The organism is Novosphingobium kalidii (genome assembly GCF_040534015.1).
GTDB classification, from domain to species: domain Bacteria; phylum Pseudomonadota; class Alphaproteobacteria; order Sphingomonadales; family Sphingomonadaceae; genus Novosphingobium; species Novosphingobium kalidii.
The window spans coordinates 1-111,674 of record NZ_JBEWLY010000017.1 but is presented as its reverse complement, the minus strand read 5'-3'; the positions used below and the strand labels follow the sequence as shown (position 1 = coordinate 111,674).

108 protein-coding genes, 3 tRNA genes and 1 pseudogene (1 of these 112 running past the window's edge) are annotated in these 111,674 nt (G+C 62.4%); 65 read left to right on the top strand and 47 right to left on the bottom strand.

Annotation, left to right across the window (positions count from 1 at the left end; all coding sequences use genetic code 11):
- From pth to ABVV53_RS11345, 4 genes are all read right to left on the bottom strand, one after another.
- A protein-coding gene (pth, locus tag ABVV53_RS11360) for an aminoacyl-tRNA hydrolase (protein WP_353984535.1) crosses the window boundary here: on the bottom strand, positions 1–3 show its start. The gene continues 567 nt to the left of window position 1, outside the view; the window shows 3 of its 570 coding nt (coding positions 1–3); its start codon is at positions 1–3; the stop codon falls past the left edge of the window.
- Positions 4–115: 112 nt separating this feature from the next.
- Positions 116–736, bottom strand: coding sequence for a 50S ribosomal protein L25/general stress protein Ctc (locus ABVV53_RS11355; RefSeq protein ID WP_353984534.1), 621 nt, complete (start codon positions 734–736; stop codon positions 116–118).
- Positions 737–873: 137 nt separating this feature from the next.
- Positions 874–1,752, bottom strand: coding sequence for a TraB/GumN family protein (locus tag ABVV53_RS11350; RefSeq protein WP_353984533.1), 879 nt, complete (start codon positions 1,750–1,752; stop codon positions 874–876).
- Positions 1,749–2,771 carry a TraB/GumN family protein gene (locus ABVV53_RS11345; protein ID WP_353984561.1) on the bottom strand — a complete coding sequence of 341 codons (1,023 nt, stop codon included), beginning with the start codon at positions 2,769–2,771 and terminating at the stop codon, positions 1,749–1,751. Before ABVV53_RS11345 ends, ABVV53_RS11350 begins: the two co-directional genes overlap by 4 nt.
- 63 nt (positions 2,772–2,834) lie before the next feature.
- Between ABVV53_RS11345 and ABVV53_RS11340 the strand changes: the two genes are divergently transcribed.
- The 3 genes from ABVV53_RS11340 (at position 2,835) to ppdK (ending at position 8,767) form a co-directional block, all read left to right on the top strand.
- Complete coding sequence (locus tag ABVV53_RS11340) at positions 2,835–3,761, top strand: glycine--tRNA ligase subunit alpha (protein ID WP_353984532.1); 927 nt, start codon at positions 2,835–2,837, stop codon at positions 3,759–3,761.
- Positions 3,758–5,974, top strand: a complete 2,217-nt coding sequence (gene glyS, locus ABVV53_RS11335) for a glycine--tRNA ligase subunit beta (RefSeq protein ID WP_353984531.1) — start codon at positions 3,758–3,760, stop codon at positions 5,972–5,974. The genes ABVV53_RS11340 and glyS overlap by 4 nt, the downstream gene beginning before the upstream one ends.
- A 129-nt stretch (positions 5,975–6,103) precedes the next feature.
- Positions 6,104–8,767, top strand: coding sequence for a pyruvate, phosphate dikinase (gene ppdK, locus ABVV53_RS11330; RefSeq protein ID WP_353984560.1), 2,664 nt, complete (start codon positions 6,104–6,106; stop codon positions 8,765–8,767).
- 43 nt (positions 8,768–8,810) lie between these two features.
- On the opposite strand, the gene ABVV53_RS11325 is transcribed toward ppdK, so the two are convergent.
- Positions 8,811–9,569: a class I SAM-dependent methyltransferase gene (locus ABVV53_RS11325; RefSeq protein ID WP_353984530.1), complete on the bottom strand. Its 759-nt coding sequence runs from the start codon at positions 9,567–9,569 to the stop codon at positions 8,811–8,813.
- A gap of 87 nt (positions 9,570–9,656) precedes the next feature.
- On the opposite strand from ABVV53_RS11325, the pseudogene ABVV53_RS11320 reads away from it, so the two are divergent.
- The 3 genes and pseudogenes from ABVV53_RS11320 to hisI form a co-directional block, all read left to right on the top strand.
- Positions 9,657–9,848, top strand: a pseudogene (locus tag ABVV53_RS11320) (double zinc ribbon domain-containing protein); the annotation flags it as partial.
- Positions 9,849–9,974: 126 nt separating this feature from the next.
- Positions 9,975–10,400, top strand: coding sequence for a ComF family protein (locus tag ABVV53_RS11315; RefSeq protein WP_353984559.1), 426 nt, complete (start codon positions 9,975–9,977; stop codon positions 10,398–10,400).
- A 331-nt stretch (positions 10,401–10,731) separates the two neighbouring features.
- On the top strand, positions 10,732–11,109 hold the full coding sequence (gene hisI / locus ABVV53_RS11310) for a phosphoribosyl-AMP cyclohydrolase (RefSeq protein WP_353984529.1): 378 nt from the start codon (positions 10,732–10,734) through the stop codon (positions 11,107–11,109).
- A gap of 7 nt (positions 11,110–11,116) precedes the next feature.
- On the opposite strand, the gene ABVV53_RS11305 is transcribed toward hisI, so the two are convergent.
- From ABVV53_RS11305 to tyrS, 5 genes are all read right to left on the bottom strand, one after another.
- Positions 11,117–11,824 carry a dienelactone hydrolase family protein gene (locus ABVV53_RS11305; protein ID WP_353984528.1) on the bottom strand — a complete coding sequence of 236 codons (708 nt, stop codon included), beginning with the start codon at positions 11,822–11,824 and terminating at the stop codon, positions 11,117–11,119.
- Positions 11,821–12,738 (bottom strand): cysteine synthase A, encoded by a 918-nt coding sequence (gene cysK, locus ABVV53_RS11300; protein ID WP_353984527.1) that lies wholly within the window; start codon positions 12,736–12,738, stop codon positions 11,821–11,823. The genes ABVV53_RS11305 and cysK overlap by 4 nt, the downstream gene beginning before the upstream one ends.
- On the bottom strand, positions 12,738–14,006 hold the full coding sequence (locus ABVV53_RS11295; RefSeq protein ID WP_353984526.1) for an MFS transporter: 1,269 nt from the start codon (positions 14,004–14,006) through the stop codon (positions 12,738–12,740). Before ABVV53_RS11295 ends, cysK begins: the two co-directional genes overlap by 1 nt.
- Positions 14,007–14,144: 138 nt before the next feature.
- On the bottom strand, positions 14,145–14,483 hold the full coding sequence (locus ABVV53_RS11290; RefSeq protein ID WP_353984558.1) for a PilZ domain-containing protein: 339 nt from the start codon (positions 14,481–14,483) through the stop codon (positions 14,145–14,147).
- Between the two features lie 115 nt (positions 14,484–14,598).
- Positions 14,599–15,828: a tyrosine--tRNA ligase gene (gene tyrS / locus ABVV53_RS11285; protein WP_353984525.1), complete on the bottom strand. Its 1,230-nt coding sequence runs from the start codon at positions 15,826–15,828 to the stop codon at positions 14,599–14,601.
- A 45-nt stretch (positions 15,829–15,873) separates the two neighbouring features.
- Between tyrS and ABVV53_RS11280 the strand changes: the two genes are divergently transcribed.
- The gene (locus ABVV53_RS11280; RefSeq protein WP_353984524.1) at positions 15,874–16,413 is read left to right on the top strand and encodes a DOMON-like domain-containing protein; all 540 of its coding nucleotides are present in this window, start codon (positions 15,874–15,876) and stop codon (positions 16,411–16,413) included.
- On the top strand, positions 16,410–17,609 hold the full coding sequence (locus ABVV53_RS11275) for an exo-beta-N-acetylmuramidase NamZ family protein (RefSeq protein WP_353984523.1): 1,200 nt from the start codon (positions 16,410–16,412) through the stop codon (positions 17,607–17,609). Before ABVV53_RS11280 ends, ABVV53_RS11275 begins: the two co-directional genes overlap by 4 nt.
- Positions 17,610–17,684: 75 nt before the next feature.
- On the opposite strand, the gene ABVV53_RS11270 is transcribed toward ABVV53_RS11275, so the two are convergent.
- From ABVV53_RS11270 to ABVV53_RS11255, 4 genes are all read right to left on the bottom strand, one after another.
- A complete protein-coding gene (locus ABVV53_RS11270) occupies positions 17,685–18,866 on the bottom strand; it encodes a vWA domain-containing protein (RefSeq protein WP_353984522.1) in 1,182 nt (393 codons plus the stop codon).
- A 90-nt stretch (positions 18,867–18,956) separates the two neighbouring features.
- Positions 18,957–19,820, bottom strand: a complete 864-nt coding sequence (locus ABVV53_RS11265) for an aldo/keto reductase (RefSeq protein WP_353984521.1) — start codon at positions 19,818–19,820, stop codon at positions 18,957–18,959.
- Positions 19,821–19,886: 66 nt separating this feature from the next.
- Positions 19,887–20,318, bottom strand: a complete 432-nt coding sequence (locus ABVV53_RS11260; protein WP_353984520.1) for a GFA family protein — start codon at positions 20,316–20,318, stop codon at positions 19,887–19,889.
- On the bottom strand, positions 20,319–21,164 hold the full coding sequence (locus ABVV53_RS11255; protein WP_353984519.1) for an AAA family ATPase: 846 nt from the start codon (positions 21,162–21,164) through the stop codon (positions 20,319–20,321).
- 122 nt (positions 21,165–21,286) lie between these two features.
- Between ABVV53_RS11255 and ABVV53_RS11250 the strand changes: the two genes are divergently transcribed.
- Positions 21,287–22,000 carry an NYN domain-containing protein gene (locus tag ABVV53_RS11250; protein WP_353984518.1) on the top strand — a complete coding sequence of 238 codons (714 nt, stop codon included), beginning with the start codon at positions 21,287–21,289 and terminating at the stop codon, positions 21,998–22,000.
- 35 nt (positions 22,001–22,035) lie between these two features.
- Here ABVV53_RS11250 and ABVV53_RS11245 read toward each other — a convergent pair whose 3' ends face one another.
- The 3 genes from ABVV53_RS11245 to ABVV53_RS11235 form a co-directional block, all read right to left on the bottom strand.
- Complete coding sequence (locus ABVV53_RS11245) at positions 22,036–23,109, bottom strand: acyltransferase family protein (RefSeq protein WP_353984517.1); 1,074 nt, start codon at positions 23,107–23,109, stop codon at positions 22,036–22,038.
- Between the two features lie 154 nt (positions 23,110–23,263).
- Positions 23,264–25,273: a DNA topoisomerase IV subunit B gene (gene parE / locus ABVV53_RS11240; protein WP_353984557.1), complete on the bottom strand. Its 2,010-nt coding sequence runs from the start codon at positions 25,271–25,273 to the stop codon at positions 23,264–23,266.
- 78 nt (positions 25,274–25,351) lie between these two features.
- Entirely contained in the window at positions 25,352–26,515 is a 1,164-nt protein-coding gene (locus tag ABVV53_RS11235; RefSeq protein ID WP_353984516.1) for a penicillin-binding protein activator, read from the bottom strand.
- 39 nt (positions 26,516–26,554) lie between these two features.
- On the opposite strand from ABVV53_RS11235, the gene rsmI reads away from it, so the two are divergent.
- The 4 genes from rsmI to ABVV53_RS11215 all read left to right on the top strand — a co-directional run bounded on the left by rsmI (position 26,555) and on the right by ABVV53_RS11215 (position 29,478).
- On the top strand, positions 26,555–27,382 hold the full coding sequence (gene rsmI / locus ABVV53_RS11230; RefSeq protein WP_353984515.1) for a 16S rRNA (cytidine(1402)-2'-O)-methyltransferase: 828 nt from the start codon (positions 26,555–26,557) through the stop codon (positions 27,380–27,382).
- Positions 27,379–27,741, top strand: a complete 363-nt coding sequence (locus ABVV53_RS11225; RefSeq protein WP_353984514.1) for a YraN family protein — start codon at positions 27,379–27,381, stop codon at positions 27,739–27,741. The genes rsmI and ABVV53_RS11225 overlap by 4 nt, the downstream gene beginning before the upstream one ends.
- A 143-nt stretch (positions 27,742–27,884) precedes the next feature.
- Positions 27,885–28,856 (top strand): glutathione synthase, encoded by a 972-nt coding sequence (gene gshB / locus ABVV53_RS11220; RefSeq protein ID WP_353984513.1) that lies wholly within the window; start codon positions 27,885–27,887, stop codon positions 28,854–28,856.
- Positions 28,857–28,875: 19 nt separating this feature from the next.
- A complete protein-coding gene (locus ABVV53_RS11215; protein ID WP_353984512.1) occupies positions 28,876–29,478 on the top strand; it encodes a DedA family protein in 603 nt (200 codons plus the stop codon).
- Between the two features lie 19 nt (positions 29,479–29,497).
- On the opposite strand, the gene ABVV53_RS11210 is transcribed toward ABVV53_RS11215, so the two are convergent.
- Genes ABVV53_RS11210 through rph form a run of 4 tightly spaced genes read right to left on the bottom strand, consistent with a single transcriptional unit; the run spans position 29,498 to position 32,937 of the window.
- Entirely contained in the window at positions 29,498–30,388 is an 891-nt protein-coding gene (locus ABVV53_RS11210) for a tyrosine recombinase XerC (RefSeq protein ID WP_353984511.1), read from the bottom strand.
- The gene (gene hemW, locus ABVV53_RS11205; RefSeq protein ID WP_353984510.1) at positions 30,388–31,539 is read right to left on the bottom strand and encodes a radical SAM family heme chaperone HemW; all 1,152 of its coding nucleotides are present in this window, start codon (positions 31,537–31,539) and stop codon (positions 30,388–30,390) included. Before hemW ends, ABVV53_RS11210 begins: the two co-directional genes overlap by 1 nt.
- A gap of 55 nt (positions 31,540–31,594) precedes the next feature.
- On the bottom strand, positions 31,595–32,224 hold the full coding sequence (rdgB, locus tag ABVV53_RS11200; RefSeq protein WP_353984509.1) for an RdgB/HAM1 family non-canonical purine NTP pyrophosphatase: 630 nt from the start codon (positions 32,222–32,224) through the stop codon (positions 31,595–31,597).
- Complete coding sequence (gene rph, locus ABVV53_RS11195) at positions 32,221–32,937, bottom strand: ribonuclease PH (RefSeq protein WP_353984508.1); 717 nt, start codon at positions 32,935–32,937, stop codon at positions 32,221–32,223. The genes rdgB and rph overlap by 4 nt, the downstream gene beginning before the upstream one ends.
- A gap of 81 nt (positions 32,938–33,018) precedes the next feature.
- Here rph and hrcA point away from each other — a divergent pair, with 81 nt between their 5' ends.
- From hrcA to ABVV53_RS11180, 3 genes are all read left to right on the top strand, one after another.
- Positions 33,019–34,074 carry a heat-inducible transcriptional repressor HrcA gene (gene hrcA, locus ABVV53_RS11190; protein ID WP_353984507.1) on the top strand — a complete coding sequence of 352 codons (1,056 nt, stop codon included), beginning with the start codon at positions 33,019–33,021 and terminating at the stop codon, positions 34,072–34,074.
- Between the two features lie 16 nt (positions 34,075–34,090).
- The gene (gene grpE, locus ABVV53_RS11185; RefSeq protein WP_353984506.1) at positions 34,091–34,669 is read left to right on the top strand and encodes a nucleotide exchange factor GrpE; all 579 of its coding nucleotides are present in this window, start codon (positions 34,091–34,093) and stop codon (positions 34,667–34,669) included.
- Positions 34,670–34,797: 128 nt separating this feature from the next.
- Positions 34,798–35,058: a glycine zipper domain-containing protein gene (locus ABVV53_RS11180; RefSeq protein WP_353984505.1), complete on the top strand. Its 261-nt coding sequence runs from the start codon at positions 34,798–34,800 to the stop codon at positions 35,056–35,058.
- Between the two features lie 60 nt (positions 35,059–35,118).
- Here the strand turns inward: ABVV53_RS11180 and ABVV53_RS11175 are convergent, their stop codons facing one another.
- Together ABVV53_RS11175 and ABVV53_RS11170 are read right to left on the bottom strand one after the other, a co-directional pair.
- Entirely contained in the window at positions 35,119–35,454 is a 336-nt protein-coding gene (locus tag ABVV53_RS11175) for a hypothetical protein (protein ID WP_353984504.1), read from the bottom strand.
- Between the two features lie 164 nt (positions 35,455–35,618).
- Positions 35,619–36,137, bottom strand: coding sequence for a copper chaperone PCu(A)C (locus ABVV53_RS11170; protein WP_353984503.1), 519 nt, complete (start codon positions 36,135–36,137; stop codon positions 35,619–35,621).
- A 213-nt stretch (positions 36,138–36,350) separates the two neighbouring features.
- On the opposite strand from ABVV53_RS11170, the gene dnaK reads away from it, so the two are divergent.
- Both dnaK and dnaJ read left to right on the top strand, forming a co-directional pair.
- Positions 36,351–38,270 carry a molecular chaperone DnaK gene (gene dnaK / locus ABVV53_RS11165; RefSeq protein WP_353984502.1) on the top strand — a complete coding sequence of 640 codons (1,920 nt, stop codon included), beginning with the start codon at positions 36,351–36,353 and terminating at the stop codon, positions 38,268–38,270.
- Positions 38,271–38,348: 78 nt separating this feature from the next.
- A complete protein-coding gene (gene dnaJ / locus ABVV53_RS11160) occupies positions 38,349–39,473 on the top strand; it encodes a molecular chaperone DnaJ (protein WP_353984501.1) in 1,125 nt (374 codons plus the stop codon).
- Between the two features lie 81 nt (positions 39,474–39,554).
- Here dnaJ and ABVV53_RS11155 read toward each other — a convergent pair whose 3' ends face one another.
- Positions 39,555–41,861 (bottom strand): patatin-like protein, encoded by a 2,307-nt coding sequence (locus ABVV53_RS11155; RefSeq protein ID WP_353984500.1) that lies wholly within the window; start codon positions 41,859–41,861, stop codon positions 39,555–39,557.
- Positions 41,862–41,931: 70 nt separating this feature from the next.
- Here ABVV53_RS11155 and radA point away from each other — a divergent pair, with 70 nt between their 5' ends.
- From radA to rnr, 11 genes are all read left to right on the top strand, one after another.
- Complete coding sequence (gene radA / locus ABVV53_RS11150) at positions 41,932–43,302, top strand: DNA repair protein RadA (RefSeq protein WP_353984499.1); 1,371 nt, start codon at positions 41,932–41,934, stop codon at positions 43,300–43,302.
- 12 nt (positions 43,303–43,314) lie between these two features.
- Positions 43,315–43,848: a CvpA family protein gene (locus tag ABVV53_RS11145; protein ID WP_353984498.1), complete on the top strand. Its 534-nt coding sequence runs from the start codon at positions 43,315–43,317 to the stop codon at positions 43,846–43,848.
- A gap of 4 nt (positions 43,849–43,852) precedes the next feature.
- Positions 43,853–44,287 (top strand): iron-sulfur cluster assembly scaffold protein, encoded by a 435-nt coding sequence (locus tag ABVV53_RS11140; RefSeq protein ID WP_353984497.1) that lies wholly within the window; start codon positions 43,853–43,855, stop codon positions 44,285–44,287.
- A gap of 36 nt (positions 44,288–44,323) precedes the next feature.
- On the top strand, positions 44,324–45,973 hold the full coding sequence (locus ABVV53_RS11135; RefSeq protein ID WP_353984496.1) for an MFS transporter: 1,650 nt from the start codon (positions 44,324–44,326) through the stop codon (positions 45,971–45,973).
- Positions 45,963–47,018, top strand: coding sequence for an alanine racemase (locus tag ABVV53_RS11130; protein WP_353984495.1), 1,056 nt, complete (start codon positions 45,963–45,965; stop codon positions 47,016–47,018). Before ABVV53_RS11135 ends, ABVV53_RS11130 begins: the two co-directional genes overlap by 11 nt.
- Positions 47,019–47,120: 102 nt before the next feature.
- Entirely contained in the window at positions 47,121–47,675 is a 555-nt protein-coding gene (gene phaR / locus ABVV53_RS11125; protein ID WP_353984494.1) for a polyhydroxyalkanoate synthesis repressor PhaR, read from the top strand.
- A gap of 11 nt (positions 47,676–47,686) precedes the next feature.
- The gene (locus ABVV53_RS11120) at positions 47,687–48,133 is read left to right on the top strand and encodes an NUDIX hydrolase (RefSeq protein ID WP_353984493.1); all 447 of its coding nucleotides are present in this window, start codon (positions 47,687–47,689) and stop codon (positions 48,131–48,133) included.
- Positions 48,134–48,165: 32 nt separating this feature from the next.
- Positions 48,166–49,713 carry a proline--tRNA ligase gene (proS, locus tag ABVV53_RS11115; protein WP_353984492.1) on the top strand — a complete coding sequence of 516 codons (1,548 nt, stop codon included), beginning with the start codon at positions 48,166–48,168 and terminating at the stop codon, positions 49,711–49,713.
- A 19-nt stretch (positions 49,714–49,732) separates the two neighbouring features.
- Positions 49,733–50,317: a DUF805 domain-containing protein gene (locus tag ABVV53_RS11110; protein WP_353984491.1), complete on the top strand. Its 585-nt coding sequence runs from the start codon at positions 49,733–49,735 to the stop codon at positions 50,315–50,317.
- Positions 50,318–50,357: 40 nt separating this feature from the next.
- Positions 50,358–51,698, top strand: coding sequence for a M20/M25/M40 family metallo-hydrolase (locus ABVV53_RS11105; RefSeq protein WP_353984490.1), 1,341 nt, complete (start codon positions 50,358–50,360; stop codon positions 51,696–51,698).
- 59 nt (positions 51,699–51,757) lie between these two features.
- On the top strand, positions 51,758–54,076 hold the full coding sequence (gene rnr, locus ABVV53_RS11100; RefSeq protein WP_353984489.1) for a ribonuclease R: 2,319 nt from the start codon (positions 51,758–51,760) through the stop codon (positions 54,074–54,076).
- 19 nt (positions 54,077–54,095) lie between these two features.
- Here rnr and ABVV53_RS11095 read toward each other — a convergent pair whose 3' ends face one another.
- Entirely contained in the window at positions 54,096–54,548 is a 453-nt protein-coding gene (locus ABVV53_RS11095; RefSeq protein ID WP_353984488.1) for a universal stress protein, read from the bottom strand.
- 157 nt (positions 54,549–54,705) lie between these two features.
- Between ABVV53_RS11095 and ABVV53_RS11090 the strand changes: the two genes are divergently transcribed.
- Genes ABVV53_RS11090 through lpdA form a run of 4 tightly spaced genes read left to right on the top strand, consistent with a single transcriptional unit; the run spans position 54,706 to position 58,265 of the window.
- A complete protein-coding gene (locus ABVV53_RS11090) occupies positions 54,706–56,070 on the top strand; it encodes a pyruvate dehydrogenase complex dihydrolipoamide acetyltransferase (RefSeq protein ID WP_353984487.1) in 1,365 nt (454 codons plus the stop codon).
- A 3-nt stretch (positions 56,071–56,073) separates the two neighbouring features.
- Positions 56,074–56,463 carry an acyl-CoA thioesterase gene (locus ABVV53_RS11085; RefSeq protein WP_353984486.1) on the top strand — a complete coding sequence of 130 codons (390 nt, stop codon included), beginning with the start codon at positions 56,074–56,076 and terminating at the stop codon, positions 56,461–56,463.
- Entirely contained in the window at positions 56,441–56,842 is a 402-nt protein-coding gene (locus ABVV53_RS11080) for an acyl-CoA thioesterase (protein WP_353984556.1), read from the top strand. The genes ABVV53_RS11085 and ABVV53_RS11080 overlap by 23 nt, the downstream gene beginning before the upstream one ends.
- A gap of 7 nt (positions 56,843–56,849) precedes the next feature.
- Positions 56,850–58,265 carry a dihydrolipoyl dehydrogenase gene (lpdA, locus tag ABVV53_RS11075; protein WP_353984485.1) on the top strand — a complete coding sequence of 472 codons (1,416 nt, stop codon included), beginning with the start codon at positions 56,850–56,852 and terminating at the stop codon, positions 58,263–58,265.
- Positions 58,266–58,288: 23 nt separating this feature from the next.
- On the opposite strand, the gene ABVV53_RS11070 is transcribed toward lpdA, so the two are convergent.
- Together ABVV53_RS11070 and ABVV53_RS11065 are read right to left on the bottom strand one after the other, a co-directional pair.
- Positions 58,289–58,615, bottom strand: coding sequence for a PilZ domain-containing protein (locus tag ABVV53_RS11070; protein WP_353984484.1), 327 nt, complete (start codon positions 58,613–58,615; stop codon positions 58,289–58,291).
- A gap of 345 nt (positions 58,616–58,960) precedes the next feature.
- Complete coding sequence (locus tag ABVV53_RS11065; protein ID WP_353984483.1) at positions 58,961–60,787, bottom strand: methyl-accepting chemotaxis protein; 1,827 nt, start codon at positions 60,785–60,787, stop codon at positions 58,961–58,963.
- A gap of 729 nt (positions 60,788–61,516) precedes the next feature.
- Here ABVV53_RS11065 and ABVV53_RS11060 point away from each other — a divergent pair.
- Both ABVV53_RS11060 and ABVV53_RS11055 read left to right on the top strand, forming a co-directional pair.
- Positions 61,517–61,720 (top strand): hypothetical protein, encoded by a 204-nt coding sequence (locus ABVV53_RS11060; protein ID WP_353984482.1) that lies wholly within the window; start codon positions 61,517–61,519, stop codon positions 61,718–61,720.
- Between the two features lie 174 nt (positions 61,721–61,894).
- On the top strand, positions 61,895–62,137 hold the full coding sequence (locus tag ABVV53_RS11055; RefSeq protein ID WP_353984555.1) for a hypothetical protein: 243 nt from the start codon (positions 61,895–61,897) through the stop codon (positions 62,135–62,137).
- 48 nt (positions 62,138–62,185) lie between these two features.
- On the opposite strand, the gene ABVV53_RS11050 is transcribed toward ABVV53_RS11055, so the two are convergent.
- From ABVV53_RS11050 to ABVV53_RS11040, 3 genes are all read right to left on the bottom strand, one after another.
- Positions 62,186–63,655 (bottom strand): chemotaxis protein CheW, encoded by a 1,470-nt coding sequence (locus tag ABVV53_RS11050; protein ID WP_353984481.1) that lies wholly within the window; start codon positions 63,653–63,655, stop codon positions 62,186–62,188.
- On the bottom strand, positions 63,652–66,105 hold the full coding sequence (locus ABVV53_RS11045; protein ID WP_353984480.1) for a methyl-accepting chemotaxis protein: 2,454 nt from the start codon (positions 66,103–66,105) through the stop codon (positions 63,652–63,654). The genes ABVV53_RS11050 and ABVV53_RS11045 overlap by 4 nt, the downstream gene beginning before the upstream one ends.
- A gap of 363 nt (positions 66,106–66,468) precedes the next feature.
- Complete coding sequence (locus tag ABVV53_RS11040; RefSeq protein ID WP_353984479.1) at positions 66,469–67,422, bottom strand: hypothetical protein; 954 nt, start codon at positions 67,420–67,422, stop codon at positions 66,469–66,471.
- Here ABVV53_RS11040 and ABVV53_RS11035 point away from each other — a divergent pair.
- Both ABVV53_RS11035 and ABVV53_RS11030 read left to right on the top strand, forming a co-directional pair.
- Positions 67,417–67,731, top strand: coding sequence for a hypothetical protein (locus tag ABVV53_RS11035; RefSeq protein WP_353984478.1), 315 nt, complete (start codon positions 67,417–67,419; stop codon positions 67,729–67,731). The genes ABVV53_RS11040 and ABVV53_RS11035 overlap by 6 nt on opposite strands.
- A 4-nt stretch (positions 67,732–67,735) precedes the next feature.
- On the top strand, positions 67,736–68,143 hold the full coding sequence (locus ABVV53_RS11030; RefSeq protein WP_353984477.1) for a DoxX family protein: 408 nt from the start codon (positions 67,736–67,738) through the stop codon (positions 68,141–68,143).
- A gap of 265 nt (positions 68,144–68,408) precedes the next feature.
- Here ABVV53_RS11030 and ABVV53_RS11025 read toward each other — a convergent pair whose 3' ends face one another.
- Complete coding sequence (locus ABVV53_RS11025) at positions 68,409–68,747, bottom strand: hypothetical protein (protein ID WP_353984476.1); 339 nt, start codon at positions 68,745–68,747, stop codon at positions 68,409–68,411.
- A gap of 276 nt (positions 68,748–69,023) precedes the next feature.
- Positions 69,024–69,100 (bottom strand) — tRNA-Pro (locus tag ABVV53_RS11020).
- A gap of 180 nt (positions 69,101–69,280) precedes the next feature.
- Here ABVV53_RS11020 and thyA point away from each other — a divergent pair.
- From thyA to ABVV53_RS10995, 5 genes are all read left to right on the top strand, one after another.
- Positions 69,281–70,255, top strand: a complete 975-nt coding sequence (gene thyA, locus ABVV53_RS11015) for a thymidylate synthase (protein ID WP_353984475.1) — start codon at positions 69,281–69,283, stop codon at positions 70,253–70,255.
- Positions 70,256–70,346: 91 nt separating this feature from the next.
- Positions 70,347–71,645: a 3-methyl-2-oxobutanoate dehydrogenase (2-methylpropanoyl-transferring) subunit alpha gene (locus tag ABVV53_RS11010; RefSeq protein WP_353984474.1), complete on the top strand. Its 1,299-nt coding sequence runs from the start codon at positions 70,347–70,349 to the stop codon at positions 71,643–71,645.
- Entirely contained in the window at positions 71,642–72,694 is a 1,053-nt protein-coding gene (locus ABVV53_RS11005; RefSeq protein WP_353984473.1) for an alpha-ketoacid dehydrogenase subunit beta, read from the top strand. Before ABVV53_RS11010 ends, ABVV53_RS11005 begins: the two co-directional genes overlap by 4 nt.
- A 4-nt stretch (positions 72,695–72,698) precedes the next feature.
- A complete protein-coding gene (locus tag ABVV53_RS11000) occupies positions 72,699–74,090 on the top strand; it encodes a dihydrolipoamide acetyltransferase family protein (RefSeq protein WP_353984472.1) in 1,392 nt (463 codons plus the stop codon).
- Between the two features lie 571 nt (positions 74,091–74,661).
- A tRNA-Asp gene (locus tag ABVV53_RS10995) sits at positions 74,662–74,738 on the top strand.
- Between the two features lie 111 nt (positions 74,739–74,849).
- On the opposite strand, the gene ABVV53_RS10990 is transcribed toward ABVV53_RS10995, so the two are convergent.
- The 4 genes from ABVV53_RS10990 to ABVV53_RS10975 all read right to left on the bottom strand — a co-directional run bounded on the left by ABVV53_RS10990 (position 74,850) and on the right by ABVV53_RS10975 (position 76,368).
- Positions 74,850–75,065, bottom strand: coding sequence for a DUF2842 domain-containing protein (locus ABVV53_RS10990; protein WP_353984471.1), 216 nt, complete (start codon positions 75,063–75,065; stop codon positions 74,850–74,852).
- A complete protein-coding gene (locus tag ABVV53_RS10985) occupies positions 75,065–75,673 on the bottom strand; it encodes a 5-formyltetrahydrofolate cyclo-ligase (protein ID WP_353984470.1) in 609 nt (202 codons plus the stop codon). Before ABVV53_RS10985 ends, ABVV53_RS10990 begins: the two co-directional genes overlap by 1 nt.
- A 156-nt stretch (positions 75,674–75,829) precedes the next feature.
- The gene (locus tag ABVV53_RS10980) at positions 75,830–76,156 is read right to left on the bottom strand and encodes a cell division protein ZapA (RefSeq protein WP_353984469.1); all 327 of its coding nucleotides are present in this window, start codon (positions 76,154–76,156) and stop codon (positions 75,830–75,832) included.
- On the bottom strand, positions 76,153–76,368 hold the full coding sequence (locus ABVV53_RS10975) for a hypothetical protein (RefSeq protein ID WP_353984468.1): 216 nt from the start codon (positions 76,366–76,368) through the stop codon (positions 76,153–76,155). The genes ABVV53_RS10980 and ABVV53_RS10975 overlap by 4 nt, the downstream gene beginning before the upstream one ends.
- A gap of 179 nt (positions 76,369–76,547) precedes the next feature.
- Between ABVV53_RS10975 and tkt the strand changes: the two genes are divergently transcribed.
- The 7 genes from tkt to ABVV53_RS10940 all read left to right on the top strand — a co-directional run bounded on the left by tkt (position 76,548) and on the right by ABVV53_RS10940 (position 84,702).
- Entirely contained in the window at positions 76,548–78,527 is a 1,980-nt protein-coding gene (tkt, locus tag ABVV53_RS10970) for a transketolase (protein ID WP_353984467.1), read from the top strand.
- Positions 78,528–78,542: 15 nt separating this feature from the next.
- Entirely contained in the window at positions 78,543–79,550 is a 1,008-nt protein-coding gene (gap, locus tag ABVV53_RS10965; RefSeq protein WP_353984466.1) for a type I glyceraldehyde-3-phosphate dehydrogenase, read from the top strand.
- Positions 79,551–79,624: 74 nt separating this feature from the next.
- On the top strand, positions 79,625–80,044 hold the full coding sequence (locus tag ABVV53_RS10960) for an MOSC domain-containing protein (RefSeq protein ID WP_353984465.1): 420 nt from the start codon (positions 79,625–79,627) through the stop codon (positions 80,042–80,044).
- Positions 80,041–81,240 carry a phosphoglycerate kinase gene (locus ABVV53_RS10955; protein WP_353984464.1) on the top strand — a complete coding sequence of 400 codons (1,200 nt, stop codon included), beginning with the start codon at positions 80,041–80,043 and terminating at the stop codon, positions 81,238–81,240. The genes ABVV53_RS10960 and ABVV53_RS10955 overlap by 4 nt, the downstream gene beginning before the upstream one ends.
- Before the next feature lie 31 nt (positions 81,241–81,271).
- Entirely contained in the window at positions 81,272–82,405 is a 1,134-nt protein-coding gene (locus ABVV53_RS10950) for an acyltransferase family protein (protein WP_353984463.1), read from the top strand.
- A gap of 90 nt (positions 82,406–82,495) precedes the next feature.
- The gene (locus tag ABVV53_RS10945; RefSeq protein ID WP_353984462.1) at positions 82,496–83,407 is read left to right on the top strand and encodes a fructose bisphosphate aldolase; all 912 of its coding nucleotides are present in this window, start codon (positions 82,496–82,498) and stop codon (positions 83,405–83,407) included.
- 191 nt (positions 83,408–83,598) lie between these two features.
- Positions 83,599–84,702 (top strand): NADH:flavin oxidoreductase/NADH oxidase, encoded by a 1,104-nt coding sequence (locus ABVV53_RS10940; protein ID WP_353984461.1) that lies wholly within the window; start codon positions 83,599–83,601, stop codon positions 84,700–84,702.
- Between the two features lie 89 nt (positions 84,703–84,791).
- Here ABVV53_RS10940 and ABVV53_RS10935 read toward each other — a convergent pair whose 3' ends face one another.
- Complete coding sequence (locus ABVV53_RS10935; protein WP_353984460.1) at positions 84,792–85,145, bottom strand: response regulator; 354 nt, start codon at positions 85,143–85,145, stop codon at positions 84,792–84,794.
- A gap of 262 nt (positions 85,146–85,407) precedes the next feature.
- Here ABVV53_RS10935 and ABVV53_RS10930 point away from each other — a divergent pair, with 262 nt between their 5' ends.
- From ABVV53_RS10930 to ABVV53_RS10920, 3 genes are all read left to right on the top strand, one after another.
- Positions 85,408–85,944 (top strand): peroxiredoxin, encoded by a 537-nt coding sequence (locus ABVV53_RS10930; protein WP_353984459.1) that lies wholly within the window; start codon positions 85,408–85,410, stop codon positions 85,942–85,944.
- On the top strand, positions 85,941–86,495 hold the full coding sequence (locus ABVV53_RS10925; RefSeq protein ID WP_353984458.1) for a 2'-5' RNA ligase family protein: 555 nt from the start codon (positions 85,941–85,943) through the stop codon (positions 86,493–86,495). Before ABVV53_RS10930 ends, ABVV53_RS10925 begins: the two co-directional genes overlap by 4 nt.
- 97 nt (positions 86,496–86,592) lie before the next feature.
- Positions 86,593–86,669 (top strand) — tRNA-Met (locus tag ABVV53_RS10920).
- Positions 86,670–87,588: 919 nt separating this feature from the next.
- Here ABVV53_RS10920 and ABVV53_RS10915 read toward each other — a convergent pair.
- From ABVV53_RS10915 to ABVV53_RS10905, 3 genes are all read right to left on the bottom strand, one after another.
- Positions 87,589–87,984, bottom strand: coding sequence for a VOC family protein (locus tag ABVV53_RS10915; RefSeq protein WP_353984457.1), 396 nt, complete (start codon positions 87,982–87,984; stop codon positions 87,589–87,591).
- A 16-nt stretch (positions 87,985–88,000) separates the two neighbouring features.
- Positions 88,001–88,207, bottom strand: a complete 207-nt coding sequence (locus ABVV53_RS10910; protein ID WP_353984456.1) for a hypothetical protein — start codon at positions 88,205–88,207, stop codon at positions 88,001–88,003.
- Between the two features lie 69 nt (positions 88,208–88,276).
- Positions 88,277–89,203, bottom strand: a complete 927-nt coding sequence (locus tag ABVV53_RS10905; RefSeq protein WP_353984455.1) for a DMT family transporter — start codon at positions 89,201–89,203, stop codon at positions 88,277–88,279.
- 299 nt (positions 89,204–89,502) lie between these two features.
- Here ABVV53_RS10905 and ABVV53_RS10900 point away from each other — a divergent pair, with 299 nt between their 5' ends.
- From ABVV53_RS10900 to ABVV53_RS10865, 8 genes are all read left to right on the top strand, one after another.
- Entirely contained in the window at positions 89,503–92,355 is a 2,853-nt protein-coding gene (locus ABVV53_RS10900) for a monovalent cation/H+ antiporter subunit A (RefSeq protein ID WP_353984454.1), read from the top strand.
- Positions 92,352–92,717 (top strand): Na+/H+ antiporter subunit C, encoded by a 366-nt coding sequence (locus tag ABVV53_RS10895; protein ID WP_353984453.1) that lies wholly within the window; start codon positions 92,352–92,354, stop codon positions 92,715–92,717. The genes ABVV53_RS10900 and ABVV53_RS10895 overlap by 4 nt, the downstream gene beginning before the upstream one ends.
- Complete coding sequence (locus ABVV53_RS10890) at positions 92,714–94,213, top strand: monovalent cation/H+ antiporter subunit D (RefSeq protein ID WP_353984452.1); 1,500 nt, start codon at positions 92,714–92,716, stop codon at positions 94,211–94,213. The genes ABVV53_RS10895 and ABVV53_RS10890 overlap by 4 nt, the downstream gene beginning before the upstream one ends.
- A 1-nt stretch (position 94,214) precedes the next feature.
- The gene (locus tag ABVV53_RS10885) at positions 94,215–94,703 is read left to right on the top strand and encodes a Na+/H+ antiporter subunit E (RefSeq protein ID WP_353984451.1); all 489 of its coding nucleotides are present in this window, start codon (positions 94,215–94,217) and stop codon (positions 94,701–94,703) included.
- Complete coding sequence (locus tag ABVV53_RS10880) at positions 94,700–94,969, top strand: K+/H+ antiporter subunit F (RefSeq protein ID WP_353984450.1); 270 nt, start codon at positions 94,700–94,702, stop codon at positions 94,967–94,969. The genes ABVV53_RS10885 and ABVV53_RS10880 overlap by 4 nt, the downstream gene beginning before the upstream one ends.
- Positions 94,966–95,382, top strand: coding sequence for a Na+/H+ antiporter subunit G (locus ABVV53_RS10875; protein WP_353984449.1), 417 nt, complete (start codon positions 94,966–94,968; stop codon positions 95,380–95,382). The genes ABVV53_RS10880 and ABVV53_RS10875 overlap by 4 nt, the downstream gene beginning before the upstream one ends.
- 61 nt (positions 95,383–95,443) lie before the next feature.
- Positions 95,444–96,541: an alpha-hydroxy acid oxidase gene (locus tag ABVV53_RS10870; protein WP_353984448.1), complete on the top strand. Its 1,098-nt coding sequence runs from the start codon at positions 95,444–95,446 to the stop codon at positions 96,539–96,541.
- Positions 96,542–96,666: 125 nt separating this feature from the next.
- On the top strand, positions 96,667–97,656 hold the full coding sequence (locus ABVV53_RS10865; RefSeq protein ID WP_353984447.1) for an MBL fold metallo-hydrolase: 990 nt from the start codon (positions 96,667–96,669) through the stop codon (positions 97,654–97,656).
- Between the two features lie 24 nt (positions 97,657–97,680).
- On the opposite strand, the gene ABVV53_RS10860 is transcribed toward ABVV53_RS10865, so the two are convergent.
- The 5 genes from ABVV53_RS10860 to ABVV53_RS10840 all read right to left on the bottom strand — a co-directional run bounded on the left by ABVV53_RS10860 (position 97,681) and on the right by ABVV53_RS10840 (position 102,465).
- Positions 97,681–98,541, bottom strand: a complete 861-nt coding sequence (locus ABVV53_RS10860) for an acyl-CoA thioesterase (protein WP_353984446.1) — start codon at positions 98,539–98,541, stop codon at positions 97,681–97,683.
- Complete coding sequence (locus tag ABVV53_RS10855) at positions 98,534–98,983, bottom strand: MerR family transcriptional regulator (RefSeq protein WP_353984445.1); 450 nt, start codon at positions 98,981–98,983, stop codon at positions 98,534–98,536. Before ABVV53_RS10855 ends, ABVV53_RS10860 begins: the two co-directional genes overlap by 8 nt.
- Positions 98,980–100,614, bottom strand: a complete 1,635-nt coding sequence (locus ABVV53_RS10850; protein ID WP_353984554.1) for a long-chain-fatty-acid--CoA ligase — start codon at positions 100,612–100,614, stop codon at positions 98,980–98,982. Before ABVV53_RS10850 ends, ABVV53_RS10855 begins: the two co-directional genes overlap by 4 nt.
- Before the next feature lie 65 nt (positions 100,615–100,679).
- Positions 100,680–101,978: an OmpP1/FadL family transporter gene (locus ABVV53_RS10845; RefSeq protein WP_353984444.1), complete on the bottom strand. Its 1,299-nt coding sequence runs from the start codon at positions 101,976–101,978 to the stop codon at positions 100,680–100,682.
- Positions 101,979–102,030: 52 nt separating this feature from the next.
- Complete coding sequence (locus tag ABVV53_RS10840; protein ID WP_353984443.1) at positions 102,031–102,465, bottom strand: DUF2147 domain-containing protein; 435 nt, start codon at positions 102,463–102,465, stop codon at positions 102,031–102,033.
- A 196-nt stretch (positions 102,466–102,661) separates the two neighbouring features.
- Between ABVV53_RS10840 and ABVV53_RS10835 the strand changes: the two genes are divergently transcribed.
- Genes ABVV53_RS10835 through ABVV53_RS10825 form a run of 3 tightly spaced genes read left to right on the top strand, consistent with a single transcriptional unit; the run spans position 102,662 to position 107,951 of the window.
- A complete protein-coding gene (locus tag ABVV53_RS10835) occupies positions 102,662–103,798 on the top strand; it encodes a thiolase family protein (RefSeq protein WP_353984442.1) in 1,137 nt (378 codons plus the stop codon).
- Entirely contained in the window at positions 103,798–106,119 is a 2,322-nt protein-coding gene (locus ABVV53_RS10830; protein WP_353984441.1) for a 3-hydroxyacyl-CoA dehydrogenase/enoyl-CoA hydratase family protein, read from the top strand. The genes ABVV53_RS10835 and ABVV53_RS10830 overlap by 1 nt, the downstream gene beginning before the upstream one ends.
- A 41-nt stretch (positions 106,120–106,160) precedes the next feature.
- The gene (locus ABVV53_RS10825; RefSeq protein ID WP_353984440.1) at positions 106,161–107,951 is read left to right on the top strand and encodes an acyl-CoA dehydrogenase C-terminal domain-containing protein; all 1,791 of its coding nucleotides are present in this window, start codon (positions 106,161–106,163) and stop codon (positions 107,949–107,951) included.
- Here the strand turns inward: ABVV53_RS10825 and ABVV53_RS10820 are convergent.
- The gene (locus ABVV53_RS10820; RefSeq protein WP_353984439.1) at positions 107,948–108,664 is read right to left on the bottom strand and encodes an HPP family protein; all 717 of its coding nucleotides are present in this window, start codon (positions 108,662–108,664) and stop codon (positions 107,948–107,950) included. The two genes, ABVV53_RS10825 and ABVV53_RS10820, sit on opposite strands and share 4 nt — an antisense overlap.
- A 206-nt stretch (positions 108,665–108,870) precedes the next feature.
- A complete protein-coding gene (locus ABVV53_RS10815; protein WP_353984438.1) occupies positions 108,871–109,236 on the bottom strand; it encodes a DNA-binding transcriptional response regulator in 366 nt (121 codons plus the stop codon).
- Between the two features lie 493 nt (positions 109,237–109,729).
- Here ABVV53_RS10815 and ABVV53_RS10810 point away from each other — a divergent pair, with 493 nt between their 5' ends.
- Together ABVV53_RS10810 and fixJ are read left to right on the top strand one after the other, a co-directional pair.
- Positions 109,730–110,878, top strand: a complete 1,149-nt coding sequence (locus ABVV53_RS10810) for a sensor histidine kinase (protein WP_353984437.1) — start codon at positions 109,730–109,732, stop codon at positions 110,876–110,878.
- Entirely contained in the window at positions 110,868–111,494 is a 627-nt protein-coding gene (gene fixJ / locus ABVV53_RS10805; protein ID WP_353984436.1) for a response regulator FixJ, read from the top strand. Before ABVV53_RS10810 ends, fixJ begins: the two co-directional genes overlap by 11 nt.
- The last annotated feature ends 180 nt before the right edge of the window (positions 111,495–111,674 follow it).

Below are 111,674 nucleotides of genomic sequence, written 5' to 3'. Positions count from 1 at the left end.
CATGGTTGGAACTCCGCTCGTGCGGGCGAGGAGGCCAGGGAACGGGCGGGAAGGTGCGCCTCGTCAACCCAGTCGGTCCGAGCCCCTCCCGTGCTCGGGAGAGGCTCGGCACGGATTATTCTGCGGTCTCGCCTTCGGCAGCCGCTTCTTCGCCGTCAGCACGCTTCAACGCCGAGGGAGCGACGATGGTGGCGATGGTGAAGTCCCTATCGGTGATCGCGCTGGACGAGCCCTCCGGCAGCTTCACGCTGCTGATGTGGATCGAATCGCCAACGTCGCTGCCGGTCACGTCGACCTGGATCTCGTCGGGGATCCGGTTGGCATCGCAAACCAGCTCCAGCTCGTGGCGCACCACGTTGAGCACACCGCCGCGCTTCAGGCCCGGCGACGCGTCTTCGTTGGTGAAGACCACCGGCACGTTGACGTGCACGGTCGAGTTGGCGGAGAGGCGCAGGAAGTCTACGTGGAGCGGACGATCGCTCACCGGATGGAAGGCAACGTCCTTGGGGAGCGTACGCAGCGTCTTGCCACCAACTTCGAGCTCGACGATCGAGTTCATGAAGTGGCCGGTGCCGAGCAAGCGGACCAGTTCCTTCGCCTCGACGTGGATCGACAGCGGTTCTTCCTTGTTGCCATAAATGACAGCGGGGACGCGGCCGTCACGACGCAGTGCACGGGAGGCTCCCTTGCCAGCCCGTTCGCGCGTCTCGGCCGGCAGGTTCAGCGTATCGCTCATGATTACGTGCCTTTCGAAATCGTTTGGATAAGAAGGATGGCGTCGCTTATCGGCGCGTCCTCTCCCGCCACGCCTCCAGGGATGACCATGGCTGGGAAGCGCGCGCCCTTAGCGGTCATTGCGCGCGAAAGCAAGGCTTACGGCAGGCGGGTAACGGAATAGCCGGCCCTCTGCAGGAGAGCGATCAGGCCGTCCGGCCCGACCATGTGGGCCGCGCCGACAGCGACGAAAGGTCGCTCGCCGCTGTTCATCTGGGCCACGATCCTAGAGGCCCAGCGCAGGTTTCGCTCCGTGAACAAGGCTGCGCGCAGTTCCGGGTCGGCAAGCAGCCCGGTGCGCGTCTCGGCTTCGATCCGCGCCGCATCGCCCAGCCGCCAGGACTCGACGAGGTGCTCATCCTCACCGCTGACAACTTCGGCGTCGGCGAGGACGGCTGCCAGCAATTGGCGCTGTTCGGCCTCTGGCAGGGAGTCAAAGATCGAGAGCTGACTGGTTGCTCCCTCCAGCTCGACGATGGGCTTCTTCTTGGCCGCGGCGATCACCGCGCGGTCGATGCCGTTGCGGCCGTCGCTGCCCTGCGCCGGACGCGCGAGCATCAGCGCGATTGCCCAGGTCTCGACGTCGCGCAGATCGCTCTCCTTGAACTTGCGCTCCTTCAGCATTCCGCGCAGCGCCGAGTGCAGTTCAGGCGGGACTCGCTGCGTCACCGGAGGCAGCCCCGAGGTCCGCGATAGGGAGGAGAATACCTCCGCAATGGCAGCGTCGTCTCCCACGTTCGCAAGTTCGACCATGACAGTATCGGCCTGGGCGAGGGCGGTGTCGACCGTCTCGGTACGCCAGTCCAGGGGGCGAGGTGCTGCGTGGATCGTCCCGAAAAGCCAGGCCTCCTCGCCTCGCGAGCCCGCCACGTGCCAGATCGCCGGATTCGCTTCGAGCGGCTCGCGCTTGCACCCCGTGAGCGCCAGAGTTGCCAGCAGGATCAGCGCGAAGCGTCGCATATGCGTTGTCAAAATCATTGTACGCGCTTCACCTTGATCTGCCGTCCCGCGAGTTGTGCCTGGACGCTGTCGTTGCCGGCAAGATGCCCGGCGCCCACTGCGACAAACACGGTTCCGGGCTGCTTCAGTCGCTCCTGCAACCAGCCAGCCCAAGCCTTGTTGCGGTCTACCAGCAGGACCTTCATCAGGAGAGGGTCGCTCTCTTCCTCATTCATCAACCGCGCCAGTTCGTCGGCTTTGCCGGCTTTCCAGGTGTCGATCATCTCGCGCACTTCCTCACGAAGGTTCGGGAAGCTTTTGAGCACTTCGGCAAGATATGCCACCTGCGTTTCGTGCGGTAGCGAGTCGAACAGCTGGACCTGCATCTCCGGCGTTTCGAGGCCGACATGCGGCATGCTGCGCGCCTTGGCACGGCTGAGAAGCTGCGCCTCGACGCCGTTCATCGTACCGTAGCCGTCCTTCATCAGTGGCAGGGTCGAAAGCGCGACAGCCGCATACCAAGGATCGTTGGCATCCAGCGCCGCCTTCGGCAGTCCCATAGTGGCGAGCGCATCTTCGAACGCGCGTCGCACGTCCGGGGTCAACTGATCGCGCAAGTTGCTTGGAGGATCGGAAAGCGCAATGCGGGCGATTGCGGCGGCTGCCTGTGGCTCGTTCGCATCCACGATCTCGGTCACCAGCGTATCCGACGCTTCGAAAGCCTGGGTGATCGGACCGGCGTACCATTCAATGCCGGGTGGCAGTATGTGGATCGTGCCAAACAGCCAGATCGTGGTGTCCTTGTCCGCCACTTTCCAAAGCGCGGGCGTGGCGTGGGTCGAAGCCGGCGCCGCTATCGGAGCGAGGGCGCTCGTTGCCGCGAGAGCGACAGCTTCCTGCGCCGGCGCTGCGCATGACGGAAGCAGAAGCAGGAGGGGCGCAAACAGAGCGGGAATGCGGCGATGAAGGTGGGTCATATCGAGCCTTATAGGACCTGCGCCGCAGCCGTCGACGAGCGATTGCGTGCCGTCGTTCGTGCCCTCGTTTTCCGCTTCCATCTCGGCCACATCTCACGACTGCCTTGTTGACCCGTTCCCGGCCATCCGCCAAAGCGCCGAGCCATGTTGAACGCTCTCCAGACCCAGCCTGAACCCCAGAGCGCGCCGCTCAGTTTTCAGGACATGATCCTCACGCTCCATTCCTTCTGGAACGCGCAGGGTTGCGCGATCCTGCAGCCTTACGACATGCGCATGGGTGCGGGCACCTTCCATCCCGCGACGACGCTGCGCGCGCTCGGTCCCGAGCCCTGGAAAGCCGCGTACGTTCAGCCCTCGCGCCGCCCGACTGACGGCCGCTATGGCGAGAACCCGAACCGGCTGCAGCACTATTACCAGTATCAGGTGATCCTGAAGCCGAACCCGGCCAATCTGCAGGAACTCTACCTCGCCAGCCTCGCCGCGATCGGCGTGGACCCGCTGGCGCACGACATCCGCTTCGTCGAGGACGACTGGGAGAGCCCGACGCTCGGCGCCTGGGGGCTTGGCTGGGAAGTCTGGTGCGACGGCATGGAGGTAACGCAGTTCACCTACTTCCAGCAAGTCGGCGGGTACGACTGCAAGCCGGTTGCCGGAGAGCTGACCTACGGTCTCGAACGTCTGGCTATGTATATCCAGGGCGTCGATCGCGTGTACGACTTGCGGTTCAACAACGAAGGCGTCTCCTACGGTGACGTGTTCCTCGCCAACGAGCAGGAGATGTCGAAGTACAATTTCGAAGTCGCGGACACCGAGCAGCTCTTCGCCGGCTTCCGCCACGCCGAGGCCGAGGCGTGGCGCTGCATCGAGGCTGGCGTTCCGCTTGCCGCCTATGACCAGGCGATCGAAGCCAGCCACTTGTTCAACTTGCTCCAGGCCCGTGGCGTGATCTCGGTGCAGGAGCGCGCCAGCTACATGGGTCGCGTGCGCGATCTGGCGAAAGGTAGTTGCGAGGCGTGGATCGCCAAGAACCAGGAACGCTGGGCTGCCGAGTACGAGGGGTGGAGCGCATGACTGACTTCCTGCTCGAACTCCGCTCCGAGGAAATTCCCGCCCGCATGCAGGCCGGTGCGCGCGCCGATCTGGAAAAGCTGTTCCGCAAGGAGCTGTCCGCCGCCGGGATTGTGCCTGGCGCGATCACGGTTTGGTCGACGCCGCGCCGTCTCGCGCTGATCGCTCGCGACTTGCCCGAAGCGACGCAGCCCGTGCGCGAGGAGACCAAGGGCCCGGCGCTCGGCGCACCGGCACAGGCGCTGGAGGGTTTCCTGCGCAAGACCGGCCTGACGCAGGATCAGCTGGAAGTCCGCGATCTCAAGGGCAAGGACACGTACTTTGCCGTGGGCGAGAAGCCCGGTCGCCAGGTCGCGGACGTTCTGGCCGAAGCCATCCCCACTATCGTGCGCGCCTTCCCCTGGCCCAAATCAATGCGTTGGGGCGCCGGCTCGATCAGCACCGAAAGCACGCGCTGGGTGCGCCCGCTTTCCGGCATTGTCGCCATCTTCGGTGAGGAACTCGTGCCTTGCGAGGCCGGTGGCATCCAGAGCGGCTTTGCGACGCTGGGCCATCGCTTCCACCACCCCGGCGAGATCACCATCGGCGGCGCGCATGATTATGCCGACAAGCTGCGCGCTTGCCACGTCATCGTCAGTCACGAGGAACGCCAGGACATCGTCCGTATCGGTGCCGCCGAAGTGGCGACGCTTGGCGGCCTCAAGCTGGTCGAGGATGAAGGGCTGGTGGTCGAGAACGCCGGCCTCACCGAATGGCCGGTGCCGCTGCTCGGCCGCTTCGACGAAGCATTTCTTGAGGTTCCGCCTGAGGTTATCCAGCTAACCGCCCGCGTGAACCAGAAGTACTTCGTGTGCGAGGCTGACGGCAAGCTTGCCAATGCCTTCGTCTGCACCGCCAATATCGAAGCAAACGACGGCGGCGAGGCGATCGTCGCTGGCAACCGCAAGGTCCTGGCCGCGCGCTTGTCCGACGCGCGGTTCTTCTGGGACACCGACCGCAAGACCACGCTTGGCGAGCAAGCGAAGAAGCTGGAGCGGATCACCTTCCACGAGAAGCTGGGCACCGTCGCCGACAAGGTCGAGCGGGTCGCCAGGCTGTCCGATTGGCTCGCGAGCGAAGGCTTTGTGCCGAACTGCGATCCGGCTCTGGCGCGGCGGGCGGCCGAGCTGTGCAAGGCGGACCTCGTTACCGAGATGGTCGGCGAGTTCCCGGAGCTTCAGGGCCTCATGGGTGGCTACTACGCGCGGGCCGAGGGCCTGCCGGATGTTGTCGCGGACGCGATCCGCGATCACTACAAGCCGGTGGGGCAGGGCGACGAGGTGCCCACTGCGCCGGTGACCGTTGCGGTTTCGCTGGCGGACAAGCTGGATACGCTTGTGAGCTTCTTCGTCATCAAGGAGAGGCCCACGGGGTCACGCGACCCCTTCGCGCTGCGCAGGGCAGCGCTCGGCATCATAGAAATCATCTTGAAGAACGGCCTGCGGCTGGAACTCGACTATGCCACCGCCCGGGCGGCGAGGCTGATTGCTGAACAACGCGAGCGATCGGTCGGAGCTGAGGCGAACCACGCGTGGGTAAGCGAGCATTGCAGCGCAGAGCTCTACCTCGCAGTCCCAGAGTTCTTCGTGGATCGACTAAAAGTCCAGCAGCGGGAGGCCGGTGTCCGGCACGATATTATTGACGCAGTGTTCAAGCTGGACGTGCGTAAGGACGAGATCGTCGGCAATCTCGCGCGCGTTCACGCGCTTCAGGCGTTCATCGGCACCGACGACGGCGCCAACCTGCTCGCCGGTTACAAGCGCGCCGCCAATATCCTCAAGAAGGAGGACTGGCACGGTCTCGAAGGCGAGATCGCCCGCACCGGGGAAGAAGATCCGCTCGCGCTCGTCGACGATCCCGATCTTGCACCGGTCATTGCCGCAAAGATGGCTGAGCGCCACCAAGTCGAACGCAATTACACGCCCGAACCTGCCGAGCGGGCGCTCATCGATGCGCTCGCCTCGGCCGCGCCTCGAGCCGAGCAGGCTGTCACAGCGGAGGACTTCGCAGGCGCCATGGCCGCGCTCGCTTCGCTGCGCGCGCCGATCGACGCGTTCTTTGACGCGGTGACGGTCAACGACGCCGATCCTGCAAAGAGGCACGCACGTCTGGCACTGCTTGATCAATTCCGTGCTGCAGTGCACAACGTTGCGGACTTCTCTCGCATTGAGGGTTGATTACTCGTGAACTCCGTGCTGGCGATTGAAGTGGGATACCAGACTAGCTGCAATTACTGAGAGCTTGTCTCGCGCTCGCGTTCGCCGCAAGTGACCAGAAGGAAGACACAAGCAATGAGCACCGAAACCATGGTCAAGCAGGTCTACACCTTCGGCGGCGGCGTGACGCACGACGACCCGCGTTCGCGCGATAAGATCATTTGCGGCGGCAAGGGCGCGAACTTGGCCGAGATGGCCGGCATCGGTCTTCCCGTGCCTCCCGGCTTCACCATCACCACCGAAGAATGCGTGAAGTACCTGGCGGACGGAGCGGAATTCTCCGACCAGTTGCGCGCCGATGTGGCCGAGGCGCTCACGCATATTGAGAAGACGGTTGGCAAGACCTTCGGCGATGCTGCGGACCCGCTGCTGGTCTCGGTGCGTTCAGGCGCGCGCGTATCGATGCCCGGCATGATGGACACCGTGCTCAACCTCGGCCTCAACGATGAGACGGTGCAGGGGCTCGTGGCGGCGTCCGGTGACGAGCGTTTCGCTTGGGACAGCTATCGCCGCTTCATCCAGATGTACTCGGACGTCGTGCTCGGCGTGGAGCACCACCTGTTCGAGGAAGCGCTCGAGATCGTCAAGGAAGACAACGGCTACGTCAACGACACCGAATTGACGGCGTCGGAATGGCAAGGCCTTGTGAAACAATACAAAGATATTGTTCAGGCCGAGCTTGGAGAGCCATTCCCCCAAGATGTACTTCATCAGCTTTGGGGTGCGATCCAGGCTGTCTTCGACAGCTGGGATTCCGATCGCGCCAAGGTCTACCGCCGCCTGAACGACATTCCCGGCGACTGGGGTACGGCCGTCAACGTGCAGGCCATGGTCTTCGGCAACATGGGCGATACCTCGGCCACCGGCGTCGCTTTCACCCGCGATCCCGCGACGGGCGAGAAGGCCTACTATGGCGAGTGGCTGGTCAACGCCCAGGGTGAGGACGTCGTCGCCGGCATCCGCACTCCGCAATACCTGACCAAGGCCGCGCGCGAGCGTGCGGGCGCCAAGCCGCTCTCGATGGAAGAGGCCATGCCCGAGGCCTATGGCGAGCTGGCTCACGTGTTCGAGCTGCTCGAGAATCACTACAAGGACATGCAGGACATCGAGTTCACCGTCGAGCGCAGCAAGCTCTGGATGCTCCAGACCCGCTCGGGCAAGCGCACGGCCAAGGCCGCTCTGAAGATGGCCGTCGATATGGTGGCCGAGGGCCTGATCGACGAGAAGACCGCGATCCTGCGAGTCGACCCGATGGCTCTCGACCAGCTTCTGCACCCTACGCTCGATCCCAACGCCAAGCGTGATGTACTGGGCAAAGGCCTGCCAGCGTCGCCGGGTGCAGCCTCAGGCGCTATCGTGCTCGACGCAGATACGGCGGAGAAGCGCGCCGAGATGGGCGAAGCGGTGATCCTCGTGCGTGTCGAGACCTCGCCTGAAGACATCCACGGCATGCACGCCGCCAAGGGCATCCTCACCGCGCGCGGCGGTATGACCAGCCACGCCGCAGTCGTGGCGCGCGGAATGGGCCGCTGCTGCGTGTCAGGCGCCTCAGGCGTGTCGATCGACATGAAGAGCCGCACGCTCAAGATCGGCAATCGCGACCTCAAGGAAGGTGAGATCATCACGCTCGATGGCTCAACCGGCGATATCATGGCCGGCAAGGTGCCGACGGTCGAGCCCGAGCTTGCCGGCGACTTTGCCGAGCTGATGGTCTGGGCCGACAAGCATCGCCGCATGAAAGTGCGCGCCAATGCCGAAACACCCGCCGACTGCAAGATGGCGCGCCAGTTCGGAGCCGAAGGCATCGGCCTGTGCCGCACCGAGCACATGTTCTTCGATGCCACTCGCATCTCCGCCGTGCGCCAGATGATCCTTGCTGAGGACGAGGCGGGCCGCCGGGCAGCGCTGGAGAAACTGCTTCCTGAGCAGCGCGACGATTTCCATCAGATATTCCATATGATGGCAGGTCTCCCGGTCACCATCCGCCTGCTCGATCCGCCGCTACACGAGTTCCTGCCCCACAGCGACGCGGAGTTCACCGAACTTTCTGAGACGATCGGCATCGGCACCGATACGCTCAAGCGCCGTGCAGACGAGTTGCACGAGATGAACCCGATGCTCGGCCATCGTGGCTGCCGCCTCGGCATCACGTTCCCCGAGATCTACGAAATGCAGGCGCGGGCCATCTTCGAGGCTGCCTGCGACGTCGCTGAGCGCTTCGGCGAGGCTCCTGTCCCCGAGGTCATGATCCCGCTCGTCGCGACCAAGCGTGAGTTGGCGATTCTGAGGAAGCTCGTTGACGAGACTGCCGCCAAGGTGTTCGCCGAGAAGGGCCGCACGGTCGAGTATATGGTTGGCACCATGATCGAGCTCCCCCGCGCCGCCTTGATGGCGGGTGAGATCGCGGAAGAGGCCAAGTTCTTCTCCTTTGGCACCAACGATCTTACGCAGACCACTCTCGGCGTCTCGCGCGACGATGCGGCAAGATTCCTCAGCCCTTACGTTGAGAAGGGGATCTACGCACGCGACCCCTTCGTGAGCCTCGACATCGAAGGTGTCGGCCAGCTCGTCGAACTTGGGGCGGAGCGGGGCCGTGCAACGCGCGCTGACCTAAAGCTCGGCATCTGTGGCGAGCACGGGGGCGATCCTGCATCGATTGCATTTTGCGAGAAGGTCGGCCTCGATTACGTCAGCGCCTCCCCCTATCGCGTGCCAATCGCAAGGCTGGCAGCAGCGCAAGCCGCACTCGCCTGAAAGCCCTTACACGTGTAACTCTCATGCCCGGGGGGGGGGGGCGTCAGCGCCGCCACCCGGAGAGCGTCAGAATTTCGAAACGCTCGATAGTGCGACCTTCCACAGCCGCGGCTTCGAAAGCCGCGGCGGCTCTCATGAGCGCAGCCTTGCCAAGCGACGGTCCGGGGTCTGCAAGGACGTTGCTGTGTCCTTGAGCCCGCAAGTCTCCGATCTCGCGGGGCAGAGAGCGGAATGCGACTTCAAGGTGCCGGCCATCGGCAACCGGGTCCGCGAACCCTGCTCGCTGAAGAAGTTGCGCTCCCGCGCGCACATCCACCAGCGGATGGATACGGGCTGCGGGGCGATCTTCGTCGGCGGCAAGCATTACCGTTCGCAGAACTGGCAAGCTGCCGGCAGCGGGAAAGCTGGCGATGAGCAGACCACCGGCACACAACGCAGTACGCAAGTGGATCAACGCGCCCGGCAGGTCGTTGACCGTGTCCAGCGTGCCCAGACTTGCGACGAGATCGAAGCCGGAGAACGGGTAGGGGGCCTCCTCTTCGAAGCCAGCGCCCGGCTCTGCGGCGGTGACCTCAACGCCTTGCGCTTCAAGCGTCTTCTTCAACGCTCCACCCACATCTCCGATGAGCAAGGCTTTCTGCGGCTGGTGCCTGAGGAAGGCGAGCCGCTCCAGCATGTCCTCTACCATGTCATCCAGCAGATAGCGGGGCGCGTCAGGTGCCTGCTGCAGCTCGAGCATGCGGCGGCGGACAGCTTTTCGCCGTGTTGGGGAAAAAATACGGGGAGGGGTCTCGCGTGCCATGCCTGTGTCCTGCCCAAGCTTGCATGAGAGCGCAACCGCTCTGAAGCCGCGTTTTGCCTGCGGGCCAGAGTAGGCTAGCACGCATTTATGTCCCTCTCTGCTTCACTTGGGCCACTGGTGGATTTCGTGTTCCCGCCGCGATGCCCCTTGTGCCGGGAGGCGGTGAGTTCTCAAGCTGGCCTCTGCGCTGCTTGCTGGAGCGAACTGGCGATCCCGGGCGATCCTTGCTGCGGGAGCTGCGGGCGGCCCTTCGCAGAAGGCGTCTCAGCCGGGTCGACGTGCGCACCTTGCTTCGCAAATCCGCCCGCTCATGACGGCATTGTCGCGGCTACCCTCTACAATGATGCCTCGCGGCAATTGGTTCTAGCCCTCAAGCACGGCAATCGCCTTGGGCTTGCGCCCTTGATGGCGCGGCTCATCATAGCGAGGTTCCACGCGGCGGACGCGCAGGATTGGGTCGTCGTTCCCGTGCCACTGCATCGCTGGCGCTTGTGGCGGCGAGGTTACAATCAGGCCGCGGTGCTCGCGCGAGAAGTCACGCGACTGGCGGGAGGGATGCTGGCGGTCGATGCGCTGTCGCGGCACAAGGCAACCGCCAGCTTAGGGGGGCTGGGCCGTAAGGCCCGCAAGCGCGAACTGTCAGGCGCCATCCGCATGTCTCCCACGCAAGCAGCGAAGGTTCGAGGACTCAAGGTCCTGCTTGTAGACGACGTCATGACAAGCGGGGCTACAAGCGACGCATGTGTAGCGGTTCTGCGGAAAGCCGGCGCTGCGAAGGTGGTTGTGGCTTGTTTCGCTCGAGTTCTGGACGAGGCTTTGGATGCCACTTGAGCCTTAACAAAAACGCCCGAGGTTTGCACCTCGGGCGTTCTCGTGACGAAACTCGATGGGCTCTGCAGAGCAGCACGGCGACGCCCCTGGTCGTCACCTAGCCCGATCCCTCATCTCTACCGGTCCCGCACTGCTGCGGTGTCGGCTTCTTCCCTGAACCGTTGGCGCTTGATCATCAGCACCTGTCCGGTGATTGCAGCCCCCAGCTGCGAGACGAGTGTTCTCCCGAAACGCGTTCAATGAAAAGGGAGTTTGCAGAAGCAGGCTGATTTTGGTCTATGCGTGTGGTTATCGTGCAACATAGCACCAGCACTAAACAGGATCGTGAAAGATGAGTAACGGGGGATGCTCCGACTTGGAGACCGGGAGCACGTTCATGCCTCGCTACGATGCGCAGGGATTGATGACAGGGATCGCAATTGACGCGGAGAGCAAGGAGGTGCTCATGATCGCTTTCATGAACGCCGAAGCCGTGGCGCGCACGCGTGAGACAGGTCTTGCACACTTCCACTCGCGATCACGCGGACGTCTATGGCTGAAGGGCGAAACCTCCGGGCACTTCCTTCGCGTTCAAGAGATCCTCGTTGACTGTGATCAGGACGCGCTGGTCATGCTGGTGAAACCTGAGGGGCCAGCGTGCCACACGGGTGCGCGAAGCTGCTTCTATCGGCGGCTGGTCGGCAATCGATTGGAGGCCGTGCAGAACTGAAGCGGCTTCAGTGCAGGATCTCGTCAAACAAGTTAGTCATAGCAGCCCAGCTCTGCCGATCCGCACTGGCGTCGTAAGCGATTGCCGGCAGACCGCGAGCATCGCTTCCCGGATCCGTAAAGCCATGCTTGACGCCGCTATAGGCATGAAAGTGCCAGTTTGCCCCCGCGTCATTCATCTCGTTCCAGAATGCGAGGACTTGTTCTCGCGGTACCAAGGGGTCGCTGTCACCGTGGCAGATGAGAAGTCGAGTATGAATCGATCCTGGAGCCGCCACGCGGTCCGTCGCGAGGATACCGTGGAAGCTGACCGCGGCGAATAGCTCGTGTCCGGCGCGTGAAGCTTCCAGTGCGGCCTGTCCGCCCATGCAGTAGCCGATAGCGCCCAGCGGCACATCGGCCGCTGCAGGGATACTCCGGAGCGCCTGCAGCGCCGCGGCAACCCTTGCGCGGTAGTGGTCGACATCGGCGCGGAGCTTCTCTGCCAGCATTGCCGCGGTCGCATGTTCAGTGATTGGCTCGCCGTAGAAGTCAGCGATCATCGCGAGATAACCGAGTTCGGCCAACATACACGCTCTACGCTCCACCGCCGGCGTCAGGTTCCCAATCGTCGGGAATACCACGACGGCGGCGCGGGCCGGTCCTTCAGGGCGCGCCAGCCACCCTGTTAAGGCCGTGCCGCCGTGCGCGTAGGCGACAGGCTCGAGTCCGCTCATTCCGGCAGGAAGTCCGGCACCGAGAGATAGCGCTCCCCTGTGTCGTAGTTGAAACCAAGCACCCTCGAACCGGGCGGCAGTTCAAGCAGCTTTTCAGCGATAGCCGCCAGCGTCGCGCCCGAGCTGATGCCGACCAGCATGCCCTCTTCGCGAGCACACCGCCGGGCCATCTCCTTCGCATCCGCCGCGTCTACCTGAACGGCTCCGTCGATCACTTGTGTGTGCAAGTTAGCCGGAACGAAGCCAGCGCCAATGCCTTGGATGGGGTGCGGCCCTGGTTGCCCGCCTGAGATTACTGGCGACAGGGCGGGTTCGACCGCATACGCTTTCATGCTTGGCCATGTCTCTTTCAGGCGCTGGGCACAGCCGGTCAGGTGACCGCCGGTTCCTACTCCGGTGATAAGCACATCGATGGGAGTTTCAGCGAAATCCTCAAGGATCTCCATCGCGGTTGTTTCCAAGTGAACCGCGACATTCGCCTCGTTGTCGAACTGCTGCGGCATCCACGCGCCGGAGGTCTGTTCCACCAATTCCTTGGCGCGCTCGATCGCTCCCTTCATCCCCTTTTCCTTGGGGGTAAGGTCGAAGCTGGCACCGTAGGCGAGCATCAGGCGTCGTCGCTCAATCGACATCGATTCGGGCATAACGAGGACGAGCTTGTAGCCCTTCACGGCAGCTACCATCGCCAAGCCAATCCCCGTATTTCCGGAAGTGGGCTCAATGATCGTGCCACCAGGCTGGAGGTTGCCATCAGCCCCGGCTGCTTCAACCATGGCCAAGGCGATTCGATCCTTGATAGAGCCGCCGGGATTAGAGCGTTCACATTTCACCCAAACCTCGTGGTCGGGAAACAGGCGTGAGAGCCTGACATGGGGCGTTTTGCCGATGGTGGCGAGAATGCTGGCGGCCTTCATCAGGCGGTCTCCCTCTGGCGATATTGCGGCGCGAATGTTCGAGCCCGGCGGATCTCCGGAAACAGCCGCGCCCATGCTGCAGTAACGAGTATGGCAGCGGCGCCTCCGAATACAACAGCGCCGGTGGCCCCCAGCAGCGCGGCGGCGACGCCTGATTGCATTTCCCCCAGTTCGTTCGATGCCGAGACCGCTAGACCTGACGTGGCAGAAACGCGCCCGCGCATGTCGTCGGGGGTGTTGAGCTGGATCAGTGAGCTTCGGATGAACACAGAGATCATGTCAGCAGCGCCGAGGACCACCAGAAAGCCCAACGAGAGAAGAAAGTTACGAGATAAGCCAAATGCAACCGTGGCGGCGCCGTAGACGGCGACTGCCACCAGCATCTTAGCTCCGACATTGTGCTGGAGCGGACGAAAAGAAAGGCAGAGTGCGACCACGGCGGCACCGAGTGCCGGCGCGGCGCGCAATTGGCCAAGGCCTTCTGGTCCCACGTGAAGGATGTCTCTCGCAAAGACAGGGAAAAGAGCGGTGGCTCCGCCCAGGATCACGGCAAACAGATCGAGTGTGATGCAACCGAGCAGGAAGCGATCATTCCAGACGAACTGGAACCCGCCGACGATCTGAGCGAGCGGACGCGCTTTTCGCGCGTTTTCGGAGGGAGGTGGAAGAGTGCGGATGGACAGGATGCTGATCGTCGCCAGAACCATCAATGCTGCCGAGGTCCAGTAAGGCAGAGCGCGCGAGGAGGCGAACAGAAACCCGAACGTTGCGGGGCCGATCACTCCGCCCGCTTGCCAGGCAATCGCATTGAGTGCGATTGCTCTTGGGATCAGGGCTGCTGGGACGATGTTCGGCGCGATCGCGCTCATCGCCGGCCCCTGGAACACTCGGACCGCGCCGTGGAGCGCGGCGAAGCCGAAGAGCACCGGCAGACTGCGGACCTGAAGGTAGGTGACAACACCGAGACCGAGAGCCACGCACAAGTCTATCGCCATCGACAGCCCTGCTACGTAGCGCCGATCGAAGCGGTCGGCGACAACACCTGCGACTGGCGTTAGCACAAGCAACGGCACGAACTGCGCCAATCCCAGCAAACCCAGCTGGAACGAAGCTTGCGAAATGCTCATCGCGTACTCGCTGCGGGCCACGTCGTAGAGCTGGTAACCGATAATCACGACCATTCCGTTGGTCGCGACTACGGCGGCAAAGCGCGCAAGCCAAAACCTGCGGTAGTCAGGAATAGCGAGAGGGGTGCTGGGTTCGCTCACCGGCGCGGCCATGGCAGCAGCTCACCGATTCGCCAACTACTCCGGTATAGCTGCGCGGCTTTGTGTCTTCGTTCGGCTTATACGTGGCTCGCTACGCGTCGCCTGTCTTGGGAGATCAGCCCTCGCACGGTGCCTACATCAGCGGCGTGGGCGCAAGCGCGGGTTCGGTTGCATGGCGTCGACCAACTTGAGAAAATCGTCGAGGCGTATGATCCGCTCGAACTGAAATCCCGCGCGATCCTCGTGCGACCAAATCAGGTGCGCCTCAATCCGACCGACCACGGGCAAGCGCATCACAATGCGCTCCCCGCGCTCCATGTCGGCGATGCCCTTGGCCATGAAGCCCTGTGCCGAGACGTTTACGATGTTCAGATGAACATCCCCGATCTGACGATGCTCCGCAATCACCGTGTACTCTGCAGGGTGACGCGCAGCGCGTCGCTTGTCTGTCACGGTAAGCTGTGCGCCCGCGCTCATCATCCGTACTGTCCTGCCTCTTGATGGAGTTTGCAGAATGCACGAGATTGGCAAACAAAGCGTAAACCCTTGGTGTTAAAAGCGATTCAGCATGTACGAAGCGCTCTCGGCGCCGTCACATGCCGCGCAGAACTCCATGCTTTTTCCGGCCGAGGCTCAGCTTTCGTGAAGTGCCCGGCGGGACAGTAATGAGGAGGTTTGCGTCGGAGACCACCTCGTCGTCGAGCCGCACTGCACCTTCCGCCACCTTGCGCTTTGCCTCGCCGTTGGATGCGGTGAAGCCAATCTCAGTGCAGGCCGCGACTATGCGCATGCCCTCTGCCGGGACTTCGATCGTGGGCAGATCCTCGCCCACGCCGCCGCCAGCGAATGTAGCGCGAGCCGTGCTCTCGGCCGCGAGCGCCGCGTCTGTGCCGCGGCAAAGACGGGTGGCCTCGTTCGCCAGCACGACCTTGGCTTCATTTATCTCGCTTCCCTGCAGCGACTCAAGCCGAGCGATTTCGTCGAGCGGGAGGTCGGTGAACAGCTTCAGGCGCTTGCCCACGTCCCGGTCGTCGGTGTTACGCCAGAACTGCCAGTAGTCGAAGTTGGGAAGCTGCTCCTCGTTGAGCCACACGGCGCCGCCCACGGTCTTCCCCATTTTGGTGCCATCGGCATTCGTCAGCAATGGCGTGGTCAGGCCGAACACTTGCGTTCCGTCGACGCGGCGCGCCAATTCGACGCCGTTGACGATGTTGCCCCACTGATCGGAGCCTCCCATCTGCAGCAGGCAACCCGCACGGCGGGACAGCTCCAGAAAATCATAGGCCTGGAGGATCATGTAGTTGAATTCAAGGAAACTGAGCGATTGCTCACGATCGAGGCGCAGCTTTACTGAGTCGAAGCTGAGCATCCTGTTGATCGAGAAGTGCTGCCCGATGTCGCGCAGGAACGGGATGTATTCCAGCTGGTCGAGCCACTCTGCGTTGTCGACCATGATCGCATCGCTAGGACCATCGCCGAAAACCAGGAATCGTTCGAACACACGCCGGATCGAGGCGACGTTTTGAGCGATGAGGTCCTCGGTGAGCAATTTACGCGCTTCGTCCTTGAAGCTGGGGTCACCGATTTTCCCGGTGCCGCCGCCCATGACGACAATCGGCTTGTGCCCCGCGCGCTGCAGCTGGCGCAGCATCATGATGGAGACGAGATGCCCGACGTGGAGCGATGGCGCCGTCGGATCGAAGCCGATATAGCCCGGCACCACCTGCTTTTGCGCAAGCGCGTCGATACCGGCGGCATCAGTCAGCTGGTGGATATAGCCTCGCTCGTCGAGCAGGCGTAGCAGGGTTGAATTGTACGTCATGGTGCCTTCCTCGGGGAAGCGCGCGCCTAGCATGGAGATGCGCGGTTGCAAACGCACTCGCTGGTACCTCATTCTGAGTTCGCGCCGCTCGCGGTGCTGGGAATCACCGCCCGAATCACGCCGGACGGCGACTGGCTGCGGCTGCGATGGCGGATCGAGGGGGCGCAGAAGCTTGTCGTTCCGCCCTTCGCAGGCAAGGGGCGAGCAGATGGTCTCTGGCAGACCACTTGTTTTGAACTGTTCCTGCAGGTGCCGGAAAGCGGTGGCTATACGGAGCTGAATTTGTCGCCATCTGAGCGCTGGAATGCGTACGACTTTACAGCGTATCGTGAAGGCATGAGCGAGCGTCCCTTTCCCCATGAGCCGTCCTGCGCGATGCGCAAAGGAGAGGCTTTGGCGATATTCGATGCGGCCGTGCCCCGCTCCGCTTTGCCGCAAGCGCCATGGCGATACGGCTTGAGTGCGGTGATCGAGGAGGAAGGCGGTCGCAAGTCGTACTGGGCACTCGCGCATCCAGATGGAAAGCCCGACTTCCACGATGCGGGTTGCTTCGTGGCAGAGCTTGCGGCACCGCAGGGAACATGAAGTTTGGCATAGATCGCCTCATAGCCGACCCCGACTTGCGCAGACCGCTTGAGGGGCGACGAGTCGCTCTGGTGGCTCACCCGGCCTCGGTGACCGGAACGCTGACGCATTCACTCGACGCGCTGATCGCGGCTGGGGTGAACGTGACATCCGCCTTCGGGCCTCAGCACGGGCTGAAAGGCGACAAGCAGGACAACATGGTGGAGACGGCGGACGAGCTGGACCCTGTCTTAGGCATGCCGGTGTTCAGTCTCTATGGCCAGGTGCGGCGGCCCCCGCCCGAGATGATGTCGACGGCGGATGTCTTCCTGTTCGATCTGCAGGATCTGGGCTGCCGCATTTACACGTTCCTCACCACACTGCTGTACTTGCTTGAGGCGGCGTCCGGCACCGGCAAGAGCGTGTGGGTGCTGGATCGGCCTAATCCGGCGGGACGGCCAGTTGAGGGGACCACACTCAACCCGGGGCAGGAGAGCTTCGTCGGTGCAGGGCCGATGCCGATGCGTCATGGCCTGACGCTTGGGGAAATGGGGCATTGGTTTGTCCAACACTTCAATCTAGACGTCGATTACCGCGTCGTGACCATGGAAGATTGGCGACCCGAGGCTTGCCCCGGCTTCGGCTGGCCGGAGGAGCGCATCTGGGTCAATCCCAGCCCAAACGCGGCAAATCTCAACATGGCCCGCGCCTACGCCGGCACCGTGATGCTGGAGGGCACTACGCTTTCTGAAGGGCGGGGCACGACTCGGCCACTCGAAGTGTTGTTCGGCGCTCCCGATATTGCGGCGGCGTCGGTTCAGGCCGAGATGCAGCGGCTTGCCCCAGAGTGGCTGGCCGGCTGCGCCATTCGCGAGTGCTGGTTCGAACCGACGTTTCACAAGCACGAGAAAACCTTGTGCAACGGTCTGATGATCCATGCGGAGGGGCCGTTTTACGACCATGGGGCCTTTCGCCCCTGGCGGCTGCAGGCGCTCGCCTTCAAGGCGATCCGCAGGCTCGTCCCGGATTACCCGATCTGGCGCGACTTTCCCTACGAGTATGAATTCGAGCGGCTGGCGATCGACGTCATCAACGGCGGGCCAGCCTTGCGCGAGTGGGTCGACGATGCAGGTGCCCACCCGGGCGACCTGGAGGCGCTGGCTAGCGCGGACGAAGCGGCCTGGCGGGCGGAAGTTGCGGACCTGCTGCTTTACTGATCGCTCCGGCTCCCCCGTTCCCAGGAGAGCCGGTGATCGCTGCGCTTGGCGGGCGGCGATCCGGCCTGATGCCGGTCAGGCCTTCTTGCGGGTGAGTTCCCGCATCGCGGCTTCCAGGCCGTCGAGGTTGAGCGGGTACATCGCATCATGCATCAGCTCGCGGATCATGCGGGTTGAGGTTGAGTACTCCCACTGCCGTTCCGGCGTTGGATTGAGCCACACCGTCGCTGGGTAGGTCTGCGTGACCCTTTGCAGCCAGACCGCTCCGGCTTCCTCGTTCATGTGCTCCACCGATCCGCCGGGGTGGCTGATCTCGTAAGGGCTCATGGCGGCGTCACCGACGAAGATCACCTTGTAGTCGTGGCCGTACTTGTGGAGGATATCCCAGGTGTTCGTCCGCTGCGACCAACGGCGACGGTTGTCCTTCCACACGCCTTCGTAGAGGCAGTTGTGGAAGTAGAAGAACTCAAGATTCTTGAACTCTGCAGTGGCGGCGCTGAACAGTTCTTCCACCAGCTTGATGAACGAATCCATCGATCCGCCGATGTCGAGAAAAAGCAGCACCTTCACGGCATTATGCCGTTCAGGCCGCATGACGACGTCGAGCCAGCCCTGCTTGGCCGTCCCTTCGATTGTCGCATCCAGGTCCAACTCTTCAGCCGCACCTTCGCGGGCAAAGCGGCGCAGGCGTCGCAGTGCCACCTTGAGATTGCGCGTACCCAGCTCTTTCGAGTTGTCGAGATTCGCGAACTCGCGCTTTTCCCACACTTTGATTGCGCGGCCGTGCTGTCCTTCGCCGCCGACGCGGATGCCTTCCGGATTGTAGCCGGAATGGCCGAAGGGGGAGGTGCCGTTGGTGCCCATCCACTTGTTACCGCCCTGATGCCGCTTCTGCTGTTCTTCGAGGCGCTTCTTAAGCGTTTCCATGATCTCGTCCCAGGAGCCGAGCGACTTAACCTGCTCCATCTCCTCCGGGCTGAAGTAGCGCTCAGCCAGCTTCTTGAGCCAGTCTTCCGGGATATCGACGGGCTGCTGGCCGTAATCCGTGAGAATGCCCTTGAAGACTTTTGCGAAGACCTGGTCGAAGCGATCGAGTAGCCCTTCGTCCTTCACGAACGTGGCGCGGCTCAGATAATAGAACGCCTCGGGCGTCTGCTCGATCACATCCTTGTCGAGCGCCTCCAGCAGCGTGAGATGCTCCTTGAAGGAGGCCTTGATTCCTGCAGTGCGCAGTTCGTCGACGAAGTTGAAGAACATGATGTCAGGCTTCGATCTTGTTGATGCGAATTGGCGGAAATGTGTTTTCGCGTTTTCTGGCGATACCGGCGTTGCTGGCCGTATCTGGCGTCATGCTGCTCCATCCAGTTCGCGCATGTCCTCGTCGTTGAGGTCGACGTCGCAAGCACCGACGTTTTCCTCCAGGTGCGCGACAGAGGCAGTGCCGGGGATGAGGAGCATGTTCGGGGAGCGCTTTAACAGCCAGGCAAGTGCGATCTGGGCGGGAAGTACTCTGTAGCGATCGGCCAGCGACGCAACGACGGCGCCCGATTGGGCCTTGCCTCCGCCGATCGGGTACCACGGCATGAAGCCGATGTCGTGCTCTTCGCAATAGCGGAGCACGGCCTCGTGCTCGCGATCAGCGACGTTGAACTTGTTCTGTACAGTGGCGATCGGCGTGATCGCTTTCGCGCGCGCAAGCTGCTCCACATCGACTTCGGAAAGGCCGATGTGCGCGATCTTACCTGCCGCCTTCAGTTCTGCGAGCGCTCCAACAGATTCCTCGACCGGCACCTGAGGATCCACGCGGTGCAATTGCTGGAGATCGATCCGCTCCACGCCAAGACGCCTCAGGCTTCCTTCCGTCGATGCACGAAGGGAGGATGGGCGCCCATCGGGGGTGGCCAGCGGATACTTTGCGCCCTCAGGCCATGTCCTCAGGAGCCCGCACTTGGTGGCGATAAGCAGGTCATCGGGGTAGGGCGCCAGAGCTTCCCGTATTTGTCGCTCGTTGACGTGCGGACCGTAAGCTTCGGCCGTGTCGATCAAGTTGATCCCAAGTTCGCGCGCCCGATGCAGCAGGCGCTGTGGGTTTCCGGCATCCGTCGCTTCTCCCCAGACGTTCGGGCCGGTGAGTCGCATAGCGCCGAAGCCAAGGCGATGAACCCGCGTCTCGCCGCCGATCGCGAATGTGCCGCCCTTTTCGATGCCCACTGTTCTCTCCCTCGTCGTCTGCCACAGATGGCGTTGCGCTGGTCCTGAGGACGCCGGTCGCTCCACTTACTCTGGTGGGGGTGAAGCGGGCGGGGGCTGCTGGGGCCGCTGCTCCATGGCGGGATCGATAACCGCCCATTCCGGAGCTTCCTCGGTCCAGATCGCGATTGCCGGGCTCAGCCCGTGGCCCTCGTCGAGAAAGCCAAGCCGAATGGTTCGAAACTGCGGCCTGGCGCTCGACCGCCCCAGGACATGCGTGCCGCAGCGCGGGCAGAACTCGTGCGTCAGCGTATTGCCGCTGGCCGCAGTGTAGCTGCTTTCCGCTCGCTCTCCCACGATATCGATGGCATCTGCCGGGAACATCGCATTGTTCGTCGGCCCGCCCGCGGCGATCTGCTGGCACTGGCGGCACCAGCATTGGCGTGTGGTCACCGGCTCGGCATCAATCGTAGCAGTCACCGCACCGCAAGTGCAGCGGGCAGTATAAGGCGCGGGCATTTAAGCTCCCCGCCGCGCCATGAACGCGAGGCGCTCGAACATCATCACGTCCTGCTCATTCTTGAGCAACGCGCCGTGGAGCGGCGGTATCGCCTTGCTCGGGTCCTGATTTTGCAGCACCTCCAGCGGCATGTCCTCGTTCATCAGCAGCTTCAGCCAGTCGAGCAGTTCGCTCGTCGACGGCTTCTTCTTGAGGCCGGGCACTTCGCGCAGCTCGTAGAAGATCTCCATCGCTTTGGTGACGAGGCTTTGCTGAATGCCGGGGAAATGGACATCGATGATCGACTGCATCGTCTCGCGGTCAGGGAACTTGATGTAGTGGAAGAAGCAACGGCGCAGGAAAGCGTCGGGCAGGTCCTTCTCGTTGTTGGACGTGATAATGATGATAGGGCGTTCGGCGGCGGCGATGTGCTCGCCGGTTTCGTAAACGTCGAAAGCCATGCGATCGAGTTCTGCGAGAAGATCGTTGGGGAACTCGATGTCGGCCTTGTCGATCTCGTCGATGAGCAGGACGGGCAGCTTAGGCGAGGTGAAAGCCTCCCAGAGCTTGCCCCTGCGGATGTAGTTGGAGATGTCGTGCACGCGTTCGTCGCCGAGCTGGCCGTCTCGCAGGCGGGCGACGGCGTCGTACTCGTACAGACCCTGGTGCGCCTTGGTCGTGGACTTGACATTCCAGGTGATCAGCGGTGCTTCCAGAGACTTGGCGATTTCCTCTGCCAGCACGGTCTTGCCGGTGCCGGGCTCACCCTTCACCAGCAAGGGGCGGCGCAGCAGCACGGCGGCATTGACCGCGACCTTCAAGTCTTCGGTGGCGACGTAGTTGCTGGTGCCTTCGAAACGCTGCATCTGGCCGGTCCTGTTGTTGTGACTTGCCCGGGACCGTAAGTTGTGCGGCGGAGCGAAGCAAGCGCAGCCAACGACAAGCGCAGCCATGGACAAGCAGCGGCCAGAATAGCACAGAGGGAACCATGCCTAGCACAGACCACACTCGCAACATTGCCCTACTGATCGACGCGGACAACGCCTCGCCAGCCAATATCGACGCAGCGCTGACGATTCTGGGCGATCTCGGAACCGTGAACGTCCGGCGTATCTACGGCAACTGGAGCAAGCCGGGGCTTAAGGGTTGGTCTAAGCTGATGCATCGCTATGCCCTTGAACCGCAGCAGCAGTTCGACGTGACCAAGGGCAAGAACGCGACGGACATGAAGATGACGATCGATGCCATGGATTTGCTTTACGGCGGCCGCATCGAAGGCTTCGGGCTGATGACCAGCGATAGTGACTTCATGCCTCTAGCCATGCGTATCCGCCAGAACGGCACCCCGGTCTACGGCTTCGGAACGGCTCGCACGCCCGAGGCTTTCCGCGAGGCCTGCACGCGCTTCATCGATCTTAACGCAATGGTCGAGGAAGAGGCCAAAGTGGAACAGGGCGAGACGCCCGCACAGGCGGTGATCGACGACGAACTGATCAAGCTCTTGGGCGATGCATGGAAGGCCAGCAAGCGGGATGACCAAGGCTTTGCAAGCCTGTCGGAGGTGGGCCAACGCGTGGCGAACCGGTCGAGCTTCGATGCCCGCAGCTATGGCTTTTCGCGGCTTGCGGATCTCATAAAGTCACTGCCAAATTTCATGACGGAGAAGCGGGAAAGCGGCCTCTTCGTCAAGCGCGTGCGGTAGCATCCCCTGGACCGATCAAGCTTTTCTTCGAGCGCCTACGGAGCGGCGGGAATAGCGTCGCGCCGGATGGACGGCCGGACACGGTGGAGCAGGCGGACCATGGGCTTCTCTATGACCCGGTTCACCGCGATAGAGAACGCGATTGCCAAAACGATACCGATCATCACCATCCCGTGCAGATGGCGAGGCCCGAGAAGCCCCAGCCAGGCATGCTCAAGAGGAATGAGGATGAAGGGGTGCGTGAGGTAAAGACTGTAGGAAGCGTCTCCAAGCAGAGCGGCAGGCTTCTCCAGCCGCGGTGACATTTGTCCACGACCGAGCACGACCCCGCCCAGGATCAGCGCAGCCGGCAAGCCCCACCCCCCAAGCCGTCGAAAGTCGTTGGGAGTCTGGTCGAGACTCAGAAGGCCAAAGGGGTCAAGGAGGAGCCAAAAGCATGCGAAAATAACCAGTAAGGTGCTGAATGTAATGGGAAGTCTTGCTCCGCTTAACAGCGCGTTGGCGATCGTTACGCCTAGCGCAAACTCAAGAATGATCGGCTGAGTCCAGGTAGATAGAACTATGCTTGTCGGTTCGAGTAAAAGGCCAAGCCCGACTGCTGCCAGCAGGGTTATCTGAACTCCCAAGGTCGCGAGAGACCGGGGCAGAAAGATGAAGATGCTGAACACAGCGTAGAAGAGCATCTCGTAGTTCAGCGTCCAGCCCAGTGAGAGCAGAGGGAAGGGGATGCCACCCGCACTCCCGTAAGCATCATTAGGGATGAAGAAGTAGGACGCCGCTATGTAGCTCACGGGCGGGAGCGTTTCTCTTGGATCAAGCGTGAGGATCATGACCGCGAGCAAAGCCGTCGTCGCGCCCCAGTAGAGCGGGACCACGCGTGCCGCTCTCTTGATCAGAAACTCCTTCCTCGCGCTCGCATGGGTGAAGATGCGCTGGGCAGAGTAGACCATGATGAACCCGGAAATGGCGAAGAACAGGTCCACTCCCGCTCCATAGGGCAGCGCTGGCTTGGCCAGTTCGCCTGTGCTTGCCGCCGCGCCGAGAGCATGACCGGTCAGCACCGAAAAGGCGGCCAATGCTCGCAGCGCCTGCACCGAAATTATGCGCATGTCGAACTTCCGTCAGATCCAAAGTAAGGATTAGCGGAAGCATGGGGTGCCAACCACTCGGCTCAGCATCCAGAATCGAGACGAGCTACGTAGTCTTCTGGAAGCGGGGATAACCCTTTCAGCTCAGGAGCAAGTCGCCGTTTTGTGCCTGTGATCAGGCGTCGATCAGCTCGGGGTCGATCTCACCTGCGCGGTTCTGGATGAAGTGGAACCGATGTTCGGGGTTGCGGCCCATCAGCCGGTCCACCAGGTCCTTCACGGCGGCGCGCCCTTCGTACTCTGGGGGCAGAGTGATCCGGATGAGCGAGCGACTTTGCGGGCTCATGGTGGTTTCGCGAAGCTGCTGCGGGTTCATCTCGCCCAGACCCTTGAAGCGCCCCACTTCGACTTTCTTGCCCTTGAACTTGGTTTTCTCCAGTTCGGCTCGGTGCAAATCGTCGCGTGCGTAAGCGGAGGTGGCGCCGGACGTCAGGCGATAGAGCGGCGGCTGGGCGAGGTAGAGGTGCCCCTTGCGCACGATCTCAGGCATTTCCTGGAAGAAGAATGTCATCAGCAGCGTGGCGATATGCGCGCCGTCGACGTCAGCGTCAGTCATGATGACGATGCGGTCGTAGCGCAAGTTGTCCGGATTGCAGTCCTTACGGATGCCGCAGCCGAGCGCGAGCTGCAGGTCGGCGATCTCCTGATTGCCTCGGATCTTATCGGCGCTGGCGCTGGCGACGTTGAGTATCTTGCCGCGGATCGGCAGGATCGCCTGCGTCTTGCGATCGCGCGCCTGCTTAGCGGAGCCGCCCGCGCTGTCGCCTTCGACAATGAACAGTTCGGTTTCACCCGGGCCTTCGCCCGAACAGTCCGTCAGCTTGCCCGGCAGGCGCAGCTTGCGGGCGTTGGTCGCGGTCTTGCGCTTAACCTCGCGCTCCGCCTTGCGCCGCAGACGATCGTCCATGCGCTCAAGGATAGAGCCGAGCAACGCCTTGCCGCGATCGAGGTTGTCGCTCAGAAAGTGATCGAAGTGATCGCGCACGGCGCTCTCAACAAGGCGCGCCGCGTCCGGAGAGGTCAGGCGGTCCTTGGTCTGGCTCTGAAACTGGGGATCGCGGATGAAGACCGAGAGCATGACTTCGCTGCCCGTCACCACGTCGTCGGGCGTGATGTCCTTGGCCTTCTTCCCTTGTCCGAGGAGTTCGGCGAACGCACGGATACCCTTTGTGAGGGCGCCGCGCAGGCCCTGCTCGTGTGTGCCGCCATCAGGAGTCGGAATGGTATTGCAGTACCAGGAATAAGCTCCGTCCGAGTAAAGCGGCCACGCGATCGCCCATTCGACGCGTCCCTGCTCGGAGCCGTCGTCGCCGCGCGGGAAGTCCTGCGAACCCGAGAAGAACTGGGTGGTGACGCATTCACGCCCGCCAATCTGTTCCGCCAGGTGATCGGCGAGACCGCCGGGGAACTGGAATACCGCCTCGGCTGGAACGTCATCACTGGCGAGTTCGGGCGAGCACTTCCAGCGGATCTCGACCCCAGCGAACAAGTAGGCTTTCGACCGCACGAGCTTGAACAGTCGCGCCGGCTTGAACTTCTGGTCGCCAAAGATGTCTGTGTCAGGCGTGAAAGCGACTGAGGTGCCGCGTCGATTGGGTGCCGCGCCGATCTTTTGCAACGGCCCGAGTGTTGCCCCTCGGGCGAACTCCTGCGCGAACAGTTCCTTGTTGCGAGCCACTTCGACGCGCGTGTGGCTGGACAGCGCGTTGACCACGGAGATGCCGACGCCGTGTAGACCGCCCGAGGTGGCGTAAGCCTTGCCAGAAAACTTGCCGCCGGAATGCAGCGTCGATAGGATCACTTCCAGGGCGGACTTGCCGGGAAATTTCGGATGTTCGTCCACCGGAATGCCGCGACCATTGTCCGTGATCGTCAGGCGGCCCGCTGCGGCGGTGTCGGCCTCCAGCGTCACCTCGATGCGATTGGCATGACCGGCAACAGCCTCGTCCATCGCATTGTCGAGCACTTCGGCGGCGAGGTGATGCAGCGCCCGCTCGTCAGTGCCGCCGATGTACATGCCGGGACGCCGCCGGACGGGCTCCAGCCCCTCCAGCACTTCGATTGCGGAGCCGTCGTAGGCTTCACCGCCCGCGGACGGTAGTTTATCGAACAAGTCATCGGCCATGGCGCGGTTATAGGCCGCGGCTGAATCCGCGCGCAAGCTGGCGCGCGGGTTTATCTGCAGCGGTGACGCAGGTGGGGATCAGTTCCCGAACTTGCTGGGTGCCGGGCTCACCACCTTGACTGTGCCCGCGCCCACCTCACGCACCTCGAACGCCCGATCGACGACGCCGGTACGGTCGAAGCGGAAGGCACCATCGAGCCCCAGGAACCCGTCGCTTGCGCTGAGCGCCTTGGTCGGGAAGGCCTTGCCTGGCTTCCAGTCCTGTGCGACCCGCAGCGTCAGCAGCACCGCGTCATATCCCAGAGTGGCAATGCGATAGGGGCGCGCGCCGAAGCGGGTGCGATAGCTTTGGGAAAACTGCGGGAAGCGGCTGTCCGAAACGGCGGAATACCAAGCACCTCTGAGCGCTGGAGTCGCCGCCACATCCTTTTCGCCGCTCCACAACTCGGTACCGAGAAGGCGAGGGCTGGCGGCACCAGCTTGCGGCTTGAGCTGGGCGGCGGCGCGTACGGAGAGCGAGCCGCTGTCGGCGATCAGAACGGCATCGAAGGGGCCGCGCTCGCGTAGCTTGCGCGCGGCGGCGGTGATCGACGCGCTGCTGCGATCGTACATCTCCATGGCTGTGACCGTGCTGCCGGCTGCGCGGGCTTCTGCGAGCAGAGCCTGCGAGGCGCGTTCGCCGTATTCGCCCTTGGGCACCAGCGCGCCGAAGTTAGAGACACCTTGCCCTCGCGCATAGCGGATCGTGCGGCGAACGGATTCGCCCGGCAGGCTGCCCATCACGAAGACGTCGCGTGCGGCAACGCTCTCGTCGTTGGAGAACGAGATGAGGGGAATGTCGGCTGAGCGGGCCACGCCGGCAATGGCCGGAATGTCGCTAGCCAGCAGCGGGCCCAGGATCAACTCGTTCCCCTCGGCCACCGCGCGCGCAGCCGCTGCGCTGGCGTTGACCGCTGTGTCGTAGTTGGTGATGCGCAGGTTCTGCGCATTGGTGTCCATCAGAGCCATCGCGGCAGCATTGGCGATCGATTGCCCCACTGCGCCATTGGGACCGGTCATAGGCACCAGCAGAGCGATCCGGTGCCGCTGCGTGTCCGACGGGAGCCGATCTGGGGTGGGCGTGGGAGCAGGCACCGGAGCCGGCGTGGGCGAGGGGGCCTTGGGGACGACGGTACACGCCCCGAGAGCTACCAGTGCAGCTGCTACGATTAGATTGCGCCGGGCGAATCGCCGTTCGAACATCACTTGCTGTCCCCCTCCGGGTTGGCCATGGAAACACCCATGGAACACGCTTTATCGCCGGGCCTCTACATAGTCGCCACCCCGATTGGCAATCTTGGTGATATCACGCTGCGGGCCATCGAGGTGCTTGGCGCGGCAGATGTGGTAGCCTGCGAGGACACTCGCGTCACGGGAAAGCTGCTCAATCACCTCGGCCTCAAGAAGCGGATGGTGCGTTATGATGACTATGCGGATGACGCGAGCCGGGAGCGGCTGCTGGCAGCGATGCGCGAAAGGCCCGTGGCTCTGGTCAGCGATGCAGGAACCCCGCTGATTTCTGATCCGGGCTATCGGCTGGTGAGGGCCGCGCGCGAGGAGGGCATTGCCGTCACCAGCCTTCCCGGGCCCAGCGCGGCAGTGCTCGGCCTCACGCTATCGGGTTTGCCCAACGATCGGTTTCTCTTCGCAGGCTTTCTGCCCGGCAAGGCCAAGGCGCGTGAAGATGTGCTGCGTGAGCTGGCTGATGTGCCTGCCACTCTGGTGTTCTATGAAACGGCACCTCGCCTGCTGGACGCGCTGGGTGCAATCGGTTCGGTGCTGCCGGCGCGCGAGGTCGCGGTGGCGCGCGAGCTTACCAAGCGGTTCGAGGAATGTCGCCATGGCTCGCCGGGAGACATCGCAGAGCACTATCGCGCTCACCCACCAAAGGGGGAGATCGTGCTGCTGGTGGGACCTCCCGTGGACGTGCCTCCAGATGCGGCAGATGCGGACGGGCTGCTGCGGGAAGCGCTTGTCACGGAGAAACCGTCGCAGGCCGCGGCGCGGGTGGCGAAGGCGACCGGGCTTGACCGCAAAGCGCTTTACGCGCGCGCGCTCGAATTGAAGTGAGGCACGCACGAGAGCAGGCAGAGCGGCAGGGACGCCGGGGCGAAGCATGGGCCGCCTGGTACTTGCGCCTGACAGGGTGGCGAATCTTGGGTCGTCGTATGAAAACGGCGCGAGGCGAGATCGACATCGTTGCGCGGCGCGGACGAACGGTTTGCTTTGTCGAAGTGAAGTGGCGCGCCAGTGCGGCGGGCCTGGAGCACGCTATCGACGCGGGGCGCCTCCGGCGGGTGGCCGCGGCGGCCCAGGTGCTCGCCCCCCGATACGCTCAAGCGGGAGAGACCGTGCGGATCGACGTCTTTCTGCTCGCCCCCTGGTGCTGGCCGCGCCGGATTGTAAATGCGTGGCAACCCGGCGTCTGAAGGGCGGTGGCAAAACCACATTCGCGACACGGCAAACGTCGCATGGGGGGGACGCGCCGTGCGGCCAGCGTTGCGAATATACTCGCCCCATCCTTGATTTGCGGTAAGGCAGCCCATGGTAGTGGCCCTTAGCGAGAGGTGAGATGGCGTTACGTATTGCGGTCCAGATGGACCCCCTCGAGACGATCAACATCGTGGGCGATTCCTCCTTCGCGCTGATGCTGGCGGCGCAAGCGCGCGGCCATAGCCTGTTCCACTACGACGTGCGGAGCCTCGCCTACGACACGAGCGAGGGGGCGGGCGGCAGGCTGACGGCGTGGGCGGCGCCGGTGACGGTGCAACCGGTCGCCGGCAATCACTTCGCCCGCGATGAGCATCGCCTGATTGACCTGGCGAGCGACGTGGATGTCGTACTCATGCGGCAGGACCCGCCTTTTGACCTCGGCTACATTACCGGCACGCATCTGCTCGAACGTCTCGCCGGCACGACGCTGGTGGTGAACGATCCGGCCGCGGTCAGGAACGCGCCGGAGAAGGTCTTCGTACTGGATTTTGCGCGCTTCATGCCGCCGACGTTCATTGCTCGCCGTCTTGAGGATGTGCGCCGTTTTCATTCCGCGCACCCAGGCGAACTCGTGGTGAAGCCGCTGCACGGCAACGGCGGCAAAGCGGTGTTCCGCATCCCCGAGGATGGGTCAAACCTGGGTGCGCTGACGGAACTGTTCGGGCAAGTCTGGCCTGAGCCGTTCATGGTGCAGCCCTTCCTCCCCTCTGTCAGCGAAGGTGACAAGCGCATCGTCTTGATCGACGGCGAGTTCGCCGGTGCCATCAACCGCAAGCCCGGCGAGGGGGAGTTCCGTTCCAACCTTGCCGTTGGTGGCTCCGCAGAGGCAGCTCAGCTTACTGCGCGCGAGGAGGAGATCTGTGCGGCGATGGGTCCGGAACTGAAGGCGCGCGGGCTCGTTTTCGTCGGCATTGACGTAATCGGCGGACAGTGGCTGACGGAGATCAACGTGACATCGCCCACCGGTATCGTCGCCATCGACCGGTTCAACGGGACCGACACTGGCGCGCGCATCTGGGAGGCGATCGAGGGACGCCACGCCGCGATGTGAACTTTGCACGGGAATTGGCATGAATGAATGGGTTCTGCGATTGATAGAAGGCGGCGGCTATTGGGGAGTCGCCTTCCTCATGGCGCTGGAGAACATCTTTCCGCCAATTCCCTCTGAACTGATAATGGGGGTGGGCGGCCTCGCGGTGGCGCGAGGCCGGATGGATATTGTGCCTCTGATGATTGCCGGCACGGTCGGTGCGACGCTTGGAAACTACGTGCTGTTCCTCGTGGCGGACCGGCTTGGGTATGAACGGCTCAAGCCTTTCGTGGACCGCTGGGGGCGATGGCTGACGATGGACTGGGGCGAGGTCGAGCGCGCCAGCTATTTCTTTCGGAAGCACGGCGGCGCCGTCGTGTTCTTCATGCGGTTCCTGCCGATGTTCCGCACCATCGTCTCGATCCCCGCCGGGCTTTCACACATGAGCCACGTGCGCTTCCTGCTCTACACGACCGCGGGCGCCGCGATCTGGAACTTCGTGCTGGTCCAGATTGGCCGCTGGGCGGGGAAGGCCTTTGATGAAGCGGAGAAGTACTTTGGATGGGCCACGATCGTCGTCGCCGGTGCCGCGATCCTTTTCTATTTCTGGCGTGTGGTGACCTGGAAGCCAACGCCGAGCTGATCCCGCGCGGCCTCATGCATCAGCCGTTCTCTCGAGGATGCGCGCTGCGGTAGACGTCGAGCAAAGTGGCGGCATCGACTTTGGTATAGATCTGCGTCGAGCCCAGGCTTGCGTGACCCAGCAACTCCTGAAGCGAGCGCAAGTCCGCGCCCGCGCCCAGCAAGTGCGTCGCAAAGCTGTGGCGCAACGCGTGCGGCGTGGCCGTAGGTGGTAGGCCAAGCGATACGCGCGCGCGTGCCACCGCCTTTTGCACCATGCCTTGCGAAAGCGGGCCGCCTTTTGCGCCGCGGAACACCGACTCCTCGCGACCGACTGGCCAGGGTGATTTCGCGAGATAGTCTGCGATAGCCTCGCGCACGATCGGAAGCAGCGGCACAACGCGCTGCTTGTTGCCCTTGCCGGTCACCACCAGGGTCTCTCCCAGCGGCAGCGCGGCTCCGGTCAGCGAAAGCGCTTCTGCGATCCGCAACCCCGCTCCGTAAAGAAGCAGCAGCACGGCACGATCACGCGCACCGATCCAAGGTTCCGCCGAGTCTTCTTCCACTGCAACGGCGAGGTTGACCGCTTCATCGGGCGTGACAGGCCGTGGCAGCCCCTTTTTCACGCGCGGCCCGCGCAGGCGCGGCGGCGCCGTGTCTGTTCCTGCCTGCTGGCGTGCGAAAGCGAGGAACGCCTTGAGCGCGGAGAGCTCGCGAGCCGCCGAGCTATTGCCGATACCGTCAGCGCGGCGGCCGGCGAGATGGCTGCGCAAGGCTGTCGCATCGATTCGGGCAAGCGTCGGCCAGTCCCAATCCTTGTGTCCGATCAGGCGCGCCGCGGTCGCCAGATAAGCTCGAATCGTGTGTGCTGAGCGGCGCCTGTCCTGGTCGAGGTGAGCACCCCATGCTTCGAGGACGTCAGCGCGTGTCATCACGCCGCAACGAGCGCTTCTGGTACAAGCTCGGCCAGCAGGGCGTCGAGGAGCGGCATGCCCGCCTCCGTCACTCCGATACGGGTGCCGCGACGCCAGGCGAGCCCTTGGTCAGCGTAGAATGTTAGCTTCTCTTCGACACATAGCTTAGACGCGGGCACGCCCACACGCTGGGACACAGCGTAGAGATCGACACCTTCGGCGAGGCGCAGGCCCATCAGCATGGCTTCGGCAGCCTGCTCACGCTGCCCGAGCTGGCGAGCCTCCGCGATTCCATCGCCCTGCTGCGAAACCGCAGCAAGCCAGTTCTCCGGCTTGCGGTGTCGGACTGTTGCCACGCCAGCGCGGCGGCCATGCGCACCGGGGCCGATGCCGCAGTAGTCCTGGTAGCGCCAGTACGCCAAGTTATGGCGGCTCTGCTCGCCCGCGCGCGCGTGATTGCTGATCTCGTAGCTCGGGAGCCCGGCTGCAGCGGTACGCTCGCGCGTGAGGTCGAACAGATCGGCCGCCGCATCGTCGTCGAGCGGCGTGAACTCGCCTTTTCGCACCAGCGTCTCGAAGCGGGTGCCCGGCTCGATGGTGAGCTGGTACAGCGACAGGTGCCCGGTGCCGAGGCCTATTGCACGCGCCAGTTCAGCATCCCACGCCTCGGGGGTCTGCCCAGGGCGTGCGTAGATCAGGTCAAAGGTCACGCGCCCGAAATGCCGCTGCGCGACTTCAAGCGCCGCGAGGCCCTCGGCAGCATCGTGCAGCCGACCCAGGAAACGCAACGTGGAATTGTCCAGTGCCTGCAGGCCGAGCGAGGCGCGGTTGATGCCGACCGCTGCCAGTGCGGCGTAGTTGGCCGCTTCGACGGAAGACGGGTTGCCCTCCAGCGTGATCTCGATGCTGCTATCGAAGCCCCACAGGCGCTCCGCTTCTTCCAGCAAGCGGGCAACCAGGGCAGGAGGCATCAGCGAAGGCGTGCCTCCCCCGAAGAAGATCGAGGTGAGCGTCTCACCGCTCGCGCATTCTGCTTCCCGCCGCATGTCGGCGAGCAGAGTTCGCTCCCAGATGTCATGATCGATCCGGTCGCGCACATGGCTGTTGAAGTCGCAGTAGGGGCACTTCGCCAGACAGAACGGCCAGTGGATGTAGAGGGCGCGGGCCATGGCGCTCCCTAGCAACTCCGCACAGCTGCGGCCACTCTAACGAGGAGAGGGGACGTCAGTGGCCGAACTGGTCGGCGACGAGCTTGGCGAAGGCGTCGGCGCGGTGGCTGATGCGGTGCTTCTCTTCCGGGGGCAGTTCGGCAAAGGTGACGTCTCGGCCCTGAGGCACGAACACGGGGTCATAGCCGAACCCCATGGTCCCTCGCGGTGGCCAGGAATAAGTGCCGTGGACCCGGCCTTCATAGACGACGCTGTCCCCTTCGGGCCAGGCTAGAGCCAGGACGCAGGAGAACCAGCAGGAGCGATCGACCTCGGTCCCGGCTTCGCAGAGCAACCCTTCGACTTTGCCCATTGCCATGTACCAGTCTCGGCCCAAGGGACCCTCGAACCACTGCCGCTCCGCCCAATCCGCGGTGTAGACGCCAGGCCGACCGCCCAGTGCGGTCACAGACAGGCCGCTGTCGTCCGCGAGCGCCGGGATCTGCGCAGCCTTTGCCGCGGCCCGGGCCTTGAGGAGGGCGTTCTCGGCGAAAGTGATGCCGGTTTCCTCCGGCTCCGGCAGGCCGAGCGCCCCTGCCGAGAGGCACTCGATGCCGTAAGGCGCGAGGAGAGCGCCGATCTCCTTCAGCTTGCCCGCATTGTGCGTGGCAATGAGCAGGCGCTTCCCCTCGAGCCGGCGGCTCACCGTCCGGTCGCCTTGGCCTGTGCCGCGAAGATGCGTTCGCAACCGATGCGGGCGAGGCGCAGCAGGCGCAGCAGGGCTTCCTCGTCGTAAGGCGCGCCCTCGGCGGTCGCCTGCGCTTCGGCGATGAGACCACCTTCGATCAGCACGAAGTTCGCATCGGCATGGGCGTTGCTGTCCTCGATGTAGTCGAGATCGAGCACGGGCGTGCCTTCATGAATGCCGCAGGAGATGGCGGCGACGCGAGCGGTGATCGGGTCTTCCTTGATTTTTCCCTCGGCCAGCAGCTTGTCGACCGCAAGGCGCAGCGCGACCCATGCGCCCGAGATCGAGGCCGTGCGGGTGCCGCCGTCCGCCTGGATCACGTCGCAGTCGAGCACGATCTGGCGCTCGCCCAGCTTCTTCATGTCGACCACGGCGCGTAAGGATCGGCCGATCAAGCGCTGGATTTCCTGCGTGCGGCCGGACTGCTTGCCCTTCGCAGCCTCGCGACTGCCGCGCGTGTGCGTGGCGCGCGGGAGCATCGAGTACTCGGCGGTGACCCAGCCTTCGCCCTTGCCGCGCAGGAACGGCGGGACCTTTTCCTCCACCGAGGCGGTGACGAGGACCCGGGTGTCGCCGAACGAGATCAGCGCAGAGCCTTCCGCATGCTTGGTGAAACCGGTCTGGATGTCGATAGCGCGCATCTCGTCGGGCGCGCGGCCGGAAGGTCGCATGAGTGTTCCTCTCGTGAATTCGTGAGGCGCCATTGGCTGAACGGGCTTGAGGCTGCAAGCACCATCCCTAAATTGCGGAGCGTGGCGACTCCTCCCTTTCTTGAACTGACGACCCGTGCGCGCGAGATCTTTCGGCTCGTGGTTGAGGAGTATCTCGACACCGGCGTCCCGGTCGGCTCCCGTACGCTGGCAGGTGGCGGGGCCTTGAACCTGTCGCCGGCGTCGATCCGCTCGGTGCTGGCCGACCTTGAGAAACTCGGCCTCCTCGCAGCACCGCACACCAGCGCGGGCCGGCTCCCGACCGAATCGGGGCTGCGCCTGTTCGTGGACGGGATGATGCAAGTCGCCGAGCCCACGCGCGAGGAGCGTGCGGCGATCCAGAGCCGCCTTGCCGAACCGGGCCCGATCGAGGCAGCATTGGAGGCGACGAGCGCGATCCTCTCGGATCTGTCCGCCTGTGCCGGCGTAGTCATGGTCCCGCAGCGCGAGGCGCGGCTGAAGCAGCTGTCACTCGTCTCTATCGCGGAGCGACGCGTGCTCGCCATCATGGTGGGCGACGACGGCGCTGTGGAGAACAGGATCATCGAACTCGCGGCGCCGGTCCAGGCGGCAGCGCTGGAGGAAGCTTCCAACTACATCACCGCCCATCTGGCGGGTCGCACGCTGGCAGAAGCGGGAATGGCCATGCGCACGGATATCGCGTCCGGTCGCAGCGCGCTGGATGCCGCCAGTCACGATCTTATCGAACGCGGCATCGCCGTCTGGAGCGAGGATGCGGCGCGCCGGCCCGTGCTGATCGTGCGCGGGCAGGCAAACCTGCTCGACGAAAGCGCCGTCTCCGACCTTGAGCGGGTACGGTCGCTGCTGGACGACCTTGAGAACAAGCAGTCCGTGGCCGACTTGCTCGACATGGCTCGGGACGCTCGGGCGACCCGAATTTTCATTGGATCCGAGAACCGCCTTTTCGCGTTGTCCGGTTCATCTGTGATCGCGTCTCCCTATCGCGACCGCGAGGGACGCGTGATCGGAGTTGTGGGGGTTATCGGGCCAACTCGGTTGAACTATGCGCGTGTCGTCCCCATGGTGGACTTCACCGCTCGGAGCCTGGGCCGGAGCCTGGATAAATTCATCGGTTAGCTGGAATTCAACGGACATGACTGAAGACAAGACGCAGCCTCACGAAGACAAGGCTGCTGCGGAGGAATTGAAGGGCGTTCCTGAGGAACTGCTCGAGAAGAACGCCGGAACCGCCGATCGCGAGGCGGACGAACTGGCACGTCTGCGCGAGGAGCTAGAGGTGGCCAAGCAGGACATGCTCTACGCTCGCGCCGAGACGCAGAACGTGCGCCGCCGGCTAGAAAAGGACATCGCGGATACCCGCGCTTATGCGGCCACCGGCTTTGCGCGAGATATCTTGTCAGTCGCTGACAATCTGTCGCGTGCGCTCTCTGCTATCCCGGCAGAGCTGCGCGAGGACGAGAAGATGAAAAACCTCGTCTCCGGCATCGAGGCGACGGGCCGCGAAATCGACAAGGTCTTCGCCGCGCACGGCATCAGCCGCATTGCCGCGATGGGCCTGCCGCTTGATCCCAATCAGCACCAGGCCATGATCGAGGTGCCCTCCGCAGAGGCTGAGCCCGGCACGATCGTGCAGGAGCTGCAGGCGGGATACATGATCAAGGACCGGCTGCTGCGTCCGGCGATGGTTGCGGTCGCCAAGAAGCCGGACTGAAACCGGCTTCAATTGGAACGCTTTCGGCCATAGTACACCTGGATGCGACGGATTGTTGATGTGGAAGGAACAAGGGCGGCGGGTCTCCGTTAACCCCGAACAATATTTGTTGGGTCACGGAGATAATCATGCGTAAGCTCATTCTTCCCGTCATTGCTGCTGGCGCGCTGTCGCTGGGTGGTTGCGCTTCGAACTATTCGGGCGAAGGTGCTCTGGCTGGCGGTGCCCTCGGTGCTGGCGTCGGAGCACTTGCAGGTGACGTCGCAGCGGGTGCTGCGATCGGTGCGGCGGCAGGCGGTGTTGCTGGCTCGCAGGTCGAGAAGGATCGCAACGGCGGCTGCTATCGCTATGATCGCGACGGCCGGCGCTACTATGACCGGGACTGCTGATCCGGCATCAAGCTATCGAAATGGCGCGGGCAACCCCCGCGCCATTTTTTTGTCCGCGGTTTAGGCTCCTGCGAACGGCAGAATTCCTCGGTAAGATGCCAGAGGCGGAGCGCCCGGCACATGTACGCCGCGCTCGAGCAGGAACACGTGGCGCACGATCTCGGCCTGCTGCTCTATCCCGTAGCGCTCGAGCGGCCATCCCGGCTTGAGCGAATAGTCGTAGCGGCAGAGCAGATGGCGGGCGAGTGGCAAGTACCACCGGCCCTTGCACTGCGTTTGCCACACATGCGTAATCTCGTGCAGAAACAGCGCTTGTGCCTGCAGCCCTGTCGCGGCGAAATCGTCCACATAGTGCCGGGACGCTGGATGGAAGTGAATGTGCCCAGTCGGTGCCATCAGGGTGTTGACGGGCTGAAATGGGAACCAGCGCCGCCGCTTCACTCGGACTGGGTTGCAATCAACTGCGTCGCCGAACACCGACCGGACAAGATTGCGTTCGCCTGTTGTCAGAGGGCGCTCGCCCCCCGGCGCGCAACTGCAGCCCGGATGAGCTACCGCCCTCAGCGTGCCGCCTCCGTGCTGGCCCCCATCGTCTCCACCTTTATCGGCATCGACAGCTTGTCTCCGTCCGCGAAAGTCAGCGTCATCTCAGTCGAGCCACCGGGTTGAAGCGAGTTGTCGACCTCGAATGCCATCACGTGCAGGCCGCCCGGTTCGAAAGCGATTTCAGCCTTAGGAGCGATTTCCACCCGGTCTACGGCAGCCATCTTGCCGCCCTCGGTGCGGTGCATCTCTGCCTTGCCCACGCCTTCGACATGCACCGCCGCCAGGGAGACGGCGGCCTCGTTGTTGTTGGTCGCTTTGAAATAAACAACGCCAGGACGGCCAGCGATGACGGGAAGCACGAGCCGACCCTCGGCCGCGTTCACGCCGGGCTTCGCGCTTGGTCCGATACTGGCGGAAGTTGCCATCGGGACGGCCGTCTCCTCGGCGGCCGGAGGCTCGGGGCTATCGCAGGCGCTGAGGTTTACGGCCGTGGCGACAAGGCCAGCCAACATGAGCGAGCGAAGCGTTGTCATGGCTCGATATTCCTTTCTTGCGGTGTTGCGCACTGGTGTCCGAAACTGGGTCGCGTCATGCCTGCACACCGCTCTTGTGCCAAGCAAAACCACTCCTATATCGCGCCGCGACGACATGCCCTTGATGAGGGACGTCCGAGCCGCCAAGCCGCCTTGCTCCGCAGGGGGAGGCGATCCGCGCGGTGTCATCAATGACGTGAGGAAATGGGGATAATGGCTAAAGTTATCGGTATCGACCTTGGCACCACCAACAGCTGCATCGCGGTCATGGACGGCGGCAAGCCCAAGGTGATCGAGAATTCGGAAGGCGCGCGCACAACGCCTTCGATCGTCGCCTTCACGAAGGACGGCGAGCGCCTGATCGGCCAGCCGGCGAAGCGCCAGGCGGTCACCAACGGCGACAACACAATTTTCGCGGTGAAGCGCCTGATCGGCCGCCGCTTCGACGATCCGGTGACCAAGAAGGATACCGAGCTCGTCCCGTATACCATCACCCGTGGCAAGAACGGCGACGCGTGGGTCAGCGCTGGCGGCGAAGACTATTCGCCCTCGCAGATCAGCGCCTTCATCCTGCAGAAGATGAAGGAAACCGCCGAGAGCTATCTGGGTGAGACGGTCACGCAGGCGGTCATCACCGTGCCGGCTTACTTCAACGACGCGCAGCGCCAGGCGACCAAGGACGCCGGCCAGATCGCCGGCCTTGAAGTGCTGCGTATCATCAACGAGCCGACCGCTGCTGCGCTGGCCTATGGCCTCGACAAGCAGGATGGCAAGACCATCGCGGTCTACGACCTTGGCGGCGGTACGTTCGACGTTTCGGTCCTGGAGATCGGCGACGGCGTGTTCGAGGTGAAGTCGACCAACGGCGACACCTTCCTGGGTGGTGAGGACTTCGACTCCAAGCTCGTCGAGTGGCTGGCCGACAAGTTCAAGGCCAAGGAGAACATGGATCTCCGCACTGACAAGCTTGCCCTGCAGCGCCTGAAGGAAGCGGCCGAAAAGGCGAAAATCGAACTGTCGTCCACCGCGACAACCGAGATCAACTTGCCGTTCATAACCGCGCGCATGGAAGGTGGCAGCACCACTCCGCTTCACTTGGTCGAGACGATCACGCGCGCCGACCTCGAGAAGATGGTCGCCGATCTGATCCAGCGTACGCTTGAGCCTTGCCGCAAGGCGATCGCCGATGCCGGCCTTACCGCCAAGGACATCGACGATGTTGTGCTGGTAGGCGGCATGACCCGCATGCCGCGCGTTCGCGAAGTTGTGAAAGAGTTCTTCGGCAAGGAGCCCCACACGGGCGTGAACCCGGATGAAGTCGTCGCCATGGGCGCGGCAATTCAGGCCGGCGTGCTGCAGGGCGACGTCAAGGACGTGCTGTTGCTCGACGTCACTCCGCTCTCGCTGGGTATCGAGACGCTGGGTGGCATCATGACCAAGATGATCGATCGCAACACGACGATCCCGACTAAGAAGAGCCAGGTCTACTCGACCGCCGAGGACAACCAGCAGGCCGTCACGATACGCGTGTTCCAGGGCGAGCGCGAGATGGCGCAGGACAACAAGATGCTGGGTCAGTTCGACCTCGTCGGCATCCCGCCGGCGCGTCGCGGCGTGCCCCAGATCGAGGTCACCTTCGACATCGATGCGAACGGTATCGTGAACGTGTCCGCCAAGGACAAGGGCACGGGCAAGGAGCAGCAGATCCGCATCCAGGCTTCGGGCGGTCTCTCCGACTCCGATATCGACCAGATGGTTCGTGATGCCGAGAAGTTCGCCGAGGAAGACAAGAAGCGCCGCGAGGCTGCCGAGGCGAAGAACAACGCCGAAAGCCTGGTCCACGCGACCGAGCAGCAGTTGGCGGAGAACGGCGACAAAATCGACGCTTCGCTCAAGTCCGACATTGAGAGCGCGATTGCTGAGGCCAAGACTGCGATCGAAAGCGGTGATACCGCTGAGATCACAGCCAAGTCGCAGGCTCTCACTGAAGTCGCGATGAAGATGGGTCAGGCCATCTATGAGCGCGAGCAGGCTTCGGGCGCTTCTCCGGAAGGCGGCGCCAGCGCCTCCTCCGATGGCGACGAGGACGTGGTCGATGCCGAGTTCTCGGAAGTCGACGAGAACAAGGGCTGATAACCTGATGAAAACCGCAACCCCCGCCGGTGCATCTCGTGCCGGTGGGGGTTAGGTTGTCTTCCGGGGAAGAAAAACGTGTCAGCTACTGAAATCGACTTTTACGAACTGCTCGAGTGCGAGCGGACGGCCGACGATAAGACGATCAAGTCGTCTTATCGCAAGCTCGCGATGAAGTACCACCCGGACAAGAATCCGGGCTGCAAGGAGTCCGAGGCCAAGTTCAAGGCGATCAGCGTCGCCTACGACTGCCTCAAGGACCCGCAGAAGCGTGCCGCATACGACCGCTATGGCCATGCCGCGTTCCAAAACGGTGGCGCCGGAGGTCAGCACGGAGCAGACTTCGGCGATTTTGGCGACATTTTCGAGTCCATCTTCGGCCAGGCCTTCGGTGGCGGCGGGCGGCAGCAGGCGCGCCGCGGCGCAGACTTGCGCTACGACATGGAGATCACGCTTGAGGAAGCGTTCCATGGCAAGAAGACTGAGGTCAACATAGAAGTCTCGCAGGCGTGTGAGCCGTGCCATGGCTCGGGCGCTGAACCAGGCACGGGCGCGCGGCGCTGCGCTATGTGTGGTGGCCACGGGAAGGTGCGCGCGCAGCAAGGCTTCTTCATGGTCGAGCGCACCTGCCCGACATGTAACGGCCGCGGTGAAGTAATCGAGAAGCCCTGCCGTTCCTGCAGAGGGGAAGGGCGGGTCGACAAACCGCAGCGGCTCGAAGTGGACATCCCGCCTGGCGTGGACTCCGGAACTCGAATTCGTTTGTCGGGTAAAGGAGAGGCCGGCCCGTTCGGTGCTCCTCCGGGCGATCTCTATATCTTCCTGCACGTTAAGCGGCACGACGTATTCGAGCGCGAAAGCACCACTCTGCTTACGCGTGTTCCGATCACTTTCACGACGGCCGCGCTGGGCGGCCATATCGAAATACCCGGCGTGGACGGTGAGCGGCTGTCTCTCGACATTCCAGCGGGCATCCAGTCCGGTAAGCAGTTGCGCAAGCGCGGGGCCGGAATGCCGGTGCTGCAGGGCCGCGGGCGAGGCGATCTGGTCATCGAGATCACGATCGAAACGCCAACTCGCCTCACGGCTCGGCAGAAGGAACTTCTGCGCGAATTGCAGGAAACCGAGACGGGCGACGAGTGCCCGGACTCCAAAAGCTTTTTCGAGCGCATCAAGGATGCCTGGACAGGTATCACGGATTGAGGCTTGCAGGCGCTGGCGTAACGCCGGCGCCTGCGCTCGGTTTGCTCCGGATCCCGCTCCTCAGTGGGATTCCCCGGGGCCTCAACCAGATGGTGACTCGAGCGTGCTGCGAATGCCTGCGATCAGCGCTGGATCGTTTGTGAGTCGGCTTTCCTCTTCGTCCAGAATCGCGAGGAAGGCTTCTCGTTTGAATTGGTCCAGTTCCTCTACTCCGATCTGCCGGTCCTCCACCGCTGACGCGACGAGATCGATCAGCCGCTGGGCACCGTGCAGACGGCCCCACAAGTAGTCGTGTTCGCGATAGGCGCGGCTGAAGAATGCTCCGAAGTTGTAGAACTCGGTGCCGCGCAGTGATCCGTGGCTTGGGATGGCATGGCAGTCGTCCGGCGAGATCCGGTCCACTTTCGCCGGGTCGAACTCGTTGGTGCCCTCGCCGCGCAGTAGGGGCAGAGTAACCGTGTCATAGAACGGGAAGCCGAGATACGCGAGGAGCAGGCGCCTGCGTGATGCCGGGGACATTTCGCCCAGAGCAGCTGCAATCATAGCGTCCACCTTGGCGTCGAGGGCCGGGAGGCCTCGCTGGTTAGCTATAAAGGCGATGACAGCGCGCGGGTCCTTGAACGCGTTTGCTGCAAGCTCGTCGAACTCAGGCCCTAGCGCGCATACTGGCTCCTTCGCCTGATACAGCGCCAGCCCCTCGTAGATGATGCCGAGCATGTGATCGGCAGCATTCTCGTCCGGCTCGCTATCGGCGAACTTCTCCTCAATCGCACGGCGAGCCAGAAGCCGAAGCCTGCGAATGCGGAAAGCCAAGTCGTGTTCCCGAAAGAACTCAACCGCGTGGGACGAGGCACCACCGCGCAAGGCGGAGAGCCGGTCGAGACCTTGTGTCGCCAGATGAGCCGCAAGCGCGTCGCTAACGGGCTGGCGCGATCCAAGGGACGGCGCTGCTTGCACGATGATGCGCGCAAGCATGGCGAGAATGCCTGCAAACTTCACTTGCGAATAGCCGTGGTACGCGAAGCCCGCCTGTTCCCAGGCAGCCTGCTGTGACTTAGCGCGCCAGGTGCTCAGGCGCTTTGGCGTGGGACGGCTCAGGAACAGGGTCCGCCCGAACAACCTTTCGACGGCGTCCTCTATCTCTGGACGCAATGAATCGACAATCGCCCGCAGCGTCGCCGTTTCCTGTGAGGCACTTTCAAGTGCTTCCAGGTTGTCGCGGATCGGCTGTTCCCGAGGAATGGCGGAGACAGCGCCAAAGATCGTGGCGATGAAACCGGGCGGTTCATTAGGGTCACGCTGCTCGCGTGGGAAAGTGTGGTGCGGAGTGGGGTCGATATAGACGAAGCGTCGATCCACTTCGCGGTGCGCCGGGCGGTCGCGCAGAACGGCCATGGCGTCCGCGAAAGGTGCGTTGACGAGAACGGAACCATCGATCAGCGCAACTTGCTCCAGATCATCCTCTCGCGCGTGCTCGGGCATGATTCGGGTGAGGAATGCATCGCGGCTCTCCCACGAGAGGTCTTCCTCCTGGGCCAGAGTTTCGATCTCCGCCACTTGCAGCGGTGGGAAGGCGCCCGGGAAACTCGACGTTGCGCGGGTGGCGAAGACCAGATCCAGCAGCGGGGCGAGCGGCTGACCCGGTTTTCCCGGAGTGATCCCGCGAAAACCGATGGAGAGGCGGTGCTCGCTTTCATAAACAAGTTCGGGAGAATGAAGGCGCAGCGGTCGTAGCTGGCCGCCGAAGTCGGTCGCCGTCACGAACAGATCGATCGGGTGCCCGGGCGGGAGCAATGGATCTCCGGCCGGCTGATCCGCCATTGCGCTCAGCGCCCGCGTGAACAGGCGTGAGAGGCCGATGCCGCTGAACGGCGGCTCGAACCAGCGTGAGCGGATCAGACGGGAGAGCTTCTCGCGCACTTCCTCGCGCGTCTCAGGCGAAACCGAGCTGCTCACCCCGTTGCCGGGGCGCTGCAGGAGATACGACACGGCCGGCATCATCCAGAACTTGGCGGTGCGCGCACCCGGCTTCGCATCGGGGTCGAGCAGGATGTCGATGTCGGCTTCGGAAAGCCACAGCTCGGTCAACGGGTCCAGCGATTGTCCGGAATGGATCGCCTGCGCCAGGAATACCGAGTTGATCCCGCCAGCGCTTGCTCCTGCGACGATGTCGGTCATGACCGAGATGCAGTGACCGTGCTCGTCTCGCAAGCGCTCCAGCAGTCGTCCATAGACGCCCTCGCTGCTCTCGCTGTTGGTCTCCCCCGCATGGAAGCACCTGCTGGCGCGCAGCAGCTTCCACAGCTCCTTGGTGACCCCATGCATGTAGACTGCCAGGCTTATCCCACCATAGCAGACGAGCGCGATCCGCAGTTCTTTGTGCCGCATCCCTCTGCATCTAGTAGCATCTGAGCGCTTGGCAATTGCGTTCGCGCAATGTTCCGGATAGGCGTGCGGGATGGTCAAGCCCAAACGCCGATTTGTCTGCCAGGCCTGCGGCAGCGTCTCAAACCGCTGGCAAGGGCAATGCGCTGACTGCAGCGAGTGGAACACGCTGTCTGAGGAAGCGCCGCAGACGGTGTTCTCGTCCAAGCACGACCTCTCCTCAGGCGGCCGGCCGATCCGCTTCGAGCCGCTGGACGCGCCGGGTGAGAGGCTGGTTCGGCGGACCAGCGGGCTTGCCGAGTTCGATCGCGCTCTGGGTGGTGGTCTCGTGCCCGGATCTGCCATTCTCATGGGCGGCGATCCCGGCATCGGCAAATCGACTCTGTTGCTGCAAGCGGCCGCACATGTCGCCAAAGCGGGAGGGGACGCCGTGTATGTGAGCGGCGAGGAAGCGGCGGGCCAGGTAAGGCTGCGGGCGGAGCGGCTTGCCTTGTCTGACGCGCCGATCAGGCTGGCTGCGGCGACCTCGGTCCGCGATATTCTGACGACCTTGGGCGGCATGGCTCCGCCAGCGCTGCTGGTGATCGATTCCATCCAGACCATGCACTCCGATCAGATCGAGGGGGCGCCCGGTACTGTCAGTCAGGTGCGCGGCTGCGCCTTCGAACTGATCCGGTATGCCAAGGAAAACGGCGTTACGCTGGTTCTCGTGGGCCACGTCACCAAGGACGGTTCGATCGCGGGTCCGCGCGTGCTCGAACACATGGTGGACGTGGTCATGAGCTTCGAGGGCGAGCGGAGCCATCAGTACCGCATCCTGCGCAGCATCAAGAATCGCTTCGGACCTGTGGACGAGATCGGCGTTTTTGCCATGGAAGGGCAGGGGCTTGCAGAGGTCGGCAACCCTTCGCTGCTCTTCCTTTCCGGACGCGACGAGCCGGTCGCCGGCAGTGCCGTGTTTCCTGCCATGGAAGGCACGCGTCCGGTGCTGGTCGAGATCCAGGCGCTGATTGTGCGACTGCAGAGCGGCGCAACTCCGCGACGGGCGGTTGTTGGTTGGGACACTGGACGGCTGGCGATGCTGCTTGCAGTCCTGGAGGCGCGCTGCGGCCTCAATTTCTCCAACGCCGAAGTCTATCTCAACGTTGCCGGTGGCTACAGGCTGGCTGATCCGGCCGCAGATCTCGCGGTTGCCGCAGCTCTTGTCTCGGCGCTCGGAGATAAGCCCCTTGGCGGTGATGTCGTCTGGTTCGGCGAAGTTTCCCTGGCGGGGGAAATCCGGCCCGTCGCCCATGCCGCTATCCGCCAGCGCGAAGCCGCCAAGCTGGGCTTTGGGCGGGCCTTCGGTCCGGCCAGCTCGGGAGGAGCGCCGGAGAAGGGCTTGCGCTACGACGGGCTGACGCTGCTGCCGAACCTCGTTGACCGGGTGCTTTCGACTTCATAAAGTGGCGGGCAGATGACCGGCTTCGATATTGCAGTTCTCCTGCTTGTGGGGATGGGTGCCGTTACCGGCTTCATGCGTGGCTTTGTGCAGGAGATCCTTGCGCTCGTCGCCTGGATCGCGGCAATCCTCGCCATCCGTTTGCTGCACACGCCGCTGAATGCGGCACTGGCGCCGCATATCGGCACCGAGTCTGGCGCCGCGGTGCTGTCCTTCGCTTTGCTGCTCATCGTGCCCTATGCCCTGATGAAGCTGATTGCCAACTGGGCAGGGCGGAGAAGCCGAAGCTCAGTGCTGGGTCCGATCGACAGAGTGCTGGGATTTGGGTTTGGCGCAGTGAAGGGCGTGATCATCGTCGTTCTTGCCTTCTCTGTGCTGGTGCTGGGCTACGATACGGTTTGGGGCGCCGGTGGCCGTCCAACGTGGATCACGCAGGCCAGAACTTATCCGTTCATTGACGCCGCCAGCAAGTCGCTCGTCCAGCTGATCGCAGAACGCCGGCGCGAGGCCGCGGAGGCCGAGATAGCCTCGCCAAGTGAAAGCGAATAGCTGCATGGCCTCGGCAGCGCTCCTGTACACGCCTGACGTTCTCGCGCTTGCTACCAGCTTGGCCGCCTACCCGCTCAACGATGACTTGCGGTTGCGAGCCGACGCACGCTCTCGCAGCTGTGGCAGCACGCTGACTTTGGGGTTGTCGCTTGACAATGACGGCCGCATCGCCCGTGTCGGGCTGCGCACCCAAGCCTGCGCCATCGGGCAAGCGTCGGCGGCGATTTTCGCCCAAGGCGCGCAGGGTCGTAGCGGCACCGAGGTAGCGACAGCGGCAGAGGCGGTGACCCGCTGGCTGGCTGGAGAAGCAGAGCTACCGGACTGGCCGACCCTGGGCGAGATTGCTGCGGCGCGCGACTATCCAGGGCGGCACGGTGCGCTGATGTTGCCGTGGACTGCGGCGCTGCAACTGCTTTCCTCACCGCGCGACCAGAGCTAAGGCCCGGCCAAGAGCAACTTGGGGGAAGCGGAGAGAATGGCTGAAGCAGTCGCCGGAAAGCCTGGCCATCTCGAGCCGAGTGCGTCCGATATCCGCCTGGTGATCGCGGCATCTTCGGCCGGAACAGTGTTCGAATGGTACGACTTCTTCATCTATGGAACGCTTGCGGGGCTCATCGGCCGCGCGTTCTTCCCGGCGGATAACGAGACCCTACAGCTTCTCCTGGTCTGGGCCGGGTTCGCGGTCGGGTTCGGGTTTCGTCCACTCGGGGCGATCCTCTTCGGCTATCTGGGTGACAAGCTTGGCCGCAAGTACACCTTCCTCGTCACGGTCACGCTCATGGGCATAGCCACTGCGGGCGTCGGTCTGATCCCTTCGGCTGCCACTATAGGCATTGCCGCGCCGCTGATCGTCATCGTGCTGCGCATCCTGCAGGGCCTGGCCTTGGGCGGAGAATACGGTGGCGCCGCTATCTACGTGGCCGAGCATGCGCCAACGGACCGGCGCGGCTACTACACGGGCTACATCCAGGCGAGCGTAGTGGGCGGGTTCGTTCTAAGCGTCATGGTGGTGCTGGCCTGTCGGTTCCTCATTCCTGCTGATGCATTTGCGGAGTGGGGCTGGCGGTTGCCGTTCCTGCTCAGCCTCGCACTGCTGGCAGTCTCGCTCTACATGCGGCTCAAGCTCAACGAGAGCCCCGTTTTCAAGGCGATGCGCGAAGCCGGAGAGATCGCCGGAAACCCCTTTGTCGAGAGCTTCACCTACCCGGGCAACAAGAAGCGCATCTTCGTTGCGCTCTTCGGTGTGACGGGCGGGCTGACGACGATCTGGTACACCGCTTTCTTCTCCAGCCTCTCCTTCCTCAAGGGACCGATGCGCGTGGATGAGACGGCGGCCGAAATCGTGGTCGGTCTCGCCGGCCTGATCTCGATGGTTTTCTTCGTGATCTTCGGCAAGCTTTCGGATCGCGTCGGCCGCAAGAAACCCATCATCTGGGGTGACTTCCTCACGCTGCTGCTGCTCTTCCCCGTATTCTGGGGGCTCGGGCACTTCGCCAACCCCGGCCTGTCGCAAGCAGCGGACCGTGCGCCGGTGGTCATCTCGGGATGGGATTGCAGCTACGATCCGTTCGCCTCCGAGCAGGCGACAAACTGTGGCAAGCTCCTCGCCGATCTCACCGCCATGGGCATTCCGTATGATCTCGACGAGGCAGGACGCACCCCGGATCTGCAGATGGCGATCGGAGAGCGCCGTTACGCCCTCGACGGAGAAGACGCGCTTGCCTGGGCCGACAATGCCGCCAGAATGGCAGACTTGCGAAGTCGCCTGGAAGCGGCAGGTTACAACTTTTCGAAGCAGGTGCCGCCGCTTGGCAGTCTCTTGATGATTGGAGCGCTGCTGCTTCTCCTGGGCGCCTTGTCAGGGCTGACGTACGGCTCGGTTGCGGCGCTGCTGACCGAAATGTTTCCTCCCAAGATCCGCTACAGTTCGATGTCGATCCCCTACCACATCGGAGCAGGATATTTGGGCGGCTTCCTACCGCTGATCGCAAGCTATATCATTGCCAAGACCGGGAACGCCTACTCTGGCTTGTGGTACACTTGGGTTGTCGTTGCCGTCGCGCTGGTGGTCGGCATGTGGGGGCTCAAAGGTGGACCGCCGCGTGAATTCGAAGATGATGCCTGACACCCGTCTGGCGCCGCCCCCGGCGGCGCTGAGGCTCGCCATTGATCGTGATGCTCTGCGTGGGAACTGGCGCGAACTGAAACGGTTGTCCGGCGCGGCAAGCGCTGGCGCGGCCGTGAAGGCGAATGGATACGGACTGGGCGCGCGCGGTATTGTGCCGGAGTTGTTGCAGGCGGGGTGTCGCGATTTCTTCGTGGCGCATGCAGGAGAGGCTGCGTCCTTGCTGGATCTGATCGATCCGGCCGCGCTCAGCGTGCTCCATGGTCCCGTCAGCGATGCGGATGCGCAGTGGCTGAAAGCGGTCGGCGTAAAGCCGGTGATCAACTCGCTCGTGCAGGCGCGACGGTGGCACGACGTGGGAGGCGGGCGGTGTGATCTCATGGTCGACACCGGGATCAATCGTCTCGGACTGCCGATGACGGAGCTTGGCGATGAGGCTGTCAGCTCGCTTGAAGTGGACGTGCTGCTCTCCCACCTCGCTGCGGCGGAGGAAGAATCACCGCTCAATGCGCTGCAGCTCGGCCGCTGGCGCGAAGCACGAGCCGTCGTACCGCACCGGCGCGCCAGTCTCGCGAACAGCGCGGGCATCGCACTCGGGGCCGAGTATCACGGCGATCTGACCCGGCCTGGCCTGGCGCTTTATGGCGGCATTCCCTGTGAGGCTCTTCGCGGAGTGATCCGACAAGTTGTGCGTCCCCAGGCCGCGATCATGCAAGTGCGCGAAATCGGGCCGGGCGAGGCTGTGGGCTATAACGCAACGTACGTGGCGCAGCAGCCGATGCGGGTCGGAACGATCGCGCTTGGCTATGCCGACGGATACTTGCGCTGCTGGTCCGGCAAGGGCCTGCTGCGGGCAGGCGGGTCCGTTCTTCCTGTGTTGGGGCGCGTCAGCATGGACATGACCGTGATCGATCTCGGGAATGCGCCGGACCTGAAGGAGGGCGACTGGGTCGAAGCCGGGTACCACTTGCCCGACGCTGCAATCGCGTCCGGCCTTTCGCAGTATGAGTTGTTGACCCTGCTCGGCGCGCGTTTTCAGCGCTGAATTTCTTTGCTTTTGTTGCGGCGATGCTGCGCAGCAAAATGGTTGCACCGCAGCACGCTGGGGTGTTAGCTATCAGTCGATAGAAAAAACCGGGGAAAAGTGATGGCTGATGCGACGGATGGCGGCGAGACGGTAATCATCAAGAAGTACGCCAACCGGCGGCTCTACAATACGCGATCTTCGAGCTACATCACTCTGGAGCACCTCGCGAACATGACACGCGAAGGCATCAATTACAAAGTGCTGGATGCCAAGAGTGGAGTCGACATCACGCACACGATTCTTACGCAGATCATTATGGAAGAGGAGTCCAACGGCGAGCAGATGCTGCCGGTGAACTTCCTTCGCGAATTGATCGGCATGTACGGCAATTCGATGCAGTCGCTGATCCCGCACTACCTGGAAGCTTCCATGGAGAATTTCCGCGCGAACCAGTCGAAACTGCACCAGGCGTTCGAAAACAGCCTTGGCAACAATCCTCTCGCCAAGCTGGCCGAACAGAACATGGCGATGTTCAAAGCCGCTGCGACGGCCTTCATGCCCGGTGCCGAAAAGCCCCAGCAACCTGCGCCAGAGGGAGAGTCGGCAAGCGACCTTGCTGCGCTGCGTGAGCAGATGGCCGACATTCAGAAGCGTCTGGACGAGCTCGGCAAGTAAGCTGAGCACGAATGCACCGGGTTTCGCGTCCTGCCGCGCGCATTCTCCTGCTCGATGCCGCCGGCCGCGTGCTTCTGTTCCGCTTTGATCCGGCGGGGCGTCCGCCTTTCTGGTGTACACCTGGCGGAGCGCTCGATCCGGGCGAGAGCTACGAGGAGGCGGCACGGCGCGAATTGTGGGAGGAGACTGGTATCCGCGCTGATCCGGGTCCGCAGATCGCTCGCAAGATGGCTGAGTTCATTACCATCGAAGGTGTTCCCGTCATTGCTGATGAGCGATACTTCCGGGTTGTGCTCCCCCCGGACGCTGACCCGGGGAGCATCGACACGGGCGGACACACCGAGCTCGAACGAGAGGTCATGCGCAGCTGGCGCTGGTTCACGCCGGATGAACTGACCGTGCTGGACGAGCTGTGGTATCCTGAGGACCTGCCGGATCTTCTTGCGGCTCTTGTTTGAACCTGCGCGCGAGTGCGGCTAACAGCGGCTGCATGAATCAGAGCCCCGCCATTCGCCATGCCCTCAACACCAAGCGCGAAGACGATTTCGCCCAATGGTACCAGGAGGTGATTTCCGAAGCCGAAATGGCAGAGGAGTCCGGCGTGCGCGGTTGCATGGTCATCAAGCCGTGGGGCTATGGCATCTGGGAGCGGATCCAGCGCCTGATGGATGATCGCATCAAGGCTGCGGGTGTGCAGAACTGTTACTTCCCGTTGTTCATCCCGCTCTCCTACTTCGCGAAAGAGGCAGAGCACGTCGAAGGCTTCGCCAAGGAGATGGCGGTGGTCACTCATCATCGCTTGGTCAGTGACGGTAAGGGCGGGCTGACCCCGGATCCCGAGGCAAAACTTGAAGAGCCGCTGATCGTGCGGCCCACGTCCGAAACCGTAATTGGTGCCGCGATGTCGCGCTGGGTGCAGTCCTGGCGGGACCTGCCGCTGCTCACCAACCAGTGGGCGAACGTCGTGCGATGGGAGATGCGCACGCGCATGTTCCTGCGCACCAGCGAATTCCTTTGGCAGGAGGGCCACACCGCCCACGCCGATCGCGATGACGCCATGGTCGAGACGCTCCGAGCGTTGGAGATGTATCGTGACTTTGCCGAGACGGAGCTGGCGATGCCGGTGATCGCCGGCGAGAAGCCGGAGAATGAGCGCTTTCCCGGTGCTGTCGCAACCTATTCCATCGAAGCGATGATGCAGGACGGCAAGGCGCTGCAGGCTGGTACGTCGCACTACCTCGGGACTGGTTTCGCGCACGCCGCCGGCATCCAGTACCAGGACAAGGAAGGCGTGCAGCAGTACTGCCATACGACGAGCTGGGGCACGTCGACGCGCATGATTGGCGGCCTCATCATGACGCATGGTGATGACGACGGGTTGCGCGTACCGCCCATGGTGGCACCGCACCAGATTGTCGTGTTGCCGATGCTGCGCGACGGTCCTGAGGATGAGGCGCTGCTCGCTTACTGCGCCGACCTCACCAAGGCGCTATCGGCGCTCACCGCGTTCAGCGAACCGGTGCGTGTTCTACTGGACAAGCGGCCCGGAAAGGCCACGCAGAAGCGTTGGTCCTGGGTCAAGAAAGGCGTGCCTCTGGTGCTCGAGATCGGCGGACGCGATGCAGCGGGCGGTCAGGTGTCGATGCTACGCCGCGACCGCCTGTGGAATGCAGCGGCGAAGGCGAACTTCGTGGGTCTCGCCAAGGACGAGTTCGTCGCACGTGCCGTCGCCGAGTTGGAGGACATCCAGGCGTCGCTCTTCAATGAAGCGAAGGCGAAGCGCGACGCCAAGATCGAGAAGGTCGATAGCTTCGATGCGCTGGCGGCTTTCTTCTCTGAGGACAAGCGCTACCCAGGTTGGGCTGAGGTGGTGTGGTCCCGCCCGTCGGGTGCGGAGCTTGACGCCGTTGTTCAGCGGCTGAAAGCGCTCAAGCTCACCATCCGCAACACCCCGATGAACGGTGCCGAAGTTTCCGGACCCTGCATCTTTACAGATCGCCCGGCGGTTGAGAGGATATACGTCGCAAGGGCGTATTGAGCCCAGGCGGGGGCAGCACATGTTGAAGGCGATCAAGTACAACCTGACGCACCTTACCGATTTTGGCGGGCGTGACAGCCGCTCTACCTTCTGGCTCTACGTCCTTTTCCTGGCCTTATTGCATACAGCGATTTCACTCCTCGTTTCCGTGCCCATCGCCGGAAGCATGATGGGCGACGCCCTCGTGCGGGTGCAAAGAGGGGCTAGCGAGGCGGAGATGCAGCAGCGGCTCTTCGAGCGGATCGGCGACATCATGCGGTTCAGCATGTGGCTGTCGGCCGTTCTTTCGCTTGCGCTCGCGGCGCTCCTGGTCGCCGCCTTCGCCCGGCGATTGCACGATTCCGGGCGGCCCGGATGGATCGCAGTGGTTGCGGCGGCGATGCAAGTTCTGGCGGTGATCATGGCGCTTGCGACCATGGACGACGCTATTCGCATGGTCGCGCTTGCGCAGACCGGCGATCTGGAGGCGGTTGAGGAGCTCCGGGGGCAGTTCCTGTTGCAGGGGCTTCTCGGGTGGGTTCCCCTGATTCTGGTCGTGGTGTTCGGTATCTGGCCCTCAACGCCGGCCGACAACCGCTATGGGGCAGCGCCGGCGGCAGATTGAGGAGCCTTGCCATTGTTGCAGGAGTGTTCAACCTTGCGGCATGCACAATCTCCTGATTCCCTTCGCATCTTGCGCCCTTGTTCTCTCCACCGGTGCCTTGGCTGCCCCTGAGAAGGGTGACGTCTCGCAAGCGCGCCTGCGGTCTGACGTGGAAAAGCTCGTTTCCTTCGGAACGCGGCACACTTTGTCCACGCAGACCGACCCCAGACGCGGGATTGGCGCGGCTGTCCGTTGGGCTGAGGCGGAGTTCCAGCGCACATCCAAGGCTTGCGGCGGCTGCTTGACGGTTGCCGTCCCCGAGACGATGGCAAGTGGCCCGCGCATTCCCAAGCCGGTGCGCCTCGCTGATGTCATAGCGGTCCAGCGCGGCACCGAACGACCCGACGAAGTGGTGATCGTGCAGGGGCACATCGACAGCCGCGTGTCCGACGTCATGGATGCAACGAGCGACGCACCGGGCGCCAACGATGACGGTTCGGGCAGTGCTTTGGTGCTGGAGGCCGCTCGTGTGCTCTCGCAGCGCAAGTTCCCGACCACGATCGTCTACGCCTTGCTCTCCGGCGAGGAGCAGGGGCTGTATGGTAGCAAGCTGTTGGCCGACTACGCGCAGAAGCAGGGCTGGAAGCTCAAGGCCGTGCTGAACAACGACATTGTCGGCAACAGCAGCGGCTCCGATGGCCTCGTCGATGACGCACACGTACGGGTGTTCTCCGAAGGCCCGCGCGCGGACTCCACTGACGCCACTCGCGCAGCGGCTCGCCGCTTCGGGGGTGAGAACGATAGCCCCAGCCGAAACCTCTCACGCTTTATTGCTGATCTCGCGGAGGATGCATCTGCGAATGGAGGGCTGGCAGTTCGTCAGGTCTGGCGCGCCGACCGCATGGGACGCGGCGGTGACCAGTTGCCGTTCCAGGAAGCAGGCTATCCGGCCGTGCGCTTCTCTGTGGCGATTGAAGACTACGAACACCAGCATCAGGACCTGCGGACCGAAGACGGTGTAAAGTTCGGCGACACGATCGACGAGATGGACTTTCCCTATCTCGCTAAAGTCACCCGCCTCAACGTGGCGGCTCTTGCAGCGCTCGCGTCCGCACCGATGCCCCCTGCGCCGAACTTGGAGGGAGCAGTCCAGACGTATACGGACGTCAAGTGGGAGCCCGTTCCCGGCGCGCGCAGCTATGCGGTCTGGCGCCGGCGGACTGACGCGGCCGAATGGGAGGCGAAGCCCGTGGTGGCCGGCCTCACCACCACCAGCACCCGGCTCGACGGGGTTCGCGGGGACGACTGGCTGTTCGGTGTCAGCGCAAGCGGCGCGAATGGTGCGATGAGCCCGATCGCGGCTGCGGTGCCGGGCGGAGCCTTCGTGCCACTGGAGGAATAAGGCCGCCCGCTTGTGCGCAGCCATTGCGGCGGAGCAGGTGTGTTCCTAGATCGGCGGCAATGCCTGTAATGCACGCCCCTGGCCTTCCGTCCCGTCAGCAGATCCTCGATTTCATCAAGGATTCCCCCGAACCTGCGGGCAAGCGGGAGATCGCCCGCGCCTTCGGGCTGAAGGGGCAGGAAAAGATTCAGCTCAAGTCCTTGCTCAAGGATATGGCTGAAGAGGGCCTGATCGACGGCAAGCGCACCGCCTATCACCGCATGGGTGGCGTTCCGAAAGTGACCGTGCTGCGGGTTGTGGATATCGAGGACAGCGAGGCGATCGCGGTGCCCGATACGTGGCAGCCCGATGACGCCACGCCCCCACCGCGCATCCGTCTGATCGAGAAGGGCTCCGGAAGACGCCAGCAGCCGGCGCTTCGCAAGGGCGATCGCGTGCTGGCTCGCACCGAGGAGAGCGGGGGCAATTGGCGCGCCTATCCCATGAAGAAGATCGCCGCGCGCGAGGATCAGGTTCTGGGTGTCGTGGAGATCGACCTCGCCGGCAAGGCCTGGCTCGCACCGGTCGACAAGCGCATTCGCAACGCCGTCTCAATTGCAGACCTCGGCGGCGCGGAGAACGGCGAGCTGGTTCTTGCCGAGCCTGCTGGGCGCTCGCCCCGATCGGGCGTCAAGGTCACGCAAGTCCTAGGCGAACCGCTTGCTCCGCGCGCCTTCAGTCTGATCGCCATCCACAAGCACGGCATCCCCAACGTCTTCACGCAGGAGACGGTGGACGAGGCCGGACGCGCTGCTCAGTTGCCGCTCAGTCCCGATCATCGCGAGGACCTGCGGCATCTGCCGATCGTCGCCATCGACCCCGCCGATGCCCGCGATCACGACGACGCGATCTGGGCCGAACCGGACGGGGAAGGCGGCTTTCACGCCCTCGTCGCCATTGCCGATGTGTCATTCTACGTGCGCCCTGGCGGAGACGTGGACCGCGAGGCGCGTAAGCGCGGCAACTCGGTGTATTTCCCCGATCGCGTGGTGCCGATGCTGCCGGAGGTTCTCTCTGCGGACGTCTGCTCGCTGCGAGCGGGTGAGGACCGCGCCGCGATGGCGTGCCACTTGCGGATCGATGCGAGCGGTCGCGTCACAGAGTGGCGCTTCTCGCGTGCGCTGGTCCGGATCGCGGAAGTGATCGCCTACGAGGAGGCGCAAAGGCGGATCAATGCTGCCGAGACGGAGGAACTCACGCCTTCGTCCAAGCAGGAGCAGCCCGCTGCCGATGCCGTCGAGATCAGCGTGCTGCAGAACTTGTGGGCGGCATGGCGTGCCCTGGCCACCGCGCGCCAGAACCGCGATCCGCTCGAACTCGAACTGCCAGAGCGGCGCGTGATGCTGGATGAGGCCGGTCGGATCGCTGAGATCGCGGTTCGCGAGCGGCTGGACGCACACCGCGTCGTCGAGGATTTCATGATCGCGGCCAACGTGGCTGCGGCCAAGGCGCTGGAAGCGAAAGTCGCGCCAGTGGTCTATCGCGTGCACGAACCGCCGAGCCGCGAGAAGCTGGTGACGCTCAAGGATTACCTCGCTACGTTCGATCGTAAGCTGGCGCTCGGGCAGGTGGTCACGCCGACCTTGTTCAACCGCATCCTCAAGGACATAGCGGACGAGAGCGAGCGCGCCCTGATAATGGAAGCCGTGCTGCGCAGCCAGACACAGGCGTACTACGGCCCCCAGAACGCGGGCCACTTCGGACTGGCACTGGCGTCCTACGCACACTTCACCTCGCCGATCCGGCGCTACGCGGACCTGCTGGTTCACCGTGCGCTGGTTGACGCGTACGGACTGGAGCAGCCCGCACCCAAGGCGGACCTGCCGAAGACGTCCGGACTGTCAGAACGGGATCGCGATGATCTCTCCCGAGTCAGCGATGCCATCAGCCAGGCCGAGCGGCGGGCGATGGAAGCCGAGCGCGAGACAATCGATCGCTATGTGGCAGCCTGGCTCTCCAGCCGGGTTGGCGAAGTCTTCGACACGCGGGTCACTGGTGTGCAGAAGTTCGGCTTCTTCGCCACGATCTTGGGGCTGGGTGGCGATGGACTGGTGCCTGTCTCCACGCTTGGCGACGAGCGTTTCCACTATGATGAACGGGCGCAAGTGCTGGTCGGCGAGGAAAGCGGCACCCGCTATGCCCAAGGCGATCGCTTGCGGCTCCGCCTGGCAGAAGCCAACCCGCTGACCGGCGCGCTGAAGTTCGAGCTGACGGAGGGTGGCTCTTCACCTGTCGAGCCACGTGGCAAGCCAATGCCGCTGAAGAAGCACGGCAATCATCTCGTTGGCAAGCGGGGGCGGCCCGGCAACATCCGCCATCAAGGCAAGCGCAAGCGGTGACGCCCCCGAGCCGGCGAGCTTAGCTCAGCCGGTCGATTTCCGCTTCATCCAGGTGGCCGGGAATCACGAAAACGGGGCAGGGCATCTTGGGGCCAAGGCCGGTGAAGTGCGAAACCAGTGGCCCTGGTCCGCCTTCCTTGGCCGTGGCGAGGACAAGCGCGGAAACCTCGGGGTGCCCGTCGATGTATTCACGCACAACCTTCACGTCCTCCCCCATTAGCACTGAAATCGCGGGCATCTTGCCGCCTTGCGACAGGAGGTTGCCGGCTGCTGCGGTCACGAGAGTCTCTGCACGCGAACGCGCTTCCTCTTCGATGGTGGCCTGCACTCCGGCAAAGGCGTTGAACGGCTGTGGCGGGACGAGGGCGATAAGATGGACACTCCCGTCGGTTTGCGCCGCTCGCCTGGCTGCATAGCGCAAGGCAACGAGAGCCTCTTCGGACTCGTCGACGATGACGAGATAGACGCGCATTGATCTTTCCTCCTGGTGCGGCGGCATATCGGATTGTTTCTACCGCGTTGCAAGCAGCGCCTTTACCGCACTCGCGAACGCAAGCGACTTGCTCCTGGCTGCCATTTTGTCCAAGGACTGCGTAGGCACTCCCCGCCAAGAGGAACCGCTTTTCGCCATGCCGATCCAGATTAAGATGCCCGCGTTGTCGCCCACGATGGAAGAAGGCAAGCTGGCGAAGTGGCTCGTGAAGGAGGGGGATACCGTCTCGTCCGGCGACATCATGGCCGAGATCGAGACGGACAAGGCGACCATGGAGTTCGAGGCAGTCGATGAAGGTACCGTCGGCAAGATCCTCGTTTCAGAGGGTAGCGAGGGCGTGAAAGTCGGGACTGTCATTGCCGTGCTGGCGGAGGAGGGCGAAGACCTCTCCGCAGTCGAGAGCAAGAGCGCGGAAGCGGAAAAGCCCTCTCAGCCGACAGGTCCTGCGCCTTCAGAAAAGCCCGCAGCCAAAGAACCAGCACCGAACGAAGCCGCGCCTGCACCGACACCCGCATCGGCGCTTGGCGCCGCTCCATCCCAAACTGAGGAGGGACGTATCATCGCATCCCCGCTTGCCCGCCGGCTCGCTGCCGAAAAGGGCGTCGATATTGAAAGTCTCACCGGCTCAGGACCTCGCGGTCGCGTCGTCAAGGCCGACGTTGATGCTGCTCAACCCGGCACGAGCAAGCCGAAGGCCGCGAGCACCGCACCGGCGCCGGCCCCAGCCCCGGCCAACGACACGTCCGCTCCTGCCGAGGCAGCTTCGGTAGAGATGGCTGACGAGACCAGGGCTTTGCTCGACGCGCGTGTGCCTCATGCGGTCGAGAAGCTTTCAGGCATGCGCAAGACCATCGCGCGCCGGCTCGCACAGTCGATGCAGCAGGCGCCGCACATTTATCTCACCGTCGATGTGCGGCTCGACAAGCTATTGGCGATGCGGGCCGAACTCAACGACGCCCTTGCCAAGCAGGGCGTGAAGATTTCCGTCAACGACATGCTCATCAAGGCGCTGGGCAAGGCGCTGGTCGATGTGCCCGAGTGTAACGTCACATTCGCGGGCAACGAGATGATCAAGTACACCCGGGCCGACATTTCCGTGGCGGTGAGCATCCCCGGCGGACTGATTACACCCATCGTGCAGGATGCGAGCGGCAGATCCTTCTCCGAGATCGCCAAGGCGACCAAGGACCTCGGCGCACGGGCCAAGGAAGGCAAGCTGAAGCCTGAGGAATATCAGGGCGGCACGGCCTCGATTTCCAACATGGGGATGATGGGGATCAAGCAATTCACAGCCGTCATCAACCCTCCACAGTCCACCATTCTGGCAGTTGGTGCGGGCGAGAAGCGGCCGTGGGTCATGCCCGATGGGCAGCTTGGCGTCGCGACCGTGATGACGGCGACCGGCAGCTTCGACCACCGCGCCGTCGATGGCGCCGACGGCGCGCGGCTGATGGCAGCCTTCCGCGAGCATGTGGAGAGCCCACTGGGAATGGTTGCCTAAGGTATGCTTTCGCCAACGGGAGACCTGGTCATACGCGTCACTGCGATGCCCACGGACCTCAATCCTTACGGAGGCGTCTTTGGCGGATGGCTGATGAGCCAGCTTGCACTTGGTGCGGCTTCGCTGGTCACTCGACGGACCGGGCTTAAGGCAGTCGTGGTTGGCGCCACCGATTTCAGCTTCCCGGGGGTGATGCAGGTTGGCGACGAGCTTAACGTCTATGCCGAAGTGGCGCGCAAGGGCCGCACGTCGATGACGGTGATGACTCGTGGCTTCGGGCGGGCCCGGGCCAGCGAGGACCAAGTCGAAGTTGCGAAGGGCACGTTCACTTTCGTCGTACTCGATGCGAACGACAGCCCGTGTCCAGTCGATGCGGTTGCGCAGGTCGTCTGAGGTGACGCAGCAAAGACGGGATCCGGTGGTGCGCGTGACGGCCATGCCGGCCGACACCAACGCTTACGGCGACATCTTCGGCGGCTGGCTGCTCAGCCTGATGGATTCGGGAGCTGGCCTTTTTGCAGCCCGGTATTCACGAGGGCGAGCGGTGACTATCGCGCTCGACGGCATGCAGTTCCACCTCCCGGTTGGAGTGGGGGACGAGGTCTCCGTCTATGCCGAACTCAAGCGGGTGGGGCGATCCTCCATGAGCATCGCTGTTGAGGCATGGCGCCGGCGCCGCACCGAAGACGAGGAAATCAAGGTAACAGAGGCGACGTTCACGTTCGTCGCCATCGACGATGCGGGCCGGCCCCGCGCTATCGAGCAGGAGTAAGATACCAGTGGCAGACACCTACGACGTCATCGTTCTCGGCTCTGGCCCCGGCGGCTATGTGGCAGCGATCCGCGCGGCGCAGCTCGGGCTCAAGACGGCCATCGTGGAGCGTGAGCGGTTGGGGGGCATCTGTCTCAACTGGGGCTGCATCCCGACCAAAGCGTTGTTGCGGTCGGCCGAAGTGCTGCACCAGATGAAGAACGCCAAGGATTACGGCTTGGCTGCGGAAAACATCACTGCCGATCTCGATGCAGTGGTCAAGCGGTCGCGCGGGGTGGCTGACAAGCTTAACCAGGGCGTTACGCACCTGATGAAGAAGAACAAAATTGCCGTGCACATGGGCACCGGCAAGCTGTTGGCGCCGGGCAAGCTGGAAGTCACTGGCGAAAAGGGCACAGAGACGCTCGAGGCCAAGCACATCATCATCGCCACGGGCGCGCGCGCGCGCGAACTTCCGAAGGCCAAGTCGGACGGCGAGCGCATCTGGACGTACCGCCACGCGATGACGCCCAAGGAAATGCCAAGCAAGCTGCTGGTGGTCGGCTCCGGGGCGATCGGCATTGAGTTTGCCAGCTTCTACAATGACATGGGCGCTGACGTGACCGTGGTTGAAATGATGGACCGCATCGTGCCGGTCGAGGATGCCGACGTCTCGGCTTTCCTGGAAAAGCAGCTCACCAAGCAAGGTATCAAGATCAAGACCAAGGCCAATCTCAGCGCGATTGAGAAGGGCGCTGACAATGTGAAGGTCACGATCAAGAACAAGGACGGCAAGGAGGAAGCGGCCGAGTTCAGCCACGTCATCGTGGCGATCGGCATCGTCCCCAATGTCGAGAATATAGGTCTGGAAGACCTTAACATCGAACCCGACAGGAAGTTTTTCATTAAGATCGACGGGCTCGGACGCACCAACGTTAAAGGCGTCTGGGCGATTGGCGATTGCGTCGAAGGGCCTTGGCTGGCGCACAAGGCAAGCCATGAGGGCGTGACGGCGGCGGAGGCTATCGCGCGGGAACTCGGAAATACCGAGGTACATCCGCACCCGCTCGATCGCAGCAACATTCCGGGTTGCACATACTGCCACCCACAAGTCGCCTCAGTCGGGCTTACCGAGGCGAAGGCGAAGGAAGCTGGCTACGAACTCAAGGTCGGCACTTTCCCGTTCATGGGCAACGGCAAGGCGATTGCGCTGGGTGAGCCTGAGGGCTTCATCAAGACCGTATTCGATGCCAAGACCGGCGAGCTGTTAGGCGCTCACATGATCGGCGCCGAGGTCACCGAGCTGATCCAGGGCTACGTCGTCGGCAAGACGCTGGAGACCACGGAAGCGGAATTGATTGCATCTGTCTTCCCGCACCCCACTCTCTCGGAAATGATGCACGAAGCGACGCTCGCCGCATTTGGAAGAGCGATCCACATCTAAGCCCCAACCGACTGTGTCGTGCGCTACGCCGCGTCGGCGTTGCGCACGATGTGGTCGAACACGGCGACGTGCAGCGGCTCTGCAAAGGCACAGCCGACTGCTGCGTCGCGCGTCCATCGGATCTGAGCGCTCAGGAGCTGCATACCAGGGATGCGGATACGCAGCGGCAGTTCCGTGCGCGCGCCTGGCAGGCGAGCAATGCGGAAGCCGCCGGGCGAGAGGTCCTCAAGCCGAGCAGGCGCCCATGGTCGTGATCCCTGACGAACTTCGCAGATGAGCGTGATGCCCGCACGCGGCACGCGCGGAGCCAACTCTGCGGCGGAACGCGGATCAAAGGGTTCGTGTTTCAATGTCAGCGCCTCCTCACAAAGGCCTTGCCGCGTACTCTTTACAAAGCAGTTAGCAGAGCCGCGGTGGGAACAGGATTCATCGTGTCCCCCGCTTTTCCGGCCCGAAGCATTCGAACCGGACCTGCACGTACTCGCTTCTAATTCACGGGCAGATGGTCGCTCGACGACGTATTGCCCATGTAAGCTGCCAGGAATCCTGAGGAACCCGGCGATCACAATTTAGGTCGCGACGCCCACATGTGTTCTCTCGAGAGAGTGTTGGCAAGCATGGGGCTTCTGCGATGATCTAGAACAGCTTCAGCGTGCTTTCGACACGTCCGCGATGGTGTGGCCTTCATGCCGGTCTTAAAAGCTCTCCCAATTGCCATCGACCATGGCTGCGACCGGCAGACTCGCGCCGCGGGGCAAAGAGGGCGTTACTGCTTTGGGGGCTTTCCTCACGGTCTTGGTCGTCCCGCCCGTATTGCTGATCCGGAAATGGCCGGCCTTTTCGGCGAGAGCTTCGGATTCGCCGTTCAGGTTGCGGGCCGCGGCCGATGTTTCCTCAACCATCGCTGCGTTCTGTTGTGTCGCCTGGTCCATGTTGTTGACGGCAACGCTGATTTGGCCGATCGCCGAAGCCTGAGCCAGGTTGTCGGATGCCATACCTCCGAGGAGCTGGTGCACTTCGCCCACGCCGTCGGAAATGCCGGCCAGCGCGCCGTCCACCTTCTGCACAGCGTCTACGGCCGTGACGATTTCGGTCTGCGTCAACGTCAACTGATCGCGAGCACGCTTCGCTTCCTCTTCAGCGCGCATCGCCAGTGCACTGACCAAATCTGCTACAACTGCAAAGCCACGGCCCGCGTCTCCCGCTCGGCCCGCCTCTACGGCAGCATTCATGGCAAGAACGCGGGTCTGGAAAGCGATCTTGTCGACGCCCTCGATGACCTCGTCGATGCCCTTGGCGCTTTCACGTACACGGGTCATGGCTTGCACAGCCTCATCGGCCACTACACGTCCGCCAGACACGGTGCTGATCGCTTCATCAGCGCGAGTCACGGTACGGCCGGCCGCTTCGGCCGTTGCCTTGATGCGGCCGTCGATCTGCGTCAGCGCTGCAGAGGTTTCTTCAAGGCTGGCTGCATTGCTCTCAGTGCGGCGGGCAAGATCTTCCGACGCTTGCGCGATCTCGCTCGATCCCGCACGAAGGCTGTGGGAGCTTTCGATCACCGATCCGATCAGTTCACGCAGCGATTCCAAGGCGTCGTTGAAGTTGGTCTTGAGTTCTGAGTAGGCTGGGGGGAAATCCGCCGTGATCCTGGCCGTGAGATCGCCTGCCGTCAGCGCGGCAAGGCTGTCACGAAGCGCACTGGTTATTATCTGCTGCTCGGCGGCCTCTGATGCCGCGCGATCGCGCTCCTTGGTCACGGCTGCGTCGAGGAAAGTGTCGACGGCACGAGTGATGTCGCCGATCTCGTCCTTTTGATCCAGGTTGGGAAGCTGAGTTTCCCCAGAGGAACGGGCGAGCTCTTTGATAACCCGCGCGAGGTTCTGGATCGGAGCGATGACCTTGCGTGTGATCGTGACATGCGAGAAGCCCAGAGCTGCAACGCTAGCAAGCGCTAGGATGATCATGATCAACGTTGCGGTTTGTGCGGTCTCGAGTGCCGCTGTCGTGTCCTCGGAAGCGACTTTGATCTGAAGCCCGACCAGTTCACCGATCGTTTCGGACAAGGGGTCGATGCTTTGGTAGAGTTCTCCTGCTACAAAGCGATCAAGCGCAGCGCGGTCATTGGCTTCGAGAATCTTCAGCAACCGGTCGACGCTTGCATTCGATTTCTGCATCCGCGTTTCGGCACTGGAAGCGAGCTGCTCCTCCTTCCCCTGGATTTCGGTGGCGCGGTAGCGCTGCCAAGCGGCCTGCGCCGCGCTGGCCCCTTCTCGAGCGGTTCGAGCGGCTTCTGCAAGGGAGATATTCCCGTTCCGCGCCTTGTGAGCGGAATCGACTATGCTGACGGCGTAGCTGTCGGCCACGATCTTCAGGTCGCGCATCGGCACCACCCGATCAGCGAGCACTGACCGCAAAGCGGCGCTGCTGTTCGATCCAGACCAATATGAGGCGCCCAGGAGCAATATGGTCGCCACCGCAAACATGGCGAGGCAACCCAGGAGCTTCTGCTTAATAGTCATTTAGTATCCCAAAGAAGGCTGCCCGCTCGCAATCAGGCGCCCTCAGAGGAAGCATCGCTCTCGGCGATGTAGGCATTCCCAGCAGCGCTCGTCTGCGCAAAGGCTGGTCAGAGCTGTGCCCATTATAGGACGAATACAGGGCTTCGTGTGTCGGACGGAAACTCTCGCTGCTGCCGACTGAGTTTCCTCGAAATGGGGGGAAGTGCAGATGCGCTTGACGCTGTAGCGAGTACAGCGGTTATGAGCCCTTCGCAAAGTTCGCAAAGACCATCGCATCGCATGCGCGTGGACAACGTTTTGCAGTATAGAGTTGGCGGAAGAGGAGCGATAGTGCCGGTGATCGGGCTGTCTTTCTGGCGAGTACCGCGGTGGTACAGGATCGGCCGAGCGCGTTTGTCCAGCAACGCCCGCCGAGGAGAAGGACGTAGGCGAGGAGATCGTCGTGCAGGCGACTCGCACAGGCCGCTGGATTCAGGATGAGCCGATCCGGGTCGAGGTGCTGGACCGGGGGAGATCGAGGAGAAGATCCTCATGAATCCTGGCAATATAGCCATGCTGATGGGTGAAACACCGGGCCTGCGCGTCTAGGTCACATCACCCGCGCTGGGCGCGGCGACCCGCACCCGCGGCGCCGAGCTGCTGCTGCGTTGTCGCCTGGATACCGGGCGTCAGGCGCTGGAGGACAACCCCTAACGCGTTCGCAGCCGGCCCTATGTCGAGCTGGGTGCGATGGGCGAACTGGTGATGGGCAAAATCAGCCTGTTTCTCAACGCCGAGAACCTGCTGAACCTCCGTCAGACTCACTACGATCCGCTACTGCTGCCGCGCCGCGCCGCGCCGCGCTGCGAGCGGTGCATGGACAGTGGACGCCTGGGGACCGCTGGATGTTCGCACTATCAACGGCGGTGTGCGTTGCGGTTCGGCGCGGATTAACGCAACTCAGCGCGCTCGGCCCTAGTGCCCGAGAAGTCATTCCTGTTCGAACCTGCGAACTGGGCATTCCCAAGCGTTCAAGCTGCAAGCTCTGGCGGCGGCAAGCGCTGCCGTGTTCGGCGCCGGGATGAATGATCTCTGGGTGAAACGAGGCATCGTCCGCTTGCCGTGCAAATGGTAGCGGCAAACGATATCTGTTCAGGATCGGACACCGTCATCACCGAAGACCACGAACAACTGCTTGGCAGATCGCAGCGGCGCTTTCTTCGCCGCATTTACAATGGTCGAAAGACGCCCATCATCGTCAACGGCAGGGCTTTTCTGACTTACAAGGAGGCAAGCCGCTATCTTTTATCTCTGCCCCCCGATGAGCGAGATAAAGCTTACGCGGAAATGAGAAGCAGCGCAGCCGAGTGAGCGTCACAACTATGATGGTGCGCACACCTGCGGCACCTAAAAATTCTTCTACCAGCTCGGAGGATCGATCGAGGAACGGAGGACTTCTTCGGTGAGATCGCAGACCTTAACGGCTCTTGCCTTATTATCGACGCGCGTCTGTATGAAGCAATCGGCTGCCGATCCGCCTGGACGGCGTTGCGCGGTAGCCCGAGCAATGGTTTCCAGCTTCTCCACAACAAGCCCGTTGTAGGCGCCTTCCTGTTCCACAACCAGGACCATTCTGGTTGTATGACCTGACGCATGATCTAAACTTCCGCTTTCGAGGTCCAGCAGTGGCAGCGGAGAGCCATTGTAGCTTGCGATGCCTTGCAGCGCCGATCCTGCGCGACGGATTCCCGTTACGGTCGAGGGATAGGGAATGATCTGCTTGACCGAGGCGAGGGGGGCCGCGCGGTACCCCTTACCAGTGCGGAACACCACGAATGGTTGAATGGCGTCAGCTTGCGCCATGGTGCCTGTCGCGAGCGTCGATTCCGATTTGATTTGCGCCGTGGAGCGATTGAGGGCGCAGATCATCCGCAAAGCCTCGCACCCGTGAAGCGCTTGGTGGTCGAGCATCAGGTTCTGCTGGCCTTCACGGTCGATCACCGCTCCGGCGAAGAGCGTCAGCTGCTCGCGCAGCGCTGGTGGAAGTGGCTGAATCGCATTCTCGTGAAGCGCCAGGATGCGCCTCACGCTATCGATCTTGAGGCCCAGGATGTGCTGGTCATCAAATTTCAGCAGGACGACTGCCCCTCCAGACCCTTCCGCAGCACGACCAGACAGTCCGAAGAGGGAGAGATCGTCCACGACAGGCACTTCACGTTCGAGATACTGGACGACTCCTATCCATTTGCTGGCAGGTGCCACGCTGGGTTTCAGCTGAACGCCAGGTACGGTTGCGACCACCAGGCCCGAGTCGAGCGCGATGTTCGCATCGGCGAGGGTCACCAGCACGACCGAGGAGCGCTGTCCGCTCGCGCCCTTATCCTTATCCAGGCTGGTCTCTTGAGCAGTGGCGATCCCAGGCACGGCAAACACGGCAGCCGGATCGATCAACCCGACCAACGTATCGTCATGCGTAAAGCTGCTGGCGACGATCGGCGCACGTGCCTGGTTCACGGCGTGGAGGGGCTGGATTTGACCTTCGGTGATCCGGGCCAGGCCGGAAACCATGTCCATGATAAGGCCGATCAGCGCCTGATCGTGGCGTAGTATTAGGACTACGCCCCCGCCTTCCTCGCGCGGCGGAAGGCCGAGCCGCTCCGCGATATCGAGCACCGGGATAGCACGGCCGCGGACGACGATCGTACCGGCGCAAGAGCCGCTTTCGGAGAAGGCAGGGTGAAGCCGGTTGGGAAGCGGAACAACCTCACGCACGCTGGCGGCGGGAACTGCGAGGTCCCGCCCGCACAATCGCATCAGGCCGACGTCTATCCGCGGCGGGACTTCTCTCGACTGCGTCGCGCTACCCTCCAGTGCGGCGGGAGCGTTCATCCCTGTGCCCCGGTCGACGAGGAGAGATCACCGATCATGCCAACGACCTGCATCGTTAACTTCTCCTGCATTTCCGCGGATTGAGCGATTTGGTTGATGGACTTATTGGTTTTCTCCACACTCTTGACGATACCTTCGAACGCGGATCGGGCGGCTTGGGACCGGTCGGTCCCATGAGCGACCCGCTCACTCGATTCCTCAATCAATCGTGAAATTTCAGTGGCCGCTTCGGCGCTGCGCTCCGCCAGCTTGCGGACCTCCTCGGCAACCACTGAAAAGCCGACGCCATGTTCCCCGGCGCGCGCGGCCTCGATGGCAGCGTTGAAGGCGAGCAGATTGGTCTGGCTGGCAAGCTCGCCTATCACGCCGACGATCTTGGCGATCTGGCCTGACGAACGGCTGATCAAATCGATAGACTCGATGGCATTGTTGATCGCGACGCTGCCTTGCGTTGCTGCTTCGTCGGTGTCCGTCGCTAGCGAGCTTGCACCCACGGCACCATCCGAAATCGTTGCGGTCGCCTGCGTCAGCTGCACGACCATGCTGTGCATCTCCTGCGTCTTGGTCGCGATCTTGCGCTCCAGCTCGACTTGATGGCTGATGTCGTAGGCGTGCTTGATGACCCGGACCGGCTTGCCCGACAAGTCGTAAACAGGGCTGTAGCTCGCCTGGATGTGGACATCGCGCCCGTACTTCCCCAGCCGATGGAAGCGTCCGGCGTGGGACTCACCGGCATTCAGACGACGCCAGAACTCGCCATATTCCTTAGACCTTAAGTACTCGGGCAGGCAGAACATGCTATGATGCTGACCGACGAGCTCGCGCAGTGTGTAGCCCATGACCGAGAGGAAATTATCGTTTGCGGTCAGCACGGTTCCGTCGAGATCGAACTCGATCGTTGCCTGACTGCGCTCGATCGCGGCGAGCCGGTTTTCGGTTTCGATAGTCCGTAGCTTATCGTCAGTCACGTCCATCGCATAAGTGACAAGCTTGTAAGGCGTGCCGCAAACGTCGAGGATCGGATTGACCGTGGCGCGTATCCACACCTCGCGTCCGCCCTTCGCGATACGCTTGAACTCACCGGATAGGAACTCGCCCTGTGAAAGCCCTTCGGCACGCTGGCGATACGCCTCGCTCTGAGCGACTTCCGGCTCTACCAGCATGCGCTGATCTTTGCCGCGGATCTCTTCGATGGAATAACCCATCATATCGAGGAAGTTCTGGTTTGCATCAATCACGGTGCCGTCCAGCGCGGCTTCGAGCACGCAACTGGCCCGGCTGATCGCGTCGACCTTCCCTTCGAACTCAAGCGTGACGCGCTTGGCCTGAGTGATGTCCGTAGCGTATTCGACTACCTTCCACGGCTGTCCGTCTAGATTGAGGATCGGGTGGAAAGTGGAATGGACCCATATCTCGCGCCCATCCTTGCCCAGGCGCCGGAAGTCGCTGGTTTCGTGCTCGCCTCGGCCTAGACGGTACCAGAACTGCCGGTAATTGGCCTGAATATGGCATCCTGGGTGGCTGAGTTCCTGGTGATGGAAGTTGGTGATCTCCTCGGGACGGTACCCCATCATCGCGCAGAATATGTCGTTTGCCGCCAGGATCTTTCCGGACAGGTCATATTCGGCCACGCCGTGCTGCCGTCCGACGGCTTGGACCTTGCCTTCTGCCTCAGCGGCGGCGAGGCGCTGAGCAGTCACGTCCATCGCGTATTTGACGATCTTTATCGGCCGCCCACGCAGATCGAGGATCGGGTTATACGTTGCCTGAATCCAGACCTCGTTACCCCCCTTGGCCAGGCGCTTGAAGGCGCCCGCGTGATGCTCTCCACGACCGAGCTTTTCCCAGAACATGTCATATTCGGCCGATCGCGCGTAGTCGGCGGTGCAGAACAGTCGGTGGTGCTGACCGACGATCTCCTCCAGCTTGTAGCCGGTAACTTTGAGGAAGTTCTCGTTGGCGGTGAGCACGTTGCCACCCAGATCGAACTCGATGACGGCCTGCGAGCGGTCTATAGCGCTCAGCAAGCCCTCGTGGAGCATGCTTTCCCGCTTCGTCGCGGTCACATCCATGGCGATTTTGATAATTCGGGTGACCACCTCGTCCTCGACGACGGGGCTATACTTGGCGCGGATCCACACCTCGCTGCCATCTCGTGCGATGCGCTTGAATTCGCCGTCCTTGTGCGTCCCGCTGCGCAAGGCAAGCCAGAAGACTTCGTAGTCGGAGCTGTTGGCAAAAGCATCGTCGCAAAACACGCGATGATGCTGCCCGATCACCTCCTCTGGCGCATATTTCATCAGCCTCAAGAACAGCTCGTTGGCCCGAATAACGGTGCCATCGGGCGTGAACTCGATCACCGCTTGAGAGTTGTCGAGCAATATTCCGAGGTCGCGAAGTCCCGCATCGCGCGACGTTTCGAGGGCCTTCTGGGGGACATGTACGGTCATGAAGCGCTTCCGACAGGCTGATGGTTTTGGCGGGAAAAGAGGTGCTACAAGGCTCACCTCTTCTCCTATCTCCCTCATTATAGATGTCTTTTCAGAGAACGTAGCCGGCCTGGTGAACCAGCTGTACCTGCTGGTAAGCGGGGCAGGGCAGGGTGCTTGCGAGCCTATTTCTCGCAAGCCAGAAAGCCCTTTCGCTACTTCAACTCGTCGTCCGCAATGATCCGCCTGGAATGATGCGGTAGGTGCATTTCCCTCACTCGTGGAACATGTGGAAGACCTGCTGTTCGAGGGCGGGATCGATATCCGCCATGAGGCGGTGAGGCTCTGGATCGGCAAACATCGGCGATTCTGAAGCGGCCCGACCTAGAGCGCCATCGAGAAGCCCGCGCGCCCGACCACTTCGATGTCGTCAAGGCCATTGGCGACCCTGTCGTTGAGGAGCCACAAGTCCACGCCCGTCGTTGCGGTCAGTCCCGGAACGCCGACAAAATCGCTGCCTGCAAGGGTGAGGCCGGTGCGGAAGAAGCCGACGGTCTCGTCCTTTCCGGCGGCGTCCCTGTAGTAGTGATCGGACAGGCCCAGAACCAGCGGGACCGAGGCGCGCACTTTGCTGGAATGTCCGCCTACCCTCAGACTTGGGGTCAGCGAGGGCTGGATGTAGAGAGCATCCTTTCGCCCCGGGCGGCCTGCTTCTTGCACCATGCGCAAGGCCGGTGCGAGGCTGAAGCCCACATTCGCCGCGCCGCCTGACCAGAGCGCGCTGTCATCATAGGAGACGATGAACTCAAGGTCGTTGTATCCGCGAAACGAGTTGCTCGGGGATACATAGCGAAAGTAGGTGCCCGAGATCGCCACGCTATCACCCAGCTTCATGGAAACACCGGCGTAGAGGTCCGCCTCGTACCATCCGCGCAGCGAACCCGAACTTTGCTGGCCAAGGCCGGGATCGTCGAACTGCATGCTGTTCCAGTTGCCCGCGAACACGCTGACATTGGTCACGGCCCCATTTGTTAGTTCGGGCAGGGCGATGCGCATGGTGACAGAGGGTTGAAGGCTGGGCTTGTCAGAAAAGGCGATCCCGCGCGAGATGTACTCGCTAACGAACCGGGCGCCCGCTGTGACGCTAACCCGCCCGAGCGCGCTGACAGCGGGGGTATGGCTGGACGTGGATTCCGAGGGGCGCAGGTCAGTCTCCAGAGTCTGCGCCATCTGCGCAGCCGCCGGTGAGGCGAACAGCGCTAGCGGTGCAACCAGCAAGGAAAGTGCGGACTTCACCGCCGCCACTCCGTAAGCGCTGCTCCCTGAGACATCGTGCATAAACAGATTGCTCTGAAGGTAGTTCCTCAGGATGGTGAAACGTTAAAGGAAGATACGCTCACGGACATCGGCAAGGCGCGTGGAAAGAGCGCGGCTCAGGTGGCGCTGCGCTGGGTCCACCAGCTCATGAGGATCGGCTGGCCCGTACCCCAAAGCTTGATCGAATCCCCGAAAATGTTGCGATACTTCGATTTCGAATTGGACGAGATGCGCCGCGTCGGCAACTTTGCTAAACGGGATCACCGGATCGTCGGCCCCGACGATCTCGCCTCTGAATGGGATGATCCACCTTTGCGAACAGGAGAGTAGTTTGATGACCGACAATCTCCACCGCTATCAACCTGTGATGCTTGCCGTTCTGCGAATAGTGGCTGGCCTGCTTTTCCTGACCCATGGGACCCAGAAGTTCCTGGCCTTCCCGGCTGGAGAGGCCGCCGGGGCTGGCTGGGCATTTAGTTCACCGGGTCATTACGCCGGCTTTATCGAACTTGTCACCGGAGCCCTCATAGTCTTGGGCTTCTTCACGCGCTCCGCAGCATTCATTGCCTCGGGCACGATGGCGGCCGCCTATTTCATCGCTCACGCTCCGCAGGATTTCTTTCCGGTAAACAATGGCGGCGATGCAGCGGTTCTCTACGCGTTCCTCTTTCTTTATCTGGTCTTTTCGGGGCCCGGGAGGTTTAGTCTCGACGCCCAGCAACGCAAGGCAGCGGTTCAATAGTAGGCGGGGATTGCGAAACCTTACAAGTGCTTTCGATCCAAATATCGTGTGGGAACGACTGGAAGGCCCTGAGACTGGGTAAAAACGCCAATATGTAATAGCGTTTGCTTAAGGTTTCGGCAGGCTTCGAGGAATGGCCGTTTCGTCGCACGCACAGACCGCCGCCCTAATTATGTTTGCCAGCTTTGCTTGATGATTACGCATCGGATGACAACCCGCTTCGGGCGGTAGAAGCCTTCATCAATGTGCTGGAAACTGAGCGCGTTTAGCGCTGCTTCTTAGTCGTAGGCGCGGTGAAATCCGGGTCTTTCTTCGCCACCCAATCGACGAACTTGCGCACGTTGGGGTTCGCCAGGAGGGCCTCCACGTCGGTCGCGTGCCGCTGCAGTTCGGAGTTGGTGAAGTTCGCGATCAGCGTCTGCTGGCAGATGGGGTGCATGGGGACGACGTCACGCCCGCCGCGGCTCTTGGGTACGGGATGGTGCCAGACAATGGTCTTGCCAGTCGGCCTGCCACACAGCCAGCAGGCTACTACTGGCGTCGGAGCATCATCCTCTTGATGGTCGTTCTGGGCGGAGTCGTACTTCGAATGTTTGCGCGCCATGCTCTACCTGACTTCCTGGACTGGCCCGGAGGCCACGTAGCGGTGCTCAACCCTGATAGCGCAACGTGTTCGCCAAGCTATCGTTTGCCCTAACCATCTTGGGACGTAGCTTCCGAAGCATTGGTCGTCATCGGTGTCCGTGATCCGATACTCGTGCCGCTGCGCAGCGAATGCAGCTGATCATCGCTGGGCCAAGCGTTCTTCAGCATCATCTGGCAGGCTCATGCAGCTGCTGCTGCCTGGGATAGGCGTGTGTCCTAACGGCTTGGTGAAATTTGGTCGGGGAGAGAGGATTCGAACCTCCGGCCCCTGCCTCCCGAAGACAGTGCTCTACCAGGCTGAGCTACTCCCCGACCGATCAGCGCCGATGTAATCGGCTCCGAGGCAGGAGCGCGCCTATAGAGAGCTAATCCGGACAGGGCAAGCGGCACGAGCGCCAGCGTGCGCTTTATCTTGGGGAGGTTGTAGTGCGTGGCGCGGGCGCTGCATTTGCGCCGCTTGGCAGCGTCGGGGCGGGGGGCTAACCACAGGGAATGTCAGCAGGCACCTTATCCTCGTTCGATCATGGCCGCTCCGGTCACTGGGAGTGGCAGTACCTCGACCTCATGCGTCGTATCTGGGAGGAGGGGGACGAGAGGGTGGACCGCACCGGCGTGGGGACACGCTCGCTTTTCGGCGCGCTTATTCGCTTCGACCTCTCGGGCGGTGCAATGCCGCTGCTTACTACCAAGCGGGTGTACTGGAAAACCGCCAGTCGAGAACTGCTTTGGTTTCTGTCGGGGGAGACCAACATTCGTCCGCTCTGTGCACAGGGCGTTGAGATCTGGACCGATTGGCCGCTCGATCGCTACCGCCGGGAAACCGGCGGCAGCATGGATCGGGCGGCGTTCTCGCGCCGGATCGTGGAAGACGCCGACTTTGCCGCGCGATGGGGCGATCTCGGCCCCGTCTATGGCAAGCAGTGGGTCGACTGGCCTGTGTACGAACCCGCGCGCGAGGAGGATGGGAAGGGGCTTTACCGCCGTCGAGAGCGCGGCATCAACCAAGTTGCCCAAGTGGTGGAGAGCCTCAAGACCAATCCGGGCAGCCGCCGGCACATCATCGAAGGATGGAATGTCGCCGAACTCGACGCAATGGCGCTGCCGCCGTGTCATAAGACATATCAGTTCCATGTCGCCGACGGACGCTTGTCGGGCATGCTCTACCAGCGCAGTTGCGACATGGGGCTTGGATTTGCCTTCAATATGTGGTCGCTCGCTCTGCTGACGCGAATGCTGGCGCAACAATGCAACCTTGAGCCGGGCGAAGTCGTTTGGTCGGGTGCCGATGTGCACTTGTACCTTAATCACGCGGAACTGGTGAAGGAGCAGCTCGCCCGATCCCCGGCAGGGGAGCCTAAGCTGGCATTCGCGCGCTGTCCTGATTCCGTCTTCGACTACCGGGTCGAGGACTTCGACGTGACCGGGTACGCTCCGCAGGCGCATATCGCGGCTCCAGTGGCGGTTTGATTGACATTGCTGCGCTGTGAAATATTATGACGTGCGACTGGAATAATCTTCTGCCCTGATTCAAGAAGGGCTCGCATTGGGAGACGCGACGATGGCTGATGGCGGCTCAGGATCCGGGCGCGCGCGAGGCAATCTGCCACCGCTCAGCCTCCACGTACCAGAGCCGCGATTTCGTCCCGGGGACGGCGTCGATTACTCGCACCTTCAAATTCCGCCAGCAGGTGCGCAGGCGCGCCCGGATGAGGCTTGCGCAGCGCGCGACACACGCCCTTTGTGCGACGCCCTCGTCCGCGTACTCGACGATGAGCACCGCGCGGTTGGCCCGTGGGACCCTAAGCTCGACCCCGAGACGCTACGGCGGATGCTGCGAACGATGGCGCTGACGCGCGCGTTCGATGACCGGATGTATCGCGGCCAGCGTCAGGGGAAAACCAGTTTCTACATGAAGTGCACGGGCGAGGAGGCAATCTCGGTCGCCACCGCGCACGCGCTCGACCGCGAAGACATGGTGTTCCCCAGCTATCGCCAGCAGGGCATTCTGATCGCGCGCGACTTCCCGCTGGTCGAGATGGTCAACCAGATCTACTCCAACCGCGCGGACCGCCTGAAAGGGCGGCAGCTTCCGGTGATGTACTCGGCCCGCGATTATGGGTTCTTCTCCATCTCGGGCAATCTCGCCACGCAGTATCCGCAGGCCGTGGGCTGGGCGATGGCCAGCGCGATCAAGGGCGACACCCGGATCGCCACCGCCTTTATCGGCGAGGGGTCCAGCGCGGAGGGAGACTTCCACGCGGCGATGACTTTCGCAGCGGTCTACAACGCGCCGGTCGTGCTCAACGTCGTCAACAACCAGTGGGCGATTTCCAGCTTCTCAGGGTTTGCAGGCGCCGAGCGGGCCACGTTCGCGGCGCGGGCGGTAGGCTACGGCATCGCGGGCCTCAGAGTGGATGGCAACGATGCGCTGGCCGCCTACGCGGCGATGCGCTGGGCCGCCGACCGCGCCCGCGCCAATGCTGGCCCCACGCTAATCGAGCACTTCACCTATCGCGCCGAGGGGCATTCCACCTCAGACGATCCCAGCGCCTACCGCTCGGTGCAAGAGCGGGACGAATGGCCGCTCGGCGATCCCATCAACCGCCTCATGCGCCATCTGATTGGGCTGGGCGAGTGGTCGGAGGATCAGCAGGCAGCGATGGATCGCGAAGTGGCGGAAGAGGTGAAAGCCGCCACGAAGCAGGCGGAGAAGAACGGCATTCTCGGCCACGGCATGCACCACCCGTTTCACACCATGTTCGAAGACGTTTTCGAGGAACTGCCCTGGCACCTCGAAGAGCAGGCAGAGCAGGCCATCCGCGAGCGACAGACGAAATTTCCGGAGTGGAAGGCATGATCGAGGAGGAACCCGTCAGCCTGCAGGACGCCCCGACGCGGCAGATCAACATGATCGAGGCGATCAACGACGCCCTCGACATCATGATGGCGCGTGATCCCGATGTCGTCATCCTGGGTGAGGACGTCGGCTACTTTGGCGGCGTGTTCCGTGCGACCGCGGGGCTGCAGAACAAGTACGGCAAGCACCGTGTGTTCGACTCGCCGATCAACGAATGCGGCATCGTCGGCGCCGCGGTCGGCATGGCAGCCTACGGATTGCGGCCGGTGCCCGAGATCCAGTTCGCGGACTATATCTATCCGGGTCTCGACCAGCTCATCTCCGAGGCGGCGCGGATGCGCTATCGCTCGGCGGGCGAGTTCACGTCGCCACTGACAGTGCGCTCGCCCTTCGGTGGCGGCATCTTCGGGGGGCAGACGCACAGCCAGAGCCCCGAGGCTCTGTTCACGCACGTAGCGGGCCTCAAGACGGTCATTCCCTCGACCCCGCATGACGCCAAGGGCCTACTGATCGCCGCGATCGAGGACAACGATCCCGTCATCTTCTTCGAGCCCAAGCGCATCTACAACGGGCCATTCGACGGCTACTACGACAATCCGTCGAAGACCTGGAAGAACCATCCCGGCGGCAAGGTGCCCGAGGGCTACTACTCGATCCCGCTCGGCAAGGCGCGCGTGGTTCGCGAGGGTACCGCCATGACCGTGCTCGCGTACGGCACGATGATCCACGTGGTGGAGGCTGTGCTGGCGGAAAAGGGTGTCGACGCAGAGATCATCGACTTGCGCACCCTCGTGCCGCTGGACATCGAGACTGTGCAAAAGTCGGTGGAGAAAACCGGCAAATGCCTGGTGGTACACGAGGCGACCCGGACCTCCGGCTTTGGGGCCGAGCTCTCCGCGCTCGTGCAAGAGCGCTGCTTCTATCACCTCGAGGCGCCAGTCGAGCGCGTGACCGGGTTCGACACGCCTTATCCCCATAGCCTCGAGTGGGCTTATTTTCCTGGTCCCGTCCGCATTGGCGAGGCGGTCGATCGGCTCTTGAAGGATTGATCCAATGGGTCGCTACACGTTCCGCCTGCCCGACATCGGTGAGGGCATTGCCGAGGCCGAGATCGTCGCATGGCACGTCAAAGTGGGGGACATGGTGGAGGAAGACGGCCGCCTGGCTGACATGATGACGGACAAGGCCACTGTAGAGATGGAAAGCCCCGTCTCCGGCAAGGTCATTGAGGTCGCCGGTGCAGAGGGTGACGTGATCGCGATCGGATCGCCTCTGGTGGTCATCGAAACCGAAGGCGAAGCGGAAGAGGCCGATTCAGGACCTACTCACGAAGTCGCGCCCGCGCCTGCACCAAAGGCTGAGGTGGTTCAGGAGCGAATTGAAGCGGAAAATCCGGATCCCGCCGATGCCGACCGCGCGATGGCTGCAGACCCGGGGCCCGCGGCCAAAGCAGTACCGTCAGAGCAGACGCCTTCGGCCTCGGCTCCTGCTGTGGCTGACGCCGCTCGCGGGTCCAACAGTGCGCCAGCCGCACAGGGAACCAAGGCGCCGCATCCGCGTGGCGCATCGCGTGCGAAGGTGCTCGCCAGCCCGGCAGTGCGCAAGCGAGCCAGTGACCTGGGCATCGATTTGGGCGAAGTTCGCCCTGCGGACGATGGCCGCGTGCGCCATTCCGACCTCGACGCCTTCCTCGCGTACAATGCTTCCGGCGGCTTCCAGCCCGCCGGTCGCCGGGGTGTCGATGAGCAAGTCCGCGTGATTGGGCTGCGTCGGCGCATCGCAGAGAACATGGCGGCTTCCAAGCGCAACATCCCGCATTTCTCCTATGTCGAGGAGTATGATGTCACCGCGCTTGAGGAAGCACGCGCGCAACTCAATGCAGGGCGGGGCGAGCGGCCCAAGCTCACCATGCTGCCGCTTCTGTTCACCGCGATCTGTCGTCTGCTGCCCGAGTTCCCGATGCTCAACGCGCATTACGACGACGAAGCGGGCGTGGTGACTCGCTATGGCTCCGTCCATCTCGGCATGGCCGCGCAGACGCCCGCGGGGCTGATGGTGCCGGTGATTCGTGACGCGCAGGATCGCAACCTGTGGCAACTCGCCAGTGAAATCTCACGGTTGGCCCAGGCGGCTCGTGACGGCACTGCCAAGTCCCAGGAGCTTTCCGGTTCGACGATTACGCTTACCTCGCTTGGCCCCATGGGCGGCGTGGCGACGACGCCCGTGATCAACCGGCCGGAGGTGGCGATCATCGGGCCCAACCGGATCGTTGAACGGCCGATGTTCGTCACCGGTGCGGACGGCCAGGAGCGTGTCGAGAAGCGAAAGCTCATGAACATTTCGATGAGCTGCGATCATCGGGTTGTTGATGGCTGGGATGCCGCCAGCTTCGCACAGGCGCTCAGGCGGCTGATCGAGGCTCCGGCGTTGCTGCTGGTCGGCTGATGCTGTGCTGGGTGCGCAAGACGTGCATAATGCTCCAGACATCGATTAGCCGCGCTTAAAGCGCAAAAGGCCGACCTCCTGCTCGTCAGAGGCGCTGCTTTGGTAAGCGATAATGGTGCGTAGAGGGGGCGACGACAAACCCATCATTACCGGAAAATCTATACCGGTTCCTCGCCGTGAGGCCTCGTTCTTCGCGGATCAGATTGTCTGCGGTTCGAGCTTGGGGCGGTCCCGGCTCGTACACGCTCCACAAACCGTGCTTGCAGTGGTGACGAGGATTACGGGCGTTAAGCCTGCGGAGCTCGCCTGAGGCAAGGCGACATGCGGCCAGCACCGCCAAGAGACTACCTGTGCCCTGATTGCCAAACGACATCCCGCCCGACTGCTCCCGGGCGGCGGATCACTATGAGCAGCACTTGCGAAAAGGTGGTTGATCCCGATGGTCGGGACGCGGTGTGATCTTTGTTGAAGGAATTTTGTCGTCTCACCGATTGGGCTGTTGACAGCCTCATCGCCCTGACATAGAGGCGCGTCTCCCCAAGGGGTGCACGCCTAAATAAACGTCGAGAACGCGGGTGTAGCTCAGTTGGTTAGAGCGCCGGCCTGTCACGCCGGAGGTCGCGGGTTCAAGTCCCGTCACTCGCGCCACTTGGGGAATTTTCCTTTAAAGACGTCGGAAGCAGCTCTTCGCCTTCGGGCGAAGGGGCCGCAGCGAAGTTCGCTTCAGTTCGGTGTCTGCTTACTCTAGCGTAGAGTGGCTCAACCCCAGCGGCCGGTTTCCATCCAGATCAGGTAGCGTCGCAACGGCAGAATCCAGGCGACACCGAGCACGAGGTAGACGGGTGCTTGTGCCAGAGCCGGCCATGCGCCGATCCATGGCGCGATAAGCACTGCAATGACGATTCCGTAGATGGCGAGCCCCAGCACAATGCCGAGCACTCCGACAGGGATTCTCCAGGTCGGCTGCTCACGCATCATGTTGCTCCTTTGTAGAGGCGAGTAGGGGTGACGATTGCGGCGAGACGCTGGTCGTGTGCTTCGACCGGCAGATCTTCCGCAAGCTGCCCGTCCCAAGCAAGCCCGATGGCCAGCACGTCCGGATGCTCCGCCAGCCAGCGATCGTAGTGACCACCACCTTGGCCAAGGCGAGTACCGTCAGCAGTGAACGCGAGCAATGGCACGAAAAGCACAGCCGGGGTGACTACAGCGCTTTCAGAGCCAGGCTGCAACACACCGAAGGGTCCCGGCTCCAGCGTCTCCTGATCGTACGGGCTGGACAGAGCCCGGAAAGTCATCGGGGCATCTCTGTCGGCGAAGTGGGGCAGAGCCAGTCCGCGCCCGTTCTCGTGCAACCAGCGTGCGTAGGGCTCGGTGGGGGCTTCGTGCGGGTGAGGGTGATACAGCCCGACGCAGGCGCCCTCCGGGATCATGCGAACAAGCGGGGCGGGCGGGCGGAGGAACAGCAGTGCCCGCATACTGTCAGGCAGCGCGGCCACATGCTCTCGTCGTAGAGCACGGAAGTGCTTGCGCAGCTGCGCCTTGGTCTCAGCGCTTGATCCGAAATTCGGGGGTGACGGGTCCACCGTGGGTCGTTTCCTAGAAATCCTCTGACGCCTCGACGTCAGGTGGGGACCATGTGTGTCGGACCAGGATCCGACCAGGGACAGCCCCCATTGGATTGCTTATAGCCTCAGGGATGTTCGAACGGCACGTGCCGGGCAGATCCCGTCTTCCCTTATCTAGGGTATCGTAGGCCGATCCTCAAGGTGTTGTGCGAGCGCTTCGAGACGAATGGTGATCTGATCCACGCGCTGCTCGATCTTTGCTGCCTCTGCAGGATCGCTAGCTGGTGCGGCGCGCTTTAGTGCGTCCCTTGCCTCGTGCAACTCGTCAGCCAGCATCAGGGCCGCGTAGAGCAGCATGCGTTGTTCGCTTTGTGCTCGCAGGCTTCCGGTGGACACCATCGTGTCTATCATCCCGCCGAGTTCAGCGATGTGCCCTTCTTCTCCATCGGCACAAGCGATGGTGTAACGCCTGCCGCCGATCACGAGGTCGACATTGCTCATTCCGCTCTCGCAGCCAAAAGGGTGTCGATGCGCGCGAGCGCTGTTTCGACCGACGACCGTAGCGCGCTGTGGCGCTGCTCAAGATCGGCGTCGATGGGTGGAGCGGCTGGTCTGCCACTCTCTTGCGCAGCGATCTTCGCTGCACAGGCTTCAAGCCTATCAAGCGCGGCCTCGATCCGGTCCAAAGAGCCGATGAGTGTTCCCTCATCCATGCGCTCTGGCTAGCGCGCAATCGCGTTAACACAAGCGATTGCCGCAGAAAGCTGTGAATGACTGTCTTCATCCTCAGGCTCTCGTGGCTGGGCGCGAACTTGACGTGAAGTCGTCGAGCCGCGAAGGAAGCGGCGAAATCGAATCGTCCAATCGCGGCCGTGCCGCGCGGAGTACTATCATGAGCACCGATCCCACACGCTTCGCGCCGATGGCGAACGCCATCCGTGCGCTGTCGATGGATGCGGTTCAGGCGGCAAACAGCGGCCACCCCGGCATGCCGATGGGCATGGCTGACGTCGCAACCGTGCTGTTTTCGAAGTTTCTCCGCTTTGATCCCTCGCGGCCTGATTGGGCGGATCGCGACCGCTTCGTTCTCTCGGCCGGCCATGGCTCGATGTTGATCTACTCCCTGCTCTATCTGACGGGATACGAGAGCCCAACCATCCACGACATCCGCAACTTCCGGCAGATGGGCTCTGTCTGCGCTGGTCATCCAGAAAACTTCCTCATCCCAGGCGTCGAGTGTACCACTGGACCGCTCGGTCAGGGGCTGGCGATGGCGGTAGGCATGGCGCTCGCCGAGCGGCATCTGAATGCCACCTTCGGCAACGATCTGGTCGATCACAAGACCTGGGTCATCGCTGGCGACGGCTGCATGATGGAAGGCATCAACCACGAGGCTATCGGCCTGGCCGGTACGCTGAAGCTTGGCCGGCTCAAGGTGCTGTGGGACGACAACCGTATCACCATCGACGGCGATACCGCGCTTTCGACCTCGGAGGACATACCTGCACGCTACCGTGCGTCGGGCTGGGACGTGTTCGAGTGCGACGGCCACGACTATGCCGATATCGAGCGCGCCTTGGCCGAAGCGGCCATGTCGGAAAAGCCGTCTCTGGTCGCTTGCCGCACCATCATCGGCAAGGGCGCTCCCAACAAGCAGGGCGGACACGACGTTCACGGCGCTCCCTTGGGTGCCGAAGAGATCACCGCTGCGCGTACTGCGCTTGGCTGGACTTCGGAGCCTTTCATCGTTCCCGAGGATGTGCTGGCTGACTGGCGCGAGGCCGGATACAGGGGCGCAAAAGCGCGTCAAGAGTGGGAAGCGCGTCTCGCCGCAGATCCCCAGGCCGCCGAGTTCGAGCGTCGAATGGCGGGTGAGCTTGCCGCGGAGGACGACGCCATGGCAGCGTTCAACGGGTGGCTTGCCGGTGATGCCAATGTCGCGACACGAAAGGCCTCCGAGAACGCACTCAACGTGCTGGTGCCGCTATTTCCCGAACTGGTGGGCGGCTCGGCCGACTTGACCGGCTCGAACAATACCAAGGCGAAGAACCAGGCACCGCTAACCGCGGACGACTACGCGGGACGGTATGTCTACTACGGCATCCGTGAGTTCGGCATGGCAGCGGCGATGAATGGCATGGCGCTGCATGGCGGCGTGATACCTTACGGCGGAACGTTCCTGATCTTCTCAGACTACTGCCGCAACGCGATCCGCTTATCGGCGCTGCAGCAGACGCGCGTAGTTTATGTGCTGACGCACGATTCGATTGGTCTTGGCGAAGACGGGCCCACGCACCAGCCGATCGAGCAGGTGATGTCGATGCGGCTGATACCCAACCTCAACGTCTTCCGTCCGGCCGATGTGATCGAGACCGCGGAGTGCTGGATGCTGGCGCTGCAGTCGTCCGAGACGCCTTCCGTATTGGCCCTGACTCGCCAGAACCTGCCACAGCTCCGCCATGAAGGCGGTATGCTGAGCGCGCGCGGGGCCTATCGCCTGAAGAGCGCCAAGGCAGAACGCAAGGTCATACTGATGGCGACAGGCTCCGAAGTGCAGCTCGCCACTGAAGTGGCCGAGCGCCTGGAAAGCCAGGGCATCGGGGCGGACGTGATCTCGGCGCCTTGTCTCGAACTGTTCGAGCAGCAGGACGATAGCTACAAGCGCGAGTTGCTGCCTGACGCTGCGCACATCCTGCGCGTCTCGATTGAGGCCGGCGTGACCTGGGGCTGGGAGCGTTACACCACCACGGACGGTCTTAACATCGGCATTGACCGGTTCGGTGCCTCGGCTCCGGCCAAGGATCTGTTCGCGCGCTTCGGCTTCACCGCAGATTCCATTGTACCCAAGATTTTGGATAAACTCAGCACCTAACGAGGAGTACTTCTCATGGCGACCAAGGTTGCGATCAACGGTTTCGGACGTATTGGGCGCAACGTCGCTCGCGCCATTCTCGAGCGGCCCGACTGTGGCCTGGAACTGGTCTCGATCAACGACCTCGCCAGCGCGAAGGACAACGCCCTCCTGTTCAAGCGGGATTCCGTGCACGGCACGTTCCCCGGCACCGTGGAAGTTGACGGCGACGACCTCATCATCAACGGCACCCGCATCAAGGTGACCGCTGAACGCGATCCCGCGAACCTTCCACACGCCGCCAACGGCGTTGACATCGCGCTGGAGTGCACCGGCTTCTTCACCGACAAGGCGAGCGCATCCAAGCACATCGAGGCTGGCGCCAAGCGCGTCCTGATCTCGGCTCCAGCCAAGGGCGTGGACCTGACCGTCGTCTACGGCGTGAACCACGACAAGCTCACCGCCGATCACCTCGTTGTTTCGAACGCTTCGTGCACGACCAACTGTCTCGCACCGTTCGCCAAGGTTCTGCATGAGGCGATCGGGATCGAGCGCGGCCTGATGACCACGATCCACTCGTACACCAACGATCAGAAGATCCTCGACCAAATCCACAAGGATCCGCGCCGCGCTCGCGCTGCTGCGATGAACATGATCCCGACCAGCACCGGCGCCGCCGTTGCTGTTGGTGAGGTTCTGCCGGACTTGAAGGGCAAGCTCGACGGTTCGTCGATCCGCGTACCGACCCCGAACGTCTCAGTGGTGGATCTGGTATTCACGCCTGCGCGCGACACCAGCGCCGAGGAAGTGAACCAGCTGCTCAAGGCCGCTGCCGAAGGTCCGCTGAAAGGCGTACTTGGTTACACGGAAGAGCCGCTGGTCTCGATCGACTTCAACCACGATCCGCACTCGTCGACCATCGACAGCCTCGAAACTGCCGTGCTCGAAGGCAAGCTCGTGCGCGTGCTGTCCTGGTACGACAACGAGTGGGGCTTCTCGAACCGCATGGTCGATACAGCCGGCGTGATGGGCAAGCTGCTCTGATTGAAAACTGCTGAGGGATGCAAGTATCGGGCAGGCTCATCGGCATCGCGCGACGATCAAGGTCGCGCAGCGCCATGGAACTGCTCGACACTGCATTCGTCACCCAGGAGCGAGGCCTCGATGGCGACTTCCGTGGCCGTATTCGGCCTGGCGGGAAGGGGCGGCGGCAGGTTTCGTTTCTGGAGGCGGAGAGCTGGTACGCGGCCATGGCCGAGCTTGGCTTGGAAGGCGTCGACAAGCTCCCTTGGCACACGCGCCGGACGAACTTCTTCGTTGAAGGGCTGCGCTTTCCGAGGGAAGACGGCTATATCGTGGCGGTAGGCCAAAGCCTTCGCATCTGGATTACGTTGGAATGCGACCCGTGTGGTCGCATGGAAGAACTCTACCCCGGCCTTGAAGCTGCCCTGACGCCGGACTGGCGGGGTGGACTGCTGGGCAGAGTGGTATCGGATGGCATGATCGCCGTGGGCGACGAGATAAGGATCGAGAAATGAGCACTTTCAACACCCTGGACGACCTCGGTGATGTAAATGGTCAAGTCGTGCTGGTCCGCGTCGACCTCAACCTGCCGATGCAGGACGGCGCGGTGACCGACGACACCCGCGTCCGTGCGGCCGCTCCGACGATCCTCGAGCTATCCCAGAAGGGCGCTAAGGTCCTTCTTCTTGCACACTTCGGCCGGCCCAAAGGGGAGCGTGTGTCGACACAGTCGCTCTCAATGGTGGTTGGGGCGGTCGAGAAGGTTCTGGGCAAGGAAGTGATGTTCGTGCCCGAGATTGCCGGGCCGGTCGTTGCGCAGTCCGTCGGCATCCTTCGCACCGGAGATATTGCCATCCTGGAAAACACCCGCTTCTGGAAGGGTGAGGAAAAGAACGATCCCGAACTTGCTCAAGCCATTGCTGCCAACGCGGACTTCTACGTCAACGACGCCTTTTCGGCTGCGCACCGCGCTCACGCCACGACAGAAGGTCTCGCCCGAGTGTTGCCGGCATACGCAGGGCGCTCTATGGAAGCGGAACTGAAGGCGCTCGATAAGGCGCTTGGAACTCCTGAAAAGCCGGTCGCCGCCGTCGTAGGCGGGGCGAAGGTCTCGTCCAAGCTCGACGTTCTCACGCACCTGGTAACGCAGGTCGATCACCTCATCATCGGCGGCGGCATGGCCAACACCTTCCTGGCGGCAAAGGGCGTGGACGTTGGCAAGTCGCTTTGCGAGCATGACCTTGCTGATACAGCGAACCAGATTCTCGCGACGGCTGACAGTGCGGGCTGCACCGTGCATCTGCCTTACGAAGTCGTCGTCTCGAAGGAGTTCGCTGCCAACCCGGCTAGCTTGCGCACCTGCAACGTACACGAGGTCGCATCCGATGAGATGATTCTCGACGCAGGCCCTTCGGCGGCGGAAGCGCTTGGGGATGTGCTCAAGACCTGTAAGACGCTGGTGTGGAATGGTCCGCTGGGCGCCTTCGAAATGGTGCCGTTCGACGCAGCCACCGTCACCCTTGCAAAGACTGCGGCCGCGCTCACGCGAGAGGGCTCGTTGATTTCAGTTGCCGGCGGTGGTGATACTGTTGCCGCGCTCAACCACGCAGGGGTCGCACAGGACTTCACGTACATCTCGACGGCAGGCGGCGCCTTCCTCGAGTGGATGGAAGGCAAGGAGCTTCCGGGTGTGGCGGCGCTTCAGGCCTGAGGCCTGAACGACAACAGGAGCCATGAGGACGATGAAGGCTCTGCCTGAGGCTCGGCCGGGTCCTAGTGGCGCCGGTCTGGGGCGCTATGTGACACTGGATGGCATGCGCGGCCTCGCAGCCATTGCGGTGGCCCTGTTCCACTTTGACATTTACCTGATGCCGCACGGATATGTCGCGGTGGACTTCTTCTTCGTTCTTTCGGGTTTTGTGCTCTACCGCAGCTATCTGCCCCGCTTCCGTGAGGGACTTGGGATCGGCCGCTTCATGGTTCAACGCCTCGCCCGGCTGTATCCTCTATTCCTGCTTGGCTTGCTGCTCGGCGTGCTGCTGGCGGTGCAGCAGTTGCTGGCTGGCGATCCCAAGGCCCCGCCGGCCAGGGAAGTCGCCGCGGCGCTGCTGTTTAATGGTTTGATGCTGCCATCGCCGGCAAGTCTGCCTCTTTATCCCCTCAACGTACCCTCCTGGTCTTTGTTCTTCGAGATTATCGCGAATTTCGCCCTAATCGTGCTGTTGTTTCGCCTGCCGGGATGGGCTCTGGCGATCATCTGTGTGGTCGCAGCCGGCGGGATGGTGCCGATCGTCGTGGCCAATGGGTCAGGCAACATCGGTGCGTTATGGAACGAGCACAGCATCGCGCTGATGCGTACTGCCTTCTCGTTCACACTGGGCATCATCATCGCGATGCTGCCGGAGCGGGCCTCTCCAGCCATGGGGGGGCGCGGTGCCGCAGGCGAACAGGGCGTTGGTGCGCGCGCTCCAAGTTGGTTCGGTATCGTCTGCATCGCGGCCATAGGCGTTCTGCTGGCGATGCCAGTGCTCCCTGAGTGGTCCGCTGCTTACGACCTTTCCATCATCTTGTTCTTTTCGCCCTTGCTGGTGTTCCTGGGCAGCCGGTGTGAACCGGTGCGTTTCGCAGCGCCGCTAGCGGCATTCACGGGCGAGGTCTCCTACGCGCTCTACGCGGTGCACTGGTCCTTCATAGAGCCGATGCGCTCAGCGGTTCGCGCGCTCCGACTGCAGCCAATCCCCGCCGCCGCGCTGTTCCTGGCGATCATGCTTGTGACATCATGGGCCGCGGTCCGCTGGTTCGATCTGCCGCTGCGGAGGCGCCTTACCGCTCTTCTGCGACGGGAGGCGCCTGGCGTCGGGCCGATAGGCGCTTGAATCCGTGAACGTCATAGATGCCGCAGTTGCGAAAAGATTCACCGGCAGATAGAGATTTTCATTAGTACGCGAACCAACAGAGGGAATTCCATGCAGACCTCCGAAATGACCGCCAAGATGGCCGAAGGCAAAGGGTTCATCGCTGCACTTGATCAGAGCGGCGGTTCAACGCCCAAGGCCCTGAAGGGCTACGGCGTGGAAGAGGGCGCCTGGAGCACCGAAGAAGAGATGTTCGGCCTGATCCATGACATGCGCAGCCGGATCATTTCTTCGCCAGCTTTCACAGGCGAGAAGGTTATTGGCGCGATCCTTTTCGAGCGCACCATGGAAGGTCAGGTCGGCGGTGTACCGACGCCCCAGGCGCTCATCGCCAAGGGCGTGGTGCCCTTCATCAAGGTCGACAAGGGTTTGGAAGACGAGGCCAACGGCGTGCAGCTGATGAAGCCGATGCCGACTTTGGACTTGCTCCTGGAGCGTTCGAAGTCGCTTGGTGTGTTCGGCACCAAGGAACGTTCGGTGATTAACTCGGCGAACGAGGAAGGCATTGCCGCTGTCGTCAAGCAGCAGTTCGAAGTGGGCATGCAAGTGCTCGGCCACGGCATGATGCCGATCATTGAGCCGGAAGTGAACATCAAGAGCGAAACGCGCGCCCAATGCGACGAGATCCTCTTAAAAGAGATTCTGAAGAACCTCGACGAACTGCCTGAGGGCAAGCAGGTGATGCTGAAGCTCTCCCTGCCGGTAAAGCCCGGCACTTTCGATCCGCTGGTTTCCCATCCCAAGGTGCTGCGGGTGGTCGCCCTTTCCGGTGGTTACAAACGCCCCGAAGCTTGTGCGGAGCTTGCCAAGAACAAGGGCATCATCGCCAGCTTCAGCCGGGCGCTGCTGGAAGATCTCCGTGCGCAGATGAGCGATGCGGAATTCGATGCAGCACTGGGCGGAGCGATCGACGAAATCTACAAAGGGTCCACCCAGAAGGTCGAAGCGGCGGCTGCGGCCTGATCCTTCTTAGCATTCGAGAACTACGGAAAGGCGGCGCCCCCACAGGCGCCGCCTTTTTTGTTTGGCGGCACGGTCGCTAGGCGCAACACTGATCGCGTGAATCTGCAATGAGCTTTGCTTGTACTCAGAAGGGGCAGTGACCAAATCCGAGCGATCTTGTCCTGAGCTCAGCCTTGCAAAGGAGCGCCGCGTTGTCGTCACCCAAGCTCTTCGAACCCCTCACGATTGGCAGTCTCACACTTCCAAATCGGATCGTCATCGCCCCGATGTGTCAATACTCGGCCGTGGATGGCTGCACGACGGATTGGCACATCATGCATCTGGGGCAGCTGGCTATGTCAGGTGCCGGGCTGCTCACCATCGAGGCCACAGCGGTCGTGCCGGAAGGGCGCATCACTTACGCGGACGTCGGTCTTTGGGACGATCGCACGGAGGCAGCCATGGCGGCCACACTGGAGAGCGTGCGACGTTATTCGGACATGCCGATCGCGATCCAGCTTGCACACGCGGGGCGGAAGGCTTCTACGGACCTGCCTTGGAAAGGGGGCGCACAATTGCCGCCCGGTCACGCGAACGGCTGGCAGACCGTCGCCCCTTCAGCACTGCCGTTCGCGGAGGGGGAGAATTCGCCAACGGCGCTCGACAAGGCTGAGATGAAAACCATCCGCGATGCTTTCGCCGACGCAGCGCGACGCGCTGCCCGGCTGAATCTCGCGGCAATCCAGATCCATATGGCCCACGGCTACTTGCTGCATGAATTCCTGTCGCCGCTGTCGAACAGGCGCGAGGACGAGTACGGCGGCAGCCTGGAAAACCGCATGCGCTTCCCGCTTGAGGTTTTCGAAGCCGTGCGTGCTGCGTTCCCTGCGGACCGGCCGGTGTCGGTTCGTGCGTCGGGAACCGACTGGGTGGAAGGTGGCTGGGATGTCGATGAAACGATTGCGCTGTTCCAAGAGCTTGAGCGTCGGGGCTGCGCTGTAGCGCACGTATCGAGCGGAGGCTTGGATCCCCACCAAAGGATTCCTGTCGGTCCGAACTACCAGGTTCCTCTCGCCAGGGCGGTGAAGCAGGCGACGAAACTGCCGGTGGTGGCGGTAGGGCTGATCACCGACTTCGAACAGGCGGAGGCAATTGTCGGAACGGGCGATGCCGATCTGATCGGACTGGCGCGCGGACTGCTCTACAATCCGCGGTGGCCTTGGCATGCTGCCGCCCACCTTGGTGCACGCGTCCAGGCGCCCCCGCAGTACTTGCGCTCTCAGCCTTGCCAGTACCGCAACCTTTTCGACGTCTGAATGCCCGATCAGTTACAGGTCTGCAGATACCGAGCCGGCTCCGCGCCACCAATGCGTTGGCAGCCGGCTCGCAGGACCGAGGGGGTGAGTTAGTCCAGCAGAGACTTCAGAGCGGCTTCAACGTCGCTTGTGGAAAACGGCTTGCCCAATAGGCCGGAGTGGCCAAGTGCGTCGGTCTGGGCGTTCGCGCCATAGCCGGTGGCAAGCAGAAAGGGCACGCCGCGGGCGTTCAGAACATCGGCCACGGGTGTGGAGAGCACGCCTCGCCCGAGGTTTAGATCGATGATACCGCAGTCCAGCTGCTCGGTGGACGCACACTCCAGCGCTTCGTTAAGCGTCGAACAGGGGCCGACGACTTCGTAGCCGAGATCCGCCAACATGTCCTCGAGCATCATGGCCACGAGCATTTCGTCGTCCACGACGAGGATTCGACGCCGCGCCATCAGAGTTGTGCCGGTAAGGGCGCCGTACGTCCCTTGGCAGCCTGTATCATCAAACAGTCTCCTTGCATTGCAGGGGACTAGCGGCGGTCGCGCAGTTTGGGAAGAGCAGTCTGCTATCACCGGCTCGTATTGCCTAAAGGTTGATACAGGGGGGAGGGCGAGCGAGGTCCCATGCAGGGTCAAGCGTCTGACCGGCGGAACAATGGCCGGTCTGATGCCTTCTCAGAGGCGCTAGACAGCGAGATTACCAAGGAAGACAGCCATGCTAGATCGTGAGATCCCCGATGTGACGCTCAAGACGCGGGTGCGTGATGAAAGTGTCGGCGGCGACAATCCGTTTCGGTGGCAAGATCTTAATGTACGGGATGAATTTGCAGGCAAGAAGATCGTAGTGTTCTCCCTGCCAGGCGCTTTTACGCCGACTTGTTCCAACGAGCAGTGCCCGGCCTTTGAGCGTTACTACGACGAATTCCGCGAGGCGGGCGTCGATGAGGTCTATTGCGTTGCCGTGAACGACGCTTTCGTGATGTACCAATGGGGCCAGAAACTGGGATTGGAGAAGATCAAGCTTCTGCCCGATGGTTCCGCCACGTTCACCCGCCGCATGGGCATGCTGATTAACAAGGATCACCTCGGCTTTGGTCAGCGCTCCTGGCGTTACGCCATGATCGTGGACGACAATGAGATTACCGCATGGTTCGAGGAGCCCGGTATTAATGACTGCGGCGCCGACGACGATCCCTACGGCGCCAGCGCGCCGGAGAAGGTTCTCGAGATGTTGCGGACGGACCAAGGTTGAAGAGTCCGGATCCGGAGCCGGGCGGCGGTCGTCCGGAGCCGGTTGCGAGGCGGGCGCCCCTGCTCATAACGGCAGAGCTTCCCCCTGACGTGCTGGCCTGGGCCGATGCGATGCGCCGGGCGCACTATCCTCCCGATCGCAATCGGCTAAAGGCTCACGTGACGCTGTTTCATGCGCTACCGCCGTCTGTCGAAGAAGAGCTTCGGGAGTGCCTGGCGCAGCTCGCTGGGGCTCCCCCGCCCCCCGCGCGCATCACCGGGCTGATGAAGCTTGGAGGGGGCACGGCACTGGAAGTCGATAGTCCCACGCTCGTCGCGCTACACGGCGCCATCGCCGACCGCATGCACGGTCTGCTGACGCACCACGACGCGCTGCCGCTGAAGCTTCACGTTACGATCCAGAACAAGGTCACCAGTCAGGCCGCGCGGGCGTTACAGGCGGAGCTCGGCCCGACGCTGGAGCATCGCGCGTTTCGCTTTTACGGCTTCGGCCTCTATGCATACGAGGAAGGTCTGTGGCGGCCGATCCGGACGTTTCCCTTCCGGGGATGAAAAAGGTGAACTCTGCGATTGACCGAACCTAATCCTGCCCCTAAGGGACGCGGCCTGCACAGAGATGCAGTGGCCTCGCCCAAGCGGCGGGTAGGATGGCGGAGTAGCTCAGCCGGTTAGAGCAGCGGAATCATAATCCGCGTGTCGGGGGTTCGAGTCCCTCCTCCGCTACCATTCTGTTGAAGCGTTTTCCTTGAATTGAAGCTGGAAGCACTCAACGTGTATCCAGCTGGAGCATTTCGCCCGACATATGGTCGGCATCGCTCCCCGTGAGGCCCTGATGAAACGATGGCCCGAGGCGTGGTAGGTTTCGCGGGCCCTGCATTTAGACGGGCGGCTATCCACATGGAGCACTCGAAAAGCTGCCTGTCAGCTTAAGCCCGGTTGCGGGCACGCGCGGTGCTGGCGATCCTCATTCTCATTCGCCGCGTTTCTCACTCGCCTCTTTGGCGTTGAACTAACTCGGTACTGGTCAACGGTCATGTTGGCAGCAGATGTCCTTCTCGGGGGAGCCTACACGGTTGTGATGTTCCTTTGGCTTGGCTGCCAAATCGTCCGCAGGCTGGCTAAACGGCAACCGATCGTGGAAGTTGAGGGCCGACGTGGGGGCGGTTAGCTCGGCAGCAGACGCCCCACGAGTGGCCGAAGATGTTGCCACATTATCGCCCTGATCGAGCTGTTAATACGACCGCTCAGCTGCAGGCAGAACTCGAATGCCATTGCCCGACGCGCCGCCTGCTATAGAGCTTCCGCACGTAGCGGATGAGTTCGAGGCTGCCGCAGACGCAAAGTCCAGAAGGGCACTTAGCATCGTCCGGCCTTCCTGTGCCGCTGGGAAGGTCGGTGAAATCATCGTTTGCGCCGCAGACCCTGAACGGAATCGCCTGCAAGCGCTGCCTGACAGTCGTCCAGAAGGGCTGCCGAGGGCCGAGGCTCGACTGAGCGAGAACGCCACTATCGACCTCCATACCGAGTATGCTCAAATCTCTGGAGTGCCGAGCAATCGTGCGATGGTTGGCGTTAAGGTTGGCTTCTAACTCAGCTGCACAGTCCTCGACTAAATGGCCGCTTTTCATCCACGAGCCGGCAGCCGTCACACGTTCCACGCTGCATTCTGGATAACAACCCGATAGCCGTCAGGGTCTTCAAAGGTCCGCCCGTGCTGATCCCAATAAGGATTGAATGACGGAACGGCTGGGAAGCCCGCAGCCTCCATCCGATCCACTGCTGCCTGCCATTCCTCGTGGTCAGGCAGGTAGAAAATCAGGAGGTTGTCCTGAGTCGGCGCACGCCCTGCAGGGTGGCCGTGCGCTGTCGTAAACTCAAAGTGATAAGGCGCACCCTCACGCCCAAGCATGAGGCCGTCGAAGCCGCTATGATCCGCGAACTGATGCAGGACTTCAAGGCCAAGCCCGTCTCGGTAGAAGGGAAGCAGACCCTTGATGTCGACCGTGGGGCGGGCAACTCTGAGCGTTGGAACAGCGGCCATAGCGGAAGATTACGCCTTAATCCTTTGGCTTGAGTGTCACCCAGACATCGACCGGAGCGGAGAATTTGCCGGGGGCGGGCTTGCCCACGTCGATCCGCTCTGCAGTTACGAGTTCGCCAGATTCGAGGTTGAAGCTTGCCCATGGCTTGGGCATGCGGCCGAACGTCATCTTCTGGATGGGCCGGCCGGTGACGGTGTTCATGATGGTTGCGATGATGCTCATCGCGCGCCGGTAGCGACGGCGCCGCCGATCTGTCCAGCGCTGCACCGCCACAATCGACAGCTGGTTGCGTTAGCTCTCCTGCTCGAAACCGGCTCTGGTATTCGCGGCTCTGCCGCGTAAGGACACGATGATGCCTGTGGAGATCAGCAACATGCCCGCCGCATGATAGCCGTGCAGGTCTTCGCCAAGGATTGGCGCGGCCAGTATCGCGCCCAGCAGGGGTTGAAGGCTGATCATGTGGCCGGCAGACGCTGCGCCGATCTCCGCAACCGCGCGGTTGAAGAGGTAATAGGCGACAGTCGATGGAAGTATCGCGACGTACGCGATCGCGAGGACAACCTCATGCGAGAAGCGGGGCGGGCTTACCGTCCACTCCCATGCGGCAAAAGGGAACATGACCACCGCGCCGATCAGGAACGTGGCAGCCAGGAAGCTGGTGCCTCTGACGGGTGGACGGGTGCGCAGTAAAGCGGTGTAAAGCGACCACGCGAGGACCGCGGTGAGAATGAGAGCATCGCCCAATCCGAAGTGTAAAGCCAGCAATGCGCGGGGATCGGCACGGAAGATGATGGTGACAACGCCAACTGCGCTCAGCGCAACGCCGTAAATTGCAGCGGCTCGCGCATTGGTGCCGAACAGCACACGATCGAAGATCAGGACAAACGCGGGGATACCGGCCTGTATCAGCAAGCCATTGGTGGCGGTCGTGTACTGGAGGCCTGAGTAGAGGAGGGTGTTGAAGGCGCCGACGCCGACCAGTCCCAGGAGCAGTATGGGCCTCCAGTGTGCGCGGATGACCGGCTTGTCCACCACGAGTCCCCGAGCGGCAAAGGGCATCAGCACGCACGTGGCCCCAAGCCAGCGGCAGAAGGCGAGCGAGTAGGGTCCGATTTGTTCGTGAACTGCCCGCGCCACGATCGAATTGCCTGCCCACAGCGTCATGACCAGCACAAGCGTCGCATAGACCGTCCAGCGACTGCGTTCTCCGGTGAGCATGAAGTGCTGTACTCGCAAAAGTAGTAAGAGGTCGTCGCGACAAGTTTTGAGCCGTCTAGGAGTGGAGGCGGTCACTTGGAAGAGGTGACCGCGTCGAAGCTGGCATCCCGCCATCCGGCTTCACTGCTTGCGTCCCGGGTTCCTTCGATCGCGCAGCGTGCGGGCAACTGTCCGGATCAATTGTGTCCTCGTCACGGTTCGGGGTTGCCTCTCTGACAAGGAGCGTGAAGAACGATCCTGCGTTTTGAGCACGTGCGCACGTTCGCCGTAGGCAGCCCCGGCGGCAAGGAGACGATTTGTTGTTGTTGGTTTTGCTGGCCTTCTTGCCATTTTTCGGTGCCGCGTGCCTGCTGGCTCAGCGAAACGGAGAGAGAAACTGGCAGACGGGAATTGCTCTCACGTCTACGCTGACCGCTCTCGCGCTACTGCTGATGCTGGCTCCCACGGTGCTGGATGGAGCCGTAAGCGTCTTCCGGGTCGCATGGGTTCCTTCACTGGGTCTTGATTTCAGTCTTCGTCTAGATGGTCTCGCTCTGCTGTTTGCAGGGCTGATCCTCGGCATCGGCGCGCTGATCATCGTTTATGCGCGGTTCTACATGCCGGCCGACGAGCCCATAGGGTATTTTCTGGCTCTCTTGCTGCTTTTCCAGGGGGCCATGCTGGGAATCGCGCTTTCCGGCAACGTACTGTTGCTGTTGATCTTCTGGGAGCTGACGAGCCTCTCGTCTTTCCTGTTGATCGGCTACAGCAACCACAAGGCCGAAGGGCGGCAGGGCGCGCGGATGGCCCTTGCGATTACGGGCGGCGGAGGCGTGGCCCTGATCGGTGGACTGCTGTTGCTGGGGCAGATAGCCGGCTCGTATGAGCTTGCCGACATTCTTGCCAGCGGCGACGCCATTCGCGCGTCAGAGCTTTATCCCGTTGCGCTTGTCCTCATTCTGCTCGGCTGCTTCACCAAGTCTGCGCAGTTCCCGTTTCACTTCTGGCTCCCTCACGCCATGGCTGCGCCCACGCCAGTCAGCGCGTATCTGCATTCGGCCACCATGGTGAAGGCAGGCGTATTCCTTCTGGCCCGACTGTGGCCGGCTCTTTCGGGCACGGAGCTGTGGTTTTATTTGGTGACCACCACCGGTCTCATCACGGCGGTGATCGGCGCTGTGATCGCGCTGTTCCGGTACGACCTCAAGGCGATCCTCGCTTACTCCACGATCAGCCATCTGGGGCTGCTGACGATGCTGTTCGGCTTTGGCACCCCCGCAGCCGTGATGGTAGGCGTCTTCCATCTGCTCAATCACGCGATCTTCAAGGCAGCGCTGTTCATGAACGCGGGGATTGTCGACCATGAGGCGGGGACGCGTGACGTCCGCTTGCTGGGCGGACTGGCGGGGTTGATGCCGATCACCGCGACCGTCGGGATCATCGCTGCCGCCTCAATGGGGGGGCTGCCCCCGTTTGGCGGCTTTCTTTCGAAAGAGATGATGCTGGAAGAGGCGGCGCATACCGCCTGGGGCGGCTGGTTTTGGGCGGTTCCGCTGGTCGCACTACTCGCCGCTACATTCTCTATGGCCTATTCGTTCCGCTACATCTTCCACGTTTATCTAGGGTCTCGCCGAGATAGCTGTCCGGCGAAGCCACACGATCCTTCGTTCGGCATGTGGGCTCCCTCTGCGCTGCTGGTTGCGCTCACCGTGCTGGTGGGGCTGTTTCCAACCACGCTGACGGCCCGATTTATCGCTCCTGCCGTGGCTGCAGCGACAGGAATGTCGGCGCCAGTGTTCCACCCGAAGCTCTGGCATGGGCTGACACCCGCCCTAGTCATGAGCATCGTCGCGATCCTCGGCGGCGCTTTCGCTCTGTGGCGGCATGGCTGGCTTCAGCGGATTTGGGATGCAATCGGTCTGCCGGAGGCGAAGCGATTGTTCGACCAGGGGATCGAACTGTTCGTGGAGAGCACCCGCAAGCTTTCCGGCTTCGTTCACAATGGGTCGTTGCAGCGGCAGCTTGCTTGGCTATTCCTCGTTTCGGTCGTACTCGGCATCGAGGCGATCCGGATTGGGGGCTACGCACCTGGCGCCAGGGAAACCATTCCCGCGCCTCCTGTGGCAGTGGTGGCTTGGGTCCTGCTGCTGGCGGGCGTCGCCGCAGTCGTGAAGGCACAGCGGCAGCGGTACCTCACGCTCATTTACATCAGCGTGATCGGCCTCGTCGTGTCGCTCGCGTTCATCTACCTGTCCGCACCCGATCTCGCACTTACTCAGATCTCGGTCGAGGTCATGACCATCCTGCTGCTGCTGCTCGCTCTTAATCTGCTGCCGAAAACTCCGCGCCGCATCTCCAGCAACGCCCGACGGCTGCGCGACGGACTGCTCGGGATTGCAGGCGGCGGAGCTGCGGGATGGGTAGCCTGGGCGGTGATGACCCGCCCCCCCAATGACCCCATCTCCTCGTATCATTGGGAGCGCAGCTACGCGGCCGGCGGCGGTACGAACGTCGTCAACGTGACACTGGTCGACTTCCGCGCCTTCGACACCTTCGGCGAGATTACCGTACTTGGAATTGCCGCTCTCACGATCTTTGCGCTGCTGCAGCCAGCCACCCGCGGCCCTTCCGGCCAGCGCTTGCGGCAGTGGATCGCGGTAATGCCGCACTCTCCTGAGCGGCATCCCATGATGTTCGCAGTGGCGGCACGACTGTTGCTGCCCTTGGCCATGATGGTCGGCCTCTACATCTTCTTGCGCGGACACAACATGCCGGGAGGCGGCTTCATCGCCGGGCTCGTGATATCGATCGCGCTGCTCATGCAGTACATGGCGTCAGGCTTTGAGTGGGCAGACAATCGCCGTCGTATTGACGAGCATCCGGTGATCGGCCTGGGCGTCATCATCGCGGCGCTGACGGGGCTTGGCTCGCTGGCGTTTGGCGCACCCCTGTTTTCCAGCGCTTATGGGTACTTCACCCTCCCCTTGATCGGGAAGTTCGAGCTGACCACCGCCATGCTCTTCGACATAGGCGTGGCGATGACGGTGTTCGGGGCAGTGATGCTGGCGCTTGCGGAACTCAGTCACATCGCTCAGCGAGCCCATAAGGAGGGTCCCTGCGACGATAGCCCGATGGACATCGACCCCGCGCGTATGCTGGAGGGCGGGCGATGAGCATCGAGTTTCTTGTCGCAAGCGCCATCGGCGCGCTGACCGCGGCGGGCATTTACTTGTGCTTGCGCGCACGGACGTTCCCGGTCGTGCTCGGTTTGGCCATGTTGTCCTATGCGATCAACTTGTTCCTCTTCGCCATGGGGCGGCTTCTGGTCGACCGTCCACCTCTCTACGCGAAGGATGTGGTGGAACATACGGACCCCCTGCCGCAGGCACTGGTGCTGACGGCCATTGTTATCTCGTTCGGAATGACGGCCCTGGCGGTGGTGCTCTCCCTGCGAACTTTCCTTGAGACCGGCACCGATCAGGTCGATGGGATTCCCGACGAGGACACGAAGCGGAAGGCTGCGGATCGGAAATGACAGCGCTCATCGCCGCTCCATTGCTGCTGCCGGCCTTTGCCGCGACTGCAGCGCTCTTGTTTCGCCGCCGCCGCCGGTTGATCGGCGCGGGAATTTCGATCTTTGCTACCGCGCTCCTGTTGCTGGCCGACATCGCTCTAATAATGCAGGCGATGCGAGGTGAGATCATCGCGTACGATCTGGGCGGCTGGCCCGCTCCGTACGGCATCGTACTGGTGCTCGACCGTCTTGCAGCCCTGATGCTGGTGCTCACAGCGGTGCTGGCGCTGGCAGTGATCGTGCATGCCGTTCTGACCGGGCTCGATCGTAAGGGCTGGCACTTCCATCCATTGTTCCACTTCCAGTTGCTGGGAGTGAATGGCGCGTTCCTTACAGGCGACTTGTTCAACCTCTTCGTGTTCTTCGAGGTGCTGCTGATCGCGTCCTACGGCCTGCTGCTGCACGGGCAGGGCGCACGAAGGCTGACAGCCGGCGTGCAGTATGTGGTGGTTAACCTTGTCGGCTCCATTATTTTCCTGATTGCTCTGGGACTGCTCTACGGCGTCACGGGCACGCTCAACATGGCCGATGTGCTGGTGCGCGGGGCAGACTTGCCGGCGGGCGATCAAGGGTTGTTTCGGGCAGCGGGGTTGCTTCTTCTGGTGGTTTTCGGGCTCAAGGCGGCGTTGCTACCGCTCCACCTCTGGCTGCCGCGTGCTTATGCGGGGGCAGCGCCCGCGGTGGCTGCCCTGTTCGCGATCATGACCAAAGTGGGCGCTTATGCGATCGTTCGCACAGGCCCGCTGGTCATCGGCGTACAGGCTGGCGACTATGTGCTCCCTGCCGCACTGGCCACAATGCTGCTGGGCTTTGCGGGCATGCTTGCTGCGCGAGGATTGCGCTCCATGGCGGCGTTCGCACTGATCGGATCGACGGCGACGTTGCTCGCGGCCGTCGCATTGTTCGAACCAGGAGCGCTGGCAGCGGGGCTCTACTACCTTCCGCACACGACCCTTTCCGCAGCGCTTCTGTTCTTGCTGACCGACCTTGTGATCCGCTGGCGCTGCGTGGAGGGCGACGCCATGGTTCCGACGCCCACCTACTCTGGCCGGGTTGGGCTGGGGGCCCTGTTCCTGGCAGCAGGCGTCGCCTTGGCGGGGTTGCCTCCACTCTCAGGATTCATCGGCAAGCTGCTGATCCTGGATGCTGCGCTGACGTCATCTTGGGCGGTCGCGATCTGGGCTCTCGTTCTGGGAACCAGCTTTATCGCCGTGATTGCGCTCTCCCGCGCGGGCAGTACGCTTTTCTGGAAGCAGGATAGCACTCCGGCGACGGCGGGACGCGGCGAGCCGGCACCCCTTTGGGAATCTGCCCCGTCGCTGTTTCTTGTCGCTGCGCTGGTTGCGCTGACTGTCGGCGCAGGGCCGATCACGGCGTACATGGAGGCCACGAGCCGCCAGGTCTTCGATACCAATGCCTATGTGCATGCCGTCCTCGGGTCCGAGGTGGAGGACTAGGATGCGGCGTCTACTTCCCCATCCCGGCCTGAGCCTGCTGCTTCTGATCATCTGGATGCTGATGCTGAACGCCTTCAGCTTTGGCTGGCTTGTGCTGGGTGTCGGTCTTGCGATATTCGTCCCTCTTTTTACCGCGCCGTTCTGGCCGGACCGGCCGTTGATGCGGTGGGGCTTTCCATTGCTGGCCTACATCGGGCTTGTGATCGGCGATATCGTCGTCGCCAACTTCCATGTCGCGCGCCTGATACTGTTCCGCCGCAATCGTGACATGCGGACATGCTGGCTCGTGCTGCCGCTGGAGTTGCACTCAGCCGAAGCCATCACCGTGCTGGCCGCCACGATCAGCCTGACGCCAGGCACAGTCTCCACCGACATCTCAAACGACGGGCGATATCTGCTCGTCCATGCGTTGGACACCGACGATGCTCAGGCGGAAGTAGAGAAGATGAAGGCCCGCTACGAGCGGCGGCTGCTGGAGATCTTTCGATGATAACTGCGGCTCTCTACGTCACGCTGGGCTGCATCACGCTGGCCGTACTGCTCAACCTTTACCGTCTGTTCTGCGGACCAACGGCCCCAGACCGCATTCTGGCTCTAGATACCATGCTGATCAACACGATTGCCTTCATCATCGTTTTCGGGGTGCTGGAAGAAAGTAGCGTCTATTTCGAAGCCGCTTTGCTGCTGGCGATGGTCGGCTTCGTCGGAACAGTGGCCTACACCAAGTTCCTCTTGCGTGGAGACATCGTGGAATGAGCGCGGTTTCAACAGCTCTGGACGTGCTGATCGCCGCTCTTCTGGTATTGGGCGGCGCCTTTGCACTGATTGGCAGTTGGGGCCTGAACCGCCTGCCATCGCTGATGAGTCGCCTGCATGGGCCGACGAAGGCAACGACCCTTGGCGTCGGAAGCTGCCTGATCGCATCGATGACCTACTTCCCGGTTCATGGCCTGCCCTGGACGGCTCACGAATTACTGATCGCGCTCTTCCTGTTCATCACGGCGCCAATCTCAGCTAACATGATCGCCAAGACATACATCCACGGATTGCACACCGGCCAGTCGGAACTCGCGCAGGTCGAAGACATCAAGCCGCCTTCGCCTCCCAATGGCTCGGAGTGGGCGACATTCGGCATATCGGAAAAGAGCTCCGATCTCGATCAGGACTGACGTATGTGCTCCGGACGGTTTGCCGGCTGAGCAAGGTGACGGTTGCGGAAAGACAAGACGGATGACGCTGCCTCCTCTAGACATCATCCCTGCCCGAGTGGCGGCGCTCTCGGACTATGAGATGCTTGCGCGTGAGCGTATGACGGAGGAGGTTTGGGCCTACTTTGCAGGCGGTGCCGGCGACGAATGGACATTGCGGGAAAACGTCGCCGCCTTCTCGCGTTTGCCCCTGCAGTCGCGAGCCTTGCGCGACCTGTCGAGCGGGCACACGCGCACGACATTGTTCGGAAGCGAACTCGCGGCGCCTATCCTGCTCGCCCCGGTCGCGTTCCAGCGTCTCGCTCATCCAGATGGAGAACTTGCAACCGTATTGGCTGCAGGGGCGCTAGAAACTGGCCTGGTGGTCAGCACGCAAGCGAGCGTCACGCTGGAGGAGATCGCGCAGTGCGCAACTGCCCCACTGTGGTTTCAGCTCTACGTTCAGCCGGATCGGGCGTTCACCGCTCAACTTGTAAAAAGAGCCGAGCAGGCAGGCTATCGTGCGATCGTCGTCACGGTCGATGCTCCCGTGAACGGCGTGCGCAATCGGGAGCAACGCGCAGGATTTGCATTGCCGCCGGGCGTGGAAGCGATCAACTTGAAGGGGATGCAGGGCTTGCCGCCGCCACAGCCCGGCGCCTTGCTGTTTGGTACGCCTTTGGCGGACTCGGCGGCGGTGTGGCGCGATTTGGAATGGCTGCGTGATCAGACTCGGCTGCCGATCGTCCTGAAGGGTATCGTGGACCCCGAGGATGCCCGCCGTGCCGTTGTTGCGGGGATAGACGGGATCATCGTTTCCAATCACGGCGGTCGTGCGCTGGACGGGGTTCCCGCCGCCATCGACTTGCTGCCTGCCGTTTGCCAAACTGTAGGGGACAGTATTCCCGTATTGATGGATGGTGGGGTGCGTCGCGGTATCGACGTTCTTCGCGCTCTTGCGCTTGGCGCGAAAGCGGTGTTGCTAGGTCGACCTTACGTCTTTGCCTTGGCAACCGCGGGCGCTCTTGGCGTAGCGCATGCGTTACGCATTCTGCGTGCCGAGTTCGAGCTGGCGATGGCGCTGACCGGGTGCACCGAGGTGTCTGCGATAGATAGTTCGGTCTTGGCGACCCGGCGCTAAGTGGAGGCAAGGCGGCAGCCGGGAACCCGCGCTCTCGCGATTCGTTTCTCGGTAGAATGAGACTGCTCACGCGTATCGGCGGGCAGGGCACTTCTGAAACAACCGCTCGGGGCTGCGGCTAAGCCATGCGACCCACATTTCACGCGCAGTTGGTCAACGGTCGCTTCGGTGATGCGGCCATCTTCGTCGAGCGGCTGCATGCTCGTGCGGCGCTGTTGTTCGATCTGGGCGACCTGGCAGCCTTAAGCAGTCGCGATCTCCTGCGCATTGAAACGGTTCTTGTGTCGCACATGCACATGGATCACTTCATCGGCTTCGATAGCTTGTTGCGTGTGAACGTAGGTCGGTCGAAGACGATCAGACTTGTGGGGCCGCCCGGAGTCATTGCCTGCATCGGTCACAAGTTATGCGGCTACACCTGGGATCTCGCGGGCCGACATGCCGAAGCATTGGTGTTCCACGTCTATGAAGTGAGTGAAGGCTTGTTGCGCGAAGCCCGCTTTCACTTAGCCACCAGGTTTGCACGTGAGGATCTCGGTGAACGTACACTGAGAGACGATCTGGTGCTGGAGGCCAATGACTTCATCGTGCGCGCAGCCTTGCTGGAGCATCATGGGCATAGCCTTGGCTTTGCGGTGTCTGAACCGATCCACGTCAACGTCTGGCGCAATCGCGTGGAGGAGGCGGGATTGCCTGTCGGGCCTTGGCTGAAGGGTCTGAAGAAGGCTGTGCGCGATGACCTTCCTGATCAATGGCCGGTGCTACTTCCCGACGGTGCGACGAACCCGCTCGGTGAACTGCGCGACTTGGTAAGCGTGGAGCCAGGCCAGACACTCGGCTACGTGACGGACGTGCGAGACACGGCGGACAACCGCCAGGCGATCGCCAAGCTCTGCGCGGGTGCGGACACCTTGTTCATCGACGCTTCCTTCGCGGCAGCGGACGCGGAACTCGCAGCCGCTCGAGCGCATCTGACCACGCGCGCTGCCGGCGAAATAGCGCGCCTGGCTGGCGCTCGGCGGGTCGAGCCGTTCCATTTCTCCCCCCGTTACCAAGGCCAGGAAGCCGAATTGCTAGCTGAGGTTCGTGAGGCGTTCTGTCCCGAGGTTAGCTGAGCCTACCTGCAGCAAAGACTGTGCTCAGGTCGGTGGTCGGTGACGCATCAGGCCTTCCTGAGCCATGCTGGCGATCAAACGCCCCGATTGGTCGTAGACCGAGCCTCGACAGAAGCCGCGCGCTTTGCCCGACCATGGGCTCTCCATGGCATAGAGCAGCCATTCGCCGAGAGGTGGATCGTCGTGGAACCAGATCGCGTGGTCCAGGCTTGCGCCCTGGATGGCCGGCGAGAACCACTGGATTCCGTGGGGCAGGAGGGCGGTCGAGACAAACGCGAAGTCGCTCGCATAGGCCAGAGTAATCCGGGCAAGCTCGGGCCCGAGGACGGGATCCAGGCGGAACCATGAATGCTGGCTGGGCATCCCCAGCGGCCCGTTCCCCTGGGAGTCTGGCTGACCGGCGCGCATGTCGAAGGCCTTGAGCAGGGCTGCCAAGGACGCCGGCAGTTCGGCGCGGAGTTCGGAAAGGATGCGGGTTATCGGCATCGCGTGATCAGGGCCGGGCACCGCCGGCATTCTGGCTGTATGCGAAAGCCCTTCTTCCTGACGGTGGAATGAGGCCGCGAGGTTCAGGATCGGCTTGCCATCCTGGAGGGCGACGACCCGGCGGTTGGCGAAGCTCCCCCCGTCGAAGTCGCGGATGACGCGGTAGATGATGGGCCGGGCATTGTTGCCAGCCCGCAGAAAGTATGCGTGGAGAGAATGCGCGACTCGCTCCGGTCCGACACTACCAGAGGCGGCGGCAAGTGCCTGCGCGATCACTTGTCCGCCGAACACCCGACCCTGCAGCTGCGGGCTTGAGATGCCCCTGTACAAATCGGTGTCGAGTTCCTCCACCACCAGAAGGCGCTTGAGTTGGGCAAGCGCGTTCACCTCATCAGTCATGAGGGAGCTCCGATGGGTTCGTCTGGGGGTGAGGGTGCTTCGCCAGCCAAGCCTTGGCCTGGGACTCGATCGTGCGCAGCTCTTCAAGAGTCTGCTCGATCGCGGTGCGCTGCCGACGAAGATCCTTCATGCGTTTGCCGATTTTGACGACCAACTGGCTGACTTGCGCATGATGTTCAGGGTCGACATCATAAAGGTCGAGGAACTCCTTGATTTCACGTATGCTAAAGCCGAGCTTTTTACCACGGAGGATCAGTTGCATCCGCCCGATCTCGCGGCGTGAGTAGATGCGCATGGTGCCGACCCGCTGCGGCGCGATCAGATCCTTATCCTCGTAAAACCGCAAGGTTCGCATGGTAACGCCAAGCGACTTCGCAGCTTCCTGAATGCCCAGCAGTTCGCTGGCGTCTTCCGTTGCCGCGGGCGCTGTTTCCACGGTCACGAGGGATCCCCGGCCTTGGAGCGGCGCTCAGCTTCCTCAGCCACCAGTTCCTTCTTCGAAAGCTTGCCGACCATTGTCTTAGGCAGGCTCGGACGAAATTCGATTTCGGAAGGCATCTCGATCTTGCTGATGCGATCACGCAGGAATTCCCGGAGTTCCTCCTCGCTGACGATACCTCCGGGATGCAGGGCAACAAAAGCCTTGGGAGACTGGCCGCGATAAGGATCCGGAATGCCGATCACCACCGCTTCGGCGACGGCTGGATGCTCGTATAGAGCGTCTTCGATCGTGCGTGGATAGACGTTGTATCCGCTGCACAGGATCAGGTCCTTGATCCGATCGACGAGGAACAGGTAGCCGTCCTCATCAAGGTAGCCGACGTCGCCCGTCCGCAGGGCCCCGTAGATGAAGACGTCCTCAGTCTCCTTGGGCCGGTTCCAATAACCGGCCATGACCTGCGGACCGCGAGCGCAGACTTCGCCACGTTCGCCCTGCTTCATCACCTTGTGGACATCTTCGCGATCGCGAATCTCAATGACCGTACCGGGGAACGCGGGACCGCATGAGTTGTCTTTCACCACTCCCTCAAGCGGGTTGCAGGTGATGATAGGGCTCGCTTCTGAAAGGCCGTAGCCTTCAACTACGCGCACGCCAGTCTTGGCTTCAAATTTCTGGCGCACTTCCAGAGGCAACGGCGCTCCGCCCGAGATGCAGACGCGCACCTGCTCGAACTCGCCGTGCAACTCCACCCCGTTCAGCGCCGTGTAGAGGGTGGGAACACCGAAGAACTGCGTGGGCTTCGTCCGCTTTGCTGTCTCGAGAAATGTTTTCATCTCGAAGCGGGGCAGCAGGATCATCTCGGCGGCTGTCTCGACCGAGTAGTTGAGCACGGTGGTCAGGGCAAACACATGGAACATCGGGAGCACGCCCAAAGTTCGTTCCTGCTGATCCGGCATGTGCCCGACATGGGCGATCATCTGAGCTGAATTCGCTGCCAGATTGGCGTGGGTCAGCATCGCCCCTTTCGGCACACCTGTCGTCCCGCCGGTATATTGCAGGACCGCGAGGTCGTGGGGATTGCGCTCGACGGGGTCTGGGTCGGCGTCGCGGGCAGTCAGCACGCTAAAGCGCACGAAGCGTACATCGTGTGGCTCGTGCGCAATATCTTTGCGCTTGAACACGCGATACGCGTTTCGCTTCAGCGTCGGCAGAACATCGGCAATCGGACAGACAACGACCCGCTCCAAAGCGGTCTTGCCAATCAGCGGCTCGATCTTCGGAAGCGACAAGGCGAGATCCGAAGCGATCATCACGCTCACTCCGGAGTCAGTGACCTGATGCTCCAGTTCCCGCTCGGTGTAGAGCGGGTTGAAGTTCACCACCACCCCGCCGATCCGCAGAACCGAGAAGTAGCAGATGACGTAATAGGGGGTATTGGGCAGGCAAAGCCCGACACGCGTGCCCGGCCGTACCCCAAGGTCTTGCAACCCTCTTGCCGCGCGGCGGGAAAGATCGCCGATTTCGGTGTAGGTCCATTTCCGGCCCATGAAGTCGACAGCCGGCCACCCGCCATGCCGCTCGACCGCGTGGTCGAGCAGGTCTGTCAGCAGCCGCGGCGCGAACGCCGGCATAGTGTCGGGAGGCGTCGAGGTCTCTGCCGGCCCGCCGGTGCCGGCGTTTCGCTCCGCGGCCCCCATCAGAACGCCACCCGTGCGCCGAGGGAGAGCACCAGTGCCGAGGCGTTCTGAAGCTCGCCGTTCACCAGGATGGGCGTCTGCGCGGCAGTGCCCGCGTAAGCCGCAGTCCTGCGATCGATGGCCGCATCCTTGAAGTCGATGTAGCTGGCGGCCGCATCGATGGTGAAGCGGTTACCCATGGCGTAGCTTGTGCCCGCTGAGAAATTCCACCGATCTGCGTCGGGGACCCGGGCGTCCCGCTCCCCGTCACGCGTGGGGGTCTTGCCGTGCTGAACGCCAGCTCGGACCGTCCACTGCGGGGACATTTCATAGTCGGCGCCGAACGCATAAGTCCAGATGCTCTTGTAGTTCTCGGGAATGGCCGTGTTCAACGGCGCGCCGAGACGGATCGCATCGAACTCACTCCAGCCGACGCGAACAACTTGTCCATTCAGGGTGAGCTGCGGAGTCGCCTTGAAGCGAATGCTGCCGATTGCCTGCCAAGGCGTGCGGAAAGTGGCGTTGGTCTCGATCTCACGGTTCTGTGCTGCCAGTGGACCCAGCAGCCCTGTGGTCTCAATAGACCCATCGAGCTTGTGCTTGATGCTCGACTTGTATGCCAGACCCAAGGCGATTGGCCCCGTGTGATACTGTGCGCCGGCCGACCAGCCCACGTCCCAGCCAGTACCCGAGAGCTTCTGGTAACCGTCCGGGAGTGCAGGAGAGAGGTTGGGGAGATAGTTGCTGAGCGTAGCGTCCGCATACTCGATGTTGAGGCCGGCACCGACGCTGATCTCCGGCGTCACCGCGAAGGCGACGCTTGGCTGAATGTCGAAAGTGCGAAGCTTGGTCTTGTCCGCAGTGTAGCGCGCCCAGCTGTCGGCTTCATAATCGGTGGTAAAGTTGAACGGCGCACTGAGCGCAAGGCCAACCGCGACCCGCCCAAATCCGTACGCAACGCCGCCTGATGGCACCACACCATTGTTGATCGGGTTCTTCGCAAGTGGGTCACCGCCGATAGGGGCAGGGGCTGAGCCCGGACGCACGATTACGGTGCCTTGATCCACCACGTCACCATCCGGGATGATGGCGCTGGCCCTCACCGAAGCCTCACCGCCCTGCATCCGTGCGATAGAGGCGGGATTCCACCAAAGAGAGTCCACGCCGGTGTCCGCAGCCTCGCCGGAGAAAGCGCGACCTTGGCCACGTACCGACTGTTCCTGAAGGTAGAAGCCCTGTGCGCTGGCCGATCCCGCCGCACCTAACGATATCGCCGCGGTCGCGGCTCCGATCAAGATCCGAGCCTTGCTGGTGTTCATGTCCACTCTCCTGCAAAATTCTTTGTTGTTGATGTAGAAACGCCGACCAGCCTCAACGGATGCGCGTCCACGTCTGGGTTTTGCACAAGGGCCACACGATGCAGCCCTTGAGCTTGAGGGTATTGGCCCCAGCAGGCGTGATCGTCGCCTTATAAGTGCCGCCATCCTCGGGGTTGTAGATCGATCCACCGCTCCACTGCTTGGCGTCACCTTTGAACCCGCTGAGGATCTGCATGTTCTTTAAGGGGCGGCTTCGTTTCGAAGCGTCCTTGTTGTTGAGATCGCGAAGCTCGGGATCGGCCCGGATGTTGTCGGAATCCACAAGGCGCCCGCAGACAGACTCGCCGCAGCGGGTAATCTCAACGTGGCCGTTCTTCGAGGGAGTTCGCCAGTGGCCCAGCACCGAATCCGGTCCGGCTGCCACGGCGGGCGTTCCGACGAACGCCGCTGCAACTAATGCCAGCGTCGTTGGTATAGTGATTCTCATGCCTTTCCCTTCGCTCTCCTAGTGGCCGGCCGCGCCTCCTCTTTCCCGAGGAATCCGCCCATGAAGGCCAGCATGGGAATCGGTTTAGCGCAAAATATGCTTGACGTATAGGGAAAGCTGCGCACCTTTAGAGTGAGAGGTTCAAGCGCGGGACTCGCGCTTTCGCCATCAATGGCAACGCCGCTGGAGAGAGTGCATGCAAAGTGTCGTAATCGCGGGTTACGCCCGTTCCCCGTTCCATCTTGCGAACAAGGGCGCGCTCGCCCGAGTTCGTCCTGACGACCTCACCGCGCAGGTTATTCGTGGCCTGATCCAGAGGACTGGCGTCGAGGTTGCAGACATCGAGGACGTAATCGTCGGGTGTGCCTTTCCGGAGGGCGAGCAGGGCCTGAATATGGCGCGGCTTATCGCGCTACTGGCTGATCTGCCGCTCAGTGTCGGTGGGATGACCGTGAACCGGTTTTGCGGATCGTCGATGAGCGCGGTCCAGATCGCGATGGGGCAGATCGCAATCGGTGCGGGTGAAGCGTTCATCTGTGCTGGCGTCGAGTCCATGACTCGCGTGCCGATGATGGGCTTCAACCCGCTACCGAACCCTGAGCTCGCGAAAAAAAGCAGCGCCTACATGTCGATGGGTGAGACTGCGGAGAATGTCGCGACCAAGTACCAGATCGGCCGGGATGAGCAGGAGGCATTCGCAGTCGAGAGTCAGAAGCGCGCCGCCGCTGCGCGCGATAATGGCAAGTTCGCTGACGAGATCGTGCCGATCCAAACCAAGGCAGGTGTGGTTAGCGAAGATGGCGCAATTCGTGCAGAAACCACGGCCGAAGCTCTTGCAGGTCTGAAGCCCGCTTTTGACGCGCAGGGCTCCGTTACGGCAGGCACTTCTTCCCCCGTTACCGACGGCGCTGCGGCCGTGCTCGTGACGACAGAGGAGTATGCCAAGACCCATGGGCTTCCGATTCTGGCGCGCATCAAGTCTGTGAGCATTTCCGGCTGCGCGCCTGAAACCATGGGACTTGGCCCCATTCTCTCCAGCCAGAAGGCGCTGGAGCGCGCTGGCATCGAGGTAAAGGATCTCAGCGTAGTCGAACTCAACGAAGCGTTCGCCAGCCAGGCGCTCGCCTGCATGGGCGACCTAGGCCTGGACCCGGCCAGGACCAACATCGATGGCGGCGCGATCGCGCTGGGTCATCCGCTCGGCGCCACAGGCGCGCGGATCGTCGGCAAAGCGGCCTCGCTGTTGAAGCGGGAGGGCGGCAAGTACGCGCTCGCTACCCAGTGCATTGGCGGCGGGCAGGGCATCGCCACTGTATTGGAGGCGGTTGACTGATGACAGACACTATCAAGAAAGTCTGCGTGATCGGCGCCGGCACCATGGGCGCCGGCATCGCTGCCCAGGTCGCTAACGCCGGCGTTCCAGTGCTGCTGCTCGACATCGTCCCCAAGGAAGGTGGCCGCAACGCCATTGCCGAGAGTGCAGTGGCGAAGATGCTCAAGACGGACCCTGCGCCGTTCATGAGCACTCGCGCAGCGAATCTGGTCGAGACCGGCAACATCGAGGATCACCTCGACAAGATCGCCGAGTGCGACTGGGTGATCGAAGCGGTTATTGAGCGGCTCGACATCAAACAGAACCTTTATGCCCGGATCGAGGCGGTGAAGCGGGCAGGTACGGCGGTTTCGTCAAACACCTCGACGATCCCGCTTGCCAATTTGGTGGAGGGACGCTCGGAGGGTTTCAAGCGAGACTTCCTCATCACCCACTTTTTCAATCCACCGCGCTACATGCGTCTGCTCGAGATCGTTGCTGGGCCCGAGAGCGATCCTGGGGTGGTCGGCAAAGTTCAGGCGTTCGCTGACATTGCGCTGGGTAAGACCGTCGTGCGGGCCAAGGACACACCTGGTTTTATTGCGAACCGGATTGGCACCTACTGGATCCAGTTGGGTATCAACAACGCGATCGATCTCGGCCTGACGGTCGAGCAGGCTGATGCTGTAGCCGGTGCGCCCATGGGCGTTCCCAAGACCGGCATCTTCGGTCTTGTCGATCTGGTTGGCATCGACCTGATGCCGCACCTCAAGGCGAGCCTCACCAGCACACTGCCCAAGAACGATCCCTACCAGGCGATCGCGCGCGACATCCCGCTGATCGAGAAGATGATCAGCGAGGGCTACACCGGCCGCAAGGGCAAGGGCGGCTTCTACCGCATGAATCGCGAGAAAGGTAAGCAGCTCGAGGCGGTCGACCTTCAGACGGGCGAGTACCGGCCGAAAGCCAAGGCCTATGCTCCCGCAGGTCCAGCCGGCAAGGGCGACTTGCGCGCCTTGGCAGAGACCAAAGGCAAGCTCGGTGACTATGCGTGGGCCGTGCTTTCGGGAACGCTGGCCTATGCCGCAGCTCTGGTGCCTGAAGGCGCCGATGACGTGGTGGCCATCGATGATGCGATGAAGCTTGGCTACAACTGGAAGGCTGGGCCGTTCGAGATGATCGACAAGCTCGGCGCCAAGTACCTCGTCGATCGCCTCGAGGCCGAGGGGAAGGCTGTTCCGGAAGTCCTGCGTACCGCTGGTGATCGAACTTTCTACCGCATCGAAAGCGGCAAGCGCCAGTTCCTTGGACTTGACGGCGAGTACCACGATGTCGTGCGGGCAGAGGGCGTACTGCGCTTGGCGGATCTCAAACTCAGCTCCAAACCGCTGCTCAAGAACGCTTCTGCGGCGCTCTGGGATGTGGGCGATGGCGTCGTTTGCCTCGAGTTTACCGGCAAGATGAATGCTCTCGACGGCGAGGTCATGAAACTGATCGGGCAGGCCATCCCGCTGGTCGCGCAGAACTACAAGGCTCTTGTCGTCTACAACGATGCCGACAGCTTCTCCGCGGGCGCCAACCTTGGCCTGGCCGTCTTCGCAGTGAACATCGCTGCGTGGAGCGAGATCGAGAAGCTCGTTGCGGGCGGGCAGATGGCCTACAAGGCGCTCAAGTACGCGCCGTTCCCGGTGGTCAGTGCGCCGGCCGGGCTGGCGGTCGGGGGAGGGTGCGAAATTTTGCTGCACTCTGACGCAATCCAGGCTCACGCCGAGCTCTACACAGGTCTGGTCGAATGTGGCGTCGGCCTGATCCCGGGCTGGGGCGGCAATGGTGAGATGCTCGACCGCTGGCGCAAGGCACCAGGTATGCCGAACGGCCCGATGCCTGCGGTCGCAAAGGTGTTCGAGATGGTCTCGACCGCGACCGTGTCGAAGTCCGCCCAGCAGGCGAAGGAGCTGATGTTCCTACGTCCTGAGGACGGCATCACCATGAACCGCGACCGTCTGCTCTTCGACGCTAAGCAGAAGGCGCTGGCGCTTGCGGACGGTTACCAGCCTCCCGAGCCGCCGACCTTTCGCCTTCCGGGTGAGAGCGGGCGCGTCGGGCTCAATATGGCGGCCGAGGGCTTCCGCAAGCGAGGCATGGCCACCGACTATGACATGGTGGTCTCGGACTCACTGGCAACTGTGCTTTCGGGTGGTGACTTCGACTATGTCGACACTGTTACCGAGGCGGACCTGCTCACGCTGGAACGTCAGCAATTCATGCAGCGCGTACGCGACAAACGCACGATCGCGCGGGTCGAGCACATGCTCGAAACCGGAAAGCCGCTGCGCAACTGATCGCATGAGGGCGCGCGTGACGCGCCCTCCAGGAGAGTGACATGCAAGTCTACGAAGCACCCCTTCGCGACATGAAGTTCGTGCTCCACGAACTTCACAATGACGACGGCTTCGGTGATCTCGAAGCCCTTGAAGAATTTACGCCGGACCTCGTCGACGCCATTCTGGAAGAGTCGGCCAAAGTCGCGCAAGATATCCTCCTGCCGCTCAACCGCATCGGCGACGTAGAGGGCTGCACACTTGAGGACGGAGTGGTTCGCACGCCCGAGGGTTTCAAGCGGGCCTACACGATGTTCCGCGAAGGTGGCTGGTGCGCGCTTGCCTCCGATCCAGAGTGGGGCGGTCAGGGCTTGCCCGAGCAGGTCAACAAGATGACGGAAGAGATGATCTGCGCGGCCAACGTGTCGTTCAGTCTCTATCCCGGCCTTACCCATGGCGGCACCACCGCAATCGAGGGCCATGCCAGCGACGAGCTGAAGCAGCGCTTCCTGCCCAAAATGGTCTCGGGCGAGTGGTCGGGCACCATGTGCCTTACCGAAGCGCACTGCGGGACTGATCTTGGCTTGCTGCGCACCAAGGCGGTGCCGCAGGACGATGGCAGCTACAAGGTGACTGGCAGCAAGATCTTCATCTCCGCTGGTGAACACGATCTAACCGAAAACATCATTCATCTGGTGCTTGCGCGACTGCCGGACGCACCTGCGGGCGTTAAGGGAATCAGCCTGTTTCTCGTTCCCAAGTACCTGCCGAAGGACGACAACACGCCGGGCCCAGCGAACGGAGTTTCCGTCGCGGCTATCGAGCACAAGATGGGGCTCAAGGCATCGGCCACGTGCCAGATGAACTTTGACGACTCAGTTGGGTGGCTCGTCGGAGAGCCTAACAAGGGCATGGCCGCAATGTTCACCATGATGAACACAGAGCGGGTTTCCGTGGGCATCCAAGGGCTCGGTGTTGGCGAGGCAGCGTACCAATCGGCCGTCTACTACGCCAAAGACCGCCTCCAAGGACGCTCGCTTGCGGGCGTGAAGAACCCCGGCGGGCCTGCGGATCCGATTATCGTCCATCCCGACGTGCGCCGTATGCTGATGACGATGCGCGCCTACAACGAAGGCTGTCGCGCGATTACGGGCTGGGTGAGCCGAGCGCTTGATGCTGAAAAGCACGCCACCGATACTGAAGTGAAGCAGTGCGCGTCAGACTTCGTTGCGCTGATGACGCCGGTCGTGAAGGCGCTCTTCACCGATCTCGGCTTCGAGAGTGCGAACCTGGCGGTGCAAGTCTACGGCGGCCACGGCTATATAGCCGAGAGTGGCGTCGAGCAGTATGCGCGAGACGCTCGGATCGCAATGATCTACGAGGGCACCAACGGCATTCAGGCGCTCGATCTCGTCGGTCGCAAGCTGCCCGCCCACATGGGCCGCTACTTGCGCAGCTTCTTCCATCCAGTCTCAAATTTCATCGAGACAAACAAGGCCGATGCGAACCTCGGAAAAATGGTTGAAGGTCTGGAGAAGGCGTTCGGCGCCCTCCAGCTCTCGACTGCGACAATCGCGGAAAAGGGCATGCGTGATCCGGAGGAAGCAGCCGCAGCGGCGAACGACTACACGCGCCTGCTCGGCCTCGTGGCTATGGGCTACTGTTTCGCGAAATCGGCGTTTATCGCGCAGGATCAACTCGCCATGGGTTCCGACGAAACCGACTTCTACAAGTCGAAGATCGCCGTGGCCCGCTTCTTCTTTGACCGCATCTTGCCGCAGGCGACAGCTGCGTTTCTGGCGATCAAGTCGGGCAAGGCGTCAATGATGGCCCTCGACGACACGTTGTTCTAGATCTTGGCGGCTGGCGGTGCATCTTGCTCACGTGAGCGGATGCGCCGCTCCACCGCTTGAAATATCGCGTCCAGATCGTCGATGTCAGCATCGATCACCTCGTTCCATTCAGCCAGCACGGCTGTTAGGGCATCGTGGACTTCTGCCGACCGCGATCCTGAGGCGACAACATCTGGAATGTGAACGGGCTTGTGGGGCCAAGGGTGTCCGCTCAGGTTGTTGTAGAGCCACCCGGCCCCCGCGAGCGCCAACACGTTTACAACGATGGCGAGCAGATGGCGCCAGTCCCATGCCTCCAGACCTGTAGCACCCAGCGCATAGAGAACTGCGCAGGCGCCACCCGGAGGGTGGAGGCAGCGCGCAAGACTCATGACCCCTATGGAAAGGCCGATAGCCAAACTGGCCGCCATAAGGGGATTTCCCAGTAACTCGCCCACGAGAAGCCCGACCACCGCTGACAAGATACTTCCTCCGATCACCGGCCAAGGCTGGGCGAGGGGGCTTGCGGGCACTGCGAAGACGAGAACCGCAGAAGCGCCGGTAGGTGCGACAAGCCAAGGCAACGCAGGATCGGCAGAACCAAGGAAGGCAGCGCCAAGGATGCCGGCGACTGCTATGCCGATGGTGCCGCCCAGTGCTCCGCGTACCCAGCCCAAGTGGCCGAGGAGGGGCTGCTTCGGAATGTGGGCGACATGGTGTGCAAGGCTCGGCAAAACTGTCTCGTATCTCCGTTTGGGAGTGGCGGCCATATGGCAGCTAGTCGCTGTTTGCCAGTCCAGGCGAACACGTCATGTGCCCGCAGGCAACCGCGAATGACCGGTCGAGCTTCGCTGTCGATGATCGCTGCGTCGTCGAGCGCACCGAGGCAATGGCGGCCTTGACGCTGGCGCAAGAACTGGACTGGGCTTTTCGATCGCGATCAGAGCGCGCGCGTTGGCGGCTCGGCCGTGAGTGCCCGAATGGTTTGTGCCAGCTCGTCGCCGAGAAGCGGTTTTTTTATGATAACGGCGCCCAACTGGGATATGGCGTCGGACAGCAACTTTGGTGGGGTGCTCACGAGAACGATCACAGGTAGCTCAATGTTGAGCGCTCTCACGCGACGAAGGGTGCGAAGCGTCTCACTGCCATCCTGCCCCTGATCGATAACAAGGCACGCGTTCTTGAGGTCGGCTTGGCTAGGGACCTGCGGCAGGTCGGTGCAAACCCGAGATTCGATACCATCGATATCCAACGCGAAACGAATGGCAGTTTGAAGACTTTGGTCCTCTATCAGCAACAGGGCCACCAAAGCTCGCATTTGGCCCGTTACTCCTTTGGTAGTGCGCTCGACGTGTCGTAAGCCGCTGCCTCTATTCAGCCGGAGAGAATACTTGGGAGATAATCCTAGGGGGAATATCGGAGGTGACAGGGTCGGCAGACTGGGCTTAACCTTACCGTTTGCTCGCGTGGCTCTCGGCGAGCGTTTCAGCATGACGGCGATCCAGGCGAGCGCATGGGGGCTGCTGGCGGTCGCTACCGGGCTGGCTCTTCGGCTCGCGCTGAGTCCGCTGCTAATGCACCGAGCCACATTCATCTTTTATGTGCCGGGCGTCGTTCTCGCAGCAGGGCTTGGCGGCTTCAGGTCGGCAATTTTCGTTTCGGTCACCGCTTGTTTGGCGGGTCTATGGGCGGATGCCTCCGCAGGAGATCTGATCCTGGGCGACTTTGTTGCCGCAAGTGTCTTTATCGCAATGGGGCTAGCAGTTGCGATGGGCGGGGGGTGGCTCCATCGGGCACGCATGCGCGAAGCCGAAGTCACCAGAGAACTCGCCCAGCGTGAGGCCCATCTTAGTTCAGTTTTGCGTACCATTCCGGATGCCATGATCGTGATCGACGAAGGTGGTGCGATCCGGGACTTTAGTGCGGCGGCAGAGGAGCAGTTCGGCTGGAAAGCGGAAGAAGTCGTTGGACGAGATGTTCACATCCTCATGCCTCCTCCCTACCGCGAGGTGATCGCCGACTTCTTCGCCCAGTACCGTCGAACAGGGCAACGGCAAGTGATCAGCAATGAGCGGGTCCTGGAGGGTGAACGGAAGGACGGCTCTACGTTTCCCATGGAACTCTCCGTGGGGGAAATGAACCTTGCAGGAGGACGCTTCTTTACCGCCTTCGTGCGCGATCTCACCGAGCGACAACGAGTGGAGATACGTCTGCAGGAGCTGCAAAGTGAGTTGGTGCATGTCTCACGTCTTACTGCACTCGGCGAAATGGCATCAGCGCTCGCGCACGAGCTCAATCAGCCGCTCAGCGCGATCGGCAACTATCTCATGGGAAGCAAGACCTTGCTCCGTCGCGAGGACGTGCCACTCGATCGCGTCCGGGAAGCAGTCGAAAAATCTGGCCAGGAGGCGCTGAGGGCTGGCGAAATTATCCGCCGACTGCGTGATTTTGTTTCGCGCGGCGAAACCGAACGGCGGCTGGAGAGCCTGCCCAAGCTGCTCGAGGAGGCGAGCGCACTGGCATTAATCGGAACGAAGGATTTGGGAGTGAGGGTGCGGTACGACCTCAAGCCGGAGGTGGATGTCGTCGTAGTCGATAAAGTCCAGATCCAGCAGGTAATCTTAAACCTCGTTCGAAACGCCGTAGACGCTATGACCGACAGTAAACGCCGGGAGCTGACTATAACAGTCGATGAGGAAGGCTCCGGAATGGCGCTGATTGCCATAGCCGATACCGGCCCCGGAATTGATCCCGAGGTGCGTCAGCAGTTATTCCGCCCATTCGTGACGACGAAACGGACCGGGATGGGTGTTGGCCTCTCTATCTGCCGGACGATCATTGAAGCGCACGGAGGGCGCATCTGGGCAGAGGACCGGGAGGACGCAGGGGCAACCATGAAGTTCACTATACCTTTGGTCGGAAGTGAGGAGTTCCACGATGGCGAATGAGTCGCCGGCGACCGACGCGGTGGTCCACATCATCGACGACGACGACGCAGCACGCGATGCGCTGGCTTTCCTACTGGACTGCCATGGCCTCACCACGCGAACGTACCCTTCAGCCGTTCAGTTCCTGAAGGCTGTTGGAAGCTTAGAGCGCGGCTGCATTATCACGGACGTCCGCATGCCCGAAATCAGCGGCGTCGAGCTGGTAGAGCGGCTCAAGGCGTTGGGCGTGACAAGCCCCATCATCGTCATCACCGGGCATGCTGATGTTCCGATGGCCATTCAGGCCCTCCGCGCCGGCGTTACCAACTTCATCGAAAAGCCGTTTAGCGACGAGGTCATTCTCGAGGCGATCGCGGGTGCAATTGCTGCCGAGCAGGGGCGGGGCGAACTCGAAGGTGAGCGCAAACGGATCAGAGAACGTCTGTCGACCTTATCCCTTCGAGAGCAGCAAGTGATGGACGGGCTGGTGGACGGCAAAGCTAACAAGGTCATCGCCTATGACCTGGGAATCAGCGCCCGAACAGTTGAGGTCTATCGAGCCAACGTCATGACGAAGCTTGGTGCTCGAACCCTCTCAGAACTGGTGAGAATGGTGATGATCGCTCGGCTTGCCTGATCTGAGAGCTGAAGGTTCAGCTGCGCCCGGCTTATCGAGATGCCGAGCCGCCGGAGGCCATCTTTTGTGGTGTGAACTTTTTTTGAAAAAGGGTTTGACCGACTCGTTGGTGGTCCATATATGCCGTTTCACCGGACGGGGACGCTGCTTCAGCGGTTTGTCGGACGGTCGCCAACATAG

What these genes read in the sequence shown, in the direction of transcription:
- ABVV53_RS11355 (WP_353984534.1), bottom strand. Translation starts at nt 736, where the DNA reads ATGAGCGATACGCTGAACCTGCCGGCCGAGACGCGCGAACGGGCTGGC.
- ABVV53_RS11350 (WP_353984533.1), bottom strand. Translation starts at nt 1,752, where the DNA reads ATGATTTTGACAACGCATATGCGACGCTTCGCGCTGATCCTGCTGGCA.
- ABVV53_RS11345 (WP_353984561.1), bottom strand. Translation starts at nt 2,771, where the DNA reads ATGGAAGCGGAAAACGAGGGCACGAACGACGGCACGCAATCGCTCGTC.
- ABVV53_RS11340 (WP_353984532.1), top strand. Translation starts at nt 2,835, where the DNA reads ATGTTGAACGCTCTCCAGACCCAGCCTGAACCCCAGAGCGCGCCGCTC.
- glyS (WP_353984531.1), top strand. Translation starts at nt 3,758, where the DNA reads ATGACTGACTTCCTGCTCGAACTCCGCTCCGAGGAAATTCCCGCCCGC.
- ppdK (WP_353984560.1), top strand. Translation starts at nt 6,104, where the DNA reads ATGGTCAAGCAGGTCTACACCTTCGGCGGCGGCGTGACGCACGACGAC.
- ABVV53_RS11325 (WP_353984530.1), bottom strand. Translation starts at nt 9,569, where the DNA reads ATGGCACGCGAGACCCCTCCCCGTATTTTTTCCCCAACACGGCGAAAA.
- ABVV53_RS11315 (WP_353984559.1), top strand. Translation starts at nt 9,975, where the DNA reads ATGGCGCGGCTCATCATAGCGAGGTTCCACGCGGCGGACGCGCAGGAT.
- hisI (WP_353984529.1), top strand. Translation starts at nt 10,732, where the DNA reads ATGAGTAACGGGGGATGCTCCGACTTGGAGACCGGGAGCACGTTCATG.
- ABVV53_RS11305 (WP_353984528.1), bottom strand. Translation starts at nt 11,824, where the DNA reads ATGAGCGGACTCGAGCCTGTCGCCTACGCGCACGGCGGCACGGCCTTA.
- cysK (WP_353984527.1), bottom strand. Translation starts at nt 12,738, where the DNA reads ATGAAGGCCGCCAGCATTCTCGCCACCATCGGCAAAACGCCCCATGTC.
- ABVV53_RS11290 (WP_353984558.1), bottom strand. Translation starts at nt 14,483, where the DNA reads ATGAGCGCGGGCGCACAGCTTACCGTGACAGACAAGCGACGCGCTGCG.
- tyrS (WP_353984525.1), bottom strand. Translation starts at nt 15,828, where the DNA reads ATGACGTACAATTCAACCCTGCTACGCCTGCTCGACGAGCGAGGCTAT.
- ABVV53_RS11275 (WP_353984523.1), top strand. Translation starts at nt 16,410, where the DNA reads ATGAAGTTTGGCATAGATCGCCTCATAGCCGACCCCGACTTGCGCAGA.
- ABVV53_RS11270 (WP_353984522.1), bottom strand. Translation starts at nt 18,866, where the DNA reads ATGTTCTTCAACTTCGTCGACGAACTGCGCACTGCAGGAATCAAGGCC.
- ABVV53_RS11260 (WP_353984520.1), bottom strand. Translation starts at nt 20,318, where the DNA reads ATGCCCGCGCCTTATACTGCCCGCTGCACTTGCGGTGCGGTGACTGCT.
- ABVV53_RS11255 (WP_353984519.1), bottom strand. Translation starts at nt 21,164, where the DNA reads ATGCAGCGTTTCGAAGGCACCAGCAACTACGTCGCCACCGAAGACTTG.
- ABVV53_RS11250 (WP_353984518.1), top strand. Translation starts at nt 21,287, where the DNA reads ATGCCTAGCACAGACCACACTCGCAACATTGCCCTACTGATCGACGCG.
- ABVV53_RS11245 (WP_353984517.1), bottom strand. Translation starts at nt 23,109, where the DNA reads ATGCGCATAATTTCGGTGCAGGCGCTGCGAGCATTGGCCGCCTTTTCG.
- parE (WP_353984557.1), bottom strand. Translation starts at nt 25,273, where the DNA reads ATGGCCGATGACTTGTTCGATAAACTACCGTCCGCGGGCGGTGAAGCC.
- ABVV53_RS11235 (WP_353984516.1), bottom strand. Translation starts at nt 26,515, where the DNA reads ATGTTCGAACGGCGATTCGCCCGGCGCAATCTAATCGTAGCAGCTGCA.
- rsmI (WP_353984515.1), top strand. Translation starts at nt 26,555, where the DNA reads ATGGAACACGCTTTATCGCCGGGCCTCTACATAGTCGCCACCCCGATT.
- gshB (WP_353984513.1), top strand. Translation starts at nt 27,885, where the DNA reads ATGGCGTTACGTATTGCGGTCCAGATGGACCCCCTCGAGACGATCAAC.
- ABVV53_RS11215 (WP_353984512.1), top strand. Translation starts at nt 28,876, where the DNA reads ATGAATGAATGGGTTCTGCGATTGATAGAAGGCGGCGGCTATTGGGGA.
- ABVV53_RS11210 (WP_353984511.1), bottom strand. Translation starts at nt 30,388, where the DNA reads ATGACACGCGCTGACGTCCTCGAAGCATGGGGTGCTCACCTCGACCAG.
- hemW (WP_353984510.1), bottom strand. Translation starts at nt 31,539, where the DNA reads ATGGCCCGCGCCCTCTACATCCACTGGCCGTTCTGTCTGGCGAAGTGC.
- rph (WP_353984508.1), bottom strand. Translation starts at nt 32,937, where the DNA reads ATGCGACCTTCCGGCCGCGCGCCCGACGAGATGCGCGCTATCGACATC.
- grpE (WP_353984506.1), top strand. Translation starts at nt 34,091, where the DNA reads ATGACTGAAGACAAGACGCAGCCTCACGAAGACAAGGCTGCTGCGGAG.
- ABVV53_RS11180 (WP_353984505.1), top strand. Translation starts at nt 34,798, where the DNA reads ATGCGTAAGCTCATTCTTCCCGTCATTGCTGCTGGCGCGCTGTCGCTG.
- ABVV53_RS11175 (WP_353984504.1), bottom strand. Translation starts at nt 35,454, where the DNA reads ATGGCACCGACTGGGCACATTCACTTCCATCCAGCGTCCCGGCACTAT.
- ABVV53_RS11170 (WP_353984503.1), bottom strand. Translation starts at nt 36,137, where the DNA reads ATGACAACGCTTCGCTCGCTCATGTTGGCTGGCCTTGTCGCCACGGCC.
- dnaK (WP_353984502.1), top strand. Translation starts at nt 36,351, where the DNA reads ATGGCTAAAGTTATCGGTATCGACCTTGGCACCACCAACAGCTGCATC.
- ABVV53_RS11155 (WP_353984500.1), bottom strand. Translation starts at nt 41,861, where the DNA reads ATGCGGCACAAAGAACTGCGGATCGCGCTCGTCTGCTATGGTGGGATA.
- radA (WP_353984499.1), top strand. Translation starts at nt 41,932, where the DNA reads ATGGTCAAGCCCAAACGCCGATTTGTCTGCCAGGCCTGCGGCAGCGTC.
- ABVV53_RS11145 (WP_353984498.1), top strand. Translation starts at nt 43,315, where the DNA reads ATGACCGGCTTCGATATTGCAGTTCTCCTGCTTGTGGGGATGGGTGCC.
- ABVV53_RS11140 (WP_353984497.1), top strand. Translation starts at nt 43,853, where the DNA reads ATGGCCTCGGCAGCGCTCCTGTACACGCCTGACGTTCTCGCGCTTGCT.
- ABVV53_RS11135 (WP_353984496.1), top strand. Translation starts at nt 44,324, where the DNA reads ATGGCTGAAGCAGTCGCCGGAAAGCCTGGCCATCTCGAGCCGAGTGCG.
- ABVV53_RS11130 (WP_353984495.1), top strand. Translation starts at nt 45,963, where the DNA reads ATGATGCCTGACACCCGTCTGGCGCCGCCCCCGGCGGCGCTGAGGCTC.
- phaR (WP_353984494.1), top strand. Translation starts at nt 47,121, where the DNA reads ATGGCTGATGCGACGGATGGCGGCGAGACGGTAATCATCAAGAAGTAC.
- ABVV53_RS11120 (WP_353984493.1), top strand. Translation starts at nt 47,687, where the DNA reads ATGCACCGGGTTTCGCGTCCTGCCGCGCGCATTCTCCTGCTCGATGCC.
- proS (WP_353984492.1), top strand. Translation starts at nt 48,166, where the DNA reads ATGAATCAGAGCCCCGCCATTCGCCATGCCCTCAACACCAAGCGCGAA.
- ABVV53_RS11110 (WP_353984491.1), top strand. Translation starts at nt 49,733, where the DNA reads ATGTTGAAGGCGATCAAGTACAACCTGACGCACCTTACCGATTTTGGC.
- ABVV53_RS11105 (WP_353984490.1), top strand. Translation starts at nt 50,358, where the DNA reads ATGCACAATCTCCTGATTCCCTTCGCATCTTGCGCCCTTGTTCTCTCC.
- rnr (WP_353984489.1), top strand. Translation starts at nt 51,758, where the DNA reads ATGCCTGTAATGCACGCCCCTGGCCTTCCGTCCCGTCAGCAGATCCTC.
- ABVV53_RS11095 (WP_353984488.1), bottom strand. Translation starts at nt 54,548, where the DNA reads ATGCGCGTCTATCTCGTCATCGTCGACGAGTCCGAAGAGGCTCTCGTT.
- ABVV53_RS11090 (WP_353984487.1), top strand. Translation starts at nt 54,706, where the DNA reads ATGCCGATCCAGATTAAGATGCCCGCGTTGTCGCCCACGATGGAAGAA.
- ABVV53_RS11085 (WP_353984486.1), top strand. Translation starts at nt 56,074, where the DNA reads ATGCTTTCGCCAACGGGAGACCTGGTCATACGCGTCACTGCGATGCCC.
- ABVV53_RS11080 (WP_353984556.1), top strand. Translation starts at nt 56,441, where the DNA reads ATGCGGTTGCGCAGGTCGTCTGAGGTGACGCAGCAAAGACGGGATCCG.
- ABVV53_RS11065 (WP_353984483.1), bottom strand. Translation starts at nt 60,787, where the DNA reads ATGACTATTAAGCAGAAGCTCCTGGGTTGCCTCGCCATGTTTGCGGTG.
- ABVV53_RS11060 (WP_353984482.1), top strand. Translation starts at nt 61,517, where the DNA reads ATGGGCGAACTGGTGATGGGCAAAATCAGCCTGTTTCTCAACGCCGAG.
- ABVV53_RS11055 (WP_353984555.1), top strand. Translation starts at nt 61,895, where the DNA reads ATGGTAGCGGCAAACGATATCTGTTCAGGATCGGACACCGTCATCACC.
- ABVV53_RS11050 (WP_353984481.1), bottom strand. Translation starts at nt 63,655, where the DNA reads ATGAACGCTCCCGCCGCACTGGAGGGTAGCGCGACGCAGTCGAGAGAA.
- ABVV53_RS11045 (WP_353984480.1), bottom strand. Translation starts at nt 66,105, where the DNA reads ATGACCGTACATGTCCCCCAGAAGGCCCTCGAAACGTCGCGCGATGCG.
- ABVV53_RS11040 (WP_353984479.1), bottom strand. Translation starts at nt 67,422, where the DNA reads ATGCACGATGTCTCAGGGAGCAGCGCTTACGGAGTGGCGGCGGTGAAG.
- ABVV53_RS11030 (WP_353984477.1), top strand. Translation starts at nt 67,736, where the DNA reads ATGACCGACAATCTCCACCGCTATCAACCTGTGATGCTTGCCGTTCTG.
- ABVV53_RS11025 (WP_353984476.1), bottom strand. Translation starts at nt 68,747, where the DNA reads ATGGCGCGCAAACATTCGAAGTACGACTCCGCCCAGAACGACCATCAA.
- thyA (WP_353984475.1), top strand. Translation starts at nt 69,281, where the DNA reads ATGTCAGCAGGCACCTTATCCTCGTTCGATCATGGCCGCTCCGGTCAC.
- ABVV53_RS11010 (WP_353984474.1), top strand. Translation starts at nt 70,347, where the DNA reads ATGGCTGATGGCGGCTCAGGATCCGGGCGCGCGCGAGGCAATCTGCCA.
- ABVV53_RS11005 (WP_353984473.1), top strand. Translation starts at nt 71,642, where the DNA reads ATGATCGAGGAGGAACCCGTCAGCCTGCAGGACGCCCCGACGCGGCAG.
- ABVV53_RS11000 (WP_353984472.1), top strand. Translation starts at nt 72,699, where the DNA reads ATGGGTCGCTACACGTTCCGCCTGCCCGACATCGGTGAGGGCATTGCC.
- ABVV53_RS10990 (WP_353984471.1), bottom strand. Translation starts at nt 75,065, where the DNA reads ATGCGTGAGCAGCCGACCTGGAGAATCCCTGTCGGAGTGCTCGGCATT.
- ABVV53_RS10980 (WP_353984469.1), bottom strand. Translation starts at nt 76,156, where the DNA reads ATGAGCAATGTCGACCTCGTGATCGGCGGCAGGCGTTACACCATCGCT.
- ABVV53_RS10975 (WP_353984468.1), bottom strand. Translation starts at nt 76,368, where the DNA reads ATGGATGAGGGAACACTCATCGGCTCTTTGGACCGGATCGAGGCCGCG.
- tkt (WP_353984467.1), top strand. Translation starts at nt 76,548, where the DNA reads ATGAGCACCGATCCCACACGCTTCGCGCCGATGGCGAACGCCATCCGT.
- gap (WP_353984466.1), top strand. Translation starts at nt 78,543, where the DNA reads ATGGCGACCAAGGTTGCGATCAACGGTTTCGGACGTATTGGGCGCAAC.
- ABVV53_RS10960 (WP_353984465.1), top strand. Translation starts at nt 79,625, where the DNA reads ATGGAACTGCTCGACACTGCATTCGTCACCCAGGAGCGAGGCCTCGAT.
- ABVV53_RS10955 (WP_353984464.1), top strand. Translation starts at nt 80,041, where the DNA reads ATGAGCACTTTCAACACCCTGGACGACCTCGGTGATGTAAATGGTCAA.
- ABVV53_RS10950 (WP_353984463.1), top strand. Translation starts at nt 81,272, where the DNA reads ATGAAGGCTCTGCCTGAGGCTCGGCCGGGTCCTAGTGGCGCCGGTCTG.
- ABVV53_RS10945 (WP_353984462.1), top strand. Translation starts at nt 82,496, where the DNA reads ATGCAGACCTCCGAAATGACCGCCAAGATGGCCGAAGGCAAAGGGTTC.
- ABVV53_RS10935 (WP_353984460.1), bottom strand. Translation starts at nt 85,145, where the DNA reads ATGGCGCGGCGTCGAATCCTCGTCGTGGACGACGAAATGCTCGTGGCC.
- ABVV53_RS10930 (WP_353984459.1), top strand. Translation starts at nt 85,408, where the DNA reads ATGCTAGATCGTGAGATCCCCGATGTGACGCTCAAGACGCGGGTGCGT.
- ABVV53_RS10915 (WP_353984457.1), bottom strand. Translation starts at nt 87,984, where the DNA reads ATGGCCGCTGTTCCAACGCTCAGAGTTGCCCGCCCCACGGTCGACATC.
- ABVV53_RS10910 (WP_353984456.1), bottom strand. Translation starts at nt 88,207, where the DNA reads ATGAGCATCATCGCAACCATCATGAACACCGTCACCGGCCGGCCCATC.
- ABVV53_RS10905 (WP_353984455.1), bottom strand. Translation starts at nt 89,203, where the DNA reads ATGCTCACCGGAGAACGCAGTCGCTGGACGGTCTATGCGACGCTTGTG.
- ABVV53_RS10895 (WP_353984453.1), top strand. Translation starts at nt 92,352, where the DNA reads ATGAGCATCGAGTTTCTTGTCGCAAGCGCCATCGGCGCGCTGACCGCG.
- ABVV53_RS10890 (WP_353984452.1), top strand. Translation starts at nt 92,714, where the DNA reads ATGACAGCGCTCATCGCCGCTCCATTGCTGCTGCCGGCCTTTGCCGCG.
- ABVV53_RS10885 (WP_353984451.1), top strand. Translation starts at nt 94,215, where the DNA reads ATGCGGCGTCTACTTCCCCATCCCGGCCTGAGCCTGCTGCTTCTGATC.
- ABVV53_RS10880 (WP_353984450.1), top strand. Translation starts at nt 94,700, where the DNA reads ATGATAACTGCGGCTCTCTACGTCACGCTGGGCTGCATCACGCTGGCC.
- ABVV53_RS10875 (WP_353984449.1), top strand. Translation starts at nt 94,966, where the DNA reads ATGAGCGCGGTTTCAACAGCTCTGGACGTGCTGATCGCCGCTCTTCTG.
- ABVV53_RS10870 (WP_353984448.1), top strand. Translation starts at nt 95,444, where the DNA reads ATGACGCTGCCTCCTCTAGACATCATCCCTGCCCGAGTGGCGGCGCTC.
- ABVV53_RS10865 (WP_353984447.1), top strand. Translation starts at nt 96,667, where the DNA reads ATGCGACCCACATTTCACGCGCAGTTGGTCAACGGTCGCTTCGGTGAT.
- ABVV53_RS10860 (WP_353984446.1), bottom strand. Translation starts at nt 98,541, where the DNA reads ATGACTGATGAGGTGAACGCGCTTGCCCAACTCAAGCGCCTTCTGGTG.
- ABVV53_RS10850 (WP_353984554.1), bottom strand. Translation starts at nt 100,614, where the DNA reads ATGCCGGCGTTCGCGCCGCGGCTGCTGACAGACCTGCTCGACCACGCG.
- ABVV53_RS10845 (WP_353984444.1), bottom strand. Translation starts at nt 101,978, where the DNA reads ATGAACACCAGCAAGGCTCGGATCTTGATCGGAGCCGCGACCGCGGCG.
- ABVV53_RS10840 (WP_353984443.1), bottom strand. Translation starts at nt 102,465, where the DNA reads ATGAGAATCACTATACCAACGACGCTGGCATTAGTTGCAGCGGCGTTC.
- ABVV53_RS10835 (WP_353984442.1), top strand. Translation starts at nt 102,662, where the DNA reads ATGCAAAGTGTCGTAATCGCGGGTTACGCCCGTTCCCCGTTCCATCTT.
- ABVV53_RS10830 (WP_353984441.1), top strand. Translation starts at nt 103,798, where the DNA reads ATGACAGACACTATCAAGAAAGTCTGCGTGATCGGCGCCGGCACCATG.
- ABVV53_RS10825 (WP_353984440.1), top strand. Translation starts at nt 106,161, where the DNA reads ATGCAAGTCTACGAAGCACCCCTTCGCGACATGAAGTTCGTGCTCCAC.
- ABVV53_RS10810 (WP_353984437.1), top strand. Translation starts at nt 109,730, where the DNA reads ATGCGCGAAGCCGAAGTCACCAGAGAACTCGCCCAGCGTGAGGCCCAT.
- fixJ (WP_353984436.1), top strand. Translation starts at nt 110,868, where the DNA reads ATGGCGAATGAGTCGCCGGCGACCGACGCGGTGGTCCACATCATCGAC.